The organism is Puniceibacterium confluentis, from assembly GCF_007923445.1.
GTDB classification, from domain to species: Bacteria; Pseudomonadota; Alphaproteobacteria; order Rhodobacterales; family Rhodobacteraceae; genus Puniceibacterium; species Puniceibacterium confluentis.
Window position 1 is genome coordinate 1 of sequence record NZ_VOJI01000008.1, and the last position, 115343, is coordinate 115343.

Below are 115343 nucleotides of genomic sequence, written 5' to 3' on the forward strand. Positions count from 1 at the left end.
CAGGCGCGGCATTTTGGGCGGTATCTTCATGCGTGAGCGGTAACCAGTTCAGAACATGCAATCAAGTTGGCAATGCCCCACCACGTCCTTGTCGAGCGCGTCGAATACCTCGGCGCCGCCCATGGTCACGGCGGTCGCGCAAATGCCCGGGCAGCACCCCGCCAAGGTCCTGATCCCTACGGCTTCTCCGCCCCTTGGCCACTGCAAGCGCTTTTCACTTTTCCTATGGGTTCCGACGGGGTTTGAACTATCGCCCCGGCGATCCCCCCATGTAGGTCATAGGAAAGGCTCTGACGCGTTCCTGGCGGCCGGACCTTTCCCGAACGAAAGACGCAAACATGCCCGGATCCCATGCGGTCGAACAACGCATCATCGACCGGACACCCGCCATCAAAGCTGGTGCCGACGGGCTGGCCCACTGTCTGCAAAGGACAGACAGCAGCTATTCAAAGACAACGCGCGGCGGGTCTATCCGCGGCGGAACAAGGTCCTGACGGCCTGAGGGAGAGTAGACATGACCAGACTTAACGCAGTGATCGGCGCATTCGAGCGGGGCGAGCGCGCCTTTGGCACCTTTGCACCGGCAAGCATGGAATCGGCCCTCTGGGTGACCGGCGCGCCCTATGATGGCGTGATCTACGAAATGGAGCACCGGCCCTGGGATCCGTCGGGGCTGCGCGACACGCTGCAATGGATGCTGAACCGCCGGCAGATCCTGGAACGCGGCACTGCCGCACCCGGTGTCACGCCGATCTGCCGGATTCCGGCCAACGGTGGCGAAATGAACCAGTTCCTGGCCAAGCAGGCGCTCGACATGGGTGTGTTCGGTGTCGTCTGGCCGCATGTCTCGGACGCGGAACAGGCCGCCAATGCAGTCAGCGCCTGCCGGTATCCGCGCCTGAAGTCGGCGCCGCTGTACGAGCCTCCGGGCATCCGCGGCGACAGCCCGGGCACGGCGGCGCGGTACTGGGGGATCACCAACAAGGAATATTATAAAAAAGCCGACGTCTGGCCGCTCGACCCCGAGGGCGAAATCCTGACGATCCTGATGATCGAGGATTCCGGTGGGATCGACAACCTCGAAGAAATCCTGAAGGTGCCCGGCGTCGGGGCCGTGCTTATCGGCGAGGGTGATCTGAGCCAGGAACTGGGCCACCCACGCGACTTCGACCACCCCGACGTGGTCAAGGCGATGGATTACATCGTCCAGACCTGCAAGGCGCATGGCGTCAAGGTGGGGCATCCGCATACCGGTGCAAAGAACCTTGAAAAGGTGGTGGAATGGGGCTTTGACCTGATGCTTGCGTCCCCGGTTCGCAGCTTTGGCACACTCGAAAATGGCCGCAAGCTGACCGGACGGGGCTGACTTCACTCGCCCGGAGTGACCCGGCGGGCAACGCCACCCGGCGCGACATGTCAGTGTTGCGCCGGATCGGGCACGAATGTGCTGCGCCCAGCATCGGCGCGGACAGACAACACAGATACGAAACCGCAGGCAAGCTCTTGCCCGCAGGGGTGACCCGGTAGCGTCGTCAGGCCAGGACCGTATCGTAGATCAGGAACAGGCCCGCGCCGGACAGGATCAGCAGGATCGGATTGATCCGGGTGCGCATCAACACGGCAGCAGAGACGAAGGCCAGCCCGCGCGCCGCCCAGCCGCCATTCAGTGACTGAAGCAACACGAACACCGCGGCGAGGATCAGTCCGGCGGCAATGGGGCGCAGGCCCAGTTCCATGGCGTTGAGAAAAGTCGCCCCCCGGTAGCGGGACCAGATCGCGGCGACACCGTACATCATCAGTGCGGTGGGCAGAAAAAGCGCAAGCGTTGCGACCAGCGCACCGGGAAGGCCGGCAATTTCCCAGCCGAGCAGAGCCACGAACAGCGACCCCGGCCCAGGCGCAAGTCGCGACACGGCAAAGGCCTCGACGAATTGTGTCTCGTCCAGCCAGCTGTGCACCTCGACCACCTGATAATGTATGTCGGCAATGGCGCTGGACCCGCCCCCGATGGTGCCGAACGACAATGGCCCAAAGACTGCGGCCAGATCCCAAAGAACATCCTTCATGGTTTGCCGCGCCGCAGGCGGACCCATTCAAGCGTCACACTGACGCTGCCAAGGCCGATCACAACCCATAGCAGCGGAACGTGCAGCCAGACGACGGCAAGGAAACTGATCACCATGATCGCAACGGGCAGCACCTGCCGGCGCAGGTGAAGAACCATCGTCACGCCCAGATGCATGGGCAGGCCGACCGCAGCCGCCGCCGCGCCGACAAGCGCGACCTGCACCGGGCCGACATCTGTCAGTGTCCCGAACAGGATACCCAGCAGGATGATCAGCGTGGTCGCGGGCAGCAGAATCCCCAGCACTCCGATAACCGAGCCGATCGTGCCGTGCAGGCGATAGCCGATCCAGATCGACATGTTGGTGACGTTGATCCCGGGCAGGGCCTGCGCCACCGCAAGGCCGTTCAGGAATTCTTCGCGTCCGATCCACTGGCGGGTTTCGACAAACTCGCGCAGCAGCCAGCCGCTGAGGCCGCCGCCAAAACTGGTCAGGCCAATTCGCGCGAAGGCCATGAACAGTTGAAGCAAGGTCGGCGGTGGGATCTGGAGTTTGGCAGGCATCTGCATCCGGGCTGTCGCATCCTTGTTCGCGGGCGCGCTCCCAGGTCGCGGTCAGCTACCCGGGAGCCCTGGACTGTTCCCTGACGTGCAGCGGGCGGAGCACAATCTCCGCCCGATTGAGGTGGTGAAACTTACGCTCCGGACATCAGTCCTGGGCTTTGACCAGTTTGCGTACCTTGTCGAGGACCGGTTCGGGGGTCGCATACAAATCCTTGACGATATCATCGACCCGCTGGCCGCTGATCGGTTCCAGCGACGAATTCAGCTCTTTCATGCGCGCGATGAACTCGGGATCGGCCATGGTATCGTCAAAGGCCTTGCGCAACGCGGCGATCCGGTCGGCCGGAACCTTGTTCGAGACGGCAATCGGGCGGCCCGAGTCGAAGGGCAGGATGAGGAAGTTGATCAGGCTTTTGACCTCGTCCTCCATCGGCGTGTCGTTAAAGTTCTTCAGATCGGGGAATTCCGGCGGGTTCTCCCAAGCCATGTTAAAGATGACTTTGAGCCTGCCGTCGGCGATCCACTCGGCCTCGTTTCCGGCGGTGAGGTTGTTGGCTGTCGCGGCTTTGCCATCGACCTCGCCACGCTCCATGGCGATGCCGACTTCTTCCGAGCCGGTGTATCCGTGGATGATCTTGAATTTGCCGCCCAGATATTCGTTGATCAGCGCAGGCAGCGTCCGGTTTTCGTTGGAGAACCCAGTCGCGCCAAGGATCATCGTCTTCGAAAACATTTCTTCGAAACTTTGCACCGGCGAAGTATTCCAGGCGACAATAGTATAGAAAACGCGGTTCATGCTCCCCAGCCAGGCCATTTCGCGCGGGTCGAAGTTTTCGGAATCGCCTTCCAGAAGCGAGGTGTAGAGGTTGTTGCGTTGCAGAAATCCGATGACGGTTCCGTCCGTCTTCTCGGCATTCTGAAGTTGGACCGCAGCCACCATGCCGCCGGCACCGGACTTGTTCACCGGCACAATCGTCGGATTGCCCGGAATGAACTTGCCCATGTGCTCGGCCAGTTGGCGACCGAAGAAATCCGAAGATCCACCCGGCGATGCGCTGATCAGCAGCGTGATGGTCTTGTCCTTGTAAAAGTCCGCAACGGTATCTTGCGCCTGCGCGACCCCGCTCAGAGCCATGCCCGCAATTGCGGCCACGCCAAAGGCAATTCCCAGTTTCAGGTTCATCAGTAATCCCTCCCATTTGTTGTGTCGTTTCTTGCGGCGTCAGTCGTGCGCGGATCTTCGCAATTTCAACCTTGGTTCAAGATACTCGTTGATCAGGTAATACTGGATCTTCGGCACGTGGCGCGCGGTTCCTAATATCTATCGGGGCGGCGGCATTCGGGAAAGCGCGGGTCCGCGAAACTGATACCGCGGGCAGGCATTCAGATAGGTTGCTTGCCGCCCTGCCAGTCTAGGTAAATGTGACGATCCGGCCCGGCCTGCCCGTGTCCGGACCTCAAACCCAAGCCAATACGACGCAGGAGACAGAGCCTTGGCCAACAGAAAATATACGATCTCGATGCGGTCCGCCGGCTATTTGACACCGCTCAAGACCGGCGAAGTCACAATTCCTGGCGTGGACCTCGATTTTGTCGAAGTTGAACCGCAGATCGCGGCCTTTCGACGGATGATCCGCGATACCGAGTTCGACATCTGCGAACTGGCCTCGACGACCTACTTCATCGCCCGGTCGCTGGGCAAACCCTTCAAGGCGCTGCCTGTCTTCTTCAACCGCCGGTTCCACCATTCCAGCATTCTGGTCCGCCCCGGCTCGGGTATCGAGACACCAAAGGACATCGAGGGCAAACGGTTCGGTGTCCGCGCCTATTCGGTGACCACCGGCGTCTGGACCCGGGGCGTGCTGCAGAACGAATATGGCGTCGATCCCGACAAGGTGACCTGGTACTATGACGACGAGGACCACGTTCAGGAACTGCAACTGCCCGACAATGTGATCAAAGTGCCGGACGGCAAGTCGCTTGTGTCGATGATGGCCGGGGGCGAGCTGGACATTGCCATGGACGGCAATGCCGGGATCGGGCGTCAGGGCAAGCCGAAGGCGGGCTGGAACGACACGTCCAAGCCCTCGACCGACAGCTATCACGAACTTATTCCAGACGCTTTCGAGCGCGAAAAAGAGTGGTTCAACCGCACCGGAATCTATCCCTGCCATCCGACCCTGGTCATCAAGGATGAAGTTGCGGCCAGAGATCCGGAACTGGCAGGAAAACTGTTCCGGGGTTTGCAGGAAGCCAAGGACCTCTACCTCGCGCGCCTGCGCAGTGGCGAGGCAACTGGCAAAAAGGACAAGGAACTGCTGAAGCTGACCGAGATTGTCGGTCCCGACCCCCTGCCCTACGGGCTGGAAGAGAACCGACCGGCGATTGAGGCACTGATGAAATACGCGGTACAGCAGAAGCTGATATCCGGGCCGATTCCGATGGAAGACTTGTTCTTCGATCTGGATTCGATCAGGGCAACAGCCTGACACCGGGCGTGCCGACCGGGCGCGGCACTGCGGGCCGCGTCGAACTTCTTTGCAGCGGGCCCCCGGCGCGCCGCGCTGGTCTTATTGTCCCGGCCACAATGGCCGGGGTTGTGCAGTCGAGCTCATGACCCTTTCCGATACCGCCGAAACCACTCCCGCCAGCGGGACCTCTGTCGGATCCAACCCGGATTTCCGCCGCTATATCGTTGCGCGGTTCATCTGGGTGATGGCCACGCAGATCACCAACATTGCCGTCGGCTGGCTGGTTTACGATGTCTCGCAAAGTGCGTTGGCGCTGGGTCTGGTCGGGCTGGCAGCCTTTGCGCCGAGACTCGTCGTCGTCTTCGTTTCGGGCCTGGTGTCGGACCGGTTCGACCGCCGGCTGGTAATCTGTTCGTGCTTTGCCGTAAATGCCTTGGCGGGACTGGCACTGATGCTGGTCGCGACCAGTGATCCGGTGCCTCTGGGGTGGGTCTATGTGATCTTCACCTTTTCCGGCACCGCGCGCGGCTTTGCCGGGCCTGCGGTACAGTCGCTGACACCGACACTGGTCAGCCGCGATCACCTGAGCCGGGCGCTCAGCCTGACGGCATCGGTGTCGCAGACGGCGGTGATCGTGGGTCCGGCTCTGGGCGGGCTGCTGTATACCTTTGGCCCGATCGCACCATTTTCGGTCGCGGTCATGGGATTTCTTGTCGCGATCGCGCTGCTGCTGACCATCGCGCCCCGCGGGTCCGCCTCTGGCAAGGCGCCGGTCAAACTGTCTGACGTTTTCGCAGGTTTTGTGTTCATCCGCCGCCGTCCGATCATCCTCGGGGCGATCTCGCTCGACATGATGTCGGTGTTGTTCGGCGGGGTGGTGGCGCTTCTGCCGATTGTCGCCGCCGATGTGCTCGAGATCGGGCCGTCCGGTCTTGGCATTCTGCGGTCGATGCCGGCGGTCGGCGCAGTCATGGTCAGCGCCTGGCTCAGCTACATGCCGATCCGCCGGCACGCCGGGCCAAAGCTGTTCGGCGCGGTGATCGTGTTCGGGCTGGCGACCATCTGTTTCGGGTTGTCGAGCAACCTCATCCTGTCGCTGTTGATGCTCTGGATCATCGGAGCCTCGGATGTGATCAGTGTGGTGATCCGCCAGACACTGGTGCAGGGCGACACGCCGAACGAGATCCGCGGGCGGGTGTCGGCGGTCAATTCGCTGTTCCTGGGCGCGTCAAACGAATTGGGAGAGTTCGAATCCGGGGCCACGGCAGCGCTGTTCGGACTGGTGCCGGCAATTGTGCTCGGCGGCATCGGCACAATCTCGGTCGCGGTGCTCTGGGCCCTGATGTTTCCACAGCTCCGAAAACGCGACGCTCTGGTCGATCCGTGACCGAGCGTTGCACACCAAGGGAGAATCCAATGTACACTGTGACCACCGAAGAATTTGATCACCTGACCCTCGGTGATCTTTCGCTGCGGGCGCGGATCTATCGCCCCGCGGGCGATGGGCCATTCCCCGCATATGTCGATCTGCATGGCGGCGCCTGGTTCAAAGGCGGCTATGCCAACAACGATCCCATCAATCGGGCGCTTGCCGCACGCGGCGTGGTGGTGATGGCCGCCGACTACCGGTTGCCGCCCGAGGGCACCTATCCGGCCTCTGTTGCAGACGCCAACCATGCCGTGCGCTGGCTGAAACTGAACGCCGCGCGGTTCGGGACGCGCGCCGATATGGTCGGGATCATGGGCACGTCTGCGGGCGGCCATCTGGCGGTACTGACGGCGTTGAAACCCTTCGATCCCCGCTATGCCGCCCTGCCTCTGGAGGGCGGCGCCGGGATCGACGCCCGCGTCGCGTCGGTGGTGGCGCTCTGGCCGGTAATTTGCCCGGCAACCCGCTATCAGGAAAACCTCGAGCGCGAAGCCCGGGGCGACACCAGTCTGGCCGGGCGGGCCGGGGCGGGGCATGGTCAGATGACCTATTGGCTGAACGAGGCGACGATGCAGGACGGCAGCCCGGTCTACGCGCTGGAACGGGGCGATCCGATCGACCTGCCCGACATGCTGTATGTGCAGGGGGCGGGCGACGCGCTGCACCTGCCCAGGAACATGGACCGGTTCATCGCGGGCTATCGCAAGGCTGGCGGTCAGGTCGAGACAGAACTGATGGAGGGCGATCATTTCGACGCACCGCGCTCGATGCCCGGGTCGGCATTGGCGCAGCGGGTGTTTGACCATATCGCCGAGTTTGCCAGTGGCGCGCGCCGGACAGGCGAGGATCCAGCGGCCTGATCGGCTTTTTCGTCCGCGAAGCTGCGCCGCGAAGATCGGCGAAGGTTTGACACCCCCCAGACCCGATTGGGAAAAAGTGCGCCCTGTTTCAGTCGAACGGCACGAATAGCTCGTCTACGGGCCGCGCCTTGTCGGCCGGGATCAGACGTTGCTGCACGGCATAGCGCATCAGCGCCTCCAGCGACGGGCGATTGGCCTCCAACCCGTAAGGCAGGGGATCGCCACCAACTACCCTGGCCTGCGCGCGATACCGGTCGTCGATCTTTTCCCGGGCGGTTCCGTCCATCAGGGCGGCGACATGGCGGCGTTTGTTCTCGGAGAGCGCATCATACAGCGCGCGGGCAAGGCCGGGTCGCGCAGCCAACACGTCGTCCCGGATCACCAGAAGAGAGTGCATCGGATAGATGCCGGTGCGGCCGAACCACTCTGCTCCTCTGTCAATGGCATCATCAACCAACTCGCGGTAGGCCGCGGTTTCGGGCGCGTCACCGGCGCGGCCAAGGCCCGCGTGGCCATCATTTGCCGCCTTGTCGGCGCGGCTGAGAAACCCGCCCTGAATGGCGCCACTGGCCATCAGCGACGACAGCGACCTTGGCGGCGCGTGCTCGACGTTCGGGGGCAGGATCAGTTGCGTGACATGTTCCTCATCATAAACCACCCAGGTCACCCGGTCATTGTCCATGCCGAATTCGTTCATAAAGACGCCGCGCGTCCAGACCCCCGTGGTGCCGGAATAGGATCGGACGCCGGCCCTTTGCCCCTCCAGCCCTTTGGGCTCGGTGATCCCGGACTCTTCACGCACGACAAAGCCGCCGTGATGGAACCGGCGTTCAAAGAACACTGGCAGGGCGGTGTAGGGCGCATGGCCGATGCACTTGGCGATGAAATAGGTGGTCGGGGCCAGTTCGCAGACCGCGAATTCCTGCGCCCGGACCATGCGGCGAAAGGCATGGACCTGCGGCACCACCTCGATGAAATCGAGGTCGGCACCGTCCACCGGGATCAGGCCTGCCTTCAGGTCGGCGGTGTGACCATAGCTGCGCAAGGAAATCGTAATCGGGTTGGCCATTGCAGCCTCCGTTCGACGCGGGGAAAACCGGAAGTCAGGAGGCGACAGCTTCGCCCTGTGCCAGCGCCGGGTAGAGCGTCAGCGCCGTCTTGCCCAGCACCCAGTCTCGATCATCGTCCGACAGGGCGCGCAGGCCGTTGCGGGCCTTGGCCAGCAGTTCCGGCAGGGTGCCTTCGGAGGCCGGATAGTTCGACCCCCAGGCCAACCGGTTGGCGCCAAATTCCGCCACCAGCTTGGGAAACAGGGTTTCGGGGTCCAGCGACTGTTCAAAGTTACGCGTCGCGACCTTGAGATAGAGGTTGGGGTATTTCGCCAGATCCCACAGCGGCCTGGCGGCGTCATAATTGCCGCAATCGGTGAAATCGGTCTTGCCCAGATGGTCGAGGATAAAGGTCATCCCCGGGAACCTCTTCAGCACATTCTCAAGCTGGTCGAACTTGTCGACGGTCACGTTGGAGGCCATCGAGATGCCGTGTTCCGAAGCATATTCGTAGCAGGGAAAGATCCGTGGATCGTCGATGGCAAGCCAGGCATCCTTGATCGTGCTGCCGCGGGCGAAAATCCGCATGCCCGACAGACCCTTGTTGACCCAGTGCTGCATCCACTTCGGTCCGTCCGGTTCCAGAACGTTGACCGAGAACACGCCGGTAAAGCGGTCCTCATGCCCGACAATTGCATCCGCCACATAGTCGCAGGTAAAGCCATAGGTGGTCGAGGAATGAACGATGGCCGCCTTGTCCACGCCTGCGGCGTCCATGGCCGCTACCAGTTGGTCGAAGGTGATGCCGTGGTCCGCGGACCAGTCGGACCGTTTGCCGCCGATCGGCGTGATCGGATAACGGTCGGTGTCGGGCGAGACGATGTGCGGATGAATGTCTACGATTGTCACGGTCTGGACTCCTTGTTGGGGGGCTGCGCAGTTCAGTGTCCGCGCCGCTTCAGCTCGGCATCGAGGCGCGGGTAGACGGCACGCACGTTGTCCTCAAAGATCATCCGGCGTTTGGGCTCATCCAGCCAGGGCGAACCGTCGATATAGCGCCGGGTGTCGTCAAAGAAGTGCCCGGTGGTCGGGTCTATGCCTTTGACAGCCCCCACCATTTCCGAGGCGAACAGCACGTTCTTGACCGGGATCACCTCGGTCAGCAGCGACACGCCGGGCTGGTGATAGACGCAGGTGTCGAAAAACACGTTGTCGAGCAGAAGCTCCTCCAGCGGGGGCAGTTTGCGGTCCTGCGCCAGACCGCGATACCGGCCCCAGTGGTAGGGCACCGCACCGCCGCCATGCGGGATGACCAGCTTCAGCTCGGGGAAATCCTCGAACAGTTTCGATTCCAGCAGCTGCATGAAAACGGTGGTGTCAGCCGCAAGGTAATGCGCCCCGGTGCCGTGGAAATTGGGGTTGCAGGACGAGGCGACGTGGATCATCGCGGGCACGTTCAGATCGCAGAGTTTTTCGTAAAGCGGATACCAGTGGCGGTCGGTCATCGGCGGGTCGGTCCAGTAGGCTCCGGTCGGGTCCGGGTTCAGGTTGCAGCCGACAAAGCCGAGTTCGTTGATGCAGCGTTCCAGTTCCGGGATGCAGTTGGCCGGGGCAACGCCAGGTGACTGCGGCAACTGGCAGACCCCGATGAAGTTGTCGGGATAAAGCTGGCAGGCGCGGTGTATCAGGTCGTTGCACTGGCGCGACCAGTCCTCGGAGGTTTGCGCAGTACCGACGTGATGCGCCATCCGGCCCGCACCGGGAGAGAAAAGCGCAAGGTCGATGCCACGTTCGCGCTGTTTCTTCAGCTGTGCGCCTTCGAGCGACTCGCGGATCTCGTCATCGCTGATGCCGAGCGGGCCGTTCCAGGCAGGCGCACCCGGCTGCTTCAGGGCCGCCATCTGGGTGTCGCGCCAGTCGCGCAATGCCTTGGGCGCGGTGGTGTAATGTCCGTGGCAGTCGATAATCATCGAATGCTCTCCCTGTATCTGTGTGTATTCTGTGAATGGCGGGTCAGGCCCGAAGCACGCGGGCGGCGTCGGCAAACAGCTCTTCGGGTGCGTATTCGCGCCCTACCACGCCCTGCTGATAGGCGTATTTGCTGACCAGCCGCAGCGCTTCCCAGTTGCCATCAAAGCCGACCGGGAACGGGTAATTATCCTTGGTGCGCACCTTGACCATCATGTCATACATTCCGCGCACCACGTCCGGGCGGCTGTTGCACAGCTCTTTGGTGACGACGAACATGTGGTTGATCGGACGGCAGCCGTGCTCTTGTTCCCATTTCTCCGCATCGCCCGCGGGATCGGCGATCACGCGCTTCAATCGCGGATCGTCGGGCATGTTGCCCCCCAGCAGCCCGCCGTCCAGCTCGTTGTTCAAAAGCATCGGGATCAGGGTCTTGGGCCCGCCCTGCGCCCGCAGGCAGTTCGGCGGATCGGTGTGTTCGGCCAGATGCGCGTCTTCGTAGGTCACCCAGGTGACCTTGTCCAAATCGGTGCCGTAGTCGTTTTGCAGGATGCCGCGGACCCAGACTCCGGTGGTCTGAGAATAGGTGCGGACACCGAACTTGCGCCCCTCCATCGTGGTGGGCGTGATCTCGCCCGCGTCGGTGTTGTAAGCGACCGACTTGTGGTGAAAGTTTCCCGAAACCACCAGCGGCAGCAGGACGAACGGCTTGTCGTAGAATTTCGCCTGCAGGAAGGTGACGATGGCCAGTTCGCCGAAATCATGCGCGCCTTCGCGGACAAAGGCCTTGAACCGGGTGCTGGCAACCGCAGCGGGGTCAAAGGCGATGTCGAACAGCTCGGAAGCTGGCGGATGCGCCTTGAACTCCGTCGCCCAGGGCTTGTCCTCAAGCAGGAATCTCACGTTGAATTTCGCCGCAGCGGTGTTTGCCTTTGATGGGGCCATGTCCTTACCTCACTTTCATGTCCGGGCCGGGCGTCTGGACGCGCAGATCCCCGGTCGATGCCGCAATTCCGCCGGGCGGGGTTGCTGGTCTTTTCAAAAAGGCTATCCCGGGGCGCATGACAGCGGAAATTCCAACGCCGTCCTGCGCCATCGGTTTTGTGCCTTGGCGACTGAGTCTTCTGTGGTTCAAATCTCCTGAGTTCGCAGGAAACTCAGGAACTTGCATTGCAGGCGGGATTGCTCCCAGTGATCGCGAATGGTGACCCCGATATCGATTGGCGGGGCATCAATCTTGTAATCGAGAGCCACCAGATGATTGCCCAGCCGCCGGTCCAACCCAAGTTCGGATTCGGTCATCAGCGCCAGCCTTTCGCTCTCGCTCAGCATCACCAGAATGGTCAGCAGAGAATGGGTTTCGACGGCGTAACGCGGCAGGGGGCCGGGGCCGAATATATCTTCGAATACACGGCGTCGCTGCGCGCTGGGACGCGGCGCCACCCATTCCGCGCCAAGCAGGTCACGCCGCGTGATCCGCTGCTTTGCGGCCAGCGGATGGCCCCGACGCACCGCGACGACGTATTTTTCGCTGCGCAGCGGCAGTTCCCGCACGTCGTCGACCGGTGCCGGGTTCTTCAGCTGCCCGACAAGGAAATCGATGGATCCGCCGCGCAGCTTTGACAGGAGATCGCCGTAAGACCCGTGGTCGAGCCGCAGATTGACCTCTGGGTGAAGGCTGACAAATCGGTCAACCGCGACCGCGATATACTGGTTCCCGGCGAGCAGGAGTGAGCCCACCAACAGGCGTCCGCGCAACTCGCCCTTTTCGGCGTTGATCTCTTCCAGCGCCCATTCGAGTTCACGGATGGCAAGAAGCAGGTCGCTCGACAGCCGGGTTCCGGCCGGATTGATGACGACGCCCTGCGCGGTGGTAAAGAACAGCTGGCGACCAAGCTGCTTTTCCAACCCGCGTGCGGCGCGGTGCAGCGATGTCAGGGACACGCTGGCGTATCGGGCGGCCTGCGCAAAGGAGCCATGCTCGGACACGGCGGTCAGAGCGAGGATCTGCGCCCGGGTGATGCAGCGCGCGGCATTGGAAATGACCCTGGGGTCGTTGTTGCCATCGCGACGCGCCGTCTGCACGGCGTTTCTGATCGCCAAAAGGCACCGGTCGGTCCGCCGTTGCAGTATCCGCCCCATCTTGGTCAGGTAAGATCCCGTTGATGCCCGCTGAAAGAGTTCGACGCCGACCTCTTGTTCTAGGTTCTGCACAGCCTGTGTGACAGCAGATTGCGAGCGGCGCAGTTCGGCAGAGGCGCGCGATATACTGTCAAAGCGGGCGACCTCCGAAAAGGCCCGCAGCCGCGTCAAGCTGGGGAAAAACCCCGGCCCGTCACTGGCGCGGCCCATGATCTCGGGCCGCGCCAGGTCTGGATTGTCGATACTTTTCAACATCGCACCCTGATCCCTACATCGACGGGATCATGTCGGCGAGAACAGGAAACATCTCGCCCAGGAACGTCGACGGCCAACCGATGTGAAGGGTCCGTTCGAACACGATATAGATCAGCAGGGTCGTGATTGCCGCATAGGACAGTGTCAGCTTCCAGCGCTCGCGGCCTTCGATGCGCATGAAGGCGACGATCAGGATCGGCACGGTCGGTATCAGGCCGATGACGGACATCACCGCAAGAAAACCGATGAACCAGCCAAAGAAGATCCCGGCCCGAAGCATGATGCTGCCAAACCCGAGGGCGTGTTCGTTGCTGGATTCCAGGTCCATGTAGATGCCGTGCTTTGTGGCCGCCTTTGTGCCCCTCTCACCCGGCGCATGGCGCGAGAACATCAGGAACATCAGGCTCAGCCCAGAGGCCAGCAGCATCGTCGTGGCGACCACAGTGGGTCCGATCCGCGCCGTGAAGGCCCAGTCCTGCGCCGCGATCAGCATGTAGGTGGCGACCCCGATGACCGGAACATAGGCAAGATCCTCGACACGCAACCGCGGCTTGCCGCGCGGGATCAGGATCCCGAAGCCATCGTGAAGGACCGGCCGGATCAGCGGCCGCAGCACCGCGAGCAGCGCCATGCCCAGCAGCAGGATCACACCGGGACGCAGCAGCCAGGCCGCATCGTAGCGCATGATCGAGATGGCCATGTAGCGTTCGATCAGCACCCCCAGAACGAGACCGAGGATCAGGGGCGGACGCGGCCAGCGCAGCCGCTTCATCGCCCAGCCAATCACGCCAAAGATCAGCAGCGCGTATAGATCCCCCCAGCTGGACGAGCCCTGGAACGCGCCGACATAGACGATTGCCATGATCCCCGGCAGCACCAGCGTATAGCGCAGGGTCGAGATCCGCGCGAATTGCCCCGAAAGCAGAAAGCACAATCCCGCGCCAAAGATATTCGCCAGCGCGATGCTCCAGACCAGCGAATAGGTGACATCAACATTGGTCGACAGCATGGACGGCCCGGGGATCAACCCGTGGATCATCAGGGCGCTGAGCAGGATTGCCTGTCCGGCACTTCCGGGAACCCCGAAGGCGATGGTCGGGATGAGGCTTCCGCCCTCCTTGGAGTTGTTCGCGCTTTCCGGTGCGATCACCCCCCGCACATCACCCTTGCCAAAGGTTTCGGATGCACCTTTTTCGGATTGCAGCGCGTGCGCATAGGCGATCCAGTCCGTGACCGAACCGGTAATGCCCGGAATCGCGCCAAGGACAGCGCCGATGGCGCTGCAGCGAAGCACAAGATACCAATTCTTGACGGTGTCCTTGAAGCCTTCCAGCATGCCGTCGAGGGCTTTGAACTTAACCTTTTCGGCGAGTGCGCTGCGGGCAATGGCGAGATCGCAGAGTTCGGGCAGGGCGAATATCCCCAGGAGCACCGGCAGCATCGGCACGCCATCCCAGAGATACAGGATGGGTCCGGCCCAGCGGATCTGTCCCGACTGGTGGTCGGCGCCGATCATGCCCACCAGGATGCCAAAGCAAGCCGCCGCAATACCGCGCAGCGGGGCGCTCCCCGACAGGGTGGACACCATCGCGATGCCGAACACCGTCAGCGCCAGCAATTCCGGTGTCCCGATGGCCAGCACCAGCGGCCGAATGATCGGAATGGTCACAGCCAGGATCATCGCGCCGATGAGACCGCCGAACAGACTGGCAGAGAAGCCCGCAGAAAGCGCGCGACCGGCATCTCCCCTGCGGGTCATCGGCAACCCGTCGAGCACGGTTGCCTGCGACGCCGATGTCCCCGGCACCCCGAACAGCACCGCCGGAATGGTGTCCGAGGTCGAGGTCACGGCATGCATCCCGAGCAGCATCGCGAACGCGGAATAGGCATCGAGCGAGTATGTGAAGGGCACCAGAAGAGCGTATCCGGTCAACCCGCCAATCCCGGGAAGCAGCCCGATTGCCAGTCCGACAACCACGCCGATGACCAGATACATGACCCGGGCAGGTTCCAGCACCAGAAACAATGCGTCTCCTGCCGCGCCCAAGAGATGGGCAAACTCACCTTCCATATCTTCTCCTCCGTGTCCGCGGTGGCCCTCGTCTCCGCAGGGGTGGGAAACGGACCATCCGGACCTTGTTGACGGTTGTTCCCGGGTCCGGTCGCCCGGGTCCGGGAATAGGAAGGTCGTTGCTACCCGAGGTCGCGCAGCTGCGTCATGAGTGCGCCGATATCGCGATGCTCACAGTCGAGCACCGCCTCGCGCAGCGCCACGCGCTTTGCATCGCTCAGATGCGGGCGGACGACCTCGTCATATTTCTGGCAGACGGCGTCGGCATCCAGCCCGCGATCGGGATCAGAGTGACCGGGGTGAAACAGACATTCCTCGGCCACCTGACTGCCATCGTCAAAGGTAACCTCGATCCGGCTCGGCATACTGCCGGGTGCCCGTTCGGCCAGTCCCGGCTCGACCGAGAGCTCGGTCATTTCGATCAGACGCACCATATCGGGATTTTCCCAGCGTCGTTCGCGGAACTGGTCGTCGGTCATGGCCCCTTCGGCCATCGCCACCGCCGGCAGGAAGGTAAAGCTGTGGTCCGCCGCTTCACGGGTCATGGGATATCGGCGCGCCACCTCGCCCTGCTGTTTGCGGATCATCGGCAGGTCGGCCATCACCACATTGATGCGGGTGATCCGGTCCAGCCGGTCCTTGACCAGCGGATGCAGCTTGCGCGCGGCGGCCACGGTGGTCTGGGCCGTTCCGATGCAGGCATAGGGCTTGATCCCCGAGGTCATGATATAGGGCGCGTCGTCCAGCGGCGCCCAGAGGCTGTCCAGCCCCAGCGCCGGGTCGAACACCTGAAACAACCCGCCACGGTGGTCGAGCACCTCCAGCGGGCCGGTGATGCCGAGTCCGGCCAGCATTGCGCCCTGCACGCCGCTCTGGGCGATCAGCGAATTGGCAAGGTTCTTGGCCCCCGACAGCTTGCCCCAACGCACCACCGACGGCGTGGCGCAGCGGATCGCGCCCATCGCAAGGCCATTGGCCTGGGTTTCGGCATCGAATCCGGCCAGTCGTCCATAGATCGCGGCGGCGACAAGCCCCGAGACCGATGTGCCATCCCAAGCCGAGGTAAAGGGCATCAGCCGCCGGAGCCGGCCGAACAACTCATAGCCCATGGCAATGGCCGACAGTGTGGCCTCACCACGCGCGGCATGATGTTCCGCGGCGGCGAGCGCGGCCGGGATATTGTCCGAGCAATGCCCGGCGACCGACAGCTTGCCCTCCTTCAGGAAGAACTGCACATCGTTGAAATCGAGCGACCGCACCAGCGCACCATTCATCAGGACCGCCGACAGGATCGGTGCCTTTTCGGCGCGCCCGATGATCGAGCACATCGGCGTGCCACCAAGCATGTCCACCAGCGCCGCCACCCTGCGTGGCGTCGGCACCTCCAGCGCAGCGATGGCGCAGGCGACAGTGTCCAGAAGGATCAGTTTCGTTTGCTGCAGAACACGCGGGTCCGACCATGCCGGGTCCGGGGCAAGCGTCCATTCTGCAAGGCGGCGGATCACTTCTGATCCGTCGGCACTCTGCCGGTCTGTCTGTATATTCAAGTGTCCTCCCCGAGCGGAATCAAGGCCGAGATTCTGTGACCGGTTCCCGCTCATTTCTCATCACACCTTGGGTCCACGACCGAACTGCAGCAAATTACTAAACGCGGCTCAGCCATAGGATTTCCGACAAGCCGGTGGCCTGCGAGCCTGAACCATGGCACTCAGAGGCTCACAAAGCCCACGGCAAAGCAGATCTAACCGGTTGAAAACACTTATATGATTATCGCGCGCTTGCGTGCCGCACCTGAGGTGATGCGAAGATGCCCAACAGAAAACTGTTCTCTGCCCTCACCTTGGCGCGGCTGTCGCGGATGCCGGTGGTGACATGATAACGGCACAACTTGCGGCATGGATTGCGGGGACTGCAACGCGCGCCCTCCCGCCGGAGGTTGCCGCCCAGGGTCGGCTGAACCTGCTCGACACCGTTGCGGCGATGGTTTCGGGCACACGCCTTGTGCCGGGCAGACGCGCGCTCGACTATGCCCGCGCCGAGGCGGGACGACCCGAATGTTCGGTTCCGGGCACCGGATTGCTGACCGGACCTATGGACGCAGCCCTGGCCGGGGGGATGTGCGGGCACGCCGACGAGACCGACGATTCCCATGCCGACGCGCTGGTCCATCCCGGATGCGCCGTGGTTCCCGCCGCACTTGCAATGGCCGAGCGACATGACCGCGACCTGGGCGCACTTCTGAGCGCCGTCGTGACCGGCTACGAAGTTGGGTTGCGCATGTCCTTTGCGCTTGGAGCCTCGCGGATGGCGGACCATTACCATATGGCCTCGCAGTCCTGGGGCGGAACCTTTGGAGCCACCGCTGCCGCTGCGGTTCTGGCCGGGCTGGACGAAGCCAAGACCCATATGGCGCTGTCCTATGCAGTGCAGCACGCCGCCGGAAACCGATGCTGGATGCGCGATCCCGAGCACGTGCAGAAGGCCTTTGTCTTTGGTGGTCTGCCGGCCAGCTCAGGGGTGCGCGCGGTGCTGATGGCGGGGGCCGGTCTGACCGGTGTCGCGGACCCGATTGAGGGCACTCCCGGTCTCGCGGCGGCGTTTCGCGAGACATCGGACCCGGCCCGCGCAGTCGAAGGCCTGGGCGAGCATTGGGAAATCCGCCGAACCATCCTGAAGAAATGGAGCGTCGGCATGCCGATCCAGGCGGCACTCGACAGCCTGCAAAAGGCGGTGGCCGACGGTGGCTTGAGCGAAGCCGATATCGACCGGATCGAGGTGACACTGCCGGAACAGCGGGTCCGCGTGGTCGACTCGGCGATGCCCAATATCAACCTGCCGCACCTGCTGGCGCTGTTTCTGGTCGATGGCGGCGTGTCGTTCGACAGTATCCACGATCATGCCCGGATGTCTGATCCCGAGGTACGGCGGGTCGCGGCCAGGATCACGGTCACGCCACGACCCGGTGCCGGGCGGCGCGATCTGGCGCATCTTGCGGTCATCGCCAAAGGACGCCGCATGACCTACGCGCCCACCCATGTCCGCGGTCAGCCGCAGGATCCGATGACACGCGCAGAGGTCGCAGCCAAGGCTCTGGATCTGCTCTCTCCCGTGGTGGGGGCCGGGCGGGCGGCGGAACTGGTGAGAGCTCTTGACGGAAACGGCCCGGTGCGAACCCTGCGGGACCTCTGGTGCATCTGATGCCTCAGAGCCGGTGCCGCGGGCTTTGGTGTCACTGCAAAGGCCGCCAGCCAAAGACGGCCTCCGATGATGGAATCTCTGGCATCATTCTCTCGCCTGCCCCGTTCCGTGATCACGCCGCGACCCCCAGACCGGGATCGGGGCGCCAATCTGATCGGTCGGCCCGCGAAAATGATGTGGCGTCACCGGGTCGGTGGCATAGGTTCGGCGCAGGCAACGCGCGTACAGCACGGCGGACGGCTTCTTGCCGCCGCCGGATCGCAGGAACAATGAGGCCCCCATGACAAAGTCCGACCCTGGGCGCATCGAGGATCCGAGATTTCTCACCGGGACGGGGCAGTTTGCCGACGACATCCGGATCGACGGGGCGCTGCATGCCATGTTCCTCCGCTCGGACAGGGCAGCGGGTCGCCTGATTGCGTTCGATGTGACAGACGCCAGGTCGGTGCCGGGTGTGATTGCCGTCCTGACCGCTGCCGATCTGGCGCAGGACGGGATAACGGCGCTTTTGCCGGACACCGACCCGCCGCGCCACGATGGCCTTGCAGGGGTGCGATCATCAAGACCATTCCTGTGTGATGATCGCATCCGCATGGTGGGCGAGGCGCTGGCTATGGTCGTGGGGGACTCTTTGGCGGCCTGTCGCGCAGGGCTCGAGGCACTGGAGCCGGAGATTGCCGAGGAGACTGCCGTGGTCACCACCGTGCAGGCGCTGGCCCCGCAAGCTCCGCGCATCTGGCCGGGGGCTGTGGAGAATATCGCGTTCCTGCGGCGCTTTGGCGACCGGGACGCGGCGGCGCGGGCCATCGACGCGGCGGCGCACGTCACCAGACTGGAGATGAATGTCAGCCGGGTGAGCGCCGCACCGCTGGAGCCGCGCGCTGCGCTGGCGCTGCCGGTCGGCGCAGGCTTGGAGCTGATCACCGGGACCCAGAAACCGGCCTTGGTCCGTGCCCGCCTTGCAGAAGCGCTGCGGCTCGATCCGGCGCTGGTGCGGGTGCGCGTACCCGACATGGGCGGATCATTCGGGATGAAGGCCGGATTGCTGTGCGAGGATCTGCTGGTCGCCTGGGCGGCGCTGCGGTTGCAACGTCCGGTGCGCTGGACGGCGGACCGGGCAGAGTCGTTCCTGAGCGACGAACAGGCGCGCGACGTCCGGATCACGGCAGAGCTGGCGCTGGACAAGGATCACCGCTTTGCCGCGCTGCGGGCGCGATTGACGGTCAACATTGGCGCCTATTTTTCAGGCAAGTCCCTGGGCATGATCCGGAATATTGGCGGAATCGCAGGCGTCTACCAGACCCCCGCCTTTGACGTCGAGGTCGCGGGCATGTTCAGCCACACCTGCCCTATCGCGCCCTACCGTGGCAACGGTCGCCCCGAGGCGACCTATGCCATCGAACGGCTGGTGGACACCGCAGCGCGGGAATTGGGGCTGGATCCGGTCGCGCTGCGGCAGAAAAATCTGGTCCGGGGCGATCAGATGCCCTGGGACACGGCGTTTGGCGGCACCTATGATTGCGGTGATTTCGCCGCGACCCTCGACCGGGCGACGGTACTGGCCGACTGGCCGGGCTTTGCCGCGCGGCGCCGCGAGTCCGAAGCGCGGGGCCAGTTGAGAGGCATCGGTGTCGCAATGCCGATCGAGACGGCCGGCGGCCCTGCGAAGCGGCCGCGCCCCGATCGCGCCCTGGTCACGCTGCGGATCGACGGTCAGGTCGAGATCGCCACCGGCGCGGTGTCAAGCGGACAGGGATATGAGACCGCGATGCCGCGCATGGTGGCAAAGGTGCTTGGGATCCCGCCCGAGGCCCTCGGCTATTCCCAGGGCGACACCGCGACAGTGCCGGACGGGCGGGGCACGGGCGGTTCCGGTGGGGCGGCGGTCAGCGTGTCCGCGATGTTCCAAGCTGCGGGCCTTGCGCGTACCAGGGCACTGGAACTGGCAGCACGGCTGCTGAAGGCTGCGCCAGACGAGGTCGCCCTGTCTGACGGCCTGTTCCGCCACGCCGGATCGAACCGGACTGTCAGCCTGGGCGATGTGGCCGCTGCCGCCGACCCGGTCCGGGGTCTGCGGATCGACCACAGTTTCAGGCCGCCGGGCGCCACCTACCCCAACGGCTGCCATATCGCCGAGGTCGAGATCGACCCGGAGACCGGCACCGTCACGCCGGTTGCCTATACGTCGGTCGAGGATGTCGGCACGGTTCTGAATCAGGCACTGGTCGACGGCCAGCTGCATGGCGGTATCGTGCAGGGGATGGGGCAGGCACTGGTCGAGCGGTTGGTCCATGACGAGACCGGCCAGCTTCTGACCGCCAGCTTCATGGACTATGCGATGCCACGCGCCGCAGATGTGCCCGGATTGACCCTCGACAGCCTGCCGGTGCCGACGGCGCTGAACCCGCTGGGTGCCAAGGGCGTGGGCGAAGCCGGCACGGTGGGCGCGCTGGTCGCCGTGATGAATGCTGTCAACGATGCGCTGGCCGGGGCCGGAGCCGGACCGCTGGATACGCCGGCAACGTCCCACCGGGTCTGGGCCGCGCTCGATGCGGCAGGACGGACATGACCGCCGGGCGGTCGCGGTGATGGGCGCGCCGGCCTGTTGGGTCCATGTCCCGGGCAGGACATCCTTTTACCCCAAGCCGGAAGAGTGGGCGCGGATTGTCAGGGCCCTCGGACCACGTTGGGTCCGCGTGGACGGTGCTCGGGGGCACGCCGCCGCTTACTCACGGCTGGATCACGTCCCCGGTCTGTCTGCATGGTGGACCGGGGCGCTGGCATGGGACTTGTACTCACCAAGGCACTGTAGCAAAAGTTTCGGCGGGCAGTTCCCGCGTTGAAGCGCCCTCAGTTGAAAGGGAGGACCTTGCAACCGCCATGACGGATCCCGACCGCGAAAAACTTCAGGTCTTCTTGCCGAGCCTTACACAGTTGCGTGCGTTCTACGAAGTCGCGCGGCTGACCAGTATCTCGGGGGCCGCGGACTATCTGCGGCGATCACAATCGGCGGTCACGCAGTCGGTTCAGAAACTCGAGAGCGAGCTGGGTGTGACGCTGTTCGATCGCACCAGCGCGGGTTCCTACCTGACCGATATGGGCCGCATCCTCGAAAGCAGGATCGACCGTTGCTTTGACCGGATCCGGTCTGCGGTCGAGGCGCTTCTGATCGAGAACGGCGACGACCCGGCCCCTGCCGACGCAATGGCCCGGCGGATCACCCGCGCGCAGATCCTCGCCCTGACGGCAGTGCATGAGCACGGCTCTTTCGCTTTGGCCGCGCGGCATGTGCAAGTCTCGCTGACGTCGCTGCACCGCTCGGCCCGGACGCTGGAAAAGCAGCTTGGCCGCGAATTGCTGGTCAATTCGGCGCAGGGGGTCACGACCAACAGTGTCGGCGGGAAGCTGTCGAACCAGTTGCTGCTGGCGATCCGCGAACTGGAGTGGGCAGCCGAGGAAATACGCTCGCAGCAGGGCATCTATCGCGGCCGCATCGCGGTGGGCACACTGCTGCTGGCCGGAAACCCCTTTGTTGCGGTGCGGCTGGATGATTTCGTGACCCGCCATCCCGGCGTTCTGGTGCAGCTGATCCACGGATCATACGACGAATTGCTGGCCAAGCTGCGCGGCGGTTCGATTGATTTCCTGGTCGGACTGTTGAAAAATCCGCCACCGACCGACGATGTCGCCGAAGAAGGGCTGGCCAAGGATCCGTATGTGATCTGCGTGCGAAACGGTCATCCGCTGGTTGCGCGCGGGTCGGTGCGGGTCGAGGATCTGCGCGCTGCCGAATGGATCTCGCCCCGGCCCAGTTCGCTGCGGCGCGGCACCTACGAAGAGATATTCTCGGGCGGCCCACTGCCTGAATCGGGCGTCGAGACACATTCCTTGCTGACGCTTCTGGTGCTGTTGGAACGCAGTGACCGAATGGCGCTGATGACCCGGTCCGAACTGGCGCTGAACCGGCGTCTTGGCGGCCAACTGACCGAGCTGGGGTTTGCCGTGGATGCCGTGCCCCCGGAGATCGGCATCACCACGCGGGCCAACTGGAAGCCGCCATTGTTGCAGCGCAGTTTTCTGGCGGCCCTGCGCGCTACTCCGGCCGATGAAGGTTTGCCTTCGGAACCGTGATCGCGACCGCTGCGGTCCGGCATTCTAAAAATATGATGGATGCGAACCCTAATGGGATTTGATCGTGGCGGTTGTCGCGGTCATCTCTGATGGGCCGGGTGTCACCAAAGCCCAGGCCGGGTGATGGCGCATCGCTTCGGCACCGTGCCGTCCTTCCGGGACCGATCACGGCAGGGCAATGACGGGATGAGGGCGCAGGACAGCAACATGGAGAACAACACGTGACAATCGTCGACATTCACCCGCACATCGTCTCGCCCGATACAGATCATTACCCGATCACGCCTATTGGCGGAAAACGATCGGACTGGTCTGACAAGCACTCGGTCGATCTGGAAACCATGATCGCCGCCATGGACGCGGCCGGGGTGGACAAGGCCGCAGTTGTGCATTCCTCGACCACCTATGGCTTTAACTGCGAATACGTCGCGGATTCGATTGCAAGATATCCGGATCGGCTGACCGGCGTGTTCTCGATTGATGTGCTTGCTCCGGATGCCGTCGAAAAGATGAAAAAATGGGTCGGCCTGAACATGACCGGGATGCGGATCTTTTCGCGTGGTTCGACGCTGAAGGGCGCGGTTCTGGCCATCGACGATCCGGCCATCGGGCCTTGTTATGACTTTGCGGCAGAGATCGCCATGCCGGTCGTGTCGAACGTCACCATCGACAAGTTCAGCCAGCTTGAAAACGTGCTGAAGCAGTTCCCCGATACGATCCATGTCGTCGATCACCTCGGCAGTGCCGACTTTTCCGAAGGGTTCGACGCGGCAAAGGCGCTGTTCGATCTGGCGAAATATCCAAACCTGTATCTCAAGGTCTCGTCGCGCAACTTCACCAAGGCCCGCGATCAGGGCAATGCCGACAGCGTCTTTCCGAAACTGGTGTCGGAATTCGGCGCCGACAGGATGGCCTGGGCGTCGAACTATCCCGCAAACACCGGGACACTTGGCGACTTGCTCGATCTTGCGCGCGGCTGCTTGCAGGCGGTTTCCAAGAACGACCAGGTTCAAATCCTGGGCGGGACCGCACAAAAGCTGTATCCGGTTCTGGCCGACAATCAGTCCGTCACGGCCTGAGACAGGCACCAAGGCACGGCAGTTCCGCACTCCTGCGCAGTCGACAAAGTCAAAGTTGATTGAGGGAGACGGCTTATGCCGGAGATCTTGAGCATATCGGTCGCCGAAAGCCCGATGGAGGCTTTCCTATATCGACCGCCAGGCGCGGGCCCGCACCCGGCGGCTGTGTAGTGCCAGCATATTCCCGGCGCTCATGCGTGGATCGAGACGGACGTCTTCATCATGGCGACGGCAGAGCGCTACGCTGCCGCAGGCTATGTTGTGGTGGTGCGTTTCATCTTTCGCTGGTGGCCCAAGACGGAAGGCATCGAGGGCACGCGCGACGGATTTCGCGACGACTGGACCGAAAGCGATCTTCAGGCCACGGTCGACCTTCCGGAACGCAGCGAAGGGGTCGATCCGGCTCGGATTGCGATCGTCGGGCATTGTTGGGGGGACGTGTCGCCTGGATGGGCGCCGCGACCGACGACCGATACGCGGCCTGTGTTGTCTTTTGCGGCGGTCGGATCCGGCTGTGGCCGGACAGCCGCCCGGCCATCGACCGCGCAGCCAATATCCGCTGCCCGGTCGCGGGGGACTTCGGGATGTTCACTCCCGGCCTCTGGTGGATCGGGTCGAGGATGAACCGGTCTGACTCTGCAGTCCGGAATTTGCAGATGTACCCGCAGGGGATGAGGCCGCCGATGGTCTTGGGCCTGCGGGCGAAGTTGCAGGCTGCCGTGAAGTCGGCGAGGTGCATGCGCAGCTGATCGTTGCTGTCGTACTGGTAGCGCTTTGGCCGAGTATAAATGGTGTTCCGGTTCTGGGGCTGCTCGGAGAACTGGATGCCGCTATCTGTGAGAGTGGTGTGGAGTTCGTAAGGCACGGCTTCGCGCAAGTGCTGCAGGAACTCCCAGGCCGTGCGCCGGCCAGCCTTTTCAACGAGTTGGGTCACAGTGAACTTGTTGGTAGGCGCGGTATGCCGTGCCATTGCAGCCACCGATGAAGCGCCGAGCGCGACAGATGTGGGATCGACGGCTGCAAGGCGTAGAGGCAGTCATCGAGCGGCAGCAGCGTATGGCGTCGGAATGCCACGATGCTGCTTCCTCGGCCTCGGTCAGAACCGATTAGCGCGGCTCTCTCGGCCCGGTTGTCAAATCTTCGACCGTTGACCGCTTCCGCCACTTTGCAACGGTCCTGGGATTGATGCCCAGCTCCCGGCTCAGCGCCGCGGTCGCAGCTTGCCCCTCTCGGGATCATGCTTCGCATAACCTTGCCGGGAAATGGTTCGCTGCAATGCTCTGACGGCGTGCGTGCCCTCTCGGCAGATTTGCCGTGCAAATCGCCTGCCCGGTAACAGTACGTGGCGCTGCCGTGCCGAACTTGTCCCAATAATGCCTCCTTCCATTCCCGAGAAAGGATCGGCACCATCAAGCCGTGGGATCAAACACCTGGTCGCCCACTTCCTGCGCGGTGCCTTTGGGAAAGAGGTAAAAGTAGCTGTACTGAAACGCCACGTCGTATCCCTGCTCGGCAATCGTCGGCGCGTCAGGCAGTGCCGCGGTGCGGGCCTCGGACAGGCTGCCCAGGCCGCGCAGCTCTCTGTTGTCAAAATAGGGTTTCACCTGGCCAAGCGGGTTTTGCGAAACATCGACGTTTCCACCCAGAACAGCCGCGAGCCGGTCGGCGGAACCGCCGACATCGACAAAGTTGAACCCTGCACCCGTGTTGTTCAGCAGGGCGCCGACAAGATAGGTGGTGGCACCCGTATTGGGTGTGAGGCCAAATGCACCCGGATCCTCCTTGGTGGCGTCGATCAGGTCGCTCATGCTCTGCCAGGGAGCATCGGCCTTGACGACGAGAATGCCGCCCGGCTCCCGGCCTGAAATGCCTGCAAGTTCAACATCGCGCCAAGAAAAGCGTCAGGCCCGAGGCGGTGTTCACCATCATCGCGGTGTGGAACAGCAACACGGTCTGACCATCCGCAGCGGCTTCCTTTGCCTGTCGGGCGCCGATCGATCCCCCCGGCGCCAGTGACATTGATCACCGGCATGGCAACACCAAGGAACGGTTCAAGGCACTTTGGCTGCACCCGGGCGTGAAAGTCGGTGTGGCCGCCCGCGCCGTAGGGCACGACGATCTGGATGGGTCCGCTGGGCCACTGGTCCTGCGCCGTCGCGCTGCCAGGCACTGTCACTGTACAAGCGGCGGCAATGCCGAAAACCGTGCTGAAAATACCTTGGATGATGCGAGTGTCCTCCCCAAACCTGGGCGATGGCAGGTCACGCTCTGTGACCTTGGCCACCGGTAGTTGGCCCCACCGATACGGTCCAATGTTACAGAGGGATTGACCGATACCTTTCCTGTAACGAACCGGCGCGATGGAGGCCCCTGACATTGCCGTCCTGCATGGGCGCCAGCTTGCCGGGACCAAACCAAAAATCGAAGGCGCTATTCGGAAGAAACTTGATTGATGCGGCCGACACACCATATCACGTGGGCGCATCTGCGCGATCAACCGGTGACCGGGCCCCTCTGGCGGAAGTGGCGGCGCTTTCGCGATGTCGGCACCTGAATCTTCCAGCCGCCTGGAACAAACAGAACATGGTACAAGGGACACTCCTCCGTACGGAGGCAAATCGCAGGGATGCGACCGGTCGCAGCATGCTGTCTTACTTCAAATGGGCCTTTATCGTCACCGGACTGGGTATTCTGCTCGGAGCCTGGCTGGGCTGGGTGACCACCGGCACCCTGGCAGGCACACTGGCAATTGTTTTCATCTGTGCCGTGCTCGCAGTGCTTGAAATCTCGTTGTCGTTCGACAACGCCATCGTCAATGCAAACAAGCTGAAGCGGATGCGGCCGGAATGGCAGCGGCGGTTTCTGACCTGGGGCATTCTCATCGCCGTTTTCGGGATGCGGATCGTCTTTCCGCTGCTGATCGTTGTCATCGCCGCCAACATCGGCCCCTGGCAGGCGGTGATGCTCGCCGCGGCCCGGCCCGAGGAATACGCCCGGATCACGTACGAGGCCCAACTGCCCATTGCGGCCTTTGGCGGCGCCTTCCTGATGATGGTCGGGCTCAGCTTCTTTTTCGATCATGAAAAAGACGTGCACTGGATCCAGTGGCTCGAGCGGGGCGTGGCGAAATACGCCACCATTCGCGGCATCGAAGTCGCCTTTGTCCTGCTTGTGACCATGGGCTTCTCGAGGTTGCTGGAAGGGCCAGATGTGCAGGTATTCTTTTCCGCCGCCGTCTGGGGGTTGCTGACCTTCCTGCTGGTCGAGGTCATCGGCGGCTTGCTCGACAGCGCTCAATCCACGCTGGGGACGGCGGCGAAGGGCGGGGTCGGCGCATTCCTCTATCTCGAGGTGCTGGATGCTTCCTTCAGCTTTGACGGCGTGATCGGCGCCTTCGCGCTCAGCCAGAACCTCTTCGTGATCGCGATCGGCCTCGGGATCGGTGCGATGTATGTGCGCTCGATGACCATCATGCTGGTCGAGAAAGGCACGCTCGTCCAGTATCGTTTCCTCGAACACGGCGCCTTCTACGCCATCATTGCCCTTTCCATCGTGATGTTCGCACAGTCCGTCATCCACGTACCCGAAGTTGTCACCGGCCTCGGAGGCGCGGCACTGATCGGTGTGTCGCTCTGGTCGTCAAGGCGCTGGAACAGGTCGAACGGTGTCGCACCCCAGCAGTGATGGATACCAAGGCAATAAATGGCGACTGCATGTCTGACAGACCCAACTGAGACTTTGCCCTGCCCCCCGCTGGTCCCTCGTTCATAACGAGGGTCAGCGGGTTGGTGCTCTGCTCCCGGCCCCGTCGGTTCCGCGCCGAACCGGCAAAAACGCGGGGATCAATCGCCATTGGCCACAATCCCCGCATCCTGCAACTGTTCGAGATCCGGCAGATCGTGCAGGCTCTCCAATCCAAAGGCCACTAGGAACTGCTCGGTGGTGACGAAGGTGTAGGGCGCGCCGCGCCGGGGGCTGCGTGGACCCGGGGCAATGAGGTTGCCGGCGTGCAGCCGCCCGATCAGGTCGCGGCTGATCGGCTTGCCGAAGATGTCCCTGAGCCCGTCGCGGGTGATCGGCTGGTGGTAGGCCACGGCGGCCAGCACAGCGACGTCGAACTTTCTCAGGTCCGGCATCGCGTCCCGGACATCCGCCGCGGCGCGGATCGCAGGGGCATAGGCGGACCGGGTGCGCAACATCCAGCCCCCCGTCACCTTGGCAATCTCGAAAGAACGGCCCTCAAGATCGGCGGAAAGCTCGGCGACCAGCAAGTCGACAGAAGCCCCCTGCCCCACCACACGCGCCAGGTCTTCGCCCGGCACCGGCTTGGAAGACGCAAACAGCACTGCCTCGATCCGCCGCATCCATTCGCGCCAACGCAGCGGCGGCGGCAGGTCGGCAAGCTCGCGGTCCAGTTGCGGCTCGGAGCGGTTTTGCGCCTTTGGATTTGGCCGCCCGCCCGAGCTTCGGGCCCGTTTCCCACTTTCGCTGTCCATGCTCATGCCGACACTCCGTAAAGCCTGAAGCTGTCACGCCCGGTCAGCTCGCGCACCGCGCCCAGATCGACAAGCCTGTCGCAGAGCCGCCGCGCCGCCCGATCCGGCAGGGGAAGTGCCGAGGGTGCCACCGCATCGCGGGTCAGGAACATCTCGACCGCCTCCCCTGCCCCCTTGGCCCGCAGTTTCGGGGCGACAGCCTTCAGGTGCGCCGCGCGCCGCGCCAGATCTGCCGCAAGCCGCACCGCTTCGAGGGCCGAGGCCGCCAGCGCACGATGACAGGCCAGCCGCAGATCGTCGCCGCGCTTGCGCAGGTCGGTGCGCTTCAGGCCAGCGGCCAGAAGCGGCACCACGTGATCCCAGCCAAGTGCCTGGGCCAAGGCGGAATCCGCGAGGATCAGTGCCGACGCCTCCGCGCGCGGCACCTGCACCAGAACCGCCTCCAGAACCTTCGCGGCGCGGGTCGTCGGCGCGCCCTCCCCCGCGTCGATCCAGCCCGCGATGCTCACCGCATCCAGGTGGGGCAGCGCCCGGTGCAGCGCCGCAACCGAGATCGGTCGCTCCACCGCATGACGCCAGGCCAGGCAGGTTTCGCCAGCCGGACCGGGCAGATCGCCGGGACGCAAAAGATGTACCGCATCGCGCAGATCCGCCGCCCTTTCGGGACGCCCCGAGACGACGACACAGGCCTCCGCGGCGGCCAGGCTCAGCCTGTCGCGCAACAGGGCCCGGGGCACCTCTTCCCGCTCCAGTGCCAAATGCAGATGGGACAGCGCCGCGCCCGACAAAAACGCCACATCTTCAAGGGTTTCCGCACGGCCAGTGGTGACCCAGGAAGGAGCCCGGGGTATGATCTCGGACTCGGTGCTGAAGGTGGCAGTGGCATATGTCATGCCACAAGACTATCCGATAGCGGCGCTTATTACCACAATATATTGCTCAAACCGCCCCGCCTTGCCGGTTCTCGACGTGTTCAATACGTGTGCCTGAACAGACTGATCGGGACAGATTGCAGTTCAGTCTCGAAATCAGCGAAATTGCGGGGGAAATAACGGCTCAGCGGACGCAAGTTCGACGGCCCGCCCCTCTGATACGAGCGAGGCTGTGCCGGTCGACGAGGCAGGTCAGGGTAAAAGCGACGCCCGCGCCGCAACCTACGCCAACACGCTGATGGCCGGTGCGAAGGATTCAGAGCGTTCTGCGCGGTGGTGCCGGATGAAGGGCGTCGAGCGGCACTCCGAGATGCTCGGGCTTTACATCGCGGATCCGGCATCTCGCTAAGACACCCCACCTGCCCGATCGGTCAGTGCAATTGGGCGCCGCTGGTCAGGTCTTTCGCGGAACGTCCTGCAACATCGCTTGGTGCTTGATCGCACGATCCGACACATCGCACCCGTGTCGGCGGCCATTCAGCGGAAGCATGCGCGCCAGCCGGAGCAGAATAAAGCGATCCTGGGCGAGGTCATCTTCGCGATGATCTCCACCCTGCCCTTCGATCTGTGTGGATTGCAGCTGCAGGTTTGTGCGCGAAAACAACCGGGCTTTCATAGCGTAAAGGTCTGCCTTGAACGCTGTTCCGGGGCACAGGCCTGGGTCGACGCGTGAGGTCCTGCTTCTTGCAGTGCGGCGCTGCAGTCAGGATGGCTATTGCGACGACGCCGATGTCAAAGGCCATTTCCGCAGCGATCAGCACATCCTGAAGTCTTGCAGTTGGTCCAAAGCTCGCGAGGATTGCACAAGCGGTGCGCCGTTGGCGTGCGGCCCGGGTTTGCGCAGAACGAGCCTGGGATAGCTCCACCGATCAAGGATACTGTGAGCGGCAGGTGATGTGAGCCAACTCACGTCTGGTGCGCTTGTCCCCTGGAATGGCAAAACCCGCAGACCCGACGGGCGTAACCAACCACTTTGTCATTCAGTCCAACGTGGTGAGAGCCTGCCCCGAATGGCGTTCACAAATTCAATGGGTATCACTCCCCTGCGTCCCGTCATGTTTTGCATCGGGTGGAAGGCCGCATCGCGCTTTTCAGCGTGGGAACGTAGCCAATGTGGTTTCTTGTCAGCACTTCATTCAAACGAGCTTCTGGCAGCACGGAAGTCTGTTGCCAACCGGGCAGGGTAGGGCGGGACCCAATACGCTGAGCATGCGACTCTGAAGCGGTATCCCCACACTGGTTGGCGTTCATGGGTGAGGCGGCCCGGGAGCATCGTGGATAATGGGGCTGACCCAAACATCCGATCAGAAATGCAAGCATTCGATGTCCACCGCGGTGGACATTAGGAAGCGATGCCTTCTGCGCTTGCCAGCCTTTTCAGCAAGAGCGACGGGTTGAACTGGTGTACGCGTCTGCCAAGTGTGAGGCTGTGGAAGTATGCGCCAAAGTTTCGAATACGCTGGCCGAGTTGAAGGAGTATGAAGATCGCACAAGACGCCTTTTGCGAACCGACCGTTTTCGCGGCCTTTTCGAATGTTGTGATGTGAATGCCCATCATCGGAGCCAATGTCCGGGCGTGATCTTCTACGTCTTTCCAGGTTCCAAGCCTGTTCGTCGAGAATGCGGTTGCCTGGTCGCAGACCGTGGTCAATGTCCGGACGTCCGGCGTGTCGGGGGTTGGCCTTTCTTCTAAATCTTTATCTTCTTTTTCTGAACTAGATTGATGCCGGACATTTTGTCCGTCGTTGGCGGGCAAACTGATTGCTTTCGGGGCGTCCACCGCGGTGGACATGAGGGCACATTCAGCCTCCGCGCTGGCGAGCAAGGCGCGATACTCAGCCTCAGACAGCTTCCGTCTGAGGGCTTTCCTGGCCTCTGGTACAAAAGTGCTTTCCGGCGAGACTTCCTCAAGGTGGGCGAGGCTGGTCAGAATCTGCTTGCGCAGGAAAATGCAGTCACGGCGTCTGTTCTCGAGCTCTTGGGCGATTGCCATCAGTTCGCTCGCACGTTCGATCAATGGTGAAAGAGACAGCCCGTAGCTGATGCTTTGGCCGTCGGATGAGCGGACGCGATAGCGTTTGCGGTTCGGACTGTCATGGCGGGTCATGAAGCCAAGGTCGAGAAAACGATCAATGTGCCTGCGCAGGGTTCTTTCATCGATGCCGCCGACACGGCGGCAGATCTCGAAGTTGGATGCAAATACCGTCTCGCCGTGACCTGGCTTGAGAAAGCTGATCATGGCCTGAAGCGTTTGCATATGGCCGGACCGCAACCCGAACTGGGTGTGCGAGTCCCTGAGAGCCCTGAAGATGGCCCAGATGTCGGTTCCAGCAGTCAAAGCTGTATCGTCAGCGGCCGGGCAGGCCGCATTGCGTCTGGTCGTCAGTTTGGTGAATGTCATGGTTTCATGAACGAGGGCTGCCTTGCCCACAACTTCCCCGTCTCTTCCCGCAACGTTGCGCGTGAAAAGGCCATAAAAAGATGTCCACCGAATCGGTGACTCTTGACGTCTATGCTGGAGGTTGCTACATCATAGGTGCAAAACTGATGATGAGGGCTCTCCGGGGGAAACTTTGGGGGGCTCTTTTCTTTCTGGCCTTCGCTGCTCTCCTCTGCTCGTGTTTCTTGTTATGGCCGGGTTCAGGACCCAGAGCCGCTTTCATCCTGCCATTGAGCAAAGACCTGGCGAAGCATGGCCTCGGCGTGCTCTTCGACCCACTGACTGAATTCCGGGTTGCTCTTGCGCGTGATCTTGATGGCAACCGAGCGCCCATCACTGGCAAGCGTGGCGAGCGGCGCACCGCTTGCGTCTCTGACAACAGTGGGCTGAGCCGGAGCCGTACGCTTGACCGCGCCGCGTGCCTTGCTGGAGGCCGCATCAAAGACGGCCTGAAACTTCTCGGGGCTGGGCGTGTCGTCTTTCACGCGCGAAAGTATCTCTCGTGCGACGTCCACCAGAGGCGCCTTCTCGGACAGCGCGGCCAGATCCCCCCATTGGCGTCGCCCGATGCCATGTGCAGGCCCGATGAGCCGGATGAGCTCGTATGGCAGCTGGTCGATCACCACGCGGTGATTCGACACGCCTTGACGTGTCAGGCCCAAAGCGTCCTGAATGACGCCCGGTTTATAGCCGGCTTCCTGCATCTCTTTGATGAAAAGAGACTTTTCGATGAAAGAGGGGTCAAGCCGCAGGTTGTTTTCCTGGCCTTGCGCGATCAGAGAGGCGTCGTCGTCCAGTGTGCGCACAATCGCTTTGACGGTACCGCCGACCTTTCGGATCGCGGCGAGCCGACGGCGGCCGTACACCACACGATACCGCTCGGGCTTGTCTGAAGGGCGGACCATGATCGGCACTTGCTGGCCGTGTTTGCGGATGCTCTCGGCCAGTTCGTCGATGCTGTGGTCTTCCAGCGCCAGGCGGTCGCGCAGGCCGTCCATGTCGATCCGGTCAGGGTCGATGTCGCGGATCGAATTGGCCGTGATCTCGCGCAGGGAATCCCGCAATCCGCCGACAGAGCCGGGAAGCTTGCCGGATTTCGCCGGGGCAGGGGGGGCGGCCGGGGAATCGGCGGCCACTTTCGGGGTCTGGTTGAATATGTTGCGGGCCATCAGCGACGCCCCCATGCCAGCTGGATCGTCTGTTCCAATTCGTCCGCAACGCTGTTCACGCTCGTCAATGCCCGGTCAAGCGTCTTGCGGATGAGCTGATTGGGATCGACCTCGTAAATGGTCTGTTGCGTCATGCCGGCATCAGAGATGGCGGTGGATTTCAGCATCGGTTCCGTCATCACCTGCCCTGCGAGAATGGAGCGGAGATATCCGGCCATCTGTGTCTGCGGACCGTCGGACGGTTCATACCGCGTGACCAGAAACTTGACAAAATCCCAGGTGACGCGTCGCCCGATGGCCTCTTCAACAGCTTTAATCGTCTCGGAGGCGAGCTTGAGGAACTGGCTCATTGACGCGATGTCGAGCATGCCGGGAACAACCGTGACCAGCAGGCCGGTCGATGCCGACAGCGCGGTCAGGGTCAAAAAGCCCAATTGCGGCGGACAGTCGATCAGAACGATGTCATAGTCGGCATCGACCTCTTCCAGAGCCAGGGCCAGACGTTCGGCAAAGATCGGCTGCGCCCTGCGCGATAGCGCATTCGCGGTCTCGGTTTCGTACTCCGACAGCATCAACCCGGCCGGAACCATGTCGAGCTTGTGAAAGTAGGTCTTCTGGATGACGGCCGAGAGCGGAACCTGGTCGTCGTACCGCAAGGCATCGTAAATGGTGCCGCCGTCCGCGAACTCCAATTCGGGACGGAAGCCGAAGAACGTGGTCAGACTGGCCTGCGGGTCGAGATCAAGGACGAGAACCCGATACCCACGCAACGCAAAACGCTGCGCCAGGTGGATTGTCGCCGTTGTCTTGGATGAGCCACCCTTGAAATTGACGACGGAGATCACCTGGAGACGATCACCGTCCCGGCGGCCGGGACGGTAGGCGTCGGCATTCTTTCCGGTGCGACCCAGGATGTCGCGCAACGTATCGACTTCTTCGGCGCTGTAGAACCTGTGGCCGCGGTTGTCGGTATGAACCTCGGGGAAGCTCCCGTCTTTGTGGCGATTGCGCAGGTTTGACGTACTGACCCGCAGCACGCTCGCGACCTCGGTCGAACTGAATCGCCTGAGCGATTTGCGCTCTTCAGGCTCGAAGGCAATTTTCATCTGCCGATCGAGCGACGCCGCCAGGTTGTCGGCAAAGTCTCCGATGTCCGAAGAACCTATTCCTTGCGCAATTCCAGCGTTAGGGTCATCCATCTACTGCCGCCTCTCGTGGCCTTTTCAAAGGCTCTTTGCATTTTGACGATCAAAAGCCCACCTGACGCGGTTTGCCGTCAGAATGGAAATGCCACGAACGCACATTTCCGGCAAGAAGAATCTAGATCAGGTGAAAAAGTTATCCACAGCCTCTCGTCTCATTGCTGAGACTTGATCTGGTTAAGGCATTGAAAACAAAAAATTAAAGCAATTCATCTGCGCTGCCTGCCATTCTTGGGAAATTTGGAGTGTTGGCAACCCGGGCCCTGCGCTGCGCTGGAAAGATCACTGTTTCAAAGCCGGAATCCAAATGATTCCTTGGACTTGACGGCTACAGGGTCTGTGCGTCCCGACCCCTGAGGGGAAATCACAAGTTGTCAATCACGGCTTTGATTTTTACGGGACGCGTGGAATTTTCTATGGGATGCGCGGACTCCGATGCGCCCCGTTCTTCGGCCCGGCGCAATATGCGACGCTGGGCTTCGCAGGGCCTCGTCTGGTTGCGCTGATCCCGGAAGGGAGCGGGCGCCTTGCGCCCTTCCGGATGGCGGTGGCCACCACTCGGTGAACATCGGTTTTCGGTTCTTCTGACGCGCAGCGATGGGGTCGTCGCAGGTGCACACGAGCGCAAGCGCAGAGGCAACCACGTCAAGATGGGTGGTCAGATCGCTGAACTCGAACTGCCCGCCCAATTGCTTGATGAACCGCACCGACCGTGACGGCGCTGCGGCCAGTTTTTCGGCGTAGCCCGTGACCTCCTGGCAAAAATGTCATCGGGAAAGACATGGGTGACGAGACCAAGCGCTTGCGCATTGGCGGCCTCGACCCAGCGGCCGGTCCAGAGCAGATCGAGGGCACGGTCCACGCCGACGATGCGGGGCAGGTACCACGCCCCGCCCAGACCAGGTACAAGCCCGAGCTGCGCACAGGTTTCTGCAAATCTGGCGGAGGCCGCCTTGAGGCGGATATCGCACATGAGCGCCACATCCATGCCGCTTCCAGTGGCGGCGCCGTTTTCGACGCTGAACAGGATCTCATCGGGCATTGTGCGGTCCAATCGGCTCAGGTGGCGTTGCGGCAGCGGTGCATGAAAGTCACTGTCATGCTTTGCACGATGTCGTTGTGCTGATTGACGAATTCCCGCTTCAAAGTGACCACGTCACGATCGGGCTTGGACGTTTGGCGCTTTTCCTGCACGATCAAGCGCATGTGCAGCGTGTCGCCGTGCTTTACCGGTTTGTACATCCGCCCCTGGTCGAATCCGCAGCGATGGCATTCGCCGCATGGTGCAGCATCACTGTGGGTGAGGCTCCACCGACGATGATCGAAGCCGCGAACGTCGGGGCGATGCCGAGATTTTCCGCCAGCACCGAACCCGGCATGAAATACGGTTCGGTAGAGGAACAGGCTGTCAGCAACCCGTCGATTTCAGCGTGGCGGATTCCGGCATCGGCAATGGCCCGGCGCACGGTCCGGGCGTTCAGCCCGAGTCTCGTCATATGCTGCAGCTTGCCTGTGTCGCTCTCACCAACACCGACAATGACTGCTTTGCTTCGAAGGGTCATGGAACATCCTCAGTATCTGCCTATGTCGTCCCACGCCACGGCTTTTCGGCCAAGTGTTCCCGTCGTCTTGCAAATCACATGCCGCGACGCCGACTGGATGCGGCGCGGCGGTAGGCATTACGATTGCGTCATTGGGATGGCCTGTTGCTCAACGAGCCGTTTCAGAAAATCCAGAGAAACCGTCTGCCATTCCTAAAGTCCTGGCCCGAGGAGACCGGGTCCCCACATAACTACAAACGCGTTTCGGATCTGTATTGCCTCTGGCCCGAACCAGCGGATCACCGGACTTGGTGCACCCGGCTTTGGGGCATCGGGCCGTTGCCTGACGGTCCGCTGGGGGAACCGGACGCCCGGCAGTCCGGAAAATCGGGCGGACGGAATGTTACCAACTTCTCTGAACCCCTGCTGGAACGTCCGCGCCGTGTCTTTTGCTGCCAGTGCCAGAGGTGATGCCGATATCCGGCCCGGTGCGACCGTATCGGTGTTCAAGACCAGGGGGCAGGGGGTTCCGGTGCGGATGTACGCGCCGATTCTGCGCCGGTTGACCCTCAGCCCCGCCGACGGGAATGGCGCCGTTGTGTCGGCTGTCCTTGGCTCCGACCTTATGGAAATTCGCCTGCCGTGCCGGAATTGCTTCGGCAGGGCAGGGCAGACGGATTTGGTCCGGGTGAACGCTTGGATCGATTCCGCGCACAACTTGCGGCCAAAACCGGATTGTTTGAATCCGCCCATCGGCATGACCTGATCGGCCTCGGCATAAGTGTTGATCCAGACGCGCCCGGATTTGAGACCACGCGCCATGCGATGGGCCCGGTTGACATCCCGGGTCCCGACCGCGGCCGCGAGGCCGTAGAGCGTGACATTGCCCTGCCGGAGCGCTTCTTCCTCGTCCTAGAATGGGATCACTGACAGCACGGGGCCAAAGATCTCTTCGCGAGCAACGGTCATCTGGTTGGTGACGTTGCCGCAGGCCAGCGCAGTTGCCATCCTGATCGCGGCGGTCGTGAAAGGGGGCATTCCACGCGATGATCAGACCACAGACCCCATCGGCTCGCGCAGGGCATAGATGAAGCGGGTCGGATCGGTGGGGTTCGTCGTGCAATAAATCTTGGTTGGCCAACCCGCATAATACCGGAAACACTGAACGGCATTGGCCATTGCCCCGGTAATCGCGCTCAGCGGCGTGCCCATGTCCAGCGTCTCAAACTCGGCCAGTTCCGCCGCATGTTTTTCGATCTGGTCTGCGATCTTCGGCAGCAGGTTTGTGCGCCAATGCGGCGACGCATTGAACCAGGATGGGTCTTCGAAGGTCCGACGCGTTGCGGTGACGGCCAGATCGACATCCGCCGCATCGCCAAGCGCGATATCGGCCAGGGCCTGCTCGGTCGCGGGGTTGAAGGACGTTGTGGTTTCGCCGGAAATCGAGTCGACCGACTTACCGCCTATAATCGGTTTTTAGGGCCCGACAGGCGCACATTCGGAACCCGCGCCGCTGCGTCCAGGTCGGATGCGGTGGCACGAATCCTGCCGCCCGGTGGTCGCCTCGACACCGGTCGAGCCACAAGATGCCGAAGGCCGGTTGCGAAATGTTCCGATGGCCGCCCGAATACTTCGAAGACTGCGCAGGACAGGTAACAGACCGGAAATCGGATGGCATCTCACCCGGCTTTGTCGCGAAACTGCACCGAGGCGAGTGACCTCGGGAACCCGGCGTGATGTCTGGAAGCCATGGGGCGCTGCCCCCCGACGGGTAAGGCCACGATCCGGTTTCTTAACGGGGGATTGCCGCGGTCACAGGAAGCGGTGTCGACGCCGTGTGATCCCCGGATCATCCGGGTGCGGCCGCCGATCAGCGGGCGGCGCTACGCGAACAACGCCGCCAACCGGAGCATTTTTGCCCCGAACAACCTATGGGAGAAACGCTTGTTCCAGACTAGAAACAAAGCCAGAGTGCCCGGACTGGCATTCCACGTGAGATATTTCATCTGACAGTCCGAGGAGATTATTTGTAATGACAATTCCTGCGCCTCCGGACCTATCCACCGATCTGCTGTCGCTCCTGGACAGCGAGGTCAATCGGCGGTGGAACGGCGCCGAGCCGCATGGAACACCGGTGGTGGTAAGTTATTCGTTTCTGGATGCCGTGCCCGCCTATTCGCCGGACATTCCCGGTTTTGAACCCTTCGGAGCGGAGTATCACGACATCATCAGGGGTGCTCTCGACGTCTGGGACGACGCCAGCGGGATCACATTCGTCGAAGTGCCGGTGGGAGTCTCCGCTGAAATCACCTTCGGCATGCGCGACATGACCGGACTGACCAATGCCAACGGCAATCCGACCAGCGGGTATTCGTCGCGACCGCTCGTCTATTCCACTTTATCTGCCGATGGCCTGATTTGCTACAACCGGCAAGAGGATACCCGCGGCGATGTCTGGATGAATGCCGAATACTACGGCGACTCGCCTGCCAGCATGGCTCCTGGGGTGCGCGGCTATTCCATACTGCTGCACGAGATCGGCCATGCGATCGGGCTGAAACATCCCTTCTCTGGCGATGTGACCATCAATCCCTTTCGCGACAACGGATCCTACACGGTCATGTCCTATGATCGCCCCCGTTCGACGGTGTCTCTGGGGTCCCTCGACATACAGGCGACGCGGGTTCTCTACGGTCCGGACCTGCCGCAGAACGTTACTTGGGACCCCGTGCAAAGCGCATTGGTCCAGATCGCCCCCGATGGCGGCGGTGCCTTGTTCGCGCAGCCATCCAGCGACATCCTGACCGGCAGCGGGGGCGACGACCGGTTTCACGGCCTCGGCGCAGGGGACAGCGCAACGGGCGGCGCGGGAGACGACCTTGCCTCGCTGAACATGTTTTCCTGGGGGGTGACAGCGTCGCTGGAGGGCGAAACCTATGTGCTGGCGCTGGATGACGGCACGGTCAGGCTGAACGGAGTGGAGCGGGTCCAGTTTCTGGACCGGACAGTCGATGCGGCCGAGCTGCTTGGCCCCGGCGAGGTGATCGAGGGTACAAGCCTGGCGGACAACCTGACCGGGACCGACCGCAGCGACTCCCTCTACGGCTTTGCGGGCGATGACACGCTGTCAGGCGGGCATGGCAACGACCACCTGGAAGGCGGTGATGGTCACGACATGCTGATTGGCGATGCTGGGAACGACCGACTGGTCGGCGGGCCTGGGAATGACGTGATCAGTGGCGGTGACGGCGGCGATCTGCTGGAGGGCGACCTTGGTGCGGACGTGCTCGCGGCGGGGCCCGGGAACGATACGATCAGCGGCGGCGACGATGATGACATGATCGGCGGCGGCACGGGCGACGATCTGATCCATGGCGGCGACGGCGCGGACACTATCGGTTCTGGAGGCGGCAACGATACCGCAGACGGCGGCCTGGGGGACGATATCGTCAACGGTGGTCCAGGGGACGATTCCACGTCGGGCGGCGCGGGCAACGACACCATGGGCGCCTCATTCGGCAACGACACCGTGACAGGAGAAGACGGCGATGACAGCCTTGGCGGCGGCACCGGCCGCGACATGCTCCAGGGCAGCGCGGGCAACGACGACCTCGGCGGCGGAGAGGGCGATGACCATGTGGCAGGTGGCATTGGCGACGATTTCCTTGCCGGCGGTGGTCGCAACGATGTTGTCATCGGCGGCGCTGGCAACGACGTCTTGAACGGTGGCAGCGGAGACGACACGCTCACCGGGGGCATCGGCGCGGATCTATTCGTCTTCAACAGCTTTGTCGCCTCGGAAGTGGATCTGATCACCGATTTCGAGGATGGCATCGACACCTTCCGCATGACCGGAATCGACAGTGCACCGGGCGCGGGTCTTCAAGGTCGGGTTGATGCGCTGAACATCACCGATGTTGTGATCGACGGGCAGGAGGGGGTCACGATGACGTACCGCGGGCATGTCGTCACTGTGATCGGCGTGGCCGCAGCCGGGTTGGGGACCGAGGATTTCGTCTTTGTCTGATGTCGGGCTATGGCGGGGTGTCAGTGTGGCCTGGTCGGCGTCAGGCCATCGCCAGGGCCGGTACTGTGCCGCTGCACCGCTTGGCGGTGATCGCGCCCGCGACTTTCCGGCACCGGCCCGGCGGCTGAAGCGGTCGGCCCGGTCCGCTCACCCTGCGATCAAGGGGGCCATGACCGACAGCAGATACAGGCGCCATGAACTCATCGGCGCGGTCTGACCTTCTGGCCCGGACATAGTCAGTCCTAGTTCGCTCCGCCAGATGCCTGGGCTGAACAGGTGATCCTTTCTCCGCTATCCGCATCAAACACGTGCAGTTTGCTGCGATCAAGACGCAGCGAAAGCTTCATGCCGCGGGTGACCTGCGTTTCAGGGCTCAGTCTTATCACCGCGGTGATGCCGGCAATCCTGGCCGAAACCATGGTGTCAGACCCCAGCGGTTCGTAGACGTCGACCTGGGTATGCACATCCGCCATTTCGTATGCGCAGAGCGAAAGCGCTTCGGGCCGGGCGCCGAGGTGCACCCTGGCACCGTCGGGGGCGGCGATCTGCGCGAAGGGCAGGCGAATCCCGTCGATGTCCACATGGGCGCCGGTTTCCGACTGTCGCACCGTGCCGTTGAAGATGTTCATCTGGGGCGAGCCGATAAATTCCGCCACGAAACGATTTGCAGGCGCGTGGTAAAGGGTGAGCGGCGGACCTTCTTGCAGGATACGTCCCTCCTTGAGGATCACCACCCGGTCGGCAAGCGTCAGCGCTTCGACCTGATCGTGGGTGACGTAGATCGTGGTGCGGCCCAGCAGGCCGTGCAGCCGCTTGATCTCGGTGCGCATTTCGACGCGCAGCTTGGCGTCCAGGTTCGACAGCGGCTCGTCGAACAGAAACGCCGAAGGGCGGCGGACGATGGCACGTCCCATGGCCACGCGCTGACGCTGTCCGCCTGACAGTTCTGCGGGACGCCGGTCGAGCAGGTTTTCGATCTGGAGCATTTGCGCCGCCTCGGCGATCCGCGCCTTGCGGTCGGTCTGGCTGGTCTTGCGCATCTTGAGACCGAACCCGATGTTGTCGGCCACGGTCATGTGCGGATACAGCGCGTAATCCTGAAACACCATTGCGATGTCGCGGTCGCGCGGTTCGACCGCATTCACAACCTTGTCGCCAATGTAGAGACGCCCGTCCGAGATGTCTTCGAGCCCGGCGACCATGCGCAGCAATGTCGATTTTCCGCAGCCCGAGGGACCGACCAGAGCCACGAACTCACCATCTTCTATCGCCAGGTCGATACCGTGAATTGCCTGAACAGCTCCGTAGTTCTTGACGATCTTGTCCAGCGTGATCGTGGCCATCCGCCGCTTCCTCCCTCAGTGGTGCCACTCGATTTGGGCTTGCCAGGTTTCAACTTCTTATATTATCGTTATTGATAATGATAGCTGAAGGCAAGCGAGTCGATATGGCATTGGAGAATTTTCTCAAACCCACGACACCGGCATCGGGGCGGGCGGTCGCGTCGCGCCGGTCGTTTGCGATCTACACGCGGCTGCAGCGCGAAATCGTTCTGGGCATGCTGGCGCCGAGGTCGACACTCCTGGAACTGGAGCTCGCCAACAGGTTCGAAGTCAGTCAGGGGACCGTCCGCGAGGCGCTGCTTTCGCTACAGGAAGAAGGGCTGGTCCATCGTCAGGCACATCGGGGCACCACCGTCGCCGATTGCCGCGCCGAGGATGCGGAAGAACTTATCCGGTTGCGGCACGACATCGAGTGCCGGGGTGTACGGCGGGCGATTGCACGCAATGGCGCCGCGCTTGCCGATGCGCTGCGGGGACATCTCGAAGCGATGCAGAAGGCCGCCGAGGCAGACGACGAATACCTGCTCTCGGTGCATGACCGCGCCTTTCATTCCGATCTTTTCGCCCATGCGGATCTGCCGCCGGTACAGCCGGTTCTGGCCCGCGCGCTGGTCCATGCCCATCGCTACAAGATCCTGCACCCCGACCAGAGTCGCGATCTGAGGGAAACGGCGGACCGGCATCTTGCGATCATGGCGGCGCTCGAAGCGGAAGATGCGGACAAGGCAGTCGAGGCGTTGTCACATCACATCACCACCATCGTGGATTTCGGCCCCAGCATTCTGCGGGACAGGACATGAGCAGACCGCGCCCGTCAGCAGAGATGCAGGTCATTCTGGATCGTCTGGCGGCCGAGGATGCGGGCCTGCCCGACCCCACGCTGCTGCCTGCAGACAAGGGCAGGGCGCAGGCCGCCGCCGGCAATCTTCGCTGGAACGCGGACCTGCCGGAACTGGCACTGGCGCGCGACGTTTCGGTGAGCGGTCCAGACGGAGAGATTGCCTGCCGCATCCTGATGCCACAGGGAGCGGCGCGCGGCACGATCCTGTTCATTCATGGCGGCGGCTGGGCCTTCTGTTCCATGGCGACGCACGAACGCTGTGCCCGGGTGCTGGCACAGGAGGCAGAGGCCACGGTGGTGCTGTGCGACTATCGGCTCGCACCGGAATGCCCCTATCCGGCGGGGCTGGAGGATTGCCGCGCGGTCTGGAAGGCGCTGGCGGCGGGGCAGGGGCCGTTTGCGGAGTTGTCCGGCCCGTTCGCATTGTCCGGCGACAGCGCGGGGGCAAACCTCGCGCTGGCGCTGATGCTGGAGGATGCGCCGCGACCCGACTGCGGGCTGCTGTTCTACGGCGTTTACGGGGCGGATTTCGAAACGCCGTCTTATATCGACTGCGCCGACGGTCCGGGCCTGTCCCGGGACAAGATGCGCCGCTACTGGGATTGGTACACGCCAGAGAGCACGCGCCGCGATCCGCTGGTCGCCCCGCTGGCAGCGGAGGATGCCGCGCTGGCCTCGTTGCCGCCGCTGTACCTGAATGCCGCCGAAATCGACCCGCTGCGGTCGGATTCCGAGCGGATGTACCACCGCCTTTCGGCCCTGGGCCGCCGGGACAGATTCCGCCTGCACGGAGGGGTCGTTCACGGCTTCATGCAGATGACCATCGCGCTTGAGGAGGCGCGCAAGGCGCTGGCGGATGCAGGGGCGGCATTTCGCGACCTGACAGCCACGCCGACACAGACAAGGACCTGAGAAATTAACTGGGAGGAACGACAATGACGCATTTCAAAATCAAGCCGACCCTGATGGCGGCCATGCTGGCAGGCACCGCCCTTGGCAGCGGAGCGCAGGCGCAGGAGGTGAATTTCTGGTATCACTTCGACAATGCCGACAACCCGATGTCGACGCTGGTCGAAAAGTTCGAAGCAGAAAACCCCGGCATCACCGTAAACGCGGAAAACGTGCCGTGGAACAGCTATTACGACCAGCTGTACACCTCGATCGTGGCGGGGACGGGGCCGGATGCGGCGCTGGTCAAGCTGAACGCGCAGCCCCGGCTGATCGAGATGGAGGCGCTGGAGTCGCTGGACAACTGGCTGAAGGATTGGGACGGCACGTCAGAGATCCAGGACAACCTGCTGACGCTGACAGCGGCGGCCGATGGCGCGCAGTATTACCTGCCGGTGCAATACGTCGTGCTCTACCTCTATTACCGGGCCGACATGTTTGACGAACTCGGGCTGACCCCGCCGACCACCTGCGACGAATTCCGCGACGTGGCCACGGCCCTGACCCGCGACACCGATGGCGACGGGCAGACCGATGTCTACGGCTTCGGCTTTCGTGGCGGCAAGGGCGGGCATGATCACTGGGCCAGCCTGACCCTGTCGCGCGACGGCGTCGGCTTTGGCCCCAAAGAACTGACCTCCGATGCCGGCATTGCGGGCACGCAATTTGTGCTGGACCTGTTCCAGAAGGACAAGGTGTTCCCGCCATCGGCCCCGAACGACGGCTTCAAGGAGGTGATCGGCGGCTTTCAGGGTGGCACAACCGCGATGACGATCCACCACATCGGTTCGTCCGCCGGCATGGTCGAGGCATTGGGCGACAAGGTATCGGCGGTGCCGGTGCCGGAATGTGGCGGCGGCCACTGGACCGCTTTCGGCGATGAAAGCACGGCGGTGTTTTCCGCAGCGCAGGACAAGGAGGCAGCGTGGAAATGGATCAGCTTCCTGTCCAGCCCGGGCAACAACGCCGAGTTCAACAAGGCAACCGGCCAGCTTCCGGTGACCAAGGCCGACAGTGCCAGCTGGAACGTGCATGAAAAGCGGTTCGTGGATGCGACAGTGGCGTCGCTGCCGTTTGCGCAACTGCTGCCCAACACCAGCGAGACCGCGGATTTCACCAACACCGTCTGGCCGGTCGCGATGCAGCGCGCGCTGATCGGCGAGATCACCGCGGCTGAGATGAACGCCGAGATCGACGCGCTATACAACGACTGATCCCTGCCTTGGCGGGCTGCCCCGGCGGTCCGCCAGCTCCTTCAACCGGAAGTCAGCCCATGTCCGTCCAAAACGCTCCGCCGGTGCCATTGTCGCGCCGGGTGTTGCCCCTTGTCATGCTGTCACCCGCCGTACTGGTGACGCTGGCCATCGTGTTCCTGCCGATGCTGCAGGCGCTGTGGATGAGCCTGCATGACTATGTGCTGTTCCGGCCCAAGAACTTTGACTGGGTCGGTCTGAAGAACTTCGTCACCGCCTGGAACGACCCGGTGTTCTGGACCTCCCTGCGCCACACGGTGCTCTGGATCGCCATCACCGTGCCGGCGCAGATGCTGCTCGGACTTGCGACGGCGCTGCTGCTGAACCAGGATTTCCCCTGGCGTGGTCTGGCGCGGGCGCTGGTGATCATTCCCTGGGCGCTGCCGTCCGTGGTGATCGCGCTGATGTGGGTCTGGATCTACGATTCAAACTATGGCGTGCTGAACGATCTGCTGTTGCGCGTGAACCTGATCAAGACCTCGATCCCCTGGCTGGCCGACCCTGACACAGCGCTGTACGCGATCATCCTGACGCTGACCTGGCAGGGCTTTCCGTTCTTTGCGGTGATGATCCTGGCGGGGCTGCAATCCATCCCCAAGAGCTACTACGAGGCTGCGTCTATCGACGGTGCCTCGCAGTTTCGCCAGTTCTGGCACATCACCCTGCCGGGCCTGGCGGGCGTGCTGATGACGGCGACGCTGCTGCGGGTGATCTGGGTCGCGAATTCCATCGACGTGATCTTTGTCATGACCGGGGGAGGGCCGGGGTATTCGACCTACACGTTGCCGCTCTATGCCTTCATCAAGGCGCGCACCGGTCTGGATTACGGCTATGGATCGGCTCTTGCCGTCAGCTTCACGCTGCTGTTGCTGGGGTTTGTCATTCTCTACCTGCGCCGTGCCGGGAGGACCATCGCATGATGGTCCGCAACACTTCGAAACTGCGCCGCATCCTGACGGTGGATCTGCCGGTGGTGCTGATCCTGACCTTTACCCTGTCGCCCTACCTGTGGATGATGCTGACCTCGCTCACGCAGGAAAGCAGACTGTTCACCGACGGGCCATCGCTGGTCGGCGCGACGCTGGAAAACTATGTCAGGCTTTTCGCCACCGTCGGCTTCGGCGCGAACCTGCTGGACAGCTTTATCGTCGCGGTCGGCACGGTGATTGTCGGTCTGGCCCTGTCCGTGCCCGCGGCCTACGCCTTTTCGCGGTTCCGGTTCCGGGGGCGGCGACTGTTGATGCTGCAATTTCTGGTGATCAACATGTTCCCTCTGGTGCTGCTGATCCTGCCGCTGTTCATCCTGATGAAGACCCTCGGCCTTGTCGACACCTACGCCGCGCTGATCATCGCGAATTCGACCGTCGCGATCCCGTTTTCGGTCTGGATGATGACCAGTTACATCGACGGCATTCCAAGGTCGCTGGACGAGGCGGCGATGACCGATGGATGTACCCGGTTCGGGGCGCTGTTCCGGGTCGTGCTGCCGCTGTGCACGCCGGGGATCATCGCGACCGGTGTCTACATCTTCATCACCGCCTGGAACGAATACCTGTACGCGCTGACACTGGGCGGGCGCAGCGTCAAGCCGATCACCGTCGCGATCCAGACCCTGATCGGCGAATACCAGGTGGAATGGGGACTGCTGACCGCTGGCGGGATCGTTGGCGCGATGCCTGCCACGCTGCTGTTCCTCATCATACAGAAACGCCTGATTGCAGGCATGACCGCGGGCGCGGTCAAAGGATAAGGACTCCAGGTTTTGAAGAATCCCGTCGGCATTATCTCGATGCAGTTCGTGCGCCCCTTCACCGGCGCCCATTTGCATCTGTTCAGGGAAATCAAGGCCATGGGCTTTGATTTCATCGAACTGCTCGTGCCCGAACCCGAGGACGGCATCCATCTTGCCACCGTCCGTGACGCACTGGAAGAGGCAGGTCTTGGCATCGTGCTGGCGGCCCGCGTCAATCCGCAGCGCTCGATCGCATCCGAGGACAGGGCGGCGCGGCAGGGCGGTCTGGACTACCTGAAATCCTGCGTGGACAGCGCGGCGGCACTGGGGGCCACGATCATTGGCGGCCCGCTTTACGGCGAACCGATGGTCTTTGCCGGCCGTCCTCCGCTGCCGCGCAGCGCCGATGAGATGAAGGCCCGCGCCGACCGCATGATCTCCGGTCTGGCCGAGGTCGCGCCGCTTGCGCGCACGGCCGGTCAGGTCTTTGCGGTCGAGCCGCTGAACCGTTTCGAGACGGACATGCTCAACACCACGATCCAGGGGATCGCGCTTGTCGATGCGGTGGATGATGCGGGTCTCGGGCTGATGCTGGACACCTTCCACATGAACATGGAGGATCAGTCGATCCCTGACGCGATCCGTCTGGCGGGCAGGCGCACGGTGCATTTTCAGGCCAATGAAAACCACCGCGGCTTTCCCGGTACCGGCAACATGGACTGGCCCGCGATCATGCGGGCGCTGCATCAGGTCGGCTATTGCGGCCCGTTGTCCCTGGAGCCGTTCAGGCGGGACGATCAGCGCCTGGCCCTGCCGATCGCCCACTGGCGCGCCCCGGCCGAGGATGAAACGCCCAAGTTGCGCGCCGGCCTTGCGCTGATCCGCTCGGCGCTGGATTTTGCGGAGTATGCCCAATGACCCTGAACATCGGATGGATCGGCTGCGGCCGTCACGCCACATGGATGCTGCTGCCCCAGATCGGGCGCGCGGGGATGCGCATCGCCGCCCTGTGTGACCGCGACGCGGCAGCGCTGGCCAACACTGCGGGGCATTATGGCGTGACGCAGACCTATACCGACTGGCGCGACCTGCTGGAGCAACCGGGGCTGGATGCGATCTGCATGGCGGTCGGCCCCGGGGTGCATCATGCCGCGACCCTTGCCGCTCTGGACAAGGGGCTGCCGGTGTTCATGGAAAAACCCCCCGCCGCCACCCATGCCGAAGCGCAGGAGTTGCAACTAGCCTCCGAACGTACCGGTGTGCCGGTCTATGTCGGGTTCATGAAACGCTATTCAACCGGCAACAGGATCGCGCAGAACATCCTGCGCGGCCGGGACTTTGGCCCTGTTCTCGGGCTGACAGGCAGCTATATGACCGCTCCGACCTATTTTGCGGGCGAAGTGGACTACAGCGGCTTCTACCTGCACCATTGCGTGCATTACATGGATCTGATGCCCTGGCTCGCAGGCAGTCCGATCGCCGAAATGACGGTGCGCCGCAACACTCCCGCGCCGGGGCGGATCCTGTTTCACATGGGGTTCAGTTGCGAAAACGGCGTGATCGGCAATGTGGTCATGGGCACGGTCCAGTCGCGCGGCACGCCGATGGAACAGATCACGGTCATGGGTGACCACAACCGCATCGAGGTCGACAACGTCATCCACGTGGCCTGGCACCGCGATCCGCAATTCAAGGCCGAAGACCCCCTGGCGGTTCTGGATGGGGCTTCTGACAGCCTTGTCTGGCAGCCGAATTTCACCGCCGCCGCGAACGAGGATCACAAGGGCTATGCCGCGCTGATGGCGGATGTCGCAAAAGGGTTGTCCGGCCAGCCGACAGCGGCCCCGGTGATCGCGGACGGGGTCACGGCGATGGCAAACCTTGAACGCATGATAGCGGGGCTCGAGGGCATCTAGGAAGGTCGGCGTGCCGTCGGCGGGCCCGGATGGACGCGGCCGTCGAACAAAAGCCGCGCCGTGCGCATTATCCCGGCCTGCGCGACCGAGCCGCTTACGGTGCGGCGCAGAATGACCTCCACCGTGCCGGTCGGGTGCGCGATGCGGAACATGTCGCCGTCGGGCAGGGTCGCCAGCCGGCCTGCCGGCGATCCCGCCAAGGTGCAGGCGGTGGCAACCGTGACGGCGGCAAACACCCCGATGGTTGCATGACAGCGGTGCGGGATGAACGACCGTGTGGCGATCGCAGCGCCGTCGGCGGCGCTGACGAGGGTCATCTTCGGAACGCTCTTGTCGGTCACGTCACCGAGGTTCATCAGCGGGCCCGACTGCAGCCGGATCGACTCCAGCCGTTGTTTCAATGTCGAATTTGCGTCAAGCGCTGCGCGATCCTCATCGCCCGCGAGGCCAAAGTCGCCAGCGGCCATGACGACGCAGGGCATTCCGTTGTCGATCAGCGTGCAGTCAATGCCGTCAAGGACATCGACGGCGCTGCCCGAGGGCAGCAAGGCACCGCAGGTCGACCCGGCAAGACGTTCGAACAACAAAGGCACGGCGGCATGTTGCCCCGGCACGCCGTCTATCCGAGTGGTGCCGCGATAATTGACCCGGCCCTCCTGCGTCTGGATCGTGGCGGTCGCGACCTCGCCGGTGTTCACCATATGGATCCGCACCGCCGTCTCGTCGCCCGCCACGGCGACCAGCCCACGTTCGATGGCTGCGGGACCGACCCCCGCCAGGATGTTGCCGCAGCCCTGCGCGCCGCTGACCAGCGGCTTGTCGACGAAGACCTGCAAGAACAGGTAATCCACATCCGCATCGGCACGGCTGGCGGGCGCCAGCACTGCAACCTTGGACGTCAACGGGTCCGCCCCGCCGATTCCGTCGATCTGGTTTTCATCCGGCGACCCCATGACGCGCAGCAGCACGCTGTCCCGCGCAGCGGGTTCGGCAGGCAGGTCGGAGGCGAGGAAATACGCCCCCTTGGAAGTGCCGCCCCGCATCCACAGGCAGGGGATGCCGTCAGACATATATCAGCCCCTTTTCGGCCAGCCGGGCGCGCATGTCATAAATGTCGAGGCCCAGTTCACCCGCCGCCAGCCGGGCGCGCTTGGACTCTTCCAGTGCCAGGCGCGCCCGGGTCTTGTCCAGCACCGCGGCAGCGTCGGCCTGCCGCACGACGCAGACGCCGTCGTCGTCGGCCACGATCACATCCCCCGCGTGGATGGTCTGACCGGCACAGACGATGGGCACGTTGACTGACCCCAGCGTTTCCTTGACCGTGCCCTGGGCGCTGATGGCGCGCGACCAGACCGGAAAATTCATCTCGGTCAGATCGCGAATGTCGCGCACCCCGGCATCAATGATCAGCCCACGGCAGCCACGGGCCTGTGCAGAGGTCGCCAGAAGATCGCCGAAATAGCCCATGTCACAGGGGGCTGTCGGTGAAAGCACCATGACATCGCCGTCCTGCAATTGCTCGATGGCGACGTGGATCATCCAGTTGTCGCCCGGGGCCGCGCTTATCGTGACGGCGGATCCGGCGGTGCGCGCGCCGGTGTAGATCGGGCGCAGATGCGACGCGAGGCAGCCGATCCGGCCTTGCGCCTCGTGCACCGTGGCGACGCCCGCAGTCCCCAGGGCGTCGATGACAGCGCGGTCGGCGCGGGGAATGTTCCGGATCACCTGATGCATGGTCAAATCTCCTTTGGCACAGGGGGCGTGCCGTGGGTGTGGAAGGTTTCAATGGTCTTGAGCCCCCAGGCCTGACCCTTCTTGCGGTCGGCCTCGGTCCAGCACACAGGCTCCCAGTCCGGTGCCAGGATCAGCCGGGCGCCGGAGTTGGCCAGTTCCACGCGGTTGCCGGCGGGCTCCCAGACATAGAGAAAGAACGTGCCCTGAATGGCGTGCTTGTGAGGGCCGGTCTCGATATGCACACCATTCTGCAGAAAGATATCGGCGGCCCGCAGGATATCTTCGCGCTGGTCGGTGGCATAGGTCACATGATGCAGCCGCGCCCTACCGCCGGCATGCTCTTCGGTGCAGGCAAGGTCATAGGTCTTGTTGTTGACTGTGAACCAACAGCCGCCGATGCGTCCATTGTCGAGCTGGATCAGCTCGGTCACGCGGCTTCCAAGACAGGTTTCCATGAAACGACGGAATTCGGCGACGTCGGAGGCAAGCAGGTTGAGGTGATCCAGCCGGCGGGGGGCGGCCCCGGTGAAGGCAGAGGCCGTGTTCTTCAGCGCGGCGCGATCGTCGTTGTCCTGCGCCGTGTACCAGACGGTGTCGTAATACAGCTCAAAGACATGCCCGAAAGGATCTTCGAAGCGAAAGGCGCGGCCATGACTTTCGTCGCCGTCGATCCAGCCGAGCACCTTGTACCCCGAAGCCTCGACAGCCCTGACCCGCCGATCCAGGGCGGCGGGCGAAGCGGCGCGATAGCCGATATGAGCGACTCCGGTCGTCTCAGAACGCGTCAGCTTCAATGTGCAGAATTCATAGTCGTCCCAGGCCCGCAAATAGGCCGAGGTTTCGTCGCGTGCCGACAGCTTCAACCCGTAAACACGGGTGAAGAAGTCGAGACTTGCCTCGAACTTGTCGGTCAGCATCTCGACATGCCCGAGATGCGCGATGTCAAGGCAAGGTTCACTGGTCATGGGTTTCCCGTTCTCTCTGGCGCGACGGCGCCGCCGCAACACAAGACAATATCCGCGGCCGGTGCGGAAATGACTGGCGCGGTTCGGCAGGCGAACATGTGGTCTCTCCTTGGCAGTCGATGAGAGAAACACTGAAGCCCGCCGTGGCAACGGGCAATTCGAAAGGCCGTGTCCCATCATAAGTTTGTGCTATGGCGATGTGCGGATGGCAGTGGCGAAGGATGTCGGACGCCGAGGTTGCGAGCGCCAGCGGACGGACGCGAGGTGCCAAGGTGGGTCTGCAACGGTGCAGCCCCGCTGACAACCAATCAGGTGTGATGTGAATGTGTCGAGATCCGGGTCATGTACGGCGGAATCATCTTTCCGTAGCCGACCTTCCCGGGACCGCCCAATCGCAGTGCCCACCGCCTTGGGCAAAGTTGGCACGGGGGAGGCTTTGACGCAGAAAGGCGCCTTGCGGCGTGAAACTGCTGTGGCCTTTGATTTCATGAGACGCGGCCGATCTCGACTGTGCCGTGGGCGCTGAAGTGGTGGATGAGAGCAATGTGGATGAGGGTTCCGGCGGTCCGGCGGTCGTGATTGCGTCGCGCGCGCGGGCGGCGGCGCCGTCCTTCTGCCACCGCCACGGGCAGCAGCGAATTCCACAGCGCGGATGCGGAGGGGGTGCCGATGGCTGGAAGCCGCTTGCGCCATATGCGCCGCTCCTGGGCACCCAGCTTTCAGGACGGCATTCGCCGTCGCCCGCAAAAGGGAGTACAGCGGAACCGGGTCAGGCGGGGCGTGCCACAGGCTTTGCCAACTCGAACAGCCCCACTGGCACCGAGGTCAGGCCGTCGCACAGGATTTCCGAGGAATAGGCGGCAGTGTCGAGCGCCAGCGCCATTACGGCGCAGCGCGACCCTTCACTGTCCACCCTCCACAGGGCCGGGGTGTCGTGGGTGAACCGGATCAGGCCAAGGCTATAGTAGATCAGGAACAGTTGCACCAGCAGCGGCGTGCGGCGAATGGCAATCATGCAGGCGCGGGTAATATCCGACACCGCCCGACGGTGCGACGTGCGCATGAGGGCCAGGCCAGGCCCGAAGTGGAACCCGATCGCGACTGACAGCGCCGCCAGCGTAAGTGTCACCACAATCCTTTGAGCACGACGGGCACCGGCAGCCGGATGACATCAATCATGTCAAGTCCTCGATCCGGCGGACAGGGTGCGTTCGACCCGGCCCATCCCTCTCATGGTTTGCGGGCAAACCGCTGCCGGGCAGTGGATCGCCACCCGACAAAACAACCCGCGCCGCAGCGGGATGTCGGTAATGTCGCGACACCAGACCCGGTTCTGGCGCGTAATTGGCAGCTTCCTCGGCAGGTAAGGACAGATCGGGTGCTTGGTTAGGCTTCTTGCTGGTGTTGGGGCCTTTGTACCCTCTCATGCAGGTAAACATGCACTGCCGGGCGTCGGATGGCTTGAAGCCCCAAGACGCGCATCAGACGACGCAGGCGGTGACGACCGGCAGGAAACCCGCCAGGTGGCAGGGTGCCATCTGGCGGCTGCCAAAGAACGGGTATTTTGTGAACACCCGGTCGATCTCGGTCATCAGCTTCAGCGTTTCAGCATCTGTCCCAACCGGTGTGCAATACAGCGACGACCGGCCGATCTTCCGCAGCTTGCACTGCCGGGTCAGGCTCAGGACCGTATGATCCTTGCGGGGCATCGCTTTGCGTTCCCCCTCTCATCGGTACTGCGTATCAACTGCCGGGCTCACCGCTTCTGCCCTTGTGACAATAAATCATATTCGACCGACACCTTCCCGATCCTGGCGCGGCGTTCCCTGATTTCGGCCCTCTTTTCCCTGCCAGAAAAACACACCCGTCAGGCCGTCAATCGACCGTTTCAATGTTGTTACCTGCGTTGGGTGGGTCTTGTGCCCGGCCGCGATCTCTTGCGCCGTCTTGTCTCCGCGCACCGCCTCAGGCGCTACCATAGCTTTGAACTTGTTCGAAAAACTCCGTCTCCTGGTCATGGATGTATCCCGTCATCAGTGTTGGATACATCCTGGCAAGCTGCCCAGAGTTGCCGGACCACTTCAGGGCAGGTCGGGTGTACAGAATATCCCTCCAAATCGGTATTGCCGAACCGCTGTGGATGAGACTATAGTTATTATGTATACACATAATGGATGGCGACCGTGATCTTTGCGACCAATGCCTTGTTGCCGGACGGATGGGCCCGGAACGTCCGGGTGACCCAGTCCGATGGCGTGATCGTCAAGGTCACCTCGGGCACCACGGCCGAGGCGGGCGACATCCGCGTATCGACCCTGTTGCCCGCTCTGTCCAACCTGCACAGCCATGCCTTTCAGCGGGCGATGGCGGGCATGACCGAACACCGGATCGCAGGGCGGGACAGTTTCTGGACCTGGCGCGACCTGATGTACCGGTTCACCAGGCAACTGACGCCCGAACAGGTCGAGGCGATCGCCGCTTTTGTGTTCATGGAGATGCAGGAGGCGGGCTATGCGGCGGTCGGTGAATTCCACTACCTGCATCATCAGCCGGACGGGGCGCCTTACGGCGACATGGCCGAGCTTTCCGCGCGGATATTGGCGGCGGCTGACCAGACGGGCATCGGCCTGACCCATTTGCCGGTGCTTTACACCTATGGCGGGGCAGGGGCGCAGCCGCTGGCCGCCGGACAGGGGCGGTTCAGCAACACGGTCGAGCGTTTCGCAGAGTTGCTCGATGCCGTGCGCCGCGCCGCGCAGGTCTTGCCCGCCGATACCCGCGTCGGCATCGCCCCGCATTCGCTGCGGGCCACGAACCCGGCCGATCTGGCCGAGGTTCTGTCTTTGGCGAACGGCAATCCGGTCCACATCCATGTGGCGGAACAGCCCAGGGAAGTGGCTGACATCAGCGCATGGCTTGGCGCGCGTCCGGTGGAATGGCTGTTGCACAATGCCGCGCTCGGGCCGGACTGGTGCCTGATCCATGCCACCCACATGACCGCAGCCGAGACGGAAAACCTGGCGCGGACCGGCGCAGTCGCAGGTCTGTGCCCGATCACCGAAGCCAACCTGGGCGATGGTCCGTTCAATGGACCCGGGTGGCTGGCGGCGGGCGGGGCGTTCGGACTCGGTTCCGACAGCAACGTGCGGATCTCGCTGACCGAGGAATTGCGCACGCTGGAGTACAGCCAGCGGCTGCGCGATCTGGCCCGAAATATCCTCGTCAACGGCGAGGGGTCGGTGGGGCAGGCGCTGTATACCGGAGCGGCACTGGGCGGGGCACAGGCCCTGGGACGCAAGGCGGGGCAGATCGCGGCGGGTCATCTGGCGGACCTTACCGCGATCGACGCCGACCATCCGACGCTGTGTGCCCTGCGGCCCGATCAACTGCTGGACGGGCTGGCCTTTGCCGCGACGGATCAGGTCGTAACCGACGTCTGGTCGGCCGGGCGGCACCGCGTGCAAGGTGGTCGGCACGTTCATCGCGACGCCATCGTTGCGGGCTGGCGTCAGGCTGTTGCGGGTCTGCTGGCCTCGGTCTGAACGTCAGACAGGCGCACCAGAATCGCAGTGGCCGCCTCTGCCACGACGATGTCCCCAAGTTTTCCGAGTGCGCAGGCTCCCGGCGGGACGATGGATCCGGCGACCGTGACCGCACCTGCCAAGACCAGCAGTCCAGCCAGGTCCGGGCGGCCCGCACTCCGGTCCGGACCACGAATGACGGTGACCTCGGCAGAGATCCGGGCAGGGTCGTATATCACATTGAGATCGCGGATGGGTCCGCCCACCATACGGCTGTCAATTGCCAGATCGCCCGAAAAGGCGATGGGTTGCAGCGGGCGGGCGGCCAGAATGCTGTTGGCCGCATGCAGGTCGAGTCCGGCGCCGTCAATGACCGTCAGGATGCGGTCATATCCAGCAAAAGAAGAGAATGGCCCGTCCGAGGCGACCTCGGCAACGCTCAGCCGCCACCGCCAGTCGCCCGCCGCCCTGTCCCGCGCGATTTCATGAGTGATGCCGCCGCCGTTTTTCCACGCGCTGGTCGCAAATTCGGCAGGGGTGATGATGCGAAACATGGCGGCGGATATCCTTGCTACACGTGTACAATTCCATGAATCGCATAATCCGAGTTATGTATTTTTTTCGAACGTTTCATAACCCGACGCGTGGTGGCGCAGTCCGGGCTTCATAACAAGAAGATGTGCGCAAAGACGATGGCCTGCAACAGAAGAAACAGCGTGTTGATCGCAATCAGTATCAGCCCCCTGACACCCGGCGCGAACAGCCTTTGCAGTGACGTCTTGACGCCGAGAGCCGAGATTGCGACCACAAGCAGGAAGCGCGAGGTTTCGTTGACATGGGTCAGCAGCCCGTCCGGCAGAGGCACCAAGTTGCGCACGCCCATCAGGACGATGAAGGCCACCACGAACCATGGCAGCCCGGCGGTACCACCGGCTTCCTTGCGGAAGATGATGGCGACAGCCGTCAGGACGACCGGCAACAGGGCCACGCGCAGCAGCTTGGTGAAGGTGGCGATGTCGCCTGCGGTGTCGCTGACCGAATACCCCGCGCCGACGACCTGCGCGACATCGTGGATCGTCGCCCCGATCATGTAGCCGCTTTCGATATCCGCCAGACCGAGATAACGGAACAATACCGGGTAGGCGATCATCGCAAGGGTGGACATTGCCGTGACGCCGACAACGGTAAGCAGAACATCCTCTTCCTTGAGGTATTTCCGGGGCAAGACCGCCGCAATGGCCATTGCCGCCGAGGCACCGCAAATCGCGACCGAGCCACCCGTGAGCAGACCGAATGCAGTGGTGCGGCCAAAGACCCTTGCGAAGGCGACGCCGCCGATCAGGGTCAGAACCAGCATCGCCACCACGCCGACCATCGGGGTGATGCCCAATTGCGAAACATCCGCAAAGGTGAGCCGAAGCCCAAGCAGCGCCACACCCAGACGCAGAAGGGTGCGCGAGCAAAAGCTGATGCCCTGCGCGGTTTGCGGCATGTCGTTCATGAAATTGAAGGCCATGCCGATCAGCAGCGCAAACAGCATCGCCGGCGCGCCATAATGCTCGGCGAGGAAACTCGACGCCAGCGCGATGGTGACCGAGAGCGCGATGCCACCGCGATGGGTCTGCATCCAATTCAACAGCCTTGGCGTCGGGGCGTGTACCGTGGCGTCGGCCTCCAGGGCGCGCTGGTCAGGATGGGACATCAGCCGCACTCAGATCAAAGGACTCGTCGGGGAAGAACTTTGCCAGGCGGATATCGGCAGAGCGCGCATGGCCTTCCATGCCTTCGAGCCGGGAAATCCGCGCTGTTGCCTCTGCCAGCGGCCGCGCGGCCGCGCGGGTGGCGCGTTGCCACGTCACGGTTTTCATGAACTTGTGCACTGAAAGCCCGCCGGTATAGCGCGCGGCGCCGGAGGTTGGCAGAACGTGGTTCGGCCCCGCCGTCTTGTCGCCAAAGGCCACGGTGGTTTCTTCACCCAGAAACAGCGATCCGTAGGAGCGCAGACGTTGCAGCCACCAGTCGAGATCTGCGGCCTGGATGTGCAGGTGTTCGGGGCCATACCGGTCCGACACGGTGGCCATTTCTTCGGCACTGTCGCACAGCATGACTTCGGCGCAGTCGGCCCATGCGGCTTTGGCGCTCTGGCGGTTCGGCTCTGGCAGCGTGTCAATCAGAACCGGCACCCGTTCCATCACCCTCTCGGCCAGTCCGAGATCCGAGGTGACCAGCCAGACCGGCGAATTGTACCCGTGCTCGGCCTGCCCCACCAGATCCATTGCCACCAGTTCCGCATCCGCCGTGGCATCGGCGACAACCATGCTGTCGGTGGGGCCTGCAACCATGTCGATCCCGACAGTCCCGAACAGGATGCGCTTGGCCTCGCCGACATACTGGTTGCCGGGGCCGACCAGAATATCCGCTTTGTGCAGACCGAACAGCCCGTGCGCCATGGCGGCAACGCCTTGCACGCCCCCCATCGCCAAGATCTTGTCCGCACCGCAAAGGTCCATGGTGTAGAGGATGGCCGGCGGGATGCCGACGCCGGGGCGCGGCGGGGAACAGGCCGCGATATGCGCAACGCCAGCCACTTTGGCGGTGGTGATCGTCATGATCGCGCTGGCGATATGACTGTAGCGCCCCCCCGGAACATAACATCCCGCAGCGGACACCGGGATCTGCCTTTGCCCGGCCACCAAACCGGGAATGATCTCGATTTCACAATCGGTGACAGAGGCGCGTTGGGCCTCGGCGAACCTGCGGATATTGTCGTGGGCGAACTGGATATCAGCCTTGAGCCTGTCCGGCACCAGAGCCGCTGCCGCCGCACGTGTTTCGGGCGTGACGACGATCTCTCCGGCCCATTTGTCCAGATCCCGGGCGAACCGGCGCGCAACCTCTTCGCCGCCTGTGTCGATCTCGGCCAGCATCCTGGCCACGACATCGTGTATTTCGTCCTGATCTGTTTCAGCAAGGCGAACGGCTTTTTTCAGATAGATCATTCTTTTGACTTTCCAGTTACATCCTGGCCTTGCAGTGCAGGCCGCGGCGATCGACGCCGCGCTTCAAGAGGTCGAAAGCGCCAAACCCGCAGAGCCCGCGACAAGCGTTTCGAAAGATGGGTCGAGATGGCGTCCAGATTTAGAATGCAAGCATTTGTCCTTGCGGGTTTCAGACGGATCGGGCGGCTCCAGCGCCGGAATCGTTAGCTGGCGGCGTGGGACAGGATAGCCTTGACCAGTTGGTCAAGGGTGTCAAAGACAGTGGCGTCAGGTGACACCGCCTCCGGAATCAGTGAAAATTCGGTGCAGGCGATCATCTGAACACTGGCGCCGCGCCGAACCAGATCTGCGGACGCTGACGCCAGAATGGCGCACGCTTCGGGTTGTGGCCCTCTGGATTTCAGCTGTCGGATCGCGGCCAGCATCTGTGCCTCGTCGTCAGCATACAGCGCCCTCAGCCCGTGGCGCCCGAGCGGCGCGTCGAACAACCCGACCCGGCGCACTGCCGGTGATGCAAGCACGCCGACAACGCGATCGTCCCCCGCCAGCGCCGCCGCATGCGCGACCGACAGCGCGACCATATCCAGAAACGGCACCGTGACAGCGGCGCGGATCGCCTCTGCGTAATGGTGGGCGGTATTGCAGGGCATGGCCAGCGCCTCGGCTCCGCCCGCCACCAGCCGCCGGGCCATGTCGGCCAGCGCCGGGGCCGGATCAACCGTGCCGCCTTCGAGAAGATGCCTTATCCGCGACGGCACCTGGGTGTTCTGATCGACGATCAGCGGGATGTGATCGCTGTCATCCTGCGCGCTTACCCCGGCCAGGATCTTCTGCATGATCAGGATGGTCGCCTCCGGGCCCATCCCGCCCAGGATTCCGATCCGGCGCATCAGCTGGTGGCCCGCGTCTGAAGGGCCGCAACGGCGTCCACGATAAGATCGGCCAAAAGCGCGCAATCCGGCAGGGTGAAACTCAGTGGCAGACGCATGTCGAACAACCCCGCCAGAATCCGGTCTGTCTGCGGCAGATTTTGCGCCGCCACGTAGCGCCAGCTGTGGTGGTCAGAGGTGAAGCCGATGGGGTGTGGCGCGCCGAACCATTTGACTTCGACCCCCGCGCCGGACAGCCGCGCGACCAGAGTTTGCGCATTTTCCGCCGTGATCCCGGGCAGGCGGAACTGGATCGACGAGCCGACATAGGCCTCTGCTTCGGGGCGTGTCGGCAGCCGGATCGCCGGATGTGCCGCGAGCTTTGCCGCGACCAGGTCGTAGCGCTCGTTCCAGGCCGCGATGCTCTGGTCGATCCGGCGAAGCTGCGGGCGCAAAAGGGCAGCGCGCAGGTTGTCCATCCGCGCCGAGGTGTTCGGCGTATCGAGCCGGATGTCGTCGTAAACCTCTGTTGCAGGGCCCGCGCCATGGCGGTCAAACAGCATGTAGGACCCCGATAGGATCGTCGCACGCGCCATGAATTCGGCATCCTGAGAGGTCAGCAATCCGCCCTCTCCGGAATTCAGATGCTTGTAGGTCTGGGTGCTGAAACAGCCGGCCAGTCCGAACGACCCCGACAATTTGCGGTTCCAGCGCGCGCCCATCGTATGCGCGCAATCCTCGAGGACTGTGATGTCCAGTTCGGTGGCGATCTGCATCAGGCGCTCCATGTCGCACAGATGGCCGCGCATATGGGACAGCAGCAGAAAACGGGCCCCGGTCTGACGCGCTTTCGCGGCAAGATCGTCAAGATCAATCACCAGGTCATCGGTGATTTCGACCAGCACGGGTTTGCCGCCGACAACGGCGATCGCGCCGGGCACGGGGGCAAGCGTGAACCCGTTCGTCAGCACCAGATCACCCATTTTGACGCCTGCCGCGCGCAAGGCGATCTGCATCGCCTGCCCCCCCGACGCCACCGCCAGACAGAAGGGCTGCCCCTGCCAGAGGGCAAAGTCGCGCTCGAGTTCCATTGTCTCGCCGGGCACGCCGGGTGCGGTGTTGTAGCGGTGCAGTCGGCCCGAGCGCATCACCGCGACCGCCGCTTCGATGGCGTCCTCGGGGATCGGCGGTTGCTGTGTGAAGCTCTTGGAGAAACGCGCACGGGCCATAAGATCAGTCCACCATCAGGGCTTGGTTGCCTTCTGCAAAGACGGCGTCGTAACCGAACAGCGCCGCGGAACCCCCAGTATGCAGGAACACGACGCGTTCGCCCTTCTTGAAATTGCCCTTGCGACAATAATCAATCAGACCGGCGGCGCCTTTGCCCGAGTAGACCGGATCAAGCAGGATGCCCTCGAGCTCTGCGAACATGCGGATCGCCTCGATGGTGTCCTCGCGCGGTACGCCATAGCCGGCGCCGACATAGCTGCAATCAGCAACCACATCCCCGCGCGAAACCACATTCGGGCAGCCGAGCTTTTCCGCCGTTTTCAGGGCCAGGGCAAACACGTTCTCCTCCTGCTTGTCCCTGGGGGCCCGCACGCCGAATCCGGTCAGCGGGATGCCTGCATTGATGGCCTTCAGCCCGGTGATCAGGCCCGCTTGCGTTCCGGCGGAACCGGTCGCGGTGACGATCCTGTCGATCACCAGGCTGCGGTCATTGGCCTGACCGACAAGTTCGAAGGCACAATTCACATACCCCAATGCGCCGGTGGCGTTCGACCCGCCACCCGGAATGAGATACACCTTGCGCCCCTCAGCGCGCAGGCCCTCTGCCACGCTTTCCATTTCGGCCTGCATGTCCAGGCCGCCGGTGCGCTTTGAAGTGGTGGCGCCGTGCAGGTGGTCGAGCAGCACGTTGCCGTTGCGGTTGTAGTTGGAATCGTTCGAACCGGTGCGGTCCTCGAGCAGAATGTGGCACCCCAGTCCCAGCTTGGCCGCAAAGGCGGCGGTCTGGCGGGCGTGGTTGGACTGGGTCGCGCCCTGGGTCATGACCGTATCGGCCCCCATGGCCATCGCCTCGGCCATGAGAAATTCCAGTTTGCGGGTCTTGTTGCCGCCGGTCGAAAGGCCGGTGCAGTCGTCGCGCTTGATCCAGATTTCCGGTCCCCCCAGCTCTTTCGACAACCGATCAAGCTTTTCCAGTGGGGTTGGCAGGTGGGCGAGATGGACGCGCGGAAAACGGGCGAGATGCATTGAGAGATCCTTGGATAACTTGTGTGTTCCGAAGATTGCGCAAGGCATACCGCTATGCAAAGTCGAAAAAATTGATGTATCATGCAGAAGTTGCAAGTTGGAGAAAATGATGCGGCTGGAGTGGCTCGAAGACATCCTGGCTGTTGCCGAGACCGGATCTTTCAGCGGGGCGGCCGACCGGCGTCTGCTCACCCAATCGGCGTTTTCCCGAAGGATACGGCAGATCGAGGACTATGTCGGTGTCGAACTGTTTGACCGGACCCACAAGCCGATTCGGCTGCGGCCGACGACCGAGGCGCAGCGGGAACAGATCTTGATGCTGAATTCCGCGCTGAGGCAGCTTGTCGTCGATCTGCGGCGCGGCGAGCGGATCACCAGCAACCGTGTTGTCATCGCCTGCCAGCACGCGCTGACGGCGACACGGGTTCCTGCACTGGTCCAGCAGATGCCGACCACGCGCGACGGGATCTATGTGCGGCTGCGCTCGGCAAATCTCGATGAATGTGTGGGCATGCTGCTGTCGCGGCAGGCGGATGTTGCAATCGTGTACCAGCTTCCCGACGAGAGGAACGAGGTTGGCGCCGATTTCCTCGAGGAGCTGATGATTGGCACCGACCGGCTGATCCCGGTGTCCAACGCGCCGCTGCCGAAGGCCCCTGCCCTGACCGAACACAATGGCGAAATTCCCTGCATCACCTATCCGCCGGATGTGTTTCTGGGGCGGGTGATGGAACGCAAGATCCTGCCGTTCTTCAACCCGGGCCTGCGCCATGTCCCGAAGGTGGAAACCGCACTGACACTGGCCGCGGTGGAGATGGCGGCCATCGGGATGGGCGTGGCCTGGGTGCCGGAATCCCTGGCGCACGACCGGCTGACAGCCGGTACGCTGGTGGATCTGTCGGAGGTGCTGCCGTCATGTGACATGCAGGTCATGGCAATGCGCGTGCAGGGCAAGCCGAACCTGGCGGAGGGAATATTCTGGTCCCGGCTGCAAGCAGTCTGAGCACAGGGACGTCCGAACATGGGCCCCCGGAACTCCACCCGGGCGGGAGAACCAAGAGGCCCATGTCACGCGCTGCATCCGGTGCGACCACGTTCTGCCGCAGTGCTCCGTGTCAGGGACTGACCCGGACCTTGAACAGCACGCTGCCTTCGGCGCCGGCGCCATGGGTTCCGCTGCACTCCCAACGCAGTGGACCCGCGTATCCGATGACGTTCGTTGCGGGATCCCCCACGGAACATATCAGCGTCGGACCGACGTTGACCGGTGTTTCGATGAGAGCGGCCAGGATCGTGTAGGGCGGTGTGCGATCATGGATCGAGATGCTCGAGGCCGCGGTCTGGCTGGGATTGATGATGGTGATGCGATACACCAGCACGTCGCCCGGAGCGGCCTGGTTGGAATAGCCCTCTGGCGTGCCCTGGGTTTCGTTGCGCACCGTCTTGATCAGAACCAGCTGGCTGCCCCCCACTTCGACCGATACGCGATCAACGTTGGAAATCGCATGGCTGGACGTCGTGCCGGCAAAGGCGGTGGTGGCCGTGAGCCGGTAGGTCAACATCGACCCGGGGGCGAGCCCGCTGCTGGCGGAAACCCGCGAGATCAGGCAGATTTCCTCGCCGGCCTGCACCGCAATCGGATCGTTGACCGGCAGTTCCGGGTTGCCGTCGCAATCACTGTCGAGGAACAGCGCGAAAGAGAACGCGCCTTCGGCCGGTTCCGTAACCTCATCGTAGAGAAAGGTCACCGTTCCGCTGCTGGCAGCGCGATACAGATGCGGCAGCACGGCAATCTGTCCGGCGCCCACCGCTGTCTCGCGGTCTTCGCTCAGCCCGGGCAACGGTATCAGCCCCAGATCCAGACCTGCGTAATTGGTGTCCGGCGCCGGCGCGAAGGCGAAAGAGCCGTCATGCGCATTGGGATTGCTCAGCCCGGGAAGGGCGCCGGGCGCCTCGGAGATCGCCATCCAGCCGGGGGCCGGGGCCACCGAGACCGTCAGGTTGCCGCTGTAGGCGGGCGCCAGAGCATAGCTCCAACGACCGTCAGCGCCGACTTCGGGACTGGCCAGCAGCGCCCCGGTGTCGTCCAGCAACAGGATCTCGCCTTTGTCGGTGCCCGCTTCGCCACCAGTGGCCTGCCCGTCATGGGCTGACCCGCCACCTGCGCCATCATCCCGCAGCACCCGGCCCGACAGGATGCGGTCGGCGCTGGCGAGGAACAGGGTTACGCTGGCCTCGTCGTCATCCGCGACACCGTCGCCAAGGTCGTCCACCAATGGGCCGCTTCGGGGATCGCTGTCGAGATCGGGAAGCGAACTTTCGGTAATTTCGACGATGTTGGTGTAATCGCCGCCTGCTTCGACCCGGACACGCAGAGTCAGCGTTTCTGTCGCTCCGGACAGTATTTCATCGACAAACCACACACCGGTGCCGGGGTCGTAGAAATCGCCGGTCGCAGGGGCGTCGTCACTGAGATAGGTGAAACCCGAGGGGATCTTTTCGATCACGGTGACACCCGATGGTGAGCCGGGCCCGGCGTTGGACACGGTGACCACCCAATCGATGACATCGCCTTCGACAACGGTGCTGGCCACCGTGGCAGAACCGGCCCGGAGCGCTTGTTTGGTGATGGACAGGTCGCTTTGCTGCGGATCAAAGCCGAAGTTGCGTTCGACCGTGAAGCTGGCGGAATCCACAGTCACCCCGACCAGCGGATTGGAGGTGCCGATCTGCGAGCCGGGCGGGAGGTCTGCATCGTTGACGTCCACTTCGACCCGGTACGTCGTCGCCGAGGGCAGGCCGACAAAGGCATAGGTGCCATCAGGTTGTGTGTCGACACTGGTGATCAGGCTGTCGTCTCCCAGATCATTGGGCGTGCCATTGTCGGAATACAGGTCAACGCGGATACCACCGCCCAGATTGACCTCGTCGGCGTCTCGTTCGTCCGAAGCGTTCTGGTCGATGTAGACATTGCCGCCGAACCCCGAAAGCGGCAGGGGTGTGCTTCCCCGGCACGACGCACCATCGCTGAAGCCGCCTTCGTCGGGCCCGGTCGCAAGGAACTGGCGGTTGCCGGTGGTGGTGTCGATCAAATAGACCGCGTTGCTGTCCTGTTCGTAAGCGTACATGCGGCCATTTTCGTCAAAGAAGACGGCGGACCAGATGCCGGTATGAATCGCAGCGCCGAATTCGACAACGGTTGTCAGCCCCGCGATGCCGTCGTTGGCAAAGGCGCGGAATACCCGACCGGTGTCTTCATTCACGCCGTAGATGAACCCGTCCAGCGGATTGATGGCAAAATCCGACACCGCGACAGGCTGGGACAGGGTCAACAGGCCGGCGTCAACGGGCGCCGCCGGATCCGTCAGGTCCAGAAGCTGCCAGGTGGTGGCATCCACCTCGTAGACCAGTGTGCCGTTGCTCAGAATGTCACCGGCATCCTCACCACGTTCAGCCGAGTTCGGGAAGTCGGGCATCAGGGTAAACTGACCGGTGCCATCCACCCGCCAGAGCTCGTCCTTGCCAGGACGAACGCCATAGATGTAGCCGTCCAGCAGATTGTAGCCCCATCCTGCATCCAGGCGGCGCGGGGCGGTGCCAAAGCTTTGCAAGGCCAGGGAATAACTGCCGCCCGCATCGGTGAACCGCATCTTGCGCAGTTCGGTCGGATCGTCGGCCAACAGGTACAGACCGCTGTCGCAGGACACCGGAGGCACGTCACCCGAAATCGTGGTCTGATAGTCTTCGACCTCGCCATCCAGGGCAACCGGCACCACACCCTCGGTGGAAGACCAGCGAAAGCGCGCAAAGGTCGGCGTCAGCACCGCGCCGGAAGGCACCGACACGTCAAAGCGGATCTCTCCGTTGAGGACGCCATCATTGTCACCGGCGCCGCCGTCCTGCACATTCGAGGCGATCTGGTCGGCCGCATCGAAGGTGCCGTTGCCGTCGAAGTCGATCCAGGCTTGCAGATAGGCGATCCCCCCCGTGAGGCCACCCGCGCCGCTGGTGACTTCGTTCACCGTCACGACGATTTCCGTGGTGGCACCTGCAAACAGCTGGGGCAGGCTGACGCCGTCCTCGTCGTCATTGCCATCGAGATCATCGCCGGTGGCATCCGGTGACGCCTGGGAGGCTGCCTCGGGATCCGGAGGAATTGCGCCGAGATATGTGCCGGCCACGTCGACGTCGGCGATGACATGCAAGGGATCGCCATAGCTCGCAGGCGCATCACCGCGATCGACCAGAGGCGCGGCCGCGATGTTGATCGCGAAATCCTCGACTTCGCCGTTCGGGGCGGCATCCGCCACGCCCAGAGCCGGGGCCGTCGACCAGCGAAAGCGCGCAAATGTCTGATCAAGCACCGCGTCGCCCGGAACAATCACCTCGAACTGGATCAACCCGTCGCCGGCCAGCTGATCCGCACCTGTGCCGTCATCCTGGAGATCGACCGCGATGGCTTCGGCCGTTGCCACCTCCATCACGTTGTTGCCGTTGAAATCAATCCACGCGGTCAGGTTGCCGTCCGCACCCTGGACCGTGGCTTCGATGGTGGCGAGAAACCCCTGAACCAGCGGCGGAATGGAAACCCCGTCGTCGTTGTCGGACCCGGCATCACCGGCATTGCCCGGACCGCTGTCGCCGGTCACGGTTTCGCCCAGCTGCACCGTCGTGCCGACATCCAGCGCGTGTATGGCATCGCCGTAAACCGAAGGCGCATCGGTAAAGTCGGCGCAGGCCTGAATGTCGGTCAGTTGCAGCGATCCGGCAAAATTGACACTGTTGTTCTGCCGGGGCGCATGACGGATGACGATCCGGTCGACCGGGGCGCCAAAGCCTACAAGAACGGCAAAGTTCTCTGCCAGTCCGACGGTGGAAAGGGTGCCGCTGCGCTCGCCCAACACCGACCCGTCGGCATTGGCCTCGCGCAGCATCGGGGCCGAGATCGGCCCGTCCGCAATCGAGGGCTGCACGCGCAATCCGTCCCGTTCGCCATACACCGTGACGGATTCGTCGAGGTCCAGGCTTGTGACATAGAACTCTACGGCGCTCATCGGGGTATCGAAATTGATATCAACCGTGGAGTACTGCTGAGTCAGCACCGGACCACCGCCGTATCCCGCCGCATAAAGCTGGTTCGACGTGCCGATTGCGCCCGGGCGCAGAAGCACCGAATTATCCGTCGCGGTCACCGTTCCAGCGATACCATAGCGTGAGAAGCTGGTGGTCAGGCCCAGGGCGGCCGGGCTGTCGGACGCCCAGTCAACCGCGGAAAAGCGGCTGCCATTGCAGACAGGCAGCGTCTCGGCCGGTACGGCCGTCACCGCGACGGTGACGCTGTCGGTGTCGGCGCCGCCCTCGGCGCTTGAAATCGCGGTGTCGGCAGTGATGCTGCCGCCCGCAGCCGCGGCGACATAAGCGTCGAATTCGATGGCACCGCTGCCGAGCCCGCCAAGGGTTGCCATCGGCGCAAAGGAGAAGGTGCCTGCTCCAGGCGCTGTTGCAGGACGGATGTCCTCGCCGCTGATCACCCGAAAGTTCCCGGTTCCCGAGATCTCGGGCGGCAGGGTTGCGGTGGCCTGCACATTGGTCATCGGGCCAAGCGCGGTGTTCACATAGCTGACGCGGTAGGTGAGTGTTGCCCCCTGGGGAATGTCGCCACCCGTGTAGGGTGTGCCGTTCACCGCGCTGATGGTAATCGAGACAAACAGGTCATCCGGCCCGGCCGGCGAAACGGTCGAGGTGCCCGCGACCCAATACCGCCAGGGATTATCGTTGCCCGAGGCAGCGCCTTCGGCGGAATCGCCGCCGTGACCTTCGGCGTTGAAATAGCCGATGGCGTCAAGGTCGGTGATCTTGACTTCCATCACCGCGTAGTAGGTTTCGCTCTGGGCGATACCGCCAAAGGCATAACGCACGGCATTTGTACCGGCCGGCAATACCGAGGCAGTGCTGTTGTTGAGCGCGAAGCCTTCCGAGGTTTGCGAACACACCTCGACTGTATTCACGCCCGGGTCCAGCACTTCGGGGAACACCGACCCGGCGCCGGTTGCCGGACCGTCGGGACCGGCCAGAAGCGGGTCGTCCGCCCGGCACGACCCGGGATAGCTGATCCGGTTCCAGGGTCCGGTGACGCCATACCGGTCCCAGTCGGTGCCGGACTCCGGCCCGGCCACCGGGCTGCCTGCGCGAAAGGGTGTCGCCCCGCGTCCACCGGTGATGGTTGTTTCCTCGCGCGTCGTGAACCCGTTCGGGTCGATGTTGCCGCCCGAGCCGAAGGCGTTGATCTGCACCGCGTCCCATTTGTTGTGGACGCGCGGAGTGCCGGTGCCGCCGACGCTGGGCCAGGGCGTGCCGTTGGTCGGGTTGACCAGATACCCGTTCTGCAATGTCGCAACATCCGAGCCGTTGGCGAACAGCGCGGTGTCCGACCGGGTCGAGTAGAAGATCCCGGTGTCGCCATAGATATACGCCAGTCCGGCATTGCAGGTGTCGATGGAATAACCAGCGGCGTCGCATTGCGAAGTGTCGGAAGGCGACCAGCCGTTGGCCGAAATGTCGAACGTTTGCTGGCCCTTGGGTCCCCAGCCCTTGGACACGCCCGAACCGGTGCTGGCACGGGCCGGGCGGGCATCCACGGCTGTTCCTGTCGCATCGGTGATATAGGTGCTGACCACCTCGGTTCCGGCCGGCACATACAGCGTGGCATAGCCACCCGGGCCATCCAGGGTGCCGGCGGTGATCACCGGAAAATCGGCGATGACCCCGATGATGTCGCCTTCGGAGATCGGCGGCAGACCGGCGGCGACATTGTCCGCGATCTGCTGGCGGGATGCCGGTGTCAGGGTGATGCCCCCGCCCCCGAGCCATGCCCCGTGGGCCAGCACCCCCACGGCAAGTCCGATCCAGATCAAAAGGCTGAGGATTGCTCTGAAACCACGGCGCCGCAGGACAGGGGTCAGCATAATCTTCTTTCTCCACAAAGTTGACAATCAATGTTCAGAGCACAGAGAAACCCTTCCCTATGCCTCGCAAACAAACCGCGCTCACCGTGCAGGATCTGATCCCGCAAGGTCATGACCTACCTAACGCAATGGAGCTTGCCGTCGGGAACGCGATAGCAGAGAGCGGCGATACCGTAGGTCATGGCGGCGCCCCGATGGGTCACTGCCCTATCCTTTTGATCAGGGCCCCTGACCGAATGAGCAAAACCGGCGGGTAGGAGGTCGCTCCGAAAGGCTTTTGACCGGCAGGCATGATCGGATGCGCCGCATGTCCCCGTGCGTCGGGTGAGTGCGGAACTCTCTTGCTGCACTGCTGCTTTCGGATGCGGACCCGGCCCGGATGGCGGGCGCTGTGATCCGCCGACAGGTTATTACGCCTGCGCCAAAGAAATTGGCCGTTGTCCCGGTGTTCTCCTACCTTGCCCCAAAGCCCTGCTGCGGACTGATCCGGCAACCGGGCTGTGCTGGACAGGGGACCAAAGACGCCATGCGAGAGATCATCGACATTCACCCACACGTCATTTCCCCGGACACGGTGGCCTATCCGGTGAAACCGATTGGCGGCAACCAGTCGAAATGGTCAGAGGCCCACCCCACCAGCCACGAGGATCTGATCGCGGCGATGGACATGGCCGGCGTGGCCCGGTCCGTGGTGGTGCAGGCCTCGACCGCCTATGGTCACGACAACCGATATCTGGCGGCAATGACACAGGCCTATCCGGACCGTGTGGCGGGGGTTTTTTCCGTCGACGCCATGGCCGGGGATGCCGTCGAGCGGATCCGCTACTGGGCCGGCCAGGGGCTGGTCGGGATGCGACTGTTCACCACCGGCACCACGATGCCGGGTCAGGCCGACTGGCTGGGGGATCCCGCCAGCTATCCGGCCTGGGATTACGCGTCCCGGACAGGGTTGCCGATCTGCGTGCAGATGCAGCAGGCGGGCATTCCAAAGATCCGCGCCCTGCTGGACCGGTTCCCCGAAGCGGTTGTCATTCTCGATCACATGGCGCGCCCGGCACTGGACGATGGTGCGCCCTACGCCCGGACCCGGGCTTTGTGGGATCTGGCCGAATACCCCGGCGTGCACCTGAAGCTGACGATCCGCAATCTCGACGGCGCGCTCGAAGGCAACTCGACCACGTCGGATTTCCTGGATCAGGTGATGGGCACCTATGGGTCGGCCCGGGTGGCCTGGGGGTCGAATTTCCCGGCTGCCGGAAAGACACTCAAAGAGCTGGCAGAGCGGGTGCAGACGGCGCTGGCGCCGCTGTCCGAGGCGGATCAGGCGATGATCCTGTCGGGCACCGCGAAAAAGCTCTATCCGGCGCTGACCCGGATGGCGGGTCGTGCGGCATGAGCACTGCTCTCAGTCTGGCGCTGGGACATCACCCCATCAGCCGCGCGGTCACGTCTGAACGTGCCTCCGCGCAGGGGCTGGAACTTGATGTCCGGCACATTGATCCGATCCACAATGCCTTTGCACCGATGATCCGCGAACAACGGTTCGATATCAGCGAACTGGCCATCGCTTCGGCGATGCAGGCGGTGGCCTATGACAAGCCCCTGGTTTTGCTGCCGGTGACGCTGGCGGCGCGGTATCAGCACAAGTGTCTGGTCTGCAATTCCGAGCGCGGCGCATTCAGCACCGACGCGCTGGTGGGCAAGCGGGTCGGCGTGCGGGCCTATACCCAGACAACCGGCGCCTGGGTGCGCACCATCCTGCAAACCGAATACGGCATAGCGCCGCTGGACATGCACTGGGTCACGCAGATGGGGGCGCATGTCGAGGAATACCCTGAGCCCGCACATGTCGAGCGGGTCGGCAAGTCGGCCTCGCTCGTCGAGATGCTGCAAAATGGCGACATCGACGCCGCGATCTTTGGCAACGACCTGCCGGATCTGCCCTGGGTGGTGCCGGTGATCGCGGATCCCGAGGCAGCGGGGCGTGCCGCCCATGCCCGCACCGGCGTCGTGCCCATCAACCATGTCCTGACGGTCAGCGCCGATGTCGTGGCGCGGCGCCCCGAGGTTCTGACCGCGCTCATGGCCCTGTTCCGGGCCGCAAAGACCGCGACCGGCGATTCCCGCGAAATTGACCTCTATCCACTTGGTCTTGCGGCGATGCGGCCTTCGGTCGAAGTGTTTCTGGCGTCGGCCTACGACCAGAAACTCCTGCCCGACAGAATCAGCTTTGAAGAGCTGTTTGCCCCGGCGCGTCGGATTCTGGGTGAACTGGCGGACTAGCCTCCGGGCGCCGGGAAAATTCCGCCGCGCGGGCAAGTTCGGCGAGAAAGTACTGTTGCGGCCGGGTCGGCGCGCTTTTGACGCGGGCGGTGTAGCCGATGACACGCGTGGTGCTGGCCAGGGTTTCCGACAGCACCATCAGTTGTCCGTCTTCTTCCTCGTATTTGATCTGATGGCGCGAGATCAGGGCCAGGGTGTCGCTTTCCCGCAGGATCGCGCGCACCGCCATGTGTGAGGCGACCTCGTAAATCTGCGACGGCTTTTGTCCGCAGGCCGGAAAGATCATTTCAAATTCACGCCGGGCGGGGGATCCTTCGCGCGGCGCGATCCAGGGAAATTTCAGAAACGCATCCAGCCCCGGGCGGGCGTGCCCGGCCAGCGGATGTCCGCTGCGCGCGACCACGCAGAGCCGGTCGCTGAACAGCGGCGTTTCGACAACATCCGGGGTTGGAGCGGGCTCGCGCAGGGTGCCGACAATGTAATCGATGTCGCCGTCCCGCAGCGCCGCCAGCAAGGTTTCATATGCGCCTTCGACCATCTGCACCCGCACATCCGGAAAGGCCATGCCGGTTGCAATCAACGCTTTGGGGGTGATGTAGGTGCGCGCCATCGGCAGTGCTCCGACCGAAAGCCGTCCGCTGTGCAGTCCTGCCGCATCGTTGAGTTCGTCGCGCGCCAGTTCAAGTTCGCGCTGCGACAGCTTGGCCGCGCGGGCCAGAAGCGCACCGGCCTCCGACAGCCGCAACTGGTCGCCGTCCCGAAACATCAGACGCAGGCCCAGCCGCCGCTCGAGCGTGTTGAGGTTGCGGGCCATCGCGGCGACGGTGGTTCCGGTGATCTGCGCGGCGGCGTCCTGTGTCGGTGCCCGCGATATGGCCGAGAGCGCTTCGATCTGAACCGACTTGAGCAAAAGATCGGGGCTTTGTTCCGCCGTACCGTTCGGCATGTGAATCAGACCTGCGCGCAGGGCGTCAAACACCCGGGCAACCCGGCGCAGCATGATCTCGCCGGCGTCGGTGGGGTACATCCCGGTCGGGTGACGGACAAAGAACGCGGCGCCAAAGGCTTTCTCCAGGCGCGCGATGGCCTGAGTGACAGCGGGCTGCGACAGGTTCATCTCGGCGCCGGCGCGGTTGACGCTGCGCAGGGCGCCGACATGCAGCAGCGCCTTGAGATGCCGCAGGTTGGGCAATTTTTCAAAAGGCTCGCGGGGGCCGTTGGTCATGGTGGCGGCGCCGCCTTCCGTGTGGGGATCGTTCTGGCGTGTCATCCGGCGCAGTCTAGGGCAAGCTGCAGGGCGTAGGTAGACCCCTGCAGCCTGCGCGCCGGACTAGTTCGACTGTCCGATGATGTCCTTGTACTGCGTCAGCAGCGCCGTCTGGGACGTGATCAGCGCCTGCAGCGCATCTGCGTCCATCGGGTCGAGCGGCGATTCCGAGCTTTCGGACCATGAAACTAGCTCGGGATCGGCCAGCGCCTCGGAAAAGGCCGCGCTGATCCTGGCCGAAACGGCGCCATCGACGCCCGGCGGCAGCCCGAAGGCGCGCACCAGCCCGAGATTGGCCAGATCCGGATAGCCGGCGGCGCCAGCCTTTTCCGTGTCGGGAAAGGCGGTTACATCGCGTTCGGACATCAGCAGGATGCCCTTGAGGTCACCGCCGCTGTTGAACGACGCGGCGGTGGTGATCGGCGTCACCGAAGCCATCGCGTCCCCCCGTACCACCCCGAGCAGCGCGTCGTTGTTGCCCGGATAGCCGGTGATCACCTGGCACTCCAGCCCGACTTCGCCGCACATGATACGGTTGGCCGCAAGACCGGAAGAGCCATAACCGGTAAAGGTGATGGTCTTGCCGGCCGCCTTGAGGTCGGCGATGGAGTTGTACGGCGAATCCTTTGCGACAACGATGATGTACTGGTTGAAGGCCATCGCCCCGAGCCAGCCGATCTTGTCCAGGTCATAGGGCGGGTTTTCGCCGTTCACCACCGGCTCGATGATGCCGGGGACATTGAAGATGGCCATGGTCTGACCGTCGGGGCGCGCCGCATAGGCTGCCTGAGCCCCCCGCATCCCGCCGCCGCCCGAGATATTCTTGGGCACGATCTGCACACCGATGTTTTCCCCCATCACCTTGGCCAGGATCCGGGCATAGGTGTCAAAGCCGCCGCCCGGGCTGGACGGGATGATGACCTCGACATCGCCTTTGGGCCAGTCCTGTGCCGCTGCGGGCGTGCTCAGCAGCGCGGCACCCAGCATCGCCGCCGCCGTGGTCCGCATGATGTTGCGTTGGGATTGCATCTGTTTCTCCTCCTCAGATGACGTGTCAGATGTAGCCGCCGAACAGCAGACCTTCAAAGATCGCGTAGCCCAGCAGGTATTCGAATGTGATGTAAAGGCTTGCGGTCAGACCCAGGGCCATTGCCACACAGGGCAGCAGCGGCTTGCCGGCATAGAACCGCAGGTAGGCAAAGACATAGACCGGGATCGCCAGGTAAAAGCCAAAGAGCGTTGCCAGCGCCGTGAACGCCGCCATCCATGCGAAAGCGGCGATTTCCTTGGCAACCGGGGCGCTTTCGCCGCCCTGCCCCGGGCGCAGCATGGCGGCGCCGCCAAAGAAACGACGCAGCGCGAATGCGAGGCGGCCGTTGCCCTGACTGAGAAAGTCCAGCACCAGCAACACCAGTGTGACGCCGGTCACCACCAGAGGCACAGCGCGGGTGTCCGTCTCGTAACCCAGCCCGGTGACCATGTAGATCAGGGCCAGCGCCGTCAGAACGGCGGTCGGTACGATGGCTTGCAAATGGGTGTTCATGAGGTGCGTTCCCTGGCGGTTTTGCGCGTGCGCATCAGGTAGCGGATCAGCGGCACGCAGAGGCTGAGCACGATCAGCAGGAACAATGTCAGCGACAGACCGCGGGTGAAGAACGTGGTCCAGTCCCCCTGCGAGATCATCAGGCTCTGGCGGAAATTCACCTCCATCACGCTGCCCAGGAACATGGCGATCACAAGCGGCAGGCGGGGATAGTCAAACCGGGTCATCAGATAGCCGATCAGGCCGAAGATCACCGCCACGATCACGTCATACATCGAATTGTTGAGCGCATAGGCACCGACCAGCGACACCGGCAGGATCACCGGCACCAGATAATTCACATCGACCAGCGTGATCCGCGCCAGCTGCCGCGCCACCATCAGACACATCACCGAAGCCAGCACCGAAGAGATCGCCAGCGCCAGCATCAGGGTGGTCACCACGTCCATGTGATCGAGCAGGATCGACGGGCCGGGCTGCATCCCGTGCAGCACCAGCAGACCGAGGAACACCGCCATCTCTGCGCTGCCGGGAATGCCGAAGGCCAGTGTCGGGATCAGCGCGCCGCCTTCGCGGGCGTTGTTTGACGCTTCCGGAGCGATCACTCCCAACACATTGCCCTTGCCGAAGGTCTCTGGCTCGTCCGAGATCTGCACCGCTGTCGAATAGGCCAGAAACGCCGCCACCGTGCCGCCGACTCCGGGGATCGCGCCGATGGCCGCGCCGATGGCCGATCCGCGCAGAACTGTTGGCCAGTTGCGGAAGGCCGCCCGCACGCCGTCGCTCACGCGGGTCACCCGGACCTGGGCGGCATCGTCGGTGATGGTGCCCCCCGCCAGATACAACGTGACGATCTGCGAAATCGCGAACAAACCGATCAGGGAAGGCACCAGCGGCACGCCGTCCCAGAGGTAAGCGACCCCGAAGGTAAAGCGTGTGCCGCCGCTGACGTCGTCATAGCCGACAAAGGCGATCATCAGCCCCAGACCGGCGGCGATGAGCCCGCGCAGGAACTTGCCTTCGGTCGACACCGCGATGGCACAGAGGCCCAGAACCGCCAGCATGAAGAACTCAGGCGGGGAAAAGAACAGGATGATTTCCCGCGCCACCGGAAGCGCTGCCAGCAGCAGCAGGATGCCGAGCACCCCGCCGATGGAGGACGCCGCCGCTGCCGCGCCGAGCGCCTCGCCTGCCCGGCCGAGTTTGGTCATCGGGTAGCCATCGAACACCGTCGCCGCATTCGGCGCGGTGCCCGGAGTGTTGAGCAGGATCGCCGTGACCGAGCCACCGAACGGCACCGCGCCCATGATCCCGCCCGCCAACAGCATGGCCGACAACGTGTCCAGACCGAATGTCAGGGGGATGAGCAGCGCCAGAGCGGTGGGGCCGCCCAGCCCCGGAATGATGCCGAAGATCAGGCCCACAATTGTTCCCAACAGCAGATAGATCACGCCGCCGCCGCTGGCCAGTGCGCCGAAAGAAAAGCCGATTGCCTCTAACATCCCCACCCTTTTCCATGGTGTCCTGCCCGGCGTCTCTTGCCGCACTGCCATGCAGGTGCGTCCCTCCTTCGACCGGTCAGGGTAATTGTGTTTGTGTAGCCAGTACTACCCGCTGGTCCGCCTGCAGCCAAATAACATAGCAGCTTGAGCAATAACTTGTCTTGTCGCTGAGCGGTATGCGAATGGCGCGCACCCCGCGCCGCCGTGCCTGCCCGTGCCCCTGCCCGTACATAGACGGGAAGCCCCGGCTATCCGGGATCCGACCTGAGCGCATACTCGGGTGCACTGTGCGACCCCGCAGGCCATGTCCCCGGTTCGGCATGCAGCGTTGCGCCGAGTCTGCCCTGTGTCGCAGCCATCGCTGCCGGTCAACGTTGTCTGAAGATTTACAAGGGCGGCGGCAGAAGGGTCTTGACTTCGATTATCTGTTATATGTTACACATAACATGTAACGAGGGGGCGGACAATGATCACCACGACGGGCGCAGGGGCCACTGGCTGCGCTGACATGCGTCAGCTGTTGACGGCCCCGGACATACTGGCCGTGCCCGGTGCGGCGGATGCGCTGACCGCCCGGGTCATCGCCGCCGCAGGATTTGGCGCCGTCTACCTGACCGGGCTTGGTGCGACGGCGACGCGTCTGGGGATGCCTGACCTCGGTCTGATGACCCAGACCGAAATGGCCGAACATGCCCGCAGCATATGCCGTGCGGTGGTTGTGCCGGTGATTGCCGACGCGGACACCGGCTATGGCGGGCCGCTGAACATTCGCCGCGCGGTGGCCGACTACGTTCAGGCGGGTGTCGCAGCGCTTCACCTCGAGGATCAGGTGACGCCAAAACGCTGCGGCCAGCTTGCCGGAATCAAGATTGTTCCGCAGGCCGAGGCAGAGGCCCGGCTGCGTGCGGCCCTGGCGGCGCGCGACGCTTTCGGTGACATCATGATCATTGCCCGTACGGATGCGTTGCCCGGCTATGGCATGGACGCGGCTGTGGAGCGGGCAAAACGTTATGCCGGACTGGGCGTTGATCTGGTCTTTGTCGACGGTGTGAAAACACGGGCCGAGGTCGAGGCGATCGCGCACCGTGTCGACGGGCCAAAGGTGATCAGTCTGGTGGACGGAACCGACGCCGCAACCCTGAGACTGCGCGAGCTTGAGCAGATGGGCTTTGCGCTGTGTCTCTATGCGGTGACCGGCCTTTTTGCCGGCCTGCACGCCCAGGCGACCGCCTTTGCCGAACTTCGGCGTACTGGCGCCTTGCCGGCGACCGGGTTCACCTACGCGCAGTTTTGTGACCTGATCGGGTTGCCCGCGCTGCAGGAGTTCGCACACCGTTTCGAAACAGGAACCGCAGATGAGTGACGCGGTTGTGCTGATCACCGGCGGCGCCCGGGGAATCGGGCTTGCGATTGCCGAACGTGTGGTCGCGGCGGGGGCGCGGGTGATCCTGTGGGACATCGACGTCGCCGCGCTGGACCAGGCCAAAGCCGATCTGGGCAGCGCCTGCACGACGCAGACGCTGGACATCGCAAGCAGTCAGGCGGTGTCGCAGGCCGAGATGGCGTTGGAAGCCGCGCCGACGCATCTGGTCAACAATGCCGGGGTTCTGGGGCGCGCCATGAACTTCGACGCCATGGATGCGGCAGAAATCGACCGGACGCTGGCGATCAACCTGCGTGGCACGCTGCTGGTGACGTCGGCGTTTCTGCGCGCCCGCACGGCCCACGCCCAGGCGGGCATCATCAACATGTCGTCCATCGCCGGAACCAACGGCGGCGCGCCCGGCCGGGCGGTCTATGGCGCGACCAAGGGCGCGATGATCGCACTGACGGCAGCAATGGCGCGCGATCTCGCGCCGGACCTGCGGGTGAACGCCATCGCACCGGGCATCATCGACACCGAGATACAGACCACACTGTTCGCCAGCCGGGCGGCGCTGGAGGCCACGGTCGCGGGCATTCCCATGGGACGGCTGGGCCAGCCCGCGGACATCGCCGCAACCGCCATCTGGCTGCTGTTCCATGCCCCCTATGTGACGGGTGAAACGATCCGGGTGGCGGGAGGCCGCAAATGAAATCAATCGAAAACGCCTTTTTCCGGCTGATCGACGTGGCGCTGGTGCTTTTGCTGGCGGCAATGACAGTCATGGTCTTTACCAACGTGGTGCTGCGCTACGGCTTTGGCTCGGGGTTGGATATTTCCGAGGAAATGTCGCGGTTCTGTTTTGTCTGGCTGATCTTTCTGGGGGCGATGACCGCCTCGCGGCTGAACATGCACATGGGTTTCGACCTGGTGGTGACAAGCGTCGGACCCACGACGCGGCGGGTGTTGCTGACCATTGCCAACGGGCTGGTGCTGGGGGTCTGCCTGCTGATCCTGACCGGCACGATCCTGCAATGGCATGTCAACGCCACCAACTCTGCCCCGGTATCGGGAATGCCGATGATCTGGCTGTTCGGAATCGCCCTGCCGATGAGCCTGGTCATCGGGTTGATCGCCGGGCTGCGGATGCTGGGATATGCGACCGGACGGCTGAGCACGCTGCCCAACGCGCAACATGGGGTGCACGAATGAGCCTGGTCATATTCCTTGTCACACTGGGTCTGGCGCTGGCAACCGGCGTGCCCGTGGCCTTTGCGCTGATCCTCTGCGCCGTCACGATGGGCATCTCGCTTGACCTGTTCGACCCGCAGATCATCACCCAGCGGCTGGTGGTCGGGGCCAACAACTTTTCCCTGCTGGCGATCCCGTTCTTTCTGCTGGCCGGAGAGCTGATGAACGCCGGCGGCATGTCCAGGCGGATCATCGGTTTTGCCATGGCCTTTGTCGGGCATCTGCGCGGCGGGCTGGGGGTGGTTGCGATCTTTGCAGCGATCATACTGGCGTCGCTGTCGGGCTCGGCGGCGGCGGACACCGCCGCACTGATCGCGATCCTGCTGCCGATGATGCGCGAATCCGGGCACGACGAGGCGCGGTCGGTCGGGCTCATGGCCTCGGGCGGGATCATCGCGCCGATCATTCCGCCGTCGATCGCCTATATCATCTTTGGTGTCGCCACCAACCTGTCGATCACCCAGCTTTTCCTGGCGGGGATCGTGCCGGGCGCACTGATGGGCCTGTCGGCGCTGATGGTCTGGATCTTTCTGGCGCGCCGCGAAAACGTCAGGCCGCTGCCGCGCCGCGACTGGCCCGCACGCCTGCGGGCCCTGCGCGCCGCACTCTGGTCGCTGGGTCTTCCGGTGATCATTCTGGGCGGCATCCGGTTCGGCATCGTCACCCCCACCGAAGCTGCCGTGATCGCCGCTGTCTATGCGCTGGTGATCGGGGTCTTCGTGCACCGCGAGCTCAAGCTGTCGGCGCTGTTCATGGTGTTCCGCAACGCAGCGCTCACCACTTCGGTGGTGATGCTGCTGGCGGCGGCGGCGCTGGCGACCTCGTGGTTCATCTCGATTGCCGACCTCTCGGGCATCGTGCTCGACATGGTGGCGCCTCTGGTCGACAGTCCGCGTCTGCTGCTGCTGGCGATCATGATGCTGGTGCTGGTGATCGGGACGATGCTGGACATGGGTCCGACGATCCTGATCCTCGCGCCGGTGCTGTTGCCGGTGGTCCGCGAAGCCGGGATCGACCCGATCTATTTCGGCGTGCTGTTCGTCATCAACACCGCCATCGGCCTTGTCACCCCGCCTGTCGGCATCGTGCTGTCGGTGTCTGCCGGCGTGTCCGGTGTGCCGATGCACCGCGTCGCCGTCGGATCGCTGCCGTTCCTCGCCGCGCAGGTCGGCGTGATGCTGCTGCTGATCCTGTTTCCGCAAATCGTGCTGGGTCCGCTGGCCTGGATGCGCTGACCGCACACAACCCCATTCATAACCGGAGGAGACCACTTATGAAGACCTTGAAGACCAGCCTCATCGCGCTGCTGACCACCACCGCCTTTGCAGCGCCGGCACTGGCCGACTACAACAGCCACACCTTCAAGGTGTCCAACGGCGCATCCGAAGATCACCCCGTGTCGGCCGGCGTCAACGCCATGTCGGAATGCCTCGAGGCCGGATCGGGCGGCAAGATGAAGCTGCGCGGCTTTTACAATGGCCAGCTTGGTGACGATGCCGAGGCGACGCAGTCGGTGCGTTCGGGATCCATCGAGATGGTGATCACCGGTGCGGCGGCGATCGGCGGCATCGAACCGGCGATGAGCGTCTTTGAACTGCCGTTCATGTTTGCCTCGGACGCCGAGGTCGACGCCATCATGACCGGCCCCTATTTCGATTACGTCGCCGAAAAGATGCCCGAGCACGGGCTGGTGATGCTGTCGATCTGGGAAAACGGTTTTCGCAACGCCACCAACGGCAGACACGCGATCAACGCGGTGTCGGATTTCGAAGGTCTGAACTTCCGCGTGATGCAGAACCCGATCTTCCTCGACACCTTCCGCCGTCTGGGCGCCAACCCGGTGCCGATGGCCTTTGGCGAGGTCTTTACCGCGTTGGAAACAGGGGCTGTCGATGGCCAGGAAAACCCGCTGCCGCTGATCCAGGCATCGAAATTCTATGAGGTGCAAAAGTATCTGACCCTGACCCGCCACGCTTATTCGCCGACCCCGGTGCTGATGGGCAAGACGGTCTGGGACGGCCTGAATGCCGGCGAGCAGGCGCTGGTTCAAAGCTGCGCCGACACCGCGCGTGATGCACAGACCGCGAGGTCGCGTGCCGTGACCGAGCAGGCCAGGACCGAGTTGCAGGCCGAGGGCATGGAAGTGTCCGAATTGTCCGCCGAAGAAATGGACAAGCTGCGCGCGCTGGTCGCTCCGGTCTACGAGGCCGGCATGGAGACGGTCGGCCGGGAGAACTTTGACGCGCTGATGGGGGAATTGAAGGCCCTGCGCGGCAACTGAACCTGACGACCCGCCGCGCGGCCTCTCTCTCCCGGGTCGCGCGGCACCCTTATACTCCACGAGAAAGCTCACGAGATGCCGCCGACCCCTGCCCCGTCCGTCCACGGTTCCGATGCCTGCCTGAGCGCGCTGCGTGACCGGCTGCCTGCTGCCGCCGTGCTGGCGGGGGACGAAATTCCGGCCCGCAATCTTCAGGACACCAGTTATATCAGGCCGGTGCGCCCGCTGGCGGTGGTGCGCCCGGATACGCCCGGGGACATCGCCGCTGCGGTGGGAATCTGCGCCGCGCACAGGGTCGCCATGGTGCCGCAGGGCGGCCTGACCGGCCTGGCAGGCGGCGGGCATCCGATTGCCGGGGCGGTGATGATCTCGCTCGAACGGTTCTCCGGCATCGAGGAACTGGATGCCGACGCCGCCACCATGACGGTGCGCGCGGGCACCCCGCTCGAAGTGATCCAGCGTGCCGCCGACGACGCCGGGTTCTTTGTGGCGCTGGATCTCGGGGCGCGCGGTTCCTGCCAGATCGGCGGCAACCTGTCGACCAATGCCGGCGGCAACCGGGTGATCCGTTACGGCATGGCCCGCGAGATGGTGCTGGGGCTGGAATACGTGCTGGCCGACGGCACCCTGGTCACCGGCCTGAACAAGATGATGAAGAACAACACCGGCTATGATCTGAAGCAGCTGGTCATGGGTTCCGAGGGCACCCTGGGGATCATCACCCGCGCGGTGCTGCGTCTGCATCCGAAACCCGGCTGCACACATGCCGCTTTGTGTGGCGTGGACAGCTACGACGGCGTGGTGAAGCTGCTGGCCGCGGCGCGGCGCGGGCTGGGCCCGATGCTGTCGGCCTTCGAAGTGATGTGGCCCGACTACTGGCACGAGGCCACGGTATCGGTCAAAGGCGTGCGCGCACCGATCACCGGGCCGCACGCGTTCTATGTGCTGGTCGAGATGCAGGGGCTGGACGAGACCATCGACGGCGCCCGGTTCATGTCCTGGATCGAAGCCGCCTTCGAGGACGGGATCATCTCGGACGCCACGGTGTCGCAAAGCATGGGCGATGTCGCCGCCTTCTGGCGGACCCGCGACGCGGCGGGTGAATTCGGGACTGTCCTGGGGCCGCACTGCGCCTTTGATATCGGTCTGCCGCTGCGGGCGATGGATGATTTTGCCACCACCTGCCGTGCCCGGCTGCTGGCCGAAGTGCCGAACGCGCTGTCGGTCTATTATGGCCATGTCGGTGACGGCAACATCCACATCGTTGCGCTGTCGCGCGGTGCCGACATACAGCCGACGGATGCGATCAGCGGCATCGTCTATGACACCGTGCGCCAGTTCCACGGCACGGTATCGGCGGAACACGGCATCGGCCTGCTGAAAAAGAAATACCTCGGCTACACCCGGACGCCGGAGGAACTCGACCTGATGCGCCGCCTCAAGCGCGCGCTCGACCCCCTGCACCTGCTCAACCCGGGCAAGGTCATCGACATCGCGGAGACTGCGACATGAACACACTCAAGGCGCGTATGGCAAAGGGCGGAATGATCACCGCCGCCTGGGCGGAACTGGCCAACCCGGACGTTGCGGAAATCATGGTGCGCCACGGCTGGGACATCATCGTGATCGACGGCGAACACGGCATCGGCGACACCGAAGACTGGGTCGCGGTCGCCCGCGCAGTGGAATCCGCCGGTGGCGAGGTCGTGCTGCGTCTGCCGGACGGCATGGACACCACGATCAAGCGGGCGATCGACCGCGGCTTCAAATCCTTTATCGTACCGATGGTGAACACCGCCGCGCAGGCGCGGGCCATCGTCGCGTCCTTCCTTTATCCGCCACTCGGACGGCGGGGCTATGCCGCGCCGATCCTGCGGGCCTCGGACTGGGGTGTGCGGACCGGTTACGCCCGGCAGGAGGCGCGGGACGACGTGCTGATCATGCTGCAGTGCGAACACGTCGACGCGGTGGCCAACCTGGAGGACATCGTTGCGGTCGAGGGCATCGGCGCGATCTTCATCGGCCCGAACGATCTGGCGGCTTCCGCGGGACATATCGAGGACATGGAAAGCGACGAGGTACAGGCGCTGCTGGCGCGGATCGAAGAGGTCACCGGCAAGGCCGGAATGCCGCTGGCCACGATCCGCGGGGCGGGCCGCGACTGGGCCGATCTGGAGACACTGGGGTATCGCTTCGTCATCGGTGTGAACGACGTCTCGATGCTGATCGAAAGCGTCCAACGCTCTGTGGCCGAGCGAGACGGTCAGAGGGCGGCGCCGACGGTCCCGGTCTATTGATCCCGGGGTGATCCGCTTGTGAACAGAGGGCAATCTGCTAATGTTACCTCTGGCAGTCAACGGTTCGTCGGAACGTCGCGGTGGCAGAAGCAAAGGGTGACAGGTGACGATTCACACACCGACTCGACGACCCCTGTCCGGGGCCACGGCATGACGATCAAGCGGATCGCACCGCAGCCCTCGCTGACGCAGATCGTGGCGGATCAGGTCCGCGAGGCGATCATGACCGGTTCCTTCCGGCTGGGCGAGAACATCTCCGAAGACCGGCTGGTTGCCCAGTTCGGTGTCTCGCGCACGCCGATCCGGGATGCCATGGCGCTGCTGTCCAAGGAAGGACTGGTCGTCGTCCGCCCGAAGAAGGGCAGCTTTGTTTTCGAGACCTCGCTGTCGGACATCGAACAGCTCTGTGATTACCGTCAGTTCCTGGAAATCGAAGGGGTGCACGCCGCTCTGCGGGTGTCGGCCGAAAGCTATCTCTCGGCGATGCAGGCCATCCTGAACCGCATGGATGCCGCCATGCGTGAGGCGGACCACCTAGCCTACAGCCTGCTGGACAACGATTTCCACCGGGCGGCGTTCGAACATTGCGGCAACAGCTATCTGAGTGATGCCTTCGGTCTGGTTGCCGGGCGCATTTCCGCGCTGCGCTCGAACGTGACGGCCCCCTACGACGCGCGCCGGACGGAATCGCTCGAGCAACATCATGCCATGCACGACATGCTGAAGTCGGGGGACATGACGGCGTTCGTCGAACTGTTGGCGCTGCATATCCAGAACACAAAAGACGTCTATCGCGAGGCGCTTGCCGATGGGCACCTGGGCCCTCCGTCGGGCGAACCGAACACCCGAGAGAACTGAGCCCGGGCGCATATCCGCAGAGAGGCGCAGGGCCGCCGACCAATTCTGGTGCCGTGCGGCAACCTAGGGCGTGTCTCAGGATGCCCGGAGGGCGGCCGTTGATCAATATTTCAGTGGCACCGCGCCGTGGGTCACATTCAAACGGGTGGCCGCCGGTCCGGGCCGCAACCGCTCAGAGTTGATCGACCGTCCTCGGAAAGACCGACTGGAACCCTTCGGCGAATTTGCAGTCGCGTCCGCCGGACATGCCGCCGGAATTGCGCTTGAAATGATTGGCACGCTGCTGGGCGACGCGGGTGTAGAATTCCCACAGGTGTTCCTGGCCCTGCATCGCCTCGATTGCGGCCCTTTTCTTGCTCCAGACCGGGGTGATGTCCAGAAACGTGTCGGGTTTCCAGCCCATCTGCTCGGTCTGGTGCGGTTCGAACAGGTAAAGCTGTGGTGCCGCCAGCACGTTTTCGCCGGGGTTGTGCCCCCAGGCCTGGGCGATCATCCGGCACTCCAGCACCGCGTTGGTCGTGTTCATGTGGTCCGTGTTGTAGGGGTCGTATTGCGAATGGCTCAGCATAAAATCCGGCTGCACCTGTCGGATCACGTCGACAATCTTCATCTTGTTTTCGCGGCTGAAATCCAGGGGGTAGTCACCGAGATCGAGGCAGACAAGCTCGTGTACACCCAGCGCTTCGGCCGCCGTCTCGGCCTCGGCGCGGCGCACGTCCTTGACCCGGTCGAGGGTCATGCCCTCTTGTTTCCAGAGTTTCGCGCTTTCACCCCGTTCCCCGAAGGACAGGCAGAGGACCGTTACCTCATAGCCCTGTTCGGCATGGAGAGCGATGGCACCGCCGCAGCGCCAGACAAAATCTGCGGCATGAGCGGAAATGACGAGGGCGGTCTTCTTGGCGGGCATGGGGGGCTCCTGGATTTTCGCGCATCCTTCCACGTCCCGGCGGCGAACCACCAATTGAATTGCCGTTCCCCGTTATAACTTGTGGCTATGCCGACCCGCCTGCGTGTATTGGGGCTTGAGGTTCAGATGCGAAGGCAGGCAGGAACGACGCGGATGCGAGGCAGAGCAGAAACCCGAAGGCCACCGCCTGGCAGAGCGATGTCGGGGCGCAGCCTGTGATCTCGCGCAATCTGCGCCATCTCAGGGTGTTTCTGGCCGTGGCCGAAACCGGGTCGGTCACGCAGGCCGCCGACAGATGCCGCGTCTCGCAACCGGCGGTGACACAGGCGTTGAACAAGCTCGAACAGAACGCCGGCGGGGCGTTGTTCGACCGAACCCGGCGCGGTTTCTTCACCACGGCGCGTGGCGATGTGCTGCTGGACCGGGTCCGGCGCGCCTGTGCGATGCTCGACGCAGCGCTCGAAGACGTGTCACCCCGGCTCGTCCTGACCGCGACCTTTGCCCAGCTCAATGCGCTGATCGCCGTTCGCGAAACCGAGAATTACACGCTGGCGGCCCGACGCCTCAACCTCGCTCAGCCCACCGTGCACCGTGCGGTGTCGCAACTGGAACGCGAAGCGGGCCGTGCCCTGTTCGAACGGACCTCTTTCGGCATGATCCCTACTCGCCAGGCCCGAAACCTGAGCCTGCGGGCGCAGCTTGCCCTGGCAGAACTGGATCAGGCCGACGCCGATCTGGCCGAACTCGACGGTCGCGAGGTCGGACGCATCGTCGTGGGCGCACTGCCGCTGTCGCGTTCGGTCATTCTGCCCCGGGCGCTGACCCGGTTCCGTACCCGCCGACCGGTGCAGGACATCACGGTGATCGACGGCCTTTACAGCGAACTTCTGAGCGGACTGCGGCGTGGCGACATCGATTTCATTCTGGGTGCTCTGCGGGATCCGCTGCCGATTTCGGACGTTGTGCAGGAGCCGCTGTTCAGCGACCGGCTGACAATCGTGTGCCGCCCGGGGCACCCGCTTGCCGATTGTCCCGGTCTGACTCCCGCAATCCTTGCCCGGATGGCATGGGTGGTGGCGCGCAAGGGCACGCCGACCCGGGCGCAATTTGACGCCTGTTTTGCCGACGGCGCCGCCCCTGCCAGCATCATCGAAACAGGCTCTGTCCTGCTTCTGCGCGAAATCCTTCTGGGGAGCGATCACCTTGGCTGTATCTCGACCGCCCAGGCGGACGCCGAGATTTCAAAGGGTCTGCTGGCCCGCATGAGTGTCGACGTGGACTGGGACAGGCGGCCCATCGGGCTGACCACCCGTGCGGGGTGGGTGCCCACCCGGGGCCAGGCGCTGTTGCTCGACCTGATCCGTGAGGCGGCAACCGAGGCGCGGCAGGAAAAAGGCTGACTTTTTCGTATCTTGATGGACTTGCACCGGCAACATGGCGGTCTGCGCGCTCACCCGGGTCGGCGCGGGGACAGGCCGCGTTTCAGCCTTGAGCGGTGTCTGCGTTCGCGATGCTGCATAGCAGCATCCCGCTTTTGTCGGTTGTTCCGGGTCGCCACCTCGCCGATTTATACTGCAACAGAAACATTCTTCGAGGAGGCCTGAAATGGCTCATCTCAATACCGTCTCCGCTCCCTTCCGCCCGGTTCATTTCGCAACTCTGCACAGCGCCCGCGCCGTGCTGTCCGGCCTCTGGCAGCGCAATTCGCTGGTCCGGAAAACCGAGCGCGAACTGTCGGCGCTGTCTGACCGCAACCTTGCCGATCTCGGCATCTCGCGGTCCGGCATTCCTGCGCTGGCGCGCAAGACTGTCCAGCAATCGGGCTTTTAATTTCTGGCGACAACGTATTGCCGCATGGATGACCAAAGGAAACCATCATGGAAACAGTGACCAACCACCCGCCGGTGCGCCTATTCGGCGTGTCTCTGAGCTTTGTGTCAAAACTTGCTGCAGCTTTCCGCTGGGCGCGAGCCGTTCAGGATGAGTGCGACCGCTGGGAAACGTCTGGCCGCCGCCTCGATGGGCCGACCATTGTCCGGATCGTGGACAGGGTGAACGCCGCTTAGGCGCACCCTGCCCTGTTTCGGCGCGGTGGTCAGCTCTCGGCCAACTGGAAGATCTGTCGGTAGCGGTCGCGCAACTGGTTTTTCTGAACCTTGCCCATCGCGTTGCGCGGCAACGACTCTACAATCTCGACCCGCTGCGGCCGCTTGAACCGGGCCAGATCCCGATCAACCGCCGCTTTGATCCTGACCAGATCCAGCGCCGCGCCCGGCTGCGGCACCAGCACCGCCACAACGCTTTCGCCAAAATCCGGGTGCGGGACGCCGATCACCGCGCTTTCCTGCACCCCGTCCAGGGCATCCAGAAACAACTCGATTTCTTTCGGGTAGATGTTGTAGCCGCCGGAAATGATCAGATCCTTGCTGCGGCCGACGATGCAGACATAACCGTCGGCGTCGATCTGCGCCAGGTCACCGGTGATAAAGTATCCGTCCGCCCGCAACTCCTCGGCAGTTTTTTCCGGCATCCGCCAATACCCCTTGAACACATTCGGCCCGCGCACTTCCAGCACGCCGATCTCTCCCCGCGGCAAGGTGGCCCCGGTTTCCGGATCGCAGACCTTGACTTCGACACCCGGCAAGGCAAAGCCCACCGTGCCGGCGCGACGCTCGCCCTCGTAGGGATTCGAGGTGTTCATGCTGGTTTCCGTCATGCCGTAGCGTTCGAGAATCCGGTGGCCGGTGCGCGCCTGAAACCGCTCGTGGGTTTCGGCCAACAGCGGCGCGGATCCCGAGATGAACACCCGCATGTGGCGGGTCAGAGCCCGATCAAAGCGCGGATCGTCCAGAAGCCGGGTGTAGAAGGTCGGCACGCCCATCATCGCAGTCGCTTCGGGAAGCCCGGCGAGCACTGTGTCCAGATCGAACCTGGGCAGAAAGATCATCGCCCCGCCCGCGAGCAGCATCACGTTGGTGGCCACAAACAGACCGTGGCTGTGAAAGATCGGCAGCGCATGCAACAGAACGTCGTCCGCGGTAAAGTGCCAGCCTTCGACCAGCGACTGGGCGTTTGACAGCAAATTGCGGTGGGTCAGCATCGCGCCCTTGGACCGACCCGTGGTGCCCGAGGTATAGAGCAGCGCGGCAAGGTCGTCCTCGCCCCGCGCCACGGTATCAAACACGGGATCCTGCAATGCCGCCAGATCCGCAAGCGTGCCGCTGCCGTCACCCGCAAGTGTCTGCAACGGGCAGCCGTTCGCGTCGGCGATGGCCGTCAAGTCCTGCGCTTCTTCGGGATCGCAGACAAACAGCGCGGCGCCGCTGTCGCCGACAAAATACGCCAGTTCTGCCGCTGTGTAGGCTGTGTTCAGTGGCAAGAACACAGCCCCCGCCTGCACGCACCCGGCATAGAGCGCCAGCGCCGCTGCCGACTTCTGGATGTGCACCGCGACGCGGTCACCCGGCCTCACACCCAGCGAAGTCAGCGCATTGGCAAGGCGTGCCGCCTGGTTCAGAAAATCGGAATGGGTGGTGATCCCGCCGCCCGGGTGGCGGAGAAACACGGTGTCGCGGCCGGAATGCGGGGCGAAAAGAGCGTCGAACAACGGGTTGGTCATGGGGTCCCTCAGGTCTGTCGGCAGGCAATCATCCGGTCGGGTCCGTATCCTGCTCCGCGATGGTCATGTACCGGGCAAAGCCCGCACTGATGTGGTGATGCGCGGCGGTTCTGGCGCCTTCGACGTCGCCGGCAACCACCGCTGCGGTGATGGCGCGATGCTCTTCCAGCGACCGGTCCATGTTGGTCGGCACCGACAGGCCCTTGCGGCGATACATGTGCATTTCCTTGACCAGGTTGTCGTAGATCATCTTGGCCTTGTGATTGCCCGCGCCGTGCAGCAGCAGATCATGGAATTCAATGTTGAGCGCATAGTACCGCGCGCTGTCGGCCCGGTCCGCGGCGGCCTGCATCTGCGTCAGGTTGCGCTCCAGAGATTTGGGCAAGGTGCGTTCGCTGCCTTCCCTGACGCATCGCGCCGAGGCCGCGCAGGCCATGGCGAACACCGCGCCGCGCAGATCATAGAGGTTGCGCACTTCAGCGAGGGTCGTCTTGTGCACATAGGCGCCGCGATTGGCGATCAGGTCGATCAACCCGGAATCCGCCAGCGACCTGATCGCTTCGCGCACCGTGCCGCGGCTGACTCCCATCGCATTGGACAGCGCCAGTTCGTTCATCTTTTCGCCGCCCGCTAGGTCGCCCTCGACGATCATCCGCTCGAGTTCCAGGCGGACTTCGCCCGCCAGCGTCACACGTCGGTGCCCTATGGATTGTCCGGTCATGGTCATGAACTTTCTTGGTCCGATTTGCGCAATTTTGTCAACATTTAACATTCTTATTGTCATGAGAGGGAGCATGACCTAAAGCTTATAACAGCAGATCTTCCCTGAGAGGAGCCAGCATGTCACAGCCTGCGGAACCTGTACCCGACAACATGTCCGGGGCCCCGAGTCCCGGGAAAGCGGCCCTGGCCGGACTGCGGGTTCTTGACCTCACACGCGTCAGATCGGGGCCCACCTGCGTGCGGCAACTGGCGGACTGGGGCGCGGATGTGATCAAGATCGAGGCCCCCGTGGACACCGCCCAGTTCGGCGGCCCGCGGTCCGGCCCCGATTTTCAGAATTTGCATCGCAACAAGCGCAGCCTGACTCTGGACCTCAAGACCGCCGCCGGGCTGGACGCGTTCCGCAAGCTGGCAGACAGCGCCGATGTGATCGTCGAAAATTTCCGCCCCGACGTAAAGAACCGTCTCGGCATTGATTACGACACGCTGTCCAGAACCAATGCGCGGCTGGTCTACGCCTCGATCTCGGGGTTCGGACAGGACGGCCCGTTGGCCGATCGCCCGGGGTTTGACCAGATCGCGCAGGGCATGGGCGGGCTCATGTCGATCACCGGCGAACCGGGGGCGGGCCCGATGCGCGCGGGCATCCCGATCGCGGATCTGTGCGCCGGGTTGTTCGCGGCTCAGGGCATTCTGATTGCGCTGTTTGAAAGGGCACAATCCGGCAAGGGACAGTGGGTGCAGACGTCGCTGTTGCAGGCACAGGTGTTCATGCTGGATTTTCAGGCCGCACGCTTTCTGATGGATGGCGTGGTGCCCGGACAGGCCGGCAACAACCATCCGACATCCATTCCCACCGGGGTGTTCAGGACCAGTGACGGCCACATGAACATCGCCGTGACCGGCAACACCATCTGGGCCAAGTTCTGCGAGGTGATGGACCGCCCTGACTGGCACGATGACGCCCGCTACGCCACCGCGCCGGCCAGGTCCGAGCATCGCGACGCACTGGGGAAAGAGATAGAGGCGATCACCCTCACCCGCGCGACCGCCGACTGGATCACGTTGTTCACCAAGGCAGGCGTCCCCGCCGGAGAGATCAATGACATCGGCCAGGTCTTTGCCAGTGAGCAGGTCCGTCATCTGGGCCTTGCCCAGCCCTTTGTCAGTCAGGAACGCGGTGCGACCGAACTCGTCGGCCAGCCCATCCTGATGAGCCGCACGCCCAGTCGCATCGCCTCACCGCCACCGACCGCCGGGCAGCACAGCGCCGAAATTCTCACGGAAATCGGCCTGAGCCGCGACGAGATTGCCGAAATGAAAGCCTCGGGTGCAACCTGAAAGATCAAGAAAGCTGACACTGCCATGACCGACAAGATCCTCACAGAACAGTCGGGCGAAATTGCCCGCATCATTTTCAACCAGCCGGAAAAGCGAAATGCCGTCTCGCTCGAGATGTGGGAGGCGGTCGAAGCGGCCGTCACCCGCTTTGCGGCTGACGACAGCGTCCGCATCCTCATTCTGTCCGGCGCGGGCGGCAAGGCATTCGTTTCGGGTGCCGACGTGTCGAAGTTCGAAACCGAGCGCGCCAGCGCCGAGGCCGTGGCCCATTACAACGCCGCGACCAAGCGCGTCTATGACCTGGTCGAAGCCTTTCCCAAGCCGACAATCGCCCAGATCGACGGTTTCTGCGTCGGCGGCGGCGTCGCGCTGTCGCTGTGCTGCGATCTGCGGATCTGCGGCGAGGGATCGAACTTTGCGGTGCCCGCGGCGAAACTTGGGCTCGGGTACGGGTATGCAGGGCTCAAGCGGCTGGTTGATGTGGTTGGTCCGTCCTTTGCCAAGGAAATCTTCTATACCGCCCGCCGGTTCAACGCCGAAGAGGCGCGCAGCATGGGTCTTGTCAATCGCGTGGTCGAGGACAGCAAGGTGGCCGAAGCCGCCGAAGAGACGGCAAAGATGATCGCCGCCAATGCCCCGATGACGGTGGAGTCGGTGAAATACATCGTCGGCCAGACGCTTCTGCCCGAAAGTGAAACCAACCTGGCAGAGTGTGACGCACGGGTGAAGGCCTGCTTTGACAGCCAGGACTATATCGAAGGCCGCCGCGCCTTTCTTGAGAAACGCAAACCCAATTTCGTGGGGGCCTGATGACGGACACAGCGCCCAGGCGTCTGGACGAAGACGCCGCCCGCGCCCATTTCGAAACCGCGCTTGCCGGGCACGCACAGGCCTTTGAGACATTCTTCTTCGCGCGCTTCCTGGGCCTGAGCTTTGAATATCTGCCACCAGAGGCGCCCGACGCCGAAAAGGACAGCTGCCGCCTGACGTTCGAGGTGACGGACCTGCTCAGAAACCCGCAGGGGTCGCTGCACGGAGGTGCGATGGCCTCGGCAATGGACATCTCGATGGGACACCTCGTCAACAAGGTCGCAGGCCCCGGCGCCACAATCGAAATGAAAGTGCAGTTCATGCGACCGGTGTTGTCCGGCACCGTCACCTGCGAGGGTCGGTTCACCAAGCGCGGGCGCAGCCTGTCGTTCATGGAAAGCCACCTGTACGGCCCTGACGGCAAACTTGCCGCGCAATGCACCGCAACCTGGAAGATGCCCAATTCCTGACGTCAAAGGATAACTGATGTCCACTATTTCGCCTGCACTTCTCGAAGAGGTGCGCGCCCGTTTCGCCCATGTCGATACCTGTCCGTTCGATGGTCCGCGGGTGTTCTTTGAAAACGCCGGCGGTGCGCTGACGCTGAATTCCGTGGTCGAGACCTCGGCCAGGATGGCCGCGATCCCCGACAATCAGGGCCGCGACAACCCGGCCGCGCACGCCCTTGTCGCGATGATCGACAAGGCCAAAGCAGACATGGGGGTGATGTTCAACGCACCCCGCGGCCAATTTATAGTCGGGGAAAGCGGCACCGAACTGCTGTTCCGGCTGATCCGCACCGCCTGCCTCGGCACGCCTGCCGGGCGCGTCATCAGCGCAACGGTAGAGCATCCCGCCAGCCGCAGCGCCGCGGCAAAATGGGCCGAAATCGCGCACAAGCCACACATCATTGTCGCACATGATCCTGCAACCGGGTCGATTGACGCCGAGGCCTATATTCCCGCGCTGACGCCCGACACCCAGGTGGCGACGATTCTGCACACCTCACCGGTGTCCGGCATGTCGATCGACGTGGCTTCGGTGGCCAGTGCCATACGCGCGGTCGCGCCCGACTGCTTTATCATCGTCGATGGCATACAGCACGCTGCGCACGGGCGGCTGGACATCGAAAGCTATGATATTGATGGCTATGTGATCTCACCGTACAAGGTGTTCTCGCGCCACGGCTACGGCGTTGCCTGGTTGTCCGACCGTCTCGCAGCGTTGCCGCACGATCACCTGCTGAACGCCCCCGGCGAACCCTGGGAACTCGGCACCCGCGACACCGGCGCATATGCGACCTTTTCGGATGTGGTGGACTACTTTGACTGGCTTGGCGGTTGTGTCAGCGACGCCACGGATCGCCGCGCACGGATCGTGGCCGCGGGCGCGGCGATCCATGCGCATGAGGAAACCCTGACAAATGCGATGCTGCACGGCACCGGCAACCAGACCGGACTGGCCGGCATGCCGACGGTCACGGTCATCGGCGGGATCGACAATCCGCGCCGCGAAGGTCTTGTCTCTCTCGCCGTCGCGGGGATGGAAGCCCCTGACGTGGTGACACAGCTGCGCACACGCGGCATCCGCACCCACACCCGCAAGGCGGACCACTATTCGGGCAATATCCTCGATCCGCTTGGGATGACCGGGGCGGTGCGGGTGTCCCTGTGTCACTACAACACCGAGGCCGAAGTGGCGCAGTTCCTGCAAGCCATGCGCGAAATCACCGAGGCGGCGATGCCCTAGCCAGCCAGTTGGCCGAGCCTGTCCAGCAGGTCGTCGGGCAGGCTCAGACCGTTGGCCCGGGCATCGCACAACGCGCGCAGTGCCCGGTCTCCGGGCATGCGCACCGGCTGGGACGGATCAATGGCAACGCTTTGCGTCACGCTGTCCCGGGCTTGCTGCATCCGCTCTGACAGCGTTTCTTCGGGCAGCAACCGGCGGGTGTCGACCAGCAGGATCATCTGGCCAAGGTTCTGCGGCGTGTCCCGCGCCGCAGCGGCCGTGCCGATGTCCGACAGCATTGCCGCCCCTGACAGCCCGGCGGCCATCAGATCGAGGCAAAGGGCCAGGTTCGCGCCCTTGTCCCCGCCGATCGCCCGCATCAGCCCCTGCATCGCCGCGGCCGGATCGGTGGTCGGGCGGCCTTCGGCATCGGTGGCCCAGCTCTCCGGAATTTCCCTGCCTGTCTCGGCCGCCGCCCGCACGCGCGATCGCGCAGCGACCGACAGGGCCATGTCCAGAATCACATGCGCCCCGCCCGGATCCGGCACGGCGATGCCCAGCGGGTTGTTTCCGATCATCGCACCCCGCCCGCCGGCCGGGGCAATCATCGCCGCTGTGGTCGAGGTCATGACGCAGGCAAAACCGGCCTCGGCGGCGATCCACAGATAGGGTGCCAGTGCGCCGACATGGGTGCCGCCCCGGACAAAGGCCGCGCCGAGGCCCAGGTCGCGCGCCGCCCCCATGGCCGCGATCAATGCACGGTGGGCTATTGCCGGGCCCAGGCCATTGTTGCCCTGTACCTGCCGCAGCGCGGGTGCCGGTGCTGAGATCACCGCCTCGGCCCGCGGGTCGATCCCACCGCCCGCGATGCGGTCGGCATAGACAAGCACGCGGTTGAGCCCGTGCGTCCTGATGCCCATCATCTCGGCCAGGGTCAGCACTTCGGCGGCGTCATCCGCCGCTGTGTCCGGCACGCCGACGCCGACAAAGGCGCGGCGCACCAGGTCGCGTGTCTGCTGCTCGGTGAGGGTCATGACCCGTCAGGTCCCGGCCTTTTCGGCAGTGCCGGACGACCTGCCGTATCGGCTCATCAACGGAAGAACGATCACCAGGACGATGGTCACGCCGATGATCCACAGGGATGCCTGACGTTCGAGGAAAATCATCCCGGACCCGCGCGAGATCGTCAGTGTCTGCCGCAGCGCCTCTTCGGCCAGCGGTCCGAGGACCAGTGCCAGTACCAGTGCGGCGGGGGAAAATCCGTAGAGCCGCATGAAAAAGCCGATGATGCCGGCCGCGAACATCAGATAGGTCTCGATGAACGAGGCATGCACGCTAAAGGTGCCAAGAGTGCAGATCACCACGACAATCGGGCCGAGAATGCGGTACGGGACCTTGATGATCTGCACAAACAGCGGGATGGCGAAGATGCTGATGACCAGCAGGATCATGTTGCCGAGGTACATCGACGCGATCAGTCCCCAGGCCAGTTCCGGGTTCTGCTCCATGAACAGCGGTCCGGGCCGCAGCCCCCACAGCATGAAGGCAGCCAGCAGGACCGCGGTCGAGGCCGACCCCGGAATGCCCAGCGTCAGCAGCGGGATCATCGCGCCGGACGAGGCCGCGTTGTTCGCGGTCTCGGGTGCGACCAGCCCGGCCATCTCGCCGGTGCCGAACTTTTCCGGGGCCTTGGACACCGACCGTTCCGTGGAATAGGCCATGAGCGAGGCGATGGTCGCGCCTGCCCCGGGAATCACCCCGACCACAAAGCCCAGGATCGAACCGCGCACCATGGTCATCCGCGTGGTCAGAAAGTCTTCTGCCGACGGCCAGAACGAGGCTTCCTTGTCGTACTGCACGATGCCGCCGCTGCCGGATCTGTGCATGCCGACGTAAAAGGAATAGAACAATTCGCCCAGCCCGAACAGGCCGATGGCAACCGGGATGAAGTAGATGCCGCCGATCAGTTCGGCGGACCCGAAGGTATAGCGCCCCTGCCCGGTTTCCAGATCGACCCCGACCGTGCCGAGCGCAAAACCGATCAGCGCCGAGATCAGGCCCAGTTTCCAGTTCGTGCCGATCATCACCACAAGGGTGAGCATGCCCATCATCGCCAGCAGGAAATACTCGGGCGGTCCGAAACTGCGCGACACCTGCGAGAACATCGGTGCCAGAATGGTGATCAGGATCACACCGACGGTTCCGCCGACGAAAGAGGCCACCGCCTGCATCACCAGCGCCGGGCCTGCCCTGCCCTTCTTGGCCAGCGGATAGCCGTCAAAGGTGCTTGCCACCGTGGCGCTTTCACCCGGGGTGTTCAGCAGGATCGACGTGATCGTGCCGCCGTACATCGCGCCGTAATAGATCGCGGCCAGCATCATGATCGCGCCGGTCGGGTCCATGCCAAAGGTCACCGGCAGCAGGATCGCCAGCCCCGCCGACGGCCCGAAGCCGGGAATCACGCCGACGACCATGCCGACAATGGCGCCGATCAGAAGGTACAGCATGTTGATCGGGGTGATGGCGATCGAAAGCCCCATCAACAGATCACCGAATACGTCCATTTAAGTCGCTCCTGTTGGCGGTTCGCCGTGCGTCGGCACCGCCCTGTCCTGTCTCAGATTGGCAGAATGTCGACGAGTCCCGGCGGCATGCTGGCATTCAGCACCCGATCGAAAAGCAGATAGATCACGACCGGCACAATGACCGACAACAGGGCATTCTGCACCGGTCGGCCCCGGTTCAGGACCGCCAGCGTGACCGCAAGGTAGATGACGGTGGCCAGGAAACCCCCGAACACCCGCAGCGTCACCGCATAGCAGACCGCCAGAGCCATGAGCATCACCACGTCGCGCCAGCGTCCGGCATCGGCCTGATCGCCGCGCCCTTGCCGCAGGGCATCGCTGAGGGCCCAGATCGTCAGCAGCACGATCATCACTCCTATGCTGCGTGGAAAGAACCCGGGCCCCAGTCTTCCGGTGCGGGTCAGAAAGTTCAGATCCGCAAAGGCCACGTAGGTATAGTAGGTGCCGCCCGCGAGCACAGCGAGCAGGAATGCGATCCGCATGAGGTGTATCCTGATAAGGCCGGACCGACCGCAAATTCCCTGCGCGGGCGGTCCTGGTGGCTGTTGCTTCAGATCAGTCGATGGCGCCGACCGACCTCAGGACCACCTCGAAACCGTCCTTGGTGTTGTTCAGGAAGGTGCGGAAGTCTTCTCCGTAGATCACGGTGGGCGTCAGCGTGTTTGTCTTGATGTAGTCCGCCCATTCCGGCGTCTCGACGACTTTTTTCATCGTCGCAATCCACCAGTCCTGCACGGCGGCAGGCACCTCGGGCGCCAGTATCAGGCCGCGCGGCATCGACACTCCGATGTCATAGCCAAGGTCACCCATGGTCGGAACACCTTCGAGCGCGGCTGGCACCGAAGCTCCGGAATAGACCAGTGGGCGCAGATCACCGGAATCGATCATGCCGAGGATCTCGCCCGGGTTCCCGACCATTGCATCCAGCGCGTCCGACAACAGCGCCGTGGTCTGGTCGGCCATCGAGTTGAACGACACGTATTCGAATTCGAACCCGGCCTTTTCGGCAAACAGGGTGGGCACGATGAAGTCGACGTTCACGGTACCGGTGCCACCGATGTTCATCGGGCCTGCGTTGGCTGCGGCGATGAACTGCTCGATATTCTGGATCTCGGACGAGCCATTCACCACCAGCACAAGGTCGTCGGTTGCCAACAGCGCGACGGGGGTGAAGTCGGACGGCTGCCACGGCGTGTCCGCCTGTAGCGGTGTGGTGACAAAACTGCCCGACGTGGTCGAGATGCCGTACGGATTGCCCGACTGACCGTAAAGATAACCCCAGCCAACAGCGCCAGACCCGCCGGCGCGGTTCTCCGGCGAAATGTCGCCCGGATAAAGCTCGTATTTTTTCAGGATGTCGATGATCGTGCGGGCCATGATGTCATTGCCGCCGCCGGGACCAAACGCGATCGTCCAGTCGAGCGTCTCATCCGCCGACGGATAGACTTCCTGAGCGTAAGTCGGTGCCGCGAATGCCACCGGCGCGGCGACCAGCGTCGCGCAAAGGCTGTTGCGCAGCCATGTGTTGTTGATGTTGAACATTTTATCCTCCCTGGTTTCGTAGTGCCACCGCAACGCCCCTCCTCAAGGACTGTGTCGCGGTGGATCTTCTTGCCCGGATGACGATGTCCGGGGATGGTTCAGAGCGTCTCAAGCAACCGAAGTTTTCCATTTATGTGATGCTGTGCGCCCACCTTGCCGGCGGCCTCCTTGTCGCCAATCTCAATTGCCCTGACGATGCGGTCATGTTCGGAGTTGGACAACGCCAGCGACGCGCCTCCGGTCAGGACCCGCAACCGCATCAGCCGCACTTCCTTGCCAAGCGAGGTATAAAGATCCTTCGCACGGGTTGCGCCCGACGCCGTGGCGACGCGGTCGTGAAAGGCAAGGTTCAGTTCGAAATAACGCTCTTCGTCGCCGTCGCGCACAGCCGCGTCCATCCGGTCCACAAAGGCGCGCAGATCGCTCTTGTCCTCGGGGGTCGCGCTTTCCGCCGCCCGCGTGCAAAGATAGCCGGCAATCCCCGCCCGCAGGTCGTACAACTCCAGCGCATCTTCCAGCGACAGCTTGCGTACATAGACCCCCTGATTGGTCACGGTCTTGACCAATCCCTCACGCTCGAGCGAACGGGCAGCCTCGCGGACGGGGCCGCGGCTGACGCCGAGTTGTTCCGCAAGGTTGATTTCGTTCAGGCGCTCGCCCGCGGGCACCTCGCCACGCAGGATCATACCTTCGAGCGCGTCCCGCACTTCCAGTACCAACGATCTCTGCCGTAGCTTCTGCATCGGTTTACGCATGTCCTGGTCGGCTTCCATAGTGCCATGACGCGTTCAAAACTACATAATGTCAACATTATTCTGCTGATTGACAATCCAGACCGGACTGCGGATGTTGGAAAGGTCCAGGCAGATGCAGGCGCGTCCATACCATCCGACCTGGGGAAGAAGTCACGCTATTTAGCTGATATCACATAATAAAAAGGGCCTCATTCGAATGACAGATCTGGTTCTCTCCGGGAAAACCGCCTTTGTTTCAGGTTCTGGGGCCAATATCGGGCGCGGAGTCGCGGTCCATCTTGCAAAGCTCGGGTGCAATATTGTCGTCAACGGCTCGGCGGACGAAAACGCGGCCCGCGAAACGGCGGACCTGGTCAGCCGGGCTGGCGCTCAGGCGCTGGTGACGATGGGTGATGTCGGCCGATCGGCGGCGGTCGCAGACATGGCCAAGGCCGCCCTGAGCAGATTTGGCACGGTTGATATCGTCGTCAACAATGCCTCGCGCAGGCCGCACAAGCCGTTCCTCGACATGTCCGAAGAAGACTGGCACGCTGTCATCGACCCTGCCTTGACCGCCGCGTTTCTCACCTGCCGGGCGTTTCTTCCGGGGATGGTGGACCGTGGCTGGGGACGGATCATCAACTTTGCCGGCATGAAGGCAATCAACGGCTACTTTGAAGGCGCGCCGATCTCGGCAGCCAAACACGCGGTCTGGGGCCTGACAAAGGCCCTGTCGACCGAGTTCGCGCCGAAAGGGATCACTGTCAACACTGTCTCACCCGGTCAGATCCGCAAAGACAGCGAGACCGAGGACGACCCCGCCCGGGCGGCAGCGATTCCGACCGGGTTCATGGGCACGTCCGAGGACATCGCGGCGATGGTCGGTTTTCTGGCGTCGCCGTCGGCGCGCTTTGTCACCGGCCAGATGATCGCGGTGAATGGTGGCCAGACGACCTGATGTGTGCGCAAGGCGGCTGCCCGGTCGCAGCCGGACACGACGGTATTCACCGGCGCCAAGACTCCTCCCGCGCCCGTATCCAGCGCCAAGGGACCGCCGCGCAGTTCAGAACATCGGCGCGGCGCATAAGGTCATACTATTATGTCTGGAATCAGGCGCGGGCCCCGGACAGTCATTCACCATCAGGACGGAGGACGGAATGACCGAACGCAGCAATCGGCCCGATCGTGTGGCCTTTGTGGGTTTTGGCGAGGCGGGCTCGGCCCTGGCCAGTGGCTGGGGTGATGCGCGGCCAACCGACCTGCGCGCTTATGACATCAAGATGGAAACACCCGCGACCCGGCAGGCGCTGATCGACCGCTGCGCCGAGCACGGTGTCGCCGGTCAGACCAGCCTGGCGTCGGCGCTTCGCAGGGTCGTGGCGGTGTTCTGTGTCGTGACCGCCGACCAGGCGCTGGCAGCGGCGCAGGCCGGCGCACCGTTGATTGCTCCGGGAACGTTGTGGTTCGACTGCAATTCCTGCGCCCCGGGAACCAAACGCCGGGCGGCGCAGCTGATCGAGGCGGCGGGGGGGCGTTATGTCGATGTCGCGGTGATGTCTCCGGTCTATCCCAAACGGCACCATGTGCCGCTGCTGATCGCCGGACCGCATTCCGAGGCCGCTTGTGCGACCCTCGGGGCGCTGGACATGCGGCCGAACCATGCCGGTGCAGAGGTCGGGCGCGCCTCGTCCATCAAGATGCTGCGGTCGGTGATGGTCAAGGGAATGGAAGCGCTGACGGCGGAATGTTTCCTCGCCGCCCGACGGGCGGGCGTCGAAGAGGAGGTGATCGGCTCGCTCGAAGCCTCGGACCCCGACATCCGGTGGCGCGCGCGCGGCGCTTACAATCTTGAACGCATGATGGTGCACGGCGCCCGCCGCGCCGCAGAGATGAAAGAGGTGGCCCTTACTGTTGACGAACTGGGCCTGGGGGGCCGCATGGCCGCCGCCACCGCCGTCTGGCAGGAGCTGATCTCGGATCTTGGCACGGAACCCGGCGCGGATGACCTCTATGCGCGGGCCGATCTGATCCTGTCGCGTCTTCCGCCGCTCACTCGGTGAGGTAGCGCGCGATCAGCGCGTCATAGCGCGCCGCCTCGCTCAAGTCGGCCATCAGGTCGTCTGGCCGGTCTGCACCATTGGCGCCCGGCGTCTGCGCCAGGCTGTCCCAGGCCGCGCCGGTCGCAGCGGGCAATGTGCGGTGCGGTGTCAGGCAGATGCGCACGCCAAGCGCTGCCAGATCCACCTCGGCCAGGGCGCCCTGTGGTTTCGGTACAATCAGCGGCAGTTGCGCCGCCTGCTGCGCCCGGACAATCAGGTCCGGATCCCGCGCGCCGGTGATGAACAGCGCGTCGGCCCCGGCCCCGCCAAAGGCCCGCGCCCGCGCCACCAGACTGGCCGCGTCCTGCCGCCGCGCATCGGTGCGGGCGACAATCACAAAGGAGGGATCGGCACGCGCCGACAGCGCTGCTTCGAGCCGGGCCACCATTTCTCCCTGCGTGGTCAGGGTGGTGACTGGCTTGCCATAGGGGCGGGGCAAAAGCGTATCCTCAAGCGTCATTCCGGCGACGCCCGCCGCTTCCAGGTCTTCCACCGTGCGCATCGCATGCAGCGCCGTTCCGAAACCGTGGTCCGCATCGACCAACAGTGGCAGCGCCCCGGCACGGCAGATCCGGCGGCACAGGCCGACGAATTCCTCCAGCGACAACAGCGCGTGATCCGGCGCACCCAGCACCGCCAGCGCCGCGACGGATCCGCCCAGCATCCCCAACGGAAAACCCAGCCGTGCGGCGGCACGGGCTGTCAGCGCATCGTAGACCGACGCGGGGCGCACGCAGGCGTTTCCCGCAAGAATCGCCCGCAGGCGGGTCCGGGACTCGCTGGTGGACAGCCGCTCAGACATGGCCGCGCGTCCTCTGATCCTGCGCGTCGCGGACCAGGGCGGCAAAGCGATAAAACCCGTGCGCCATCTTGGAATAGGGCGTCAGCAGAAAAAGGGCGAGCACCCCGCCAAGGTGCAGCGCCAGCAGCGGACCGGTCAGCCAACTGTCCTGGGCAGCATACAGCAGCAGCCCGGACAGCCCGGCAAAGCCCAGCAACCAGATGAATCCGCGTTCGCCCGATCCGCGACCGGGCGTGCCCAGTTCCGGGTCTGCCTTTCGGCGCAACATCAGCATTCCCGCGCTGCCGATGCTCAGCAGGATGCCGCCCGGCACCCCCAGCAGTTTTGGCGCCGACCAGAAACCGTAGGGTGCCTGCATGTCGAAAACGTAGTGCAGGACCGTCCCGGAAGCGGTCGCGGCAAAGCACAGCAGAAATCCGTACATCACCGCCTGGTGCATATGGCGGCGGGCGTCGGAAAACCGCTCTTCCTTCTCGAAATTGCAGCCCTGACCCTGCCCACCGGACAGGTTCTTCAGCCGCCCGGCCGACACCGCCGCGCATTTCAGATCGGCCCAGTTCACCCGCAGGCCGCCAACTTCGGTCCAATACCGTCGCAATCCGACGCAGATGACCGCCAGCGGCAGCACGAAGGCAGGCAAAAAGATCGCGACCAGTGCGCCATGGCCGAGCCACGCGTAAAATCCCGTGCCCCCGCCCGGCAACGCCGCGATGGCGGCAAACATCAGCGCGGTTCCGAGGACCAGAGCAGCCGCCAGCGCCTTGCCTCTGGTCTGAAAGGTGCGCGCCAACCCGTCCGGCCAGGCAAAGCGTTCCCAGCTGTCCGCGCGGGCAGCGGCCAGCGCCCGGGGCAGGTTGAGATCGAATTCATGCGGCGCGGTATACTGACAGGCATAGTAGCAACCCCGGCAGTTGTGGCACAGGTTCGCCAGCTGCGTGATATCGCCATCGGCAAACACCTTGTCGCGGGTGATCGCCGGGAATACCGAACAGAATCCTTCGCAATAACGGCAGGCATTGCATATCTCGATCTGACGGCGGGCTTCTTCGACCGGATCGCTCGAGAGGATTCCGGGGTCGGTCTGCAAGGTCACGTCAAGCGACATGGGCGGCGGCCTCCTGTCCTGCGATGCGGCCGAACACCGTCCCGATGGTCATGCCGAACCCGGCCAGATAACCCTGCCCCAAGATGGATCCTGCCATCATTTCCCCCGCACTCCAGATATTGTCATAAGGCCCGTCGGGGCCGGTGGCGCGGGCGCTCTTATCGACCTTCAGACCCAGATAGGTGAAGGTCACGCCGGGGCGCAGCGAATAGGCGTAAAACGGCGGTTCGCTGACCGGCCGCGCCCAGTTGGTCTTGGGCGGGTCGAGGCCGTCGGTCGCCACGCCGTCAAGCTGTTGCGGGTGAAAATTGCCGGGACGGCAGGCCGCGTTGAAGGCCCGGACCGTCCCGGCCAGCGCGGTTTCCGACAGTCCCAGCTTTTGCGCCAGTCCTTCGATGGTGTCGGCGCTGATCGGCGGATAGACGGACGGCATAAAGAGATCAATCGCGCGGTTGTCGATGATTGAATAGGCAACCTGATCGGGCTGCGCCGCCACCAGTCGCCCCCAGATGGCGTAGCGTTTGGGCCAGACATCCTCGCCCTCGTCATAAAACCGCTGGCTGTGCTTGTTCACCACGATGGAGAACGGCACGCAATCCAGCCGCGTGACGATTCCGCCGTCGAATTTCGGCGCCCGTCCGTCGATGGCAACGGCGTGACACTGGGTCGGATCCCCGACCGTCATGGCCCCCTGGTCCACCATGTCCCTGAGCACGACCCCGCGATTATAGGGTGTTCCGCGGATCAGGAAATTTCTGGCCGATGGTCCCCAGGCCCGCGCCAGCCAGTCTAGATCCGACTGGAACCCACCCGAGGCGAGTACAAAGGCGCGGCCCCGGACAGTGTGGATTTCGCCTCCCAGTTCAACGTCCAGATGCGTCGCGCGACGGTCCGCGATTGCGACATGTCTGACCTGCGCGTCGTATGCGACAGTGACGCCCAGATCTTCGGCCGTGAGGTAATAGGCATTGACCAGCGCCTTGCCCCCGCCAAGAAAGAACGCGTTGGTCCGGTCAAGCGACAGCGTCCCCGCCAGTGAGGGCTGGAACCGGACGCCGTGGCTCTGCATCCACGGCAGACACTGCTCGGAGGTGCGGATCGCATGGCGGGCCAGGGTCTCGTCCGTCTCGCCCTTGGTGACGCGCAGCAGGTCCTGCCAGAATTCCTCTTCGTCATAGGTGTCCACCAGCGGCCCAAGAGCACCGTGATGCATGCAGCGGAAATTCCGCGTATGACGTGAATTTCCGCCGCGATAGACCTTGGGGGCCCCTTCGAGGATCAGCACCTTGGCACCGGTTTCGGCCGCCTCGATCGCAGCGCATAGCGCGGCATTGCCCCCCCCCGCGATCACCACGTCCCAGACGCCCGCGCTCAGCTGGCCTGGATCCATCAGGGTCATGGCCTGTCTCCGGTATCCGACTGGCGCAACATGCGCAGACGCGTCAGTTGCGCATGTTCCATATGGTCCCGCATCGCGGTTTCCGCTGCCGCCCCGTCGCGCGCGACCAGCGCATCCAGCAGCGTGCTGTGTTCCTGCAACGCCTGCCGGGCCCGCTCCGGCGCTTCCATGCTCGACGGGCCGAGGATCATCAGGGTCATTTTCACCGACGCCATGGATTTCAGCAGGAACCGGTTGCGCGCCGCATCCAGCAACCGGGTGTGAAACTGCCGGTTGAGCCGCACCAGCGCTGCGCTGTCGTCGGTCGCGGCGGCCATCTCCTGGTTGATGGCGCGCAATTCCTCCAGCTCGACCGGCGAGGCCGCCCGCGCCGCGAGCCGCGCCGCCGTGCCTTCCAGCACGGTGCGCATTTCATACAGCTCCATGATTTCGGGATAATCGAGACTGCGCACCACGGCCCCGGTGCGCGGCTGGTGGACGACGAGACCGTCCGCTTCGAGCCGCCGGATCGCCTCGCGGACCGGGGTGCGGCTGATCGCCAGACGCGCGGCGATTTCGGTCTCTGTCAGACGGGTGCCGGGGCGCAGCGAACCCGAACTGATTTCGTCGAACAACCGTTCGTAAGCATTCTGCCCCTGCAGGGCCCGCCCCGGGGTGTCGACGTCGTGGTTTTCAAACGATTTGGCTCTTTTCATGTATCCAGATGTATACATCCGGATACACACCTGTCAATTCGCCAATTTCGGCACGCGGTCGCCGAGAGACGGGTCGGAAAACCTGTGACGCACACCCTGTCAGAACACCCGAAACCGGTCCTGGGCCCTTGGATGCACAACACCGGTGAGCACCGGGGTTATTGAGCCGGATGGTGGCCTGTGGATCCGGACGCGAACTCATTCATTTCTAGAATAGAGGCTTTACTTAAATGAATTTGATTTATGACGAACAGGCTGACACTGTCGCTGTGAGGCCGAGCAACGGCCCTGCCACAGACGGCCCGCACGGGTCGCACCGGCTGTTAAAAGGGAGGATACCATGAAACGCTATTCCATCACCGCGACCGTTGTCGCATGCATGATCGCCGCCACCGGCCAGACCGCGGTTGCACAGTCGCTCGAGGGCAAGACCGTCGAATATACGATCCCCTTCTCAGAATCGGGCGGATCCGCAAAATGGGCCGCCTTTTTTGCGCCCCGGCTGACTGCGGCTCTTCCCGGAAACCCGACGGTGGTGGTCAAGTTCCGCCCCGGCGCCGGATCGACCGAGGGCGCGAACTGGTTCCAGGGCGAGCAGGACCAGGGCGACGGCCTGACAATCTTTGGCGACTCCGGCTCGACCAAGTTCCCTTATCTGCTGGGCGACCCCCGCGTTCGGTATGAATATGCGGACTGGAAGCCGGTGCTGGCTTCCGCCACCGGCGGCGTTGTCTATCTGCCGCCGGATCTGGGCGCCAAGTTCGATGGCGACATGGACGACCTCAAGGAAGAATTCTACCTCTACGGCAGCCAGGGCGCGACGACACTCGATCTGGTGCCGCTGCTGGCGTTCAAGATGCTGGGATTGCAGGTGGACCCGGTTTTCGGCGTCGAGGGACGCGGCGATGGCCGCCTGATGTTCGAACGCGGCGAAGCCAACATCGACTACCAGACCTCGTCGGCGTACATCGCCAACGTGCAGCCGCTGGTCGACAGCGGCCAGGCCGTGCCGATCTTTTCCTGGGGCGCGCTGGATGACAGCGGTGCCATCGTGCGCGACCCGACCTTCCCCGACATGCCGTCGTTCAAGGAAGTCTGCGAAGCGACTGACGGCTGTGAAACCGAAGGTGTCGCCTGGGACGCCTACAAGGCCTTTTTCGTCGCGGGCTTTGCCAACCAGAAGACAATCTTCCTGCCGTCTTCGGCCTCGCAAGAGGTGGTGGACATGTACACCGAAGCGCTGCGCGCCGTGGTGAGTGCCGAAGGGTTCAAGGACGACGCCAACGAAGTGCTGGGCGCCTATCCTCAAATGGTTGGCGCGTCCGCAATCGAGGCCACCAAACAGGCCACCTCGATCTCTCCGGAGGCCAAGCAATATGTGCTCAACTGGCTGAAGGCGGACTACGGCGTCACCATGGAGTAATCCGCGGCGACCCCTGAAAAGCCCTGTCCGGCTCGTCCGGACAGGGCAGTTTCGCAGTTTCCAGCCGACGGAGCCCGACGTGGACGTATTTTTGCAGGCCTTGCCGGAACTGGGCAAGGCGCTCTCGCTCATTTTCCAACCAGTGCAGCTCATGTACCTATTGGGGGGAGTCCTGCTGGGGCTTTCCATCGGTGTGCTGCCCGGACTGGGCGGGATTGCCGGACTCGCGCTGGTGATGCCCTTTCTCTACGGGATCGAGCCGGTCGCCGGTCTGGCGCTGATGGTGGGGCTGATCGCCGTCATACCCACATCCGATACGTTTTCGTCAGTCCTCATGGGCATCCCCGGGTCTTCGGCGAGTCAGGCGACCGTGCTGGACGGGTTTCCCCTCTCCAAACAGGGGCATGCCGCACGGGCCTTGTCGGCGGCCTTCATCTCGTCGTTGTTCGGCGGGCTGTTCGGCGCGGTGGTGCTCACCTTCTTCATCCTTATCGCCCGCCCCCTGATCCTGGCCTTCGGCCTGCCTGAAATGCTGATGATCACGGTATTGGGTCTGTCGATGGTAGCGATCCTGGCCGGGCGGATACCGCTGAAAGGCGTGATCGCGGCGGGTCTCGGCCTGATGTTCGGGACGATCGGCGCCGCGCCTGCGGGCGGCAGCCTCCGCATGTCGAGTTACGATCTGCCCTATCTCGTGGACGGCTTCCAGCTGGTCATCGTCGGTCTTGGCATGTACGCGGTGCCGGAAATCGTCTCGCTGCTGCGCCAGGACCGGGCCATTGCCGAAGGTGGCGCGCTCGGCGACGGCTGGACCCAGGGCCTGCGTGACTGGTGGCAGCACCGCTGGCTGTCCATGCGCTGCGCCGTCATCGGCGTGCTGGTCGGAGTGATCCCCGGCCTCGGCGGATCGGTTGTGGACTGGCTTGCCTACGGCTCGGCGGTGCAGACTGCCAAGGACAAGTCGATGTTCGGTCAGGGCGACATCCGCGGCGTGATCGCACCCGAAAGCTCCAACAACGCGAAAGAGGGCGGTGGCCTGGTGCCAACCCTGATTTTCGGCATCCCGGGGTCGGGGTCGATGGCAATCTTTCTGGGTGGTCTCGCTCTGCTCAACATGACGCCGGGCCCGCAGATGGTGCGCAACAATCTGGATGTCACATATACGATCGTGTGGTCTCTGGCGCTCGCCAACGTCTTTGGCGCCGGGCTGTGTATCGTCCTGTCGAAATGGATCGCCAAGCTGACGACGATCCGCTTTACGGTCCTGGCCCCCTACCTGTTCATGATCATCGCCTTTGCCGCCTTTCAGTCGCGGCAATCGGCGCTGGATCTGGCAGCCCTCGTCGGCATCGGCGCGCTCGGTATTTTCCTGCGCCGCTTCGACTACTCGCGCCCGGCCTTTCTGATCGGGTTCGTTCTCAGCAACCAGACCGAGGTTTTCGTCAACCAGGCCTACCAGATTGCCGGTTCCCGGTTCCGCCGCTCGGCAGAAGCCGGCTGGGATTACATTCTGTCCCCCATCACCATCGGCCTGTTGATCCTGACAGTCGTATCCGTCGTGGTCGGGATCAAGGCGTCCAAGAACATCCGGGAAAACATCGAAGCCCCGACCGCGGGCAAGCTCGCTCCGGCACTGTTTCTGGGTTGCGCCGTGCTCTACCTCGCGGTCTCGACCTGGGATGCGTTTGGCATCAAGCGGCTGCAAGACCAGGTCTTTCCGCTGACAATCGGTATCGTCTCCCTGATCAGCGGCATCGTTCTGCTGGTCCGGATGGCGACCAATCCCGCCACGGACGATGTCTACATCGATCTCGAAGCGGGCGGAGAGGGTCAGGCGCCGCACGGACTCTGGAGCACGCTGGGCTGGTTCATCGGGCTGGTGGTGATGACGTTTACCGTCGGTCTCATCCTGGCCCTGACGGTCTTTCTCGTCGCCTTTTTCCGGCTTCGCGGCCGGTTCGGGTGGCGGCGCACACTGTTGTCGTCGGCTTTCGGTCTCGCCTTCATCCTGTTCCTCGCCAACATCCTCGGGCGCGATTTCCCACCGGGGTTGCTGCAGGCGTACTTTGACCTTCCCTGGCCCTTTACATGAGCACGCTTCCATGACCCAGACTGCTATTCCCTATCTCCTTGTCCGGGGCGGCACGTCGCGCGGACCCTTCTTCCGCCGCTCCGACCTGCCGGCTGATCGCGACGTCCTGTCGGAGGTTCTGATGGCGGCCGTCGGCGCGGGGCATGCGCTCAACATCGACGGGATCGGTGGCGGGAACGCCGTCACGACCAAGGTGGCCATGCTGAGCCTCTCGGCCCGCGACGATTGCGACATCGACTATTTCTTTGCTCAGGTCGCCGTGGAAAAGCGCGAAGTGGATTTCCGTCCGACCTGTGGCAACATGCTGGTCGGGGTCGCGCCGGCCGCGATCGAGATGGGCCTGTTGCCGGCACAGGACGGGGAAACCACCGTGCGCATCCATGCGGTAAACACCGGGGCCGTGGTCGAAGCCGTGGTCCAGACCCCCGGTGGAGTCGTGCGGTATGATGGTGATTTCGCCATTGCCGGCGTTCCGGGCACCGCCGCGCCGATCCGGTTGGGGTTCATGGAAACAGTGGGGTCCGTCACCAATGCGCTTTTGCCCACCGGCAACCTGCGCGATGTGATCGGCGGCGTCGAGGTGACCTGCATGGACGTCGCCATGCCGGTCATGCTGGCCCGCGCCGAGGATTTTGGCCTGACCGGCTATGAGACCCAGGCCGAGCTGGACGAGAACCGTGCCTTTTACGAGCGGGCCGAGCCGATCCGTCTGCAAGCCGGCGCGCTTATGGGACTGGGCGATGTGAGCAAATCCGTGACTCCCAAGATCACCCTACTTGCACAGCCACGAAACGGCGGATCGGTGACTGCACGCTACTTCATGCCCTGGTCGTGCCATCCGTCGATGGCCGTCACCGGCGCGCAATGCATCGCGGCCTGTGCCATCTTGCCAGGCACCGTCGCGGACGGGCTGACCGACGGGCTGACCGACACCGCGTCGCCGGTGACCGTCGCCATCGAACATGCGGCTGGCACTTTCGAGGTGCTGGTGGATTTTGTCCGACAGGGTGACAGCATCGAGATCCGTTCGGCCGGTCTGGTACGCACGGCGCGGCTATTGGCGCGGGGCGATGTGATGATTCCGGCATCGGTCTGGGATGGCGGGACGTGAGACGTGCTTTGCCATGCATTCGCAGAGGCTGAAGCCGTCGGCCGACAGGTATCTTGGGGGCGTGCGCCCCGTCTGCCCCTGCCAGCAACACGGCAACATCGGGTTTGCGAAGGGGTCTGCCGTCCTGCCGGAGAGCGGGCTTTGCGTGCCACACATAGGCCCAGGTGTCGCTGCCGACCTCGGACGGCCGATGCCGCACTGAAACGCACCGACGTCCGACACCCCCTGCGGGGAACCGCCTGTCTCGAAGGACCCTCAGCCCATGACCCAACACCTGTTTGAAACCCTCGCAGACAGCTTTGTCGCCGAAGGCGTCGAGGCCTGCTTTGCCCTTATGGGTGATGCCAACATGAACTGGGCCACTGCGCTGGCGGATCGCGGAGTGCGGATGGTCTACGTGCGCCACGAACACTGCGCCGTGGCAGCAGCCACTGCCTATGCCCGCAAATCCGGCAAGGTCGGGGTCGCCACCGTGACCTGCGGCCCGGGCCTCACTCAGGTGCTGACGGCGCTTCCTGCGGCGGTGCGGGCTGGAATCCCGCTGGTGGTCTTTGCCGGGGAATCGCCGTTGGGCGCCGCATGGTACAATCAGGAATTGGAGCAGGCGCCGTTCATCACTGCGACCGGCGCGACTTACAGACGGCTGCACCACATCCCCCACATGACAACCGAGATCCGAGACGCCTTTGTCGCGGCGATCGAGCAGCGCCGCCCGGTGGTGCTGGGCGTGCCGATGGACCTGCAGAACACCCTTCAGGACTCTCCGGCCATATTGCCGCCGAACGCCGCGTCGATCCTGCCGCAGCCTGCGCCGACGCCGCCCAATCCGGCAGATCTTGCCGCCGTCGCGGACCGTATCCGCAGGGCACGACGGATCGTCGTCATGGGCGGTCTTGGCGCGGCGGTGTCCGGCGCGGCAGAGGCCTGCCGGGCACTGGCGCTGCAGACCGGCGCGCTGTTGGCGACGACCCTTCCGGCCCGCGGACTGTTCCACGGCGATCCGTTTTCGCTCGGCATTGCCGGCGGATTCTCCTCGACCCTTGCACGGGCTTTGTTCGCAGACGCCGACCTGGTGATCGCCGTCGGTTGCAGGCTGACGCAACACACCCTCGACAAGGGCAAGCTGTTCCCCAAGGCCGGGATCCTCCAGATCGACACCGCCCCCCGCGCGGTCAGCCAGGGGGCTGTCAGTGCCGACCTGCACCTGCGCGGCGATGCGAAACTCAGTGTCGAGGCATTGTGCGACATGCTTGCGCCCCAGTCCGGGTGGCGCAGCCCGCGCCTCGCCGATGCCATCGCCCAGGCAATCCCGGACACCGCAGACTTCGCGGCCGAGCCCGAGGTTCTCGACCCCCGGGACGTGGTTGCGGCACTGGATGCCCTGCTGCCGCAGGACTGGCAGATGGTCAATTCCTCGGGCCACTGTTCGTTTTTCTTTGCGCATATGAACCGGCCCTTCGCGCGGTTCCTCACAATCCGCGAGTTCGGCGCCATCGGCAACGGCATCTCCTATGCGATGGGTGTGGCGGCTGCACGGCCGGGTGACACGGTGGTCCTGTTCGACGGGGACGGCTCGCTTTTGATGCACATCCAGGAACTCGAGACCATCCGGCGGCACGGTTTGAACATCCTGATCTGCGTGCTCAACGATGGCGCCTATGGCTCGGAAATCCACAAGCTGCGCGACGAGGGCCTGTCGGTTGCCGGCGCCGTCTTCGGCCGCACGGATCTTGCCGCGATCGCACGTGGGTTCGGGATCGGGGGGCAGCGCATCAATGACCTTGCGACCCTGCCGACGCTGCTGGCCGGGTTCCGGGAAACCGGAGGCGCGGCAGTCTGGGATTTCCAGATCTCGGACCGTGTCGTTTCTCCGGTGATCCGGCGGGCCCATCCACACGGACATCGCGGCACGGAACGTCCGGTCAATCTGGATGGGCTGATTTGATCCTGCGACTGCGCCAGCAGACGGCATCATTCCCTCGGGCGCAACATCCGGTCAGCACCAAAGGCGACATGGGCGCGGAAATTCTCCAGCATTTCGGCTTCGATCCGGGCCAGAAGCTCTGCGGCATTGTCGCTCAGCGGAACCCCGCGCCGCGACACGACGCCCAGCGTGCGTTGCAGGCGGACCCCGACAATCGGCACGGCGACCAGCACCGCGGGGGCCATGACGATGGCGCTTTCCGGCAGGATCGTCATGGCGGCGCGCTTGGCCGCAAGGCGCATCGCCATCGTCGCGTTCTGCACCTCGAACTGCCAGACGATGCGGTCGCGCATCTCGCCGAACGCCACGTCCAGCAGTTCGCGATTCTTGGACTGCGACCGGATGCGCGCCAGCCGCAGGCCCTGGACATCGGCCATGGTCACCGACTCGCGCGAGGCAAGCGGTTCGTCGCAATGCACGAACAGCTTGTATTCCTCGTCCACCAGCGGTCGCAGCCGCAGGTCCGACAATTCGGCCGACACAATGGTCAGCCCGAATTCCGCCGCCCCGCTGCGGACCGCCCCGGAGATGCCCGCAACCGGGATGTCGAGCAATTCGAAGGCGATCTGGGGGTGCTGTTCGGACATGTCCATCAGCACCTGTGGCAGGACCGAATTGGCAATCGACGGCAGACAGGCGAATGCCAGACGCCGCGCCTGCCGCTGCGCACCGGCCCGCGCGGATTCATAGGTGTCCTGCAGCGCCTTCAGCAGACGGCGCGCTTCGGGCAGCAGCCCCTGCCCGGTCTGGGTCAGCGACACTTCCCGGCTCGACCGGGTGAACAACGGCGCGCCGAGATCCTCTTCGATCTTGCGCACCCTGTGGCTCAGCGCCGCCTGGGACAGGCTCAGCGCTTCGGCGGCGCGATGGAACGATCCGAAATCCGCAATCGCCACAAAGGCTTCGAGGCCAAGATAATCCACACGCATCGGGGCCACTCCGTCAGGTCAACGCGGGCCAAGCTAACCGCCACACCGGCGGGGGCAAGCGCATGATGAACATTCCGCAGATCCTCTTGCCGGAAGGCATGTCGGAACTGGTCTTTGCAATCCTCATCGCCACCAGCTTTGCAGGATCGCTGATCACGGTGGCCTTCGGGATCGGCGGCGGCGGGGTGCTGCTGGCGGTGATGGCAACACTGGTGCCCCCGACCGCGTTGATACCCACCCACGGCGTGATCCAGATCGGATCCAACCTTGGCCGCGCGTTGGTGACTTTCCGGCATATATTCTGGCCCGCCCTGCCCGCCTTTACCCTGGGATCCGTCATCGGCGCGGCGGCGGGCGGCGCGATGGTGGTCAACCTGCCGCCGGAATGGGTGCAGATCGGCGTCGGCTCGTTTGTCATCTGGTCGGTGTTTGCCCGGCCGCCGCGCGGGTTGCGGGACTGGCCGATTCTGGTCGGCGCGGTGTCCAGCTTTCTGACCATGTTCTTTGGTGCGACGGGCCTGTTTGTCGCCACCTTCACCAAATCGCAGGCGCTGCTGCGCCATGCCCATGTGGCCACACATGCCACCCTCATGACCGTGCAGCACGGGGTCAAGACTATTGCCTTTGGGCTTCTGGGGTTCGCCTATGCCGACTGGTGGGCCTTTGTCGCCGCGATGATCGTCGCCGGCTTCTGCGGCACCATCGTCGGAAAGACCCTGCTGAACCGGATCGACGACCGCCGCTTCAAGCGCGCACTCGACGTCGTGCTGGTGCTGCTGTCGGTCCGCCTGATCTATGCCGGAGTGCGCCAGCTTCTGACCGGCGGCTGACGCGGCTGCTTCGATCATGGTATTGGCAAGAAATCCGCGTATCCGATAGCAATTGGTTATCAATGGATCATGCCTTTCTATTTGGCTCAGGAAAGCATCTCGCATAGCTCTTTCACAGGCGCGATCCGCCGTCGAACACCTGGCGACCGCACCACCTGGAGGAGGAAAATTCATGAAACGATTGACCAAGAGCCTGGCCGCAAGCCTGCTCATCGGCACCGCTTTTTTTAGCGCGGGTCCGGCTTTGGCGGACACCTATATCGTCGCCGTCGGGGCGGCGTCCAACAGTCTTCAGGGTCGCAGTGCCCAGAAGTTCGCCGAAGAACTGCAATCAAAACTCGGCGCGGCACATACCGTCGATTTCTATGCGGACGGCCAGCTGGGCGATGAAAAGGAACTGATGCAGAAGCTGCGGCTGGGCACGGTCCAGTTCACGCTGATTTCGTCGATCATGACCAATGTGGCCCCGGAATTCGCGCTGTTCGACATGCCGTTCCTGGTCAAGGACCGCGCGCACCTCAAGGCAATCGACGCCGACATCGTGATGACCGATCTGGCCCCCCTGGCCGAGGATCAGGGCCTGCATGTGCTGTCGACCTGGGAAAACGGCTTTCGCCAGATCACCAACAATGCCCGCCCGATCAACACCCCTGCCGATCTCGACGGGCTGAAGATCCGCACGCCGTCGTCCGAATGGCGCGTTGCGATGTTCAAGGAATGGGGCGCCAACCCGACACCGATGTCCTTTTCCGAGGTCTTTGTCGCATTGCAGACCGGCACGATGGACGGCCAGGAAAACCCGCTCACCAACATCGTTGGTGCGAACTTTCAGGAAGTGCAGAAATACCTGAGCCTCACCGGCCACGTCTATTCGCCGACATACCTCACCACCGGCAGCGACACATGGTCCGGACTGCCCGATGAGGTGAAAGCCGCGGTGAGCGACACGGCCACCGATGTGCAGAACTGGTCGCTGGCCGAAGGCGAAACGGCGGACAACGAGCTTGTCGACAAGGTCCGGGCTGCCGGAGTCGAAGTCAACGAGGCCGACAAGGCCGCCTTTGTCGCCGCCTCTGCCCCGGTCTACGCGGCATTCGCCGCTCAGGTCCCGGGCGGTGCCGAGCTTGTCAGCCGCGCGCAGGCCCTGGCCGACTGAACTGAAACCATCCCTGCCGGCCGGACAGTTCCGGCCGGCAGAGGCAAGGAACCCCCTACATGATCCTTTTTGTGGAAAAGACGCTGCTGCGTCTGATCGAAACCATCTGTCTGGCCCTGCTGCTGGCGCTGACAGGGGCGGTGATCTACGCCACCACCATGCGTTACCTCGGAGCCTCGCCCAGCTGGTACGATGAAATCGCCAGTGTTCTTCTGGCCTGGCTCACCTATTTCGGCGCGACCTACGCAGTGTTCCTGCGTCAGCACATGGGATTTTCCGGCCTGGTATCCGCCCTGCCGCGCCGGGCGGCCATTGCCGTGGCGCTGTTTTCCGAAGGACTGGTTCTGACCTATTTCGCGATCACGGGCTGGTTCGGCTATGCCGTGCTGCGGGTGGCCGCCTATGACTCCCTGCTCAGTCTGCGCTGGATGACGCTGGATATCGTGCAGTCGGTGATCCCGATCACCGCTGTGCTGATGATCATCGGTACGATCCTGACCATGCCGCGTGCCCTGCGCGAGGTCGCGTCGGGCATAGACCGCGAACACGCCGAAATCGAACAGGCCATCGCCGAGGCCGAGGCCGAAACCCGCGCAATGAAGGCAGACCGCTCATGACGCTTCTTGTCGCGGCGCTCGTGCTGATCGGGCTGATCCTGATCAACGTCCCCATCGCCGTGGCCATCGGCCTGGTTTCGATCGGCGGCTTTGTCCTGACGACCGGCACCGCACAGCTCTATGACACCGCCATCGCGCTCTATACCGGCGCGACCTCGTTCCCGCTGATCGCCATTCCGTTGTTCATTCTCGCGGGCAACCTGATGAACACGTCGGGCATATCGGTCCGGCTGATCAACTTTGTCTCGGCGCTGATCGGGTTCGTCCGTGGCGGACTTGGCATGGTCAACATCGGGGTGTCGATGGTCTTTGCCGAAATCTCGGGCTCTGCCGTGGCGGATGTGGCCGCCACCGGCACCGTGCTGATCCCCGAGATGAAGCGGCGCGGCTATTCGCGCACCCTTGCGGCGGCGATCACCTCGTCGTCGGCTTCGCTGGCAATCATCATCCCGCCGTCGATCCCGATGATCCTGTACGGGGCCATTGCCGAAACCTCGGTGCTGAAGCTGTTTGTCGCCGGCATCGTGCCGGGGGTGCTGGGGGGCGGCCTGCTCATGGCGGTGACCTACATTCTGGCCGTGCGCTACGACCTGCCCCGGGGCGAGGCGTTCAATCCCTGCCACATCTGGCGCACCTTCAAAGAGGCCTTCTGGGCCCTGACCATGCCGGTCATCATCCTTGGCGGCATCTTTTCCGGCATCGTCACGGCTACCGAAGGCGCGGGCCTGGCCGTTCTGGCGGCCCTTGTGATCGGGTTGTTCATCTACCGCGACCTCGACGTGCGCAAGCTGCGCCGCACCATGCTGGAAGGTGTCAGCCAGACCGGGGTCGTCATGCTGCTCGTCGCCGCTTCTGCCGCGCTGGGACTGTTCCTGACCCAGGCGCAGGTGCCGCAGCAACTGGCGGCCCAGATCACTCAGACGACCACCAGCCCGCTGATCGTTCTGGCGCTGCTGAACGTGCTGCTGCTGGTGCTGGGCATGTTCCTTCACGGGGCTGCGGCGATCATCCTTGTGGTGCCGGTCGTCATGCCTCTGGTCACTGCCGTCGGCATCGACCCGATACATTTCGGCATCATCGTGACACTGAACCTTGCCATCGGGCAGCAGACACCACCGGTTGCCTCGGTGCTGATCACGTCGTGTTCCATCGCCAGATCCGGCATCTGGGAAACCTCGCGCACCAACCTTCCCTTCATCGGCGTGCTTACGTTCATCCTGCTTCTGGTGACCTATGTGCCGTCGGTGTCCCTCGCCCTGACGGAGTACATGCAATGACCGCCGACAAACCCCGCCTGGTGCTGACACTGGGGGATCCGGCCGGGATCGGATCGGAACTGGTGGCGCGCTTGCTGGCCGAGCCCGAGACACGTGACAGGGCCGATGTGCTGATCCTCGGAGACCCGGACGAGTTGCGCGACGGCTTCTCCATCGCCGGAGCCAGTTTCGACTATGACGAGGTGTGCGACGCGGCGGCCCTCAGCGACAACCCCGGCAAGCCGCTGTTCCTGCGCCTAGGCGGTACCGGCAACAACTGGAAACGGGCGGAGGCAACCACCGAGGGCGGGCTTCACTGCCTTGAAACCCTCGGGCACGGGCTGGACATGGTCGCGCGGGGCGACGCCGATGCGCTGGTGTTTGCGCCGCTGAACAAGAGTTCGCTGCACGCGGCCGGGATGACCCAGTCGGACGAACTTCACTGGTTCGCCGACCGGCTGGGGCACACTGGCACCGTCTCCGAAATCAATGTGATGGAAGGTCTGTGGACCAGCCGCGTCACCAGCCATGTCGCCCTGCGCGACGTGGCCGATCTGATCACCGAAGACAAGATCATCGACTCGGCGCGCCTGATCCATGCCGCCCTGATCGAGGCCGGGCTCGACAGCCCCCGCATCGGAGTCTGCGGGCTGAATCCGCACAACGGTGACAACGGCAATTTCGGCACCGAGGAAATCGACATCATCGCCCCGGCGGTTGCACGCGCCAAGGCGCTCGGCCTGCCGGTCGAAGGGCCGTACCCCTCCGACACCATTTTCCTCAAGGCGGTGGCCCGGGAACTGGATGCCGTGGTCACGCTGTATCACGATCAGGGCCAGATCGCGATCAAGCTGCTCGGCTTCTGGCAAGGCGTCACGGTGCAGGGGGGGCTGCCGGTGCCGATCACCACCCCCGCCCATGGCACCGCCTTCGACATCCGCGGCAAGGGCACCGCCAACCCCGGCCCGATGCGCGCCGCCTTCAACATCGCCTGCACGATGGGTCTGCGCCGCCGCGCGGCCCGGAACATCAGCAAACTGGACTGAGCCCATGAAGATCAAATCCGTAAGAACCCGCGTCTGGAACTGGACCGGCCCGACCGTGCCGCCACAGGGCAATTTCTGCACCAATGCGTCCGACGCGCTCTGGCTCAAGGGGGACGCAATGTCGTCGTTCCGGTTCCACCAGTGGCTCACCTGCGAGGTCGAGACCGATGACGGCACCGTGGGAATTGGCAACGCCGCCCTGGCCCCTACCGTGGTCAAGAAGGCGATTGACGACTGGTTCGCGCCGCTGGTGATCGGCGAAGACCCGTTCGACAATGCCTATATCTGGGAAAAGATGTACCGCCGCAGCCACGCCTGGGGTCGCAAGGGCATCGGCATGACCGCCATTTCCGCCATCGACATCGCGATCTGGGACCTGATGGGCAAGCTGGCCGGCAAACCGGTGTTCAAGCTGCTGGGCGGGCGCACCAAGGAAAAGATCCCGGTCTATTACTCCAAGCTCTACGCCGGTGACGTCGACGCGATGCAGCAAGAGGCCGAAGAGGCGATGAAGGGCGGCTACAGCGGTTTCAAGACCCGGTTCGGTTATGGCCCCAAGGACGGGATGACCGGGATGCGCGAGAACGTCAAACGGGTCGAGGCGGTGCGCGAGGTGATTGGCTATGACACCGACCTGATGCTGGAATGTTACATGGGCTGGAACCTCGACTATGCCCGGCGGATGCTGCCCAAGCTGGCCGAATTCGAACCCCGCTGGCTGGAAGAGCCGGTGATCGCCGACGACGTGAACGGCTATCGAGAACTGAACGCAATGAACATCGTGCCGATCTCGGGGGGCGAGCATGAATTTTCGGTCATCGGCTGCGCCGATCTGATCCGCACCGGCGCCGTCAGCGTGCTGCAATACGACACCAACCGCGTCGGCGGCATCACGGCGGCGCAAAAGATCAATGCCATTGCCGAAGCGTTCCAGGTGCCGGTGATCCCGCACGCCGGACAGATGCACAACTATCACCTGACCATGGCCAACGTGAACTGCCCGATGTCGGAATACTTCCCGGTCTTCGACGTCGAGGTCGGCAACGAGCTGTTCTACTACATCTTCGACGGCGACCCCGAGGCGCAGGACGGATTCCTGCAACTGGACGACACCCTTCCCGGTCTTGGCATCACGATTTCCGACAAGCATCTGAAAAATTTCGAGATCTTGGAGTGAACATGACCCACATTCCCCTGCCCGCGACGCAGCCATGACCGACTATTCCGGCATCTGGCCCGTCGCGCCCACCCCGTTTCACGACGACGGCACCCTGGACCTTGACGGGATGCGCCGGGTCCTGGACTGCCTGATCGACCAGGGCGCCGACGGACTCTGCATCCTCGCCAATTTTTCCGAACAGTTTCTGCTGTCAGACGCCGAACGCGAGACGCTGACCCGGCTGTCGCTGGAACATGTCGCCGGCCGGGTTCCGGTGATTGTCACCATCAGCCACTTTGCGACTTCCATCGCGGTGGAACGCGCGCATTTTGCCAAGGATCTTGGCGCTGACATGGTGATGATGATGCCGCCCTATCACGGCGCGACGCTGCGCGGTTCTTCGGCGCAGATATTCGACCAGTTCCGGGCAGTGGGCGCCGTCGGCATCCCGATCATGGTGCAGGATGCGCCCATTTCCGGTGTCGATCTGCCGGTGCCGCTGCTGGTCAGGCTGGCGCGCGAAATCGAAATGGTCAAGCTGTTCAAGATCGAATGCCCCTTTGCCGCCAACAAGC

103 protein-coding genes and 2 pseudogenes (1 of these 105 running past the window's edge) are annotated in these 115343 nt (G+C 63.5%); 51 read left to right on the plus strand and 54 right to left on the minus strand.

Features of this window, described 5'->3' with window-relative positions:
• The first annotated feature begins 514 nt into the window (after positions 1 to 514).
• Positions 515 to 1366, plus strand: a complete 852-nt coding sequence (locus FOY53_RS10420; protein ID WP_146588508.1) for an HpcH/HpaI aldolase family protein — start codon at positions 515 to 517, stop codon at positions 1364 to 1366.
• 166 nt (positions 1367 to 1532) lie between these two features.
• On the opposite strand, the gene FOY53_RS10425 is transcribed toward FOY53_RS10420, so the two are convergent.
• The 3 genes from FOY53_RS10425 to FOY53_RS10435 all read right to left on the minus strand — a co-directional run bounded on the left by FOY53_RS10425 (position 1533) and on the right by FOY53_RS10435 (position 3812).
• Positions 1533 to 2066, minus strand: coding sequence for a chromate transporter (locus FOY53_RS10425; protein WP_146588511.1), 534 nt, complete (start codon positions 2064 to 2066; stop codon positions 1533 to 1535).
• The gene (locus tag FOY53_RS10430) at positions 2063 to 2581 is read right to left on the minus strand and encodes a chromate transporter (protein WP_222435240.1); all 519 of its coding nucleotides are present in this window, start codon (positions 2579 to 2581) and stop codon (positions 2063 to 2065) included. Before FOY53_RS10430 ends, FOY53_RS10425 begins: the two co-directional genes overlap by 4 nt.
• 193 nt (positions 2582 to 2774) lie before the next feature.
• The gene (locus FOY53_RS10435) at positions 2775 to 3812 is read right to left on the minus strand and encodes a Bug family tripartite tricarboxylate transporter substrate binding protein (RefSeq protein WP_146588514.1); all 1038 of its coding nucleotides are present in this window, start codon (positions 3810 to 3812) and stop codon (positions 2775 to 2777) included.
• Between the two features lie 310 nt (positions 3813 to 4122).
• Here FOY53_RS10435 and FOY53_RS10440 point away from each other — a divergent pair, with 310 nt between their 5' ends.
• From FOY53_RS10440 to FOY53_RS10450, 3 genes are all read left to right on the plus strand, one after another.
• Positions 4123 to 5118, plus strand: a complete 996-nt coding sequence (locus FOY53_RS10440; RefSeq protein ID WP_246107348.1) for an ABC transporter substrate-binding protein — start codon at positions 4123 to 4125, stop codon at positions 5116 to 5118.
• A gap of 124 nt (positions 5119 to 5242) precedes the next feature.
• Positions 5243 to 6487 (plus strand): MFS transporter, encoded by a 1245-nt coding sequence (locus FOY53_RS10445; RefSeq protein WP_146588516.1) that lies wholly within the window; start codon positions 5243 to 5245, stop codon positions 6485 to 6487.
• A complete protein-coding gene (locus tag FOY53_RS10450; protein ID WP_342784141.1) occupies positions 6484 to 7389 on the plus strand; it encodes an alpha/beta hydrolase in 906 nt (301 codons plus the stop codon). The genes FOY53_RS10445 and FOY53_RS10450 overlap by 4 nt, the downstream gene beginning before the upstream one ends.
• An 88-nt stretch (positions 7390 to 7477) precedes the next feature.
• Here FOY53_RS10450 and FOY53_RS10455 read toward each other — a convergent pair whose 3' ends face one another.
• The 7 genes from FOY53_RS10455 to FOY53_RS10485 form a co-directional block, all read right to left on the minus strand.
• Positions 7478 to 8458, minus strand: coding sequence for a type 2 periplasmic-binding domain-containing protein (locus tag FOY53_RS10455; RefSeq protein ID WP_146588520.1), 981 nt, complete (start codon positions 8456 to 8458; stop codon positions 7478 to 7480).
• A gap of 34 nt (positions 8459 to 8492) precedes the next feature.
• Positions 8493 to 9347, minus strand: coding sequence for an amidohydrolase family protein (locus tag FOY53_RS10460; RefSeq protein WP_186766566.1), 855 nt, complete (start codon positions 9345 to 9347; stop codon positions 8493 to 8495).
• A gap of 32 nt (positions 9348 to 9379) precedes the next feature.
• Positions 9380 to 10408 (minus strand): amidohydrolase family protein, encoded by a 1029-nt coding sequence (locus FOY53_RS10465; protein WP_146588524.1) that lies wholly within the window; start codon positions 10406 to 10408, stop codon positions 9380 to 9382.
• A gap of 43 nt (positions 10409 to 10451) precedes the next feature.
• Entirely contained in the window at positions 10452 to 11351 is a 900-nt protein-coding gene (locus tag FOY53_RS10470) for a phosphate ABC transporter substrate-binding protein (RefSeq protein WP_146588527.1), read from the minus strand.
• 186 nt (positions 11352 to 11537) lie between these two features.
• Entirely contained in the window at positions 11538 to 12803 is a 1266-nt protein-coding gene (locus tag FOY53_RS10475; RefSeq protein ID WP_146588529.1) for a LysR family transcriptional regulator, read from the minus strand.
• A 13-nt stretch (positions 12804 to 12816) separates the two neighbouring features.
• Positions 12817 to 14874, minus strand: coding sequence for a tripartite tricarboxylate transporter permease (locus FOY53_RS10480; protein ID WP_146588530.1), 2058 nt, complete (start codon positions 14872 to 14874; stop codon positions 12817 to 12819).
• Between the two features lie 122 nt (positions 14875 to 14996).
• A complete protein-coding gene (locus tag FOY53_RS10485; protein WP_186766567.1) occupies positions 14997 to 16421 on the minus strand; it encodes an MmgE/PrpD family protein in 1425 nt (474 codons plus the stop codon).
• A 325-nt stretch (positions 16422 to 16746) separates the two neighbouring features.
• Between FOY53_RS10485 and FOY53_RS10490 the strand changes: the two genes are divergently transcribed.
• The 4 genes from FOY53_RS10490 (at position 16747) to FOY53_RS10505 (ending at position 23282) form a co-directional block, all read left to right on the plus strand.
• On the plus strand, positions 16747 to 18072 hold the full coding sequence (locus FOY53_RS10490) for an MmgE/PrpD family protein (protein ID WP_146588534.1): 1326 nt from the start codon (positions 16747 to 16749) through the stop codon (positions 18070 to 18072).
• Positions 18073 to 18352: 280 nt separating this feature from the next.
• Positions 18353 to 20641: a xanthine dehydrogenase family protein molybdopterin-binding subunit gene (locus tag FOY53_RS10495; protein ID WP_146588536.1), complete on the plus strand. Its 2289-nt coding sequence runs from the start codon at positions 18353 to 18355 to the stop codon at positions 20639 to 20641.
• A gap of 311 nt (positions 20642 to 20952) precedes the next feature.
• Entirely contained in the window at positions 20953 to 22203 is a 1251-nt protein-coding gene (locus FOY53_RS10500; RefSeq protein ID WP_186766569.1) for a LysR family transcriptional regulator, read from the plus strand.
• A gap of 221 nt (positions 22204 to 22424) precedes the next feature.
• The gene (locus FOY53_RS10505) at positions 22425 to 23282 is read left to right on the plus strand and encodes an amidohydrolase family protein (RefSeq protein ID WP_146588540.1); all 858 of its coding nucleotides are present in this window, start codon (positions 22425 to 22427) and stop codon (positions 23280 to 23282) included.
• A gap of 583 nt (positions 23283 to 23865) precedes the next feature.
• Here FOY53_RS10505 and FOY53_RS24200 read toward each other — a convergent pair.
• The 3 genes and pseudogenes from FOY53_RS24200 to FOY53_RS23420 all read right to left on the minus strand — a co-directional run.
• Positions 23866 to 24514, minus strand: a pseudogene (locus FOY53_RS24200) (transposase family protein); the annotation flags it as partial.
• A gap of 177 nt (positions 24515 to 24691) precedes the next feature.
• Positions 24692 to 25150 (minus strand): tripartite tricarboxylate transporter substrate-binding protein, encoded by a 459-nt coding sequence (locus tag FOY53_RS10515; RefSeq protein WP_342784212.1) that lies wholly within the window; start codon positions 25148 to 25150, stop codon positions 24692 to 24694.
• Positions 25151 to 25160: 10 nt separating this feature from the next.
• Positions 25161 to 25301: a hypothetical protein gene (locus FOY53_RS23420; protein WP_222435241.1), complete on the minus strand. Its 141-nt coding sequence runs from the start codon at positions 25299 to 25301 to the stop codon at positions 25161 to 25163.
• 564 nt (positions 25302 to 25865) lie between these two features.
• On the opposite strand from FOY53_RS23420, the gene FOY53_RS10520 reads away from it, so the two are divergent.
• Positions 25866 to 26966: a DUF475 domain-containing protein gene (locus FOY53_RS10520; protein WP_146588859.1), complete on the plus strand. Its 1101-nt coding sequence runs from the start codon at positions 25866 to 25868 to the stop codon at positions 26964 to 26966.
• Positions 26967 to 27124: 158 nt separating this feature from the next.
• Here the strand turns inward: FOY53_RS10520 and scpB are convergent, their stop codons facing one another.
• Both scpB and FOY53_RS10530 read right to left on the minus strand, forming a co-directional pair.
• On the minus strand, positions 27125 to 27778 hold the full coding sequence (gene scpB, locus FOY53_RS10525; protein ID WP_146588860.1) for an SMC-Scp complex subunit ScpB: 654 nt from the start codon (positions 27776 to 27778) through the stop codon (positions 27125 to 27127).
• A gap of 2 nt (positions 27779 to 27780) precedes the next feature.
• The gene (locus FOY53_RS10530; RefSeq protein WP_146588544.1) at positions 27781 to 28671 is read right to left on the minus strand and encodes a DUF1403 family protein; all 891 of its coding nucleotides are present in this window, start codon (positions 28669 to 28671) and stop codon (positions 27781 to 27783) included.
• Positions 28672 to 28882: 211 nt separating this feature from the next.
• On the opposite strand from FOY53_RS10530, the gene FOY53_RS23070 reads away from it, so the two are divergent.
• Together FOY53_RS23070 and FOY53_RS10535 are read left to right on the plus strand one after the other, a co-directional pair.
• Positions 28883 to 29059, plus strand: a complete 177-nt coding sequence (locus tag FOY53_RS23070) for a hypothetical protein (RefSeq protein ID WP_186766570.1) — start codon at positions 28883 to 28885, stop codon at positions 29057 to 29059.
• 81 nt (positions 29060 to 29140) lie between these two features.
• Positions 29141 to 29383, plus strand: coding sequence for a hypothetical protein (locus FOY53_RS10535; RefSeq protein ID WP_146588546.1), 243 nt, complete (start codon positions 29141 to 29143; stop codon positions 29381 to 29383).
• A 669-nt stretch (positions 29384 to 30052) separates the two neighbouring features.
• Here FOY53_RS10535 and repC read toward each other — a convergent pair.
• The 8 genes and pseudogenes from repC to FOY53_RS23435 all read right to left on the minus strand — a co-directional run bounded on the left by repC (position 30053) and on the right by FOY53_RS23435 (position 36532).
• Complete coding sequence (repC, locus tag FOY53_RS10540; RefSeq protein WP_146588862.1) at positions 30053 to 31111, minus strand: plasmid replication protein RepC; 1059 nt, start codon at positions 31109 to 31111, stop codon at positions 30053 to 30055.
• A gap of 239 nt (positions 31112 to 31350) precedes the next feature.
• Positions 31351 to 32334 (minus strand): plasmid partitioning protein RepB, encoded by a 984-nt coding sequence (gene repB, locus FOY53_RS10545; protein WP_146588548.1) that lies wholly within the window; start codon positions 32332 to 32334, stop codon positions 31351 to 31353.
• Positions 32319 to 33518 carry a plasmid partitioning protein RepA gene (repA, locus tag FOY53_RS10550; protein WP_146588550.1) on the minus strand — a complete coding sequence of 400 codons (1200 nt, stop codon included), beginning with the start codon at positions 33516 to 33518 and terminating at the stop codon, positions 32319 to 32321. The genes repB and repA overlap by 16 nt, the downstream gene beginning before the upstream one ends.
• Before the next feature lie 661 nt (positions 33519 to 34179).
• A complete protein-coding gene (locus FOY53_RS10555) occupies positions 34180 to 34656 on the minus strand; it encodes an enoyl-CoA hydratase-related protein (RefSeq protein ID WP_146588553.1) in 477 nt (158 codons plus the stop codon).
• Complete coding sequence (locus FOY53_RS10560) at positions 34581 to 34763, minus strand: hotdog family protein (protein ID WP_146588555.1); 183 nt, start codon at positions 34761 to 34763, stop codon at positions 34581 to 34583. Before FOY53_RS10560 ends, FOY53_RS10555 begins: the two co-directional genes overlap by 76 nt.
• Positions 34748 to 35083, minus strand: coding sequence for a thiolase family protein (locus FOY53_RS10565; RefSeq protein WP_146588557.1), 336 nt, complete (start codon positions 35081 to 35083; stop codon positions 34748 to 34750). The genes FOY53_RS10560 and FOY53_RS10565 overlap by 16 nt, the downstream gene beginning before the upstream one ends.
• Before the next feature lie 192 nt (positions 35084 to 35275).
• A pseudogene (locus tag FOY53_RS24135) lies at positions 35276 to 36100 on the minus strand (aldehyde dehydrogenase family protein).
• 12 nt (positions 36101 to 36112) lie between these two features.
• Positions 36113 to 36532, minus strand: coding sequence for an aldehyde dehydrogenase family protein (locus FOY53_RS23435; protein WP_222435247.1), 420 nt, complete (start codon positions 36530 to 36532; stop codon positions 36113 to 36115).
• 562 nt (positions 36533 to 37094) lie between these two features.
• On the opposite strand from FOY53_RS23435, the gene FOY53_RS23970 reads away from it, so the two are divergent.
• Positions 37095 to 39089: a matrixin family metalloprotease gene (locus tag FOY53_RS23970; RefSeq protein ID WP_146588559.1), complete on the plus strand. Its 1995-nt coding sequence runs from the start codon at positions 37095 to 37097 to the stop codon at positions 39087 to 39089.
• 242 nt (positions 39090 to 39331) lie between these two features.
• Here the strand turns inward: FOY53_RS23970 and FOY53_RS10580 are convergent, their stop codons facing one another.
• On the minus strand, positions 39332 to 40432 hold the full coding sequence (locus tag FOY53_RS10580; protein ID WP_146588561.1) for an ABC transporter ATP-binding protein: 1101 nt from the start codon (positions 40430 to 40432) through the stop codon (positions 39332 to 39334).
• Between the two features lie 104 nt (positions 40433 to 40536).
• Between FOY53_RS10580 and FOY53_RS10585 the strand changes: the two genes are divergently transcribed.
• From FOY53_RS10585 to FOY53_RS10615, 7 genes are read left to right on the plus strand one after another with little or no spacing between them, the layout of a single operon-like run.
• Positions 40537 to 41232 (plus strand): GntR family transcriptional regulator, encoded by a 696-nt coding sequence (locus FOY53_RS10585; protein WP_146588564.1) that lies wholly within the window; start codon positions 40537 to 40539, stop codon positions 41230 to 41232.
• A complete protein-coding gene (locus FOY53_RS10590; protein ID WP_146588566.1) occupies positions 41229 to 42185 on the plus strand; it encodes an alpha/beta hydrolase in 957 nt (318 codons plus the stop codon). Before FOY53_RS10585 ends, FOY53_RS10590 begins: the two co-directional genes overlap by 4 nt.
• A 23-nt stretch (positions 42186 to 42208) precedes the next feature.
• Entirely contained in the window at positions 42209 to 43435 is a 1227-nt protein-coding gene (locus tag FOY53_RS10595) for an ABC transporter substrate-binding protein (protein ID WP_146588568.1), read from the plus strand.
• Between the two features lie 59 nt (positions 43436 to 43494).
• Positions 43495 to 44394 carry a carbohydrate ABC transporter permease gene (locus FOY53_RS10600; protein WP_146588570.1) on the plus strand — a complete coding sequence of 300 codons (900 nt, stop codon included), beginning with the start codon at positions 43495 to 43497 and terminating at the stop codon, positions 44392 to 44394.
• Positions 44391 to 45224 carry a carbohydrate ABC transporter permease gene (locus tag FOY53_RS10605; RefSeq protein ID WP_222435243.1) on the plus strand — a complete coding sequence of 278 codons (834 nt, stop codon included), beginning with the start codon at positions 44391 to 44393 and terminating at the stop codon, positions 45222 to 45224. Before FOY53_RS10600 ends, FOY53_RS10605 begins: the two co-directional genes overlap by 4 nt.
• A gap of 12 nt (positions 45225 to 45236) precedes the next feature.
• The gene (locus FOY53_RS10610) at positions 45237 to 46124 is read left to right on the plus strand and encodes a sugar phosphate isomerase/epimerase family protein (protein WP_146588572.1); all 888 of its coding nucleotides are present in this window, start codon (positions 45237 to 45239) and stop codon (positions 46122 to 46124) included.
• The gene (locus FOY53_RS10615) at positions 46121 to 47122 is read left to right on the plus strand and encodes a Gfo/Idh/MocA family protein (protein WP_146588574.1); all 1002 of its coding nucleotides are present in this window, start codon (positions 46121 to 46123) and stop codon (positions 47120 to 47122) included. The genes FOY53_RS10610 and FOY53_RS10615 overlap by 4 nt, the downstream gene beginning before the upstream one ends.
• Here FOY53_RS10615 and FOY53_RS10620 read toward each other — a convergent pair.
• The 6 genes from FOY53_RS10620 to FOY53_RS10650 form a co-directional block, all read right to left on the minus strand.
• A complete protein-coding gene (locus FOY53_RS10620; RefSeq protein ID WP_146588576.1) occupies positions 47119 to 48192 on the minus strand; it encodes a 4-oxalomesaconate tautomerase in 1074 nt (357 codons plus the stop codon). The genes FOY53_RS10615 and FOY53_RS10620 overlap by 4 nt on opposite strands.
• Positions 48185 to 48856, minus strand: a complete 672-nt coding sequence (locus tag FOY53_RS10625) for a 4-carboxy-4-hydroxy-2-oxoadipate aldolase/oxaloacetate decarboxylase (protein ID WP_146588578.1) — start codon at positions 48854 to 48856, stop codon at positions 48185 to 48187. The genes FOY53_RS10620 and FOY53_RS10625 overlap by 8 nt, the downstream gene beginning before the upstream one ends.
• Before the next feature lie 2 nt (positions 48857 to 48858).
• A complete protein-coding gene (locus FOY53_RS10630) occupies positions 48859 to 49821 on the minus strand; it encodes a VOC family protein (protein ID WP_146588580.1) in 963 nt (320 codons plus the stop codon).
• Between the two features lie 769 nt (positions 49822 to 50590).
• A complete protein-coding gene (locus tag FOY53_RS10640; RefSeq protein WP_186766571.1) occupies positions 50591 to 50950 on the minus strand; it encodes an ABC transporter permease subunit in 360 nt (119 codons plus the stop codon).
• Between the two features lie 352 nt (positions 50951 to 51302).
• Positions 51303 to 51530: a hypothetical protein gene (locus tag FOY53_RS10645; protein WP_146588586.1), complete on the minus strand. Its 228-nt coding sequence runs from the start codon at positions 51528 to 51530 to the stop codon at positions 51303 to 51305.
• 75 nt (positions 51531 to 51605) lie between these two features.
• Entirely contained in the window at positions 51606 to 51800 is a 195-nt protein-coding gene (locus FOY53_RS10650; RefSeq protein ID WP_146588588.1) for a hypothetical protein, read from the minus strand.
• Between the two features lie 195 nt (positions 51801 to 51995).
• On the opposite strand from FOY53_RS10650, the gene FOY53_RS10655 reads away from it, so the two are divergent.
• Positions 51996 to 53363, plus strand: a complete 1368-nt coding sequence (locus tag FOY53_RS10655) for a formimidoylglutamate deiminase (protein ID WP_146588590.1) — start codon at positions 51996 to 51998, stop codon at positions 53361 to 53363.
• Here the strand turns inward: FOY53_RS10655 and FOY53_RS10660 are convergent.
• The 6 genes from FOY53_RS10660 to cuyA all read right to left on the minus strand — a co-directional run bounded on the left by FOY53_RS10660 (position 53330) and on the right by cuyA (position 59466).
• Positions 53330 to 53896 (minus strand): HutD/Ves family protein, encoded by a 567-nt coding sequence (locus FOY53_RS10660; protein ID WP_146588592.1) that lies wholly within the window; start codon positions 53894 to 53896, stop codon positions 53330 to 53332. The genes FOY53_RS10655 and FOY53_RS10660 overlap by 34 nt on opposite strands.
• 110 nt (positions 53897 to 54006) lie before the next feature.
• On the minus strand, positions 54007 to 55044 hold the full coding sequence (locus FOY53_RS10665; protein ID WP_246107352.1) for a YeiH family protein: 1038 nt from the start codon (positions 55042 to 55044) through the stop codon (positions 54007 to 54009).
• The gene (gene hisD / locus FOY53_RS10670; protein WP_146588594.1) at positions 55031 to 56341 is read right to left on the minus strand and encodes a histidinol dehydrogenase; all 1311 of its coding nucleotides are present in this window, start codon (positions 56339 to 56341) and stop codon (positions 55031 to 55033) included. The genes FOY53_RS10665 and hisD overlap by 14 nt, the downstream gene beginning before the upstream one ends.
• Before the next feature lie 203 nt (positions 56342 to 56544).
• The gene (gene cuyB / locus FOY53_RS10675) at positions 56545 to 57231 is read right to left on the minus strand and encodes a cysteate racemase (RefSeq protein WP_186766573.1); all 687 of its coding nucleotides are present in this window, start codon (positions 57229 to 57231) and stop codon (positions 56545 to 56547) included.
• The gene (locus FOY53_RS10680; RefSeq protein ID WP_146588597.1) at positions 57231 to 58439 is read right to left on the minus strand and encodes a DegT/DnrJ/EryC1/StrS family aminotransferase; all 1209 of its coding nucleotides are present in this window, start codon (positions 58437 to 58439) and stop codon (positions 57231 to 57233) included. Before FOY53_RS10680 ends, cuyB begins: the two co-directional genes overlap by 1 nt.
• 4 nt (positions 58440 to 58443) lie before the next feature.
• Positions 58444 to 59466, minus strand: coding sequence for a D-cysteate sulfo-lyase (gene cuyA, locus FOY53_RS10685; RefSeq protein WP_146588599.1), 1023 nt, complete (start codon positions 59464 to 59466; stop codon positions 58444 to 58446).
• 109 nt (positions 59467 to 59575) lie between these two features.
• Between cuyA and FOY53_RS10690 the strand changes: the two genes are divergently transcribed.
• Positions 59576 to 60469, plus strand: a complete 894-nt coding sequence (locus tag FOY53_RS10690; protein WP_222435244.1) for a LysR family transcriptional regulator — start codon at positions 59576 to 59578, stop codon at positions 60467 to 60469.
• 112 nt (positions 60470 to 60581) lie between these two features.
• On the opposite strand, the gene FOY53_RS10695 is transcribed toward FOY53_RS10690, so the two are convergent.
• Positions 60582 to 66431 carry a DUF11 domain-containing protein gene (locus FOY53_RS10695; RefSeq protein ID WP_146588604.1) on the minus strand — a complete coding sequence of 1950 codons (5850 nt, stop codon included), beginning with the start codon at positions 66429 to 66431 and terminating at the stop codon, positions 60582 to 60584.
• Between the two features lie 526 nt (positions 66432 to 66957).
• On the opposite strand from FOY53_RS10695, the gene FOY53_RS10700 reads away from it, so the two are divergent.
• Positions 66958 to 67827 carry an amidohydrolase family protein gene (locus FOY53_RS10700; protein ID WP_146588605.1) on the plus strand — a complete coding sequence of 290 codons (870 nt, stop codon included), beginning with the start codon at positions 66958 to 66960 and terminating at the stop codon, positions 67825 to 67827.
• Entirely contained in the window at positions 67824 to 68714 is an 891-nt protein-coding gene (locus FOY53_RS10705) for a substrate-binding domain-containing protein (RefSeq protein WP_146588607.1), read from the plus strand. The genes FOY53_RS10700 and FOY53_RS10705 overlap by 4 nt, the downstream gene beginning before the upstream one ends.
• Here the strand turns inward: FOY53_RS10705 and FOY53_RS10710 are convergent.
• Genes FOY53_RS10710 through FOY53_RS10725 form a run of 4 tightly spaced genes read right to left on the minus strand, consistent with a single transcriptional unit; the run spans position 68656 to position 73026 of the window.
• The gene (locus tag FOY53_RS10710; RefSeq protein ID WP_146588610.1) at positions 68656 to 69984 is read right to left on the minus strand and encodes a LysR family transcriptional regulator; all 1329 of its coding nucleotides are present in this window, start codon (positions 69982 to 69984) and stop codon (positions 68656 to 68658) included. The genes FOY53_RS10705 and FOY53_RS10710 overlap by 59 nt on opposite strands.
• A gap of 60 nt (positions 69985 to 70044) precedes the next feature.
• A complete protein-coding gene (locus FOY53_RS10715) occupies positions 70045 to 71010 on the minus strand; it encodes a Bug family tripartite tricarboxylate transporter substrate binding protein (protein WP_146588612.1) in 966 nt (321 codons plus the stop codon).
• 25 nt (positions 71011 to 71035) lie between these two features.
• On the minus strand, positions 71036 to 71524 hold the full coding sequence (locus FOY53_RS10720) for a tripartite tricarboxylate transporter TctB family protein (RefSeq protein ID WP_146588614.1): 489 nt from the start codon (positions 71522 to 71524) through the stop codon (positions 71036 to 71038).
• The gene (locus FOY53_RS10725) at positions 71521 to 73026 is read right to left on the minus strand and encodes a tripartite tricarboxylate transporter permease (RefSeq protein WP_146588616.1); all 1506 of its coding nucleotides are present in this window, start codon (positions 73024 to 73026) and stop codon (positions 71521 to 71523) included. The genes FOY53_RS10720 and FOY53_RS10725 overlap by 4 nt, the downstream gene beginning before the upstream one ends.
• 466 nt (positions 73027 to 73492) lie before the next feature.
• Between FOY53_RS10725 and FOY53_RS10730 the strand changes: the two genes are divergently transcribed.
• From FOY53_RS10730 to FOY53_RS10765, 8 genes are all read left to right on the plus strand, one after another.
• Positions 73493 to 74389, plus strand: coding sequence for an isocitrate lyase/PEP mutase family protein (locus tag FOY53_RS10730; RefSeq protein ID WP_246107353.1), 897 nt, complete (start codon positions 73493 to 73495; stop codon positions 74387 to 74389).
• Complete coding sequence (locus FOY53_RS10735) at positions 74382 to 75101, plus strand: SDR family NAD(P)-dependent oxidoreductase (RefSeq protein WP_146588617.1); 720 nt, start codon at positions 74382 to 74384, stop codon at positions 75099 to 75101. The genes FOY53_RS10730 and FOY53_RS10735 overlap by 8 nt, the downstream gene beginning before the upstream one ends.
• Positions 75098 to 75601 (plus strand): TRAP transporter small permease, encoded by a 504-nt coding sequence (locus tag FOY53_RS10740; protein WP_146588619.1) that lies wholly within the window; start codon positions 75098 to 75100, stop codon positions 75599 to 75601. The genes FOY53_RS10735 and FOY53_RS10740 overlap by 4 nt, the downstream gene beginning before the upstream one ends.
• Entirely contained in the window at positions 75598 to 76875 is a 1278-nt protein-coding gene (locus FOY53_RS10745) for a TRAP transporter large permease (protein ID WP_146588621.1), read from the plus strand. Before FOY53_RS10740 ends, FOY53_RS10745 begins: the two co-directional genes overlap by 4 nt.
• A gap of 38 nt (positions 76876 to 76913) precedes the next feature.
• A complete protein-coding gene (dctP, locus tag FOY53_RS10750) occupies positions 76914 to 77921 on the plus strand; it encodes a TRAP transporter substrate-binding protein DctP (protein ID WP_146588623.1) in 1008 nt (335 codons plus the stop codon).
• A 75-nt stretch (positions 77922 to 77996) separates the two neighbouring features.
• The gene (locus FOY53_RS10755; RefSeq protein WP_146588625.1) at positions 77997 to 79433 is read left to right on the plus strand and encodes an FAD-binding oxidoreductase; all 1437 of its coding nucleotides are present in this window, start codon (positions 77997 to 77999) and stop codon (positions 79431 to 79433) included.
• Positions 79430 to 80218: an HpcH/HpaI aldolase family protein gene (locus FOY53_RS10760; RefSeq protein ID WP_146588626.1), complete on the plus strand. Its 789-nt coding sequence runs from the start codon at positions 79430 to 79432 to the stop codon at positions 80216 to 80218. Before FOY53_RS10755 ends, FOY53_RS10760 begins: the two co-directional genes overlap by 4 nt.
• Positions 80219 to 80368: 150 nt before the next feature.
• A complete protein-coding gene (locus FOY53_RS10765) occupies positions 80369 to 81076 on the plus strand; it encodes a GntR family transcriptional regulator (protein ID WP_146588628.1) in 708 nt (235 codons plus the stop codon).
• 172 nt (positions 81077 to 81248) lie between these two features.
• Here FOY53_RS10765 and FOY53_RS10770 read toward each other — a convergent pair whose 3' ends face one another.
• Positions 81249 to 81983 (minus strand): PIG-L deacetylase family protein, encoded by a 735-nt coding sequence (locus FOY53_RS10770; protein WP_146588630.1) that lies wholly within the window; start codon positions 81981 to 81983, stop codon positions 81249 to 81251.
• A 215-nt stretch (positions 81984 to 82198) separates the two neighbouring features.
• Here FOY53_RS10770 and FOY53_RS10775 point away from each other — a divergent pair, with 215 nt between their 5' ends.
• The 3 genes from FOY53_RS10775 (at position 82199) to FOY53_RS10785 (ending at position 84049) form a co-directional block, all read left to right on the plus strand.
• Positions 82199 to 83383, plus strand: coding sequence for a LysR family transcriptional regulator (locus FOY53_RS10775; protein ID WP_146588632.1), 1185 nt, complete (start codon positions 82199 to 82201; stop codon positions 83381 to 83383).
• 205 nt (positions 83384 to 83588) lie between these two features.
• Positions 83589 to 83813, plus strand: a complete 225-nt coding sequence (locus tag FOY53_RS10780) for a DUF1127 domain-containing protein (RefSeq protein ID WP_146588634.1) — start codon at positions 83589 to 83591, stop codon at positions 83811 to 83813.
• Positions 83814 to 83860: 47 nt separating this feature from the next.
• Positions 83861 to 84049, plus strand: coding sequence for a hypothetical protein (locus FOY53_RS10785; RefSeq protein ID WP_146588636.1), 189 nt, complete (start codon positions 83861 to 83863; stop codon positions 84047 to 84049).
• A gap of 29 nt (positions 84050 to 84078) precedes the next feature.
• Here FOY53_RS10785 and FOY53_RS10790 read toward each other — a convergent pair whose 3' ends face one another.
• Positions 84079 to 85602: a malonate--CoA ligase gene (locus FOY53_RS10790; protein WP_146588637.1), complete on the minus strand. Its 1524-nt coding sequence runs from the start codon at positions 85600 to 85602 to the stop codon at positions 84079 to 84081.
• 28 nt (positions 85603 to 85630) lie between these two features.
• Entirely contained in the window at positions 85631 to 86329 is a 699-nt protein-coding gene (locus FOY53_RS10795; protein WP_246107354.1) for a GntR family transcriptional regulator, read from the minus strand.
• Positions 86330 to 86442: 113 nt separating this feature from the next.
• Here FOY53_RS10795 and FOY53_RS10800 point away from each other — a divergent pair, with 113 nt between their 5' ends.
• The 4 genes from FOY53_RS10800 to FOY53_RS10815 are packed head-to-tail and all read left to right on the plus strand — an operon-like array spanning position 86443 to position 90225.
• Positions 86443 to 87666 carry a CaiB/BaiF CoA transferase family protein gene (locus FOY53_RS10800; protein ID WP_246107355.1) on the plus strand — a complete coding sequence of 408 codons (1224 nt, stop codon included), beginning with the start codon at positions 86443 to 86445 and terminating at the stop codon, positions 87664 to 87666.
• Positions 87667 to 87669: 3 nt separating this feature from the next.
• The gene (locus tag FOY53_RS10805; protein ID WP_342784215.1) at positions 87670 to 88476 is read left to right on the plus strand and encodes an enoyl-CoA hydratase; all 807 of its coding nucleotides are present in this window, start codon (positions 87670 to 87672) and stop codon (positions 88474 to 88476) included.
• The gene (locus tag FOY53_RS10810) at positions 88476 to 88946 is read left to right on the plus strand and encodes a PaaI family thioesterase (RefSeq protein WP_146588643.1); all 471 of its coding nucleotides are present in this window, start codon (positions 88476 to 88478) and stop codon (positions 88944 to 88946) included. Before FOY53_RS10805 ends, FOY53_RS10810 begins: the two co-directional genes overlap by 1 nt.
• 16 nt (positions 88947 to 88962) lie before the next feature.
• Entirely contained in the window at positions 88963 to 90225 is a 1263-nt protein-coding gene (locus FOY53_RS10815) for an aminotransferase class V-fold PLP-dependent enzyme (protein WP_146588645.1), read from the plus strand.
• Here the strand turns inward: FOY53_RS10815 and FOY53_RS10820 are convergent.
• The 5 genes from FOY53_RS10820 to FOY53_RS10840 all read right to left on the minus strand — a co-directional run bounded on the left by FOY53_RS10820 (position 90222) and on the right by FOY53_RS10840 (position 95074).
• Positions 90222 to 91238 (minus strand): Ldh family oxidoreductase, encoded by a 1017-nt coding sequence (locus FOY53_RS10820; protein WP_146588648.1) that lies wholly within the window; start codon positions 91236 to 91238, stop codon positions 90222 to 90224. The two genes, FOY53_RS10815 and FOY53_RS10820, sit on opposite strands and share 4 nt — an antisense overlap.
• A gap of 6 nt (positions 91239 to 91244) precedes the next feature.
• Positions 91245 to 92768, minus strand: coding sequence for a tripartite tricarboxylate transporter permease (locus FOY53_RS10825; RefSeq protein ID WP_146588650.1), 1524 nt, complete (start codon positions 92766 to 92768; stop codon positions 91245 to 91247).
• A 53-nt stretch (positions 92769 to 92821) separates the two neighbouring features.
• Complete coding sequence (locus FOY53_RS10830; protein ID WP_146588652.1) at positions 92822 to 93271, minus strand: tripartite tricarboxylate transporter TctB family protein; 450 nt, start codon at positions 93269 to 93271, stop codon at positions 92822 to 92824.
• A gap of 73 nt (positions 93272 to 93344) precedes the next feature.
• Positions 93345 to 94331 carry a Bug family tripartite tricarboxylate transporter substrate binding protein gene (locus FOY53_RS10835; RefSeq protein ID WP_146588654.1) on the minus strand — a complete coding sequence of 329 codons (987 nt, stop codon included), beginning with the start codon at positions 94329 to 94331 and terminating at the stop codon, positions 93345 to 93347.
• 98 nt (positions 94332 to 94429) lie between these two features.
• On the minus strand, positions 94430 to 95074 hold the full coding sequence (locus tag FOY53_RS10840) for a GntR family transcriptional regulator (protein WP_186766575.1): 645 nt from the start codon (positions 95072 to 95074) through the stop codon (positions 94430 to 94432).
• A gap of 208 nt (positions 95075 to 95282) precedes the next feature.
• On the opposite strand from FOY53_RS10840, the gene FOY53_RS10845 reads away from it, so the two are divergent.
• Together FOY53_RS10845 and FOY53_RS10850 are read left to right on the plus strand one after the other, a co-directional pair.
• Positions 95283 to 96023 carry an SDR family NAD(P)-dependent oxidoreductase gene (locus tag FOY53_RS10845; protein ID WP_146588658.1) on the plus strand — a complete coding sequence of 247 codons (741 nt, stop codon included), beginning with the start codon at positions 95283 to 95285 and terminating at the stop codon, positions 96021 to 96023.
• A gap of 199 nt (positions 96024 to 96222) precedes the next feature.
• Entirely contained in the window at positions 96223 to 97125 is a 903-nt protein-coding gene (locus FOY53_RS10850) for an NAD(P)-dependent oxidoreductase (protein WP_146588660.1), read from the plus strand.
• Here FOY53_RS10850 and FOY53_RS10855 read toward each other — a convergent pair.
• The 4 genes from FOY53_RS10855 to FOY53_RS10870 are packed head-to-tail and all read right to left on the minus strand — an operon-like array spanning position 97115 to position 101165.
• Positions 97115 to 97966, minus strand: coding sequence for an isocitrate lyase/PEP mutase family protein (locus tag FOY53_RS10855; protein ID WP_146588662.1), 852 nt, complete (start codon positions 97964 to 97966; stop codon positions 97115 to 97117). The genes FOY53_RS10850 and FOY53_RS10855 overlap by 11 nt on opposite strands.
• Entirely contained in the window at positions 97959 to 99071 is a 1113-nt protein-coding gene (gene tcuB, locus FOY53_RS10860) for a tricarballylate utilization 4Fe-4S protein TcuB (protein ID WP_146588664.1), read from the minus strand. Before tcuB ends, FOY53_RS10855 begins: the two co-directional genes overlap by 8 nt.
• Positions 99061 to 100470 (minus strand): FAD-dependent tricarballylate dehydrogenase TcuA, encoded by a 1410-nt coding sequence (gene tcuA / locus FOY53_RS10865; protein WP_281289559.1) that lies wholly within the window; start codon positions 100468 to 100470, stop codon positions 99061 to 99063. Before tcuA ends, tcuB begins: the two co-directional genes overlap by 11 nt.
• Positions 100467 to 101165 (minus strand): GntR family transcriptional regulator, encoded by a 699-nt coding sequence (locus FOY53_RS10870; protein WP_146588666.1) that lies wholly within the window; start codon positions 101163 to 101165, stop codon positions 100467 to 100469. Before FOY53_RS10870 ends, tcuA begins: the two co-directional genes overlap by 4 nt.
• 340 nt (positions 101166 to 101505) lie before the next feature.
• Here FOY53_RS10870 and FOY53_RS10875 point away from each other — a divergent pair, with 340 nt between their 5' ends.
• From FOY53_RS10875 to FOY53_RS10890, 4 genes are all read left to right on the plus strand, one after another.
• Positions 101506 to 102588: a type 2 periplasmic-binding domain-containing protein gene (locus tag FOY53_RS10875; protein WP_146588668.1), complete on the plus strand. Its 1083-nt coding sequence runs from the start codon at positions 101506 to 101508 to the stop codon at positions 102586 to 102588.
• 79 nt (positions 102589 to 102667) lie between these two features.
• On the plus strand, positions 102668 to 104680 hold the full coding sequence (locus FOY53_RS10880) for a tripartite tricarboxylate transporter permease (protein WP_146588670.1): 2013 nt from the start codon (positions 102668 to 102670) through the stop codon (positions 104678 to 104680).
• 10 nt (positions 104681 to 104690) lie between these two features.
• Positions 104691 to 105791, plus strand: coding sequence for a 4-oxalomesaconate tautomerase (locus FOY53_RS10885; protein ID WP_146588672.1), 1101 nt, complete (start codon positions 104691 to 104693; stop codon positions 105789 to 105791).
• 262 nt (positions 105792 to 106053) lie between these two features.
• A complete protein-coding gene (locus FOY53_RS10890) occupies positions 106054 to 107736 on the plus strand; it encodes a thiamine pyrophosphate-binding protein (protein ID WP_146588674.1) in 1683 nt (560 codons plus the stop codon).
• Positions 107737 to 107762: 26 nt separating this feature from the next.
• On the opposite strand, the gene FOY53_RS10895 is transcribed toward FOY53_RS10890, so the two are convergent.
• The gene (locus FOY53_RS10895) at positions 107763 to 108704 is read right to left on the minus strand and encodes a LysR family transcriptional regulator (protein WP_146588676.1); all 942 of its coding nucleotides are present in this window, start codon (positions 108702 to 108704) and stop codon (positions 107763 to 107765) included.
• Positions 108705 to 108766: 62 nt separating this feature from the next.
• Here FOY53_RS10895 and FOY53_RS10900 point away from each other — a divergent pair, with 62 nt between their 5' ends.
• The 7 genes from FOY53_RS10900 to FOY53_RS10930 form a co-directional block, all read left to right on the plus strand.
• Entirely contained in the window at positions 108767 to 109534 is a 768-nt protein-coding gene (locus FOY53_RS10900; RefSeq protein WP_246107356.1) for a sulfite exporter TauE/SafE family protein, read from the plus strand.
• A 172-nt stretch (positions 109535 to 109706) separates the two neighbouring features.
• On the plus strand, positions 109707 to 110690 hold the full coding sequence (locus tag FOY53_RS10905) for a TRAP transporter substrate-binding protein (protein ID WP_146588678.1): 984 nt from the start codon (positions 109707 to 109709) through the stop codon (positions 110688 to 110690).
• A 59-nt stretch (positions 110691 to 110749) separates the two neighbouring features.
• Positions 110750 to 111307, plus strand: coding sequence for a TRAP transporter small permease (locus FOY53_RS10910; protein WP_146588679.1), 558 nt, complete (start codon positions 110750 to 110752; stop codon positions 111305 to 111307).
• Positions 111304 to 112584: a TRAP transporter large permease gene (locus FOY53_RS10915; protein ID WP_146588681.1), complete on the plus strand. Its 1281-nt coding sequence runs from the start codon at positions 111304 to 111306 to the stop codon at positions 112582 to 112584. Before FOY53_RS10910 ends, FOY53_RS10915 begins: the two co-directional genes overlap by 4 nt.
• Positions 112581 to 113609, plus strand: coding sequence for a 4-hydroxythreonine-4-phosphate dehydrogenase PdxA (locus FOY53_RS10920; protein WP_146588683.1), 1029 nt, complete (start codon positions 112581 to 112583; stop codon positions 113607 to 113609). Before FOY53_RS10915 ends, FOY53_RS10920 begins: the two co-directional genes overlap by 4 nt.
• 4 nt (positions 113610 to 113613) lie before the next feature.
• Positions 113614 to 114786 carry an L-rhamnonate dehydratase gene (locus FOY53_RS10925; protein ID WP_146588685.1) on the plus strand — a complete coding sequence of 391 codons (1173 nt, stop codon included), beginning with the start codon at positions 113614 to 113616 and terminating at the stop codon, positions 114784 to 114786.
• A 34-nt stretch (positions 114787 to 114820) separates the two neighbouring features.
• Positions 114821 to 115343, plus strand: partial view of a dihydrodipicolinate synthase family protein gene (locus FOY53_RS10930; protein ID WP_146588687.1) — the 5' portion only. Its footprint extends 392 nt past the window's final position; only the first 523 of its 915 coding nucleotides appear in the window; its start codon is at positions 114821 to 114823; its stop codon lies off the right edge, out of view.

Coding starts and splice junctions, on each gene's coding strand:
- FOY53_RS10420 (WP_146588508.1), top strand. CDS start 515: ATGACCAGACTTAACGCAGTGATCGGCGCATTCGAGCGGGGCGAGCGC.
- FOY53_RS10425 (WP_146588511.1), bottom strand. CDS start 2,066: ATGAAGGATGTTCTTTGGGATCTGGCCGCAGTCTTTGGGCCATTGTCG.
- FOY53_RS10430 (WP_222435240.1), bottom strand. CDS start 2,581: ATGGCCTTCGCGCGAATTGGCCTGACCAGTTTTGGCGGCGGCCTCAGC.
- FOY53_RS10435 (WP_146588514.1), bottom strand. CDS start 3,812: ATGAACCTGAAACTGGGAATTGCCTTTGGCGTGGCCGCAATTGCGGGC.
- FOY53_RS10445 (WP_146588516.1), top strand. CDS start 5,243: ATGACCCTTTCCGATACCGCCGAAACCACTCCCGCCAGCGGGACCTCT.
- FOY53_RS10455 (WP_146588520.1), bottom strand. CDS start 8,458: ATGGCCAACCCGATTACGATTTCCTTGCGCAGCTATGGTCACACCGCC.
- FOY53_RS10465 (WP_146588524.1), bottom strand. CDS start 10,408: ATGATTATCGACTGCCACGGACATTACACCACCGCGCCCAAGGCATTG.
- FOY53_RS10470 (WP_146588527.1), bottom strand. CDS start 11,351: ATGGCCCCATCAAAGGCAAACACCGCTGCGGCGAAATTCAACGTGAGA.
- FOY53_RS10475 (WP_146588529.1), bottom strand. CDS start 12,803: ATGTTGAAAAGTATCGACAATCCAGACCTGGCGCGGCCCGAGATCATG.
- FOY53_RS10480 (WP_146588530.1), bottom strand. CDS start 14,874: ATGGAAGGTGAGTTTGCCCATCTCTTGGGCGCGGCAGGAGACGCATTG.
- FOY53_RS10490 (WP_146588534.1), top strand. CDS start 16,747: ATGATAACGGCACAACTTGCGGCATGGATTGCGGGGACTGCAACGCGC.
- FOY53_RS10495 (WP_146588536.1), top strand. CDS start 18,353: ATGACAAAGTCCGACCCTGGGCGCATCGAGGATCCGAGATTTCTCACC.
- FOY53_RS10500 (WP_186766569.1), top strand. CDS start 20,953: ATGACGGATCCCGACCGCGAAAAACTTCAGGTCTTCTTGCCGAGCCTT.
- FOY53_RS23420 (WP_222435241.1), bottom strand. CDS start 25,301: ATGTCACTGGCGCCGGGGGGATCGATCGGCGCCCGACAGGCAAAGGAA.
- FOY53_RS10520 (WP_146588859.1), top strand. CDS start 25,866: ATGGTACAAGGGACACTCCTCCGTACGGAGGCAAATCGCAGGGATGCG.
- scpB (WP_146588860.1), bottom strand. CDS start 27,778: ATGGACAGCGAAAGTGGGAAACGGGCCCGAAGCTCGGGCGGGCGGCCA.
- FOY53_RS10530 (WP_146588544.1), bottom strand. CDS start 28,671: ATGACATATGCCACTGCCACCTTCAGCACCGAGTCCGAGATCATACCC.
- repC (WP_146588862.1), bottom strand. CDS start 31,111: ATGACATTCACCAAACTGACGACCAGACGCAATGCGGCCTGCCCGGCC.
- repB (WP_146588548.1), bottom strand. CDS start 32,334: ATGGGGGCGTCGCTGATGGCCCGCAACATATTCAACCAGACCCCGAAA.
- repA (WP_146588550.1), bottom strand. CDS start 33,518: ATGGATGACCCTAACGCTGGAATTGCGCAAGGAATAGGTTCTTCGGAC.
- FOY53_RS10560 (WP_146588555.1), bottom strand. CDS start 34,763: ATGTACAAACCGGTAAAGCACGGCGACACGCTGCACATGCGCTTGATC.
- FOY53_RS10565 (WP_146588557.1), bottom strand. CDS start 35,083: ATGACCCTTCGAAGCAAAGCAGTCATTGTCGGTGTTGGTGAGAGCGAC.
- FOY53_RS23970 (WP_146588559.1), top strand. CDS start 37,095: ATGACAATTCCTGCGCCTCCGGACCTATCCACCGATCTGCTGTCGCTC.
- FOY53_RS10580 (WP_146588561.1), bottom strand. CDS start 40,432: ATGGCCACGATCACGCTGGACAAGATCGTCAAGAACTACGGAGCTGTT.
- FOY53_RS10585 (WP_146588564.1), top strand. CDS start 40,537: ATGGCATTGGAGAATTTTCTCAAACCCACGACACCGGCATCGGGGCGG.
- FOY53_RS10590 (WP_146588566.1), top strand. CDS start 41,229: ATGAGCAGACCGCGCCCGTCAGCAGAGATGCAGGTCATTCTGGATCGT.
- FOY53_RS10595 (WP_146588568.1), top strand. CDS start 42,209: ATGACGCATTTCAAAATCAAGCCGACCCTGATGGCGGCCATGCTGGCA.
- FOY53_RS10600 (WP_146588570.1), top strand. CDS start 43,495: ATGTCCGTCCAAAACGCTCCGCCGGTGCCATTGTCGCGCCGGGTGTTG.
- FOY53_RS10605 (WP_222435243.1), top strand. CDS start 44,391: ATGATGGTCCGCAACACTTCGAAACTGCGCCGCATCCTGACGGTGGAT.
- FOY53_RS10615 (WP_146588574.1), top strand. CDS start 46,121: ATGACCCTGAACATCGGATGGATCGGCTGCGGCCGTCACGCCACATGG.
- FOY53_RS10620 (WP_146588576.1), bottom strand. CDS start 48,192: ATGTCTGACGGCATCCCCTGCCTGTGGATGCGGGGCGGCACTTCCAAG.
- FOY53_RS10625 (WP_146588578.1), bottom strand. CDS start 48,856: ATGCATCAGGTGATCCGGAACATTCCCCGCGCCGACCGCGCTGTCATC.
- FOY53_RS10630 (WP_146588580.1), bottom strand. CDS start 49,821: ATGACCAGTGAACCTTGCCTTGACATCGCGCATCTCGGGCATGTCGAG.
- FOY53_RS10645 (WP_146588586.1), bottom strand. CDS start 51,530: ATGCCCCGCAAGGATCATACGGTCCTGAGCCTGACCCGGCAGTGCAAG.
- FOY53_RS10650 (WP_146588588.1), bottom strand. CDS start 51,800: ATGGTAGCGCCTGAGGCGGTGCGCGGAGACAAGACGGCGCAAGAGATC.
- FOY53_RS10655 (WP_146588590.1), top strand. CDS start 51,996: ATGGCGACCGTGATCTTTGCGACCAATGCCTTGTTGCCGGACGGATGG.
- FOY53_RS10660 (WP_146588592.1), bottom strand. CDS start 53,896: ATGTTTCGCATCATCACCCCTGCCGAATTTGCGACCAGCGCGTGGAAA.
- FOY53_RS10665 (WP_246107352.1), bottom strand. CDS start 55,044: ATGTCCCATCCTGACCAGCGCGCCCTGGAGGCCGACGCCACGGTACAC.
- hisD (WP_146588594.1), bottom strand. CDS start 56,341: ATGATCTATCTGAAAAAAGCCGTTCGCCTTGCTGAAACAGATCAGGAC.
- cuyB (WP_186766573.1), bottom strand. CDS start 57,231: ATGCGCCGGATCGGAATCCTGGGCGGGATGGGCCCGGAGGCGACCATC.
- FOY53_RS10680 (WP_146588597.1), bottom strand. CDS start 58,439: ATGGCCCGTGCGCGTTTCTCCAAGAGCTTCACACAGCAACCGCCGATC.
- cuyA (WP_146588599.1), bottom strand. CDS start 59,466: ATGCATCTCGCCCGTTTTCCGCGCGTCCATCTCGCCCACCTGCCAACC.
- FOY53_RS10690 (WP_222435244.1), top strand. CDS start 59,576: ATGCGGCTGGAGTGGCTCGAAGACATCCTGGCTGTTGCCGAGACCGGA.
- FOY53_RS10695 (WP_146588604.1), bottom strand. CDS start 66,431: ATGCTGACCCCTGTCCTGCGGCGCCGTGGTTTCAGAGCAATCCTCAGC.
- FOY53_RS10700 (WP_146588605.1), top strand. CDS start 66,958: ATGCGAGAGATCATCGACATTCACCCACACGTCATTTCCCCGGACACG.
- FOY53_RS10705 (WP_146588607.1), top strand. CDS start 67,824: ATGAGCACTGCTCTCAGTCTGGCGCTGGGACATCACCCCATCAGCCGC.
- FOY53_RS10710 (WP_146588610.1), bottom strand. CDS start 69,984: ATGACACGCCAGAACGATCCCCACACGGAAGGCGGCGCCGCCACCATG.
- FOY53_RS10715 (WP_146588612.1), bottom strand. CDS start 71,010: ATGCAATCCCAACGCAACATCATGCGGACCACGGCGGCGGCGATGCTG.
- FOY53_RS10720 (WP_146588614.1), bottom strand. CDS start 71,524: ATGAACACCCATTTGCAAGCCATCGTACCGACCGCCGTTCTGACGGCG.
- FOY53_RS10725 (WP_146588616.1), bottom strand. CDS start 73,026: ATGTTAGAGGCAATCGGCTTTTCTTTCGGCGCACTGGCCAGCGGCGGC.
- FOY53_RS10730 (WP_246107353.1), top strand. CDS start 73,493: ATGATCACCACGACGGGCGCAGGGGCCACTGGCTGCGCTGACATGCGT.
- FOY53_RS10735 (WP_146588617.1), top strand. CDS start 74,382: ATGAGTGACGCGGTTGTGCTGATCACCGGCGGCGCCCGGGGAATCGGG.
- FOY53_RS10740 (WP_146588619.1), top strand. CDS start 75,098: ATGAAATCAATCGAAAACGCCTTTTTCCGGCTGATCGACGTGGCGCTG.
- FOY53_RS10745 (WP_146588621.1), top strand. CDS start 75,598: ATGAGCCTGGTCATATTCCTTGTCACACTGGGTCTGGCGCTGGCAACC.
- dctP (WP_146588623.1), top strand. CDS start 76,914: ATGAAGACCTTGAAGACCAGCCTCATCGCGCTGCTGACCACCACCGCC.
- FOY53_RS10755 (WP_146588625.1), top strand. CDS start 77,997: ATGCCGCCGACCCCTGCCCCGTCCGTCCACGGTTCCGATGCCTGCCTG.
- FOY53_RS10760 (WP_146588626.1), top strand. CDS start 79,430: ATGAACACACTCAAGGCGCGTATGGCAAAGGGCGGAATGATCACCGCC.
- FOY53_RS10765 (WP_146588628.1), top strand. CDS start 80,369: ATGACGATCAAGCGGATCGCACCGCAGCCCTCGCTGACGCAGATCGTG.
- FOY53_RS10770 (WP_146588630.1), bottom strand. CDS start 81,983: ATGCCCGCCAAGAAGACCGCCCTCGTCATTTCCGCTCATGCCGCAGAT.
- FOY53_RS10780 (WP_146588634.1), top strand. CDS start 83,589: ATGGCTCATCTCAATACCGTCTCCGCTCCCTTCCGCCCGGTTCATTTC.
- FOY53_RS10785 (WP_146588636.1), top strand. CDS start 83,861: ATGGAAACAGTGACCAACCACCCGCCGGTGCGCCTATTCGGCGTGTCT.
- FOY53_RS10790 (WP_146588637.1), bottom strand. CDS start 85,602: ATGACCAACCCGTTGTTCGACGCTCTTTTCGCCCCGCATTCCGGCCGC.
- FOY53_RS10795 (WP_246107354.1), bottom strand. CDS start 86,329: ATGACCATGACCGGACAATCCATAGGGCACCGACGTGTGACGCTGGCG.
- FOY53_RS10800 (WP_246107355.1), top strand. CDS start 86,443: ATGTCACAGCCTGCGGAACCTGTACCCGACAACATGTCCGGGGCCCCG.
- FOY53_RS10810 (WP_146588643.1), top strand. CDS start 88,476: ATGACGGACACAGCGCCCAGGCGTCTGGACGAAGACGCCGCCCGCGCC.
- FOY53_RS10815 (WP_146588645.1), top strand. CDS start 88,963: ATGTCCACTATTTCGCCTGCACTTCTCGAAGAGGTGCGCGCCCGTTTC.
- FOY53_RS10820 (WP_146588648.1), bottom strand. CDS start 91,238: ATGACCCTCACCGAGCAGCAGACACGCGACCTGGTGCGCCGCGCCTTT.
- FOY53_RS10825 (WP_146588650.1), bottom strand. CDS start 92,768: ATGGACGTATTCGGTGATCTGTTGATGGGGCTTTCGATCGCCATCACC.
- FOY53_RS10830 (WP_146588652.1), bottom strand. CDS start 93,271: ATGCGGATCGCATTCCTGCTCGCTGTGCTCGCGGGCGGCACCTACTAT.
- FOY53_RS10835 (WP_146588654.1), bottom strand. CDS start 94,331: ATGTTCAACATCAACAACACATGGCTGCGCAACAGCCTTTGCGCGACG.
- FOY53_RS10840 (WP_186766575.1), bottom strand. CDS start 95,074: ATGCAGAAGCTACGGCAGAGATCGTTGGTACTGGAAGTGCGGGACGCG.
- FOY53_RS10845 (WP_146588658.1), top strand. CDS start 95,283: ATGACAGATCTGGTTCTCTCCGGGAAAACCGCCTTTGTTTCAGGTTCT.
- FOY53_RS10850 (WP_146588660.1), top strand. CDS start 96,223: ATGACCGAACGCAGCAATCGGCCCGATCGTGTGGCCTTTGTGGGTTTT.
- FOY53_RS10855 (WP_146588662.1), bottom strand. CDS start 97,966: ATGTCTGAGCGGCTGTCCACCAGCGAGTCCCGGACCCGCCTGCGGGCG.
- tcuB (WP_146588664.1), bottom strand. CDS start 99,071: ATGTCGCTTGACGTGACCTTGCAGACCGACCCCGGAATCCTCTCGAGC.
- tcuA (WP_281289559.1), bottom strand. CDS start 100,470: ATGACCCTGATGGATCCAGGCCAGCTGAGCGCGGGCGTCTGGGACGTG.
- FOY53_RS10870 (WP_146588666.1), bottom strand. CDS start 101,165: ATGAAAAGAGCCAAATCGTTTGAAAACCACGACGTCGACACCCCGGGG.
- FOY53_RS10875 (WP_146588668.1), top strand. CDS start 101,506: ATGAAACGCTATTCCATCACCGCGACCGTTGTCGCATGCATGATCGCC.
- FOY53_RS10885 (WP_146588672.1), top strand. CDS start 104,691: ATGACCCAGACTGCTATTCCCTATCTCCTTGTCCGGGGCGGCACGTCG.
- FOY53_RS10890 (WP_146588674.1), top strand. CDS start 106,054: ATGACCCAACACCTGTTTGAAACCCTCGCAGACAGCTTTGTCGCCGAA.
- FOY53_RS10895 (WP_146588676.1), bottom strand. CDS start 108,704: ATGCGTGTGGATTATCTTGGCCTCGAAGCCTTTGTGGCGATTGCGGAT.
- FOY53_RS10900 (WP_246107356.1), top strand. CDS start 108,767: ATGATGAACATTCCGCAGATCCTCTTGCCGGAAGGCATGTCGGAACTG.
- FOY53_RS10905 (WP_146588678.1), top strand. CDS start 109,707: ATGAAACGATTGACCAAGAGCCTGGCCGCAAGCCTGCTCATCGGCACC.
- FOY53_RS10910 (WP_146588679.1), top strand. CDS start 110,750: ATGATCCTTTTTGTGGAAAAGACGCTGCTGCGTCTGATCGAAACCATC.
- FOY53_RS10915 (WP_146588681.1), top strand. CDS start 111,304: ATGACGCTTCTTGTCGCGGCGCTCGTGCTGATCGGGCTGATCCTGATC.
- FOY53_RS10920 (WP_146588683.1), top strand. CDS start 112,581: ATGACCGCCGACAAACCCCGCCTGGTGCTGACACTGGGGGATCCGGCC.
- FOY53_RS10925 (WP_146588685.1), top strand. CDS start 113,614: ATGAAGATCAAATCCGTAAGAACCCGCGTCTGGAACTGGACCGGCCCG.